Raw genomic sequence first — 114,217 nt, 5'->3', positions numbered from 1 at the left:
AGCAAGCCGTACGCGGCCGCCGCCCGCGAGGCCGCGGGACTGCTGATGAAGGCCGGTCACCAGGTGCGGCGCGCCGACCCGCCGTACCCGATGTCGCTGGGTGTCACCTCGCTGACCCACTGGACCGCGGGTACGGCGGTGGACGCGCAGAGCCTCGATCCACGGCTGCTCACCCGCCGGACCCGGGTACACGCCACCGTCGGCAAGCGCTTCGTCGGCCGGGTGCGGGGCGGCGCGAGCCGGGAGCAGCTGCGCCGTCGTCTGGAGCCGTTCTTCGCCGAGTACGACGTGCTGCTCACCCCGGCTCTCGCCCGCCGCTCCCCCAAGTCCGAGCCCTGGCACGAGCGGGGCTGGCTGCGCAACGTCATGGCCAACACCAACTACTCGCCGCTGACCCCGCCGTGGAACCTCACCGGCTGGCCGGCGATGGCGGTCCCGCTCGGCACGCTGCCGTCCGGCGCCCCCACGGCCGTACAGCTGGTCGGGCGCCCCGGCTCGGAGGCGGTGCTGCTGGAACTGGCGGAGCGGATCGAGCAGTTGCGCCCTTGGCAGCGTACGGCGCCGCTGGACTAGGGCGCGTATCGAGTCGTGATCAATTTGCGGGATGTGCCTTCGTGGCACGGTCCGGTCCGATAGCCGGTCTTACGTGACGCGAGTGCAACTGACCGATCCGGATTGGGAGTTCATCGAGCCGTACCTGCCGATCGGCGAGTACGGCCCGTACCCCGAGCGACTGCGGCAGCAGTTCCAAAGGGCGTGATCTGGCGGTTCAAGACGGGCGGGCAGTGGCGGGAGATGCCGACGGAGTTCGGCGCCTGGTCGACCGTCCACAACCGCTTCCGGCAGTGGCGTGACGCCGGCGTCTTCGAGGCCCTGCTGGAGGGCCTGATCACGGAAGCCGCGAAGCGGGGTGAGGTGGACCTGTCCCTGGTCGGCATCGACTCCACCACCGCCCGAGCCCACCACGACGCGGCCGGGATGCACCTCGACGAGGACGTCGTCACCGCCCTGGAGAAAGCCGCGGCCGAGGAGGAGAAGGCCAGGTCAAAGGGGGCGGCCTCGAAGAGCGAAACAGGCAAGAGACCGAAAGTGATCCCGCGCTGGAAGAACGACGACGCATCCGGCGTCGGCGGAAACTCCGGCTGAAGGCCGCCCTCCTCGGACGTTCAGAGGCGGGCAGACCAGCAGGGTCCACCTCGCCGCCGACCGCAAGTGCCGCCCGCTGGCGTTCATCCTGACCACAGGCCAGGCAGAAGAAGAAGGGCTCCAGAGGTGGCCGGCCCGTCAGCCACGACGCCGATCTCTACAAGGAGCGGAACACCGTCGAACGCCTGATCAACAAGCTCAAAGCATGGCGAGGCATCGCCACCCGATACGACAGGACTCCCGACAGCTACCTCGCCGGTCTCCACCTGCGCGCCTCGATGATCTGGATCAAGGACCTCACCAGGACCACCCGATGATCACGACTCGATATGCCCCTAGGTGACGCGCTGAGGTGCCGGACGCCAAGGGCGGGCAGGAGTTGAGTCAACGGTCAACCAGTCGTGGACGCGGGGCCTCACCCGTGGATTCCGCGTCGGTGTCGTCGGTGCCGACCGGGCCGCGGGGAAGCGTCCGGTCCAGCCACTTCGGCAGCCACCAGTTGGTCCGGCCGAGGAGTGTCATGGTCGCCGGTACCAGCACCATGCGTACGACCGTGGCGTCGATGAAGATCGCGGTGGCCAGGCCGAGCCCGAACATTTTGGTGGAGGGGTCGTCGGCGACGGCGAAGGAAAGGAAGACCGCCACCATGATGAGGGCTGCCGAGGTGATGATCCGGGCGGTGCGCGAGACGCCCTCGACGATCGCCGTGCCGTTGTCGCCGGTGCGCAGGTACTCCTCGCGTACGCGGGAGAGGAGGAACACCTCGTAGTCCATCGACAGGCCGAACAGGATGGCGAAGAGGAACATCGGGATGAACGACACGATCGGAACCGTCGCTTCCAGCCCGATGAGTGCGCCTCCCCAGCCCCACTGGAAGACCGCGACCATGATGCCGTAGGCCGCGCCGATGCTCAGCAGATTCAGCAGTACCGCCTTGAGCGGTACGAGTATCGAGCGGAAGACCAGCATCAGCAGCAGGAACGACATCGCCAGCACGGCGGCGACGAACACCGGCAGGCGTTGGCTGGTGCGTTGGCCCACATCGGACAGGCTCGCGGCGGCGCCGCCGACGTGGGCCCTGGCCGGGCCGTGCCCGATCGCCGCGGGCAGCACGTCGGTGCGCAGCCGGGCGATGGTGTCGGCCGTGGCCTTGTCCTGAGGGCTGGTGGTCGGGAACACCACGAGGGTCGCGATGCCGGTGGCCCGATCGATGTGTGTCGGCACGACGGATGCGATGCCCGGATCCGCCGCGACCGCCCCGACGAGTCGGTCCAGCACTCCCGGATCACCGGTGGGGTCCGCGGCGATGACGAGGGGACCGTTGGTGCCCGGGCCGAACCCCTCGGCGACGAGGTCGTAGGCGCGGCGTTCAGTACGGCTCTGCGGCAGTGAGCCGTCGTCGGGCAGGCCGACGCGCAGGCCGAGCACGGGCAGCGTCGCGGTCAGCAGCAGCCCCGCCGCGCCGACCGCGTACGGCACCGGGTGCCGGCTGACGTGCCCGATCCAGCGACGCCACCCGGCGGCGTGGGCGGCGCCTGCCGCCGGGTCCCGCCGCCGTGCGAGTCGGCCCAGCTTCCTGGTCTGCAGAGCCCGGCCGATCCGGCCGGCCCGGGCCAGGCGGGGGCCCGCCGCGCCGAGGAAGGCCGGCAGCAGCGTCACCGACGCGAGCACCATCGTCAGGACGACGATCGAGACGGCAACCCCGCCCACCGTCATGAACGGCACGTTCGCGACCGCCAGGCCGAGGATCGACACGACGACGGTGCCGCCGGCGAAGACCACCGGCCGCCCCGCCGTTGCCACCGCTCGTCCGGCCGCCGCCTGCGGATCGAGCCCGCACGCGAGGTACTCCCGGTGCCTGGCGAGCACGAACAGCGCGTAGTCGATGCCCACTCCGAGCCCGACCATGCTGCCCAGGACAGGGGCGAAGGTGGGGACGTCCGTGACCCCCGCCAGTACCGTCATCGTGGCAACTCCGATGGTCAGCCCGAAGACCGCCATGCCGATCGGCAGCGCGGCGGCGACGAGCGAACCGAACGCCAGGAACAGGATCGCGGCCGCGGCGAGGAGGCCGATCAGCTCGCTTGCGCCGCCGTCGGGGTCGGAGAAGGCGTAGAAGAGGTTCCCGCCCATCTCGATGCGCAGCGGCAGCTCGGCGCGCAGCCGGTCGCCGAGATCGACGAGGGCGTCGAGGTCTTCGGCCGACAGCCGGCTCTGGTCGGGATACTGCACCCGGACGACCGCGATCCGCCCGTCGGCCGAAACGAGGCCGCCGCGCACGGCGGTGTCCCCGCCCGTGTCGAGCGCCCCCGCCGGGTCGCTCGTGCCGAGCACGTGCGGCAGCCGCTTCACCTCGGCCCGCAGCCGCGTGAGAGCGGTGCGCGCGCCGTCGTCGTCGAAGAACGTCGCACCGTCGTCGAGGGGGGTGACGACCACTTGGGCGGTCATCCCCTCCTGGCCGGTGCCGGCCCGCGCGATCAGTTCCGCGGCCCGTTGGGAGTCCAGCCCCGGAGCGGTCATCGAGTCCGCGGTCCGCCCGCCGAAGGCGACGGCGGCGAGGACGGCGAGCGTGGCGGCGATCAGCCATGCCGCGATCACCCGCCAGGGATGGCGGGCGGCGCTTGCGCCCAGGCGCAACAGGGCTTTCGAGAGCATCGGGTCCTCCAACCACCTCGTCGGCCGTCCTTGTACGGCCGCCGATGCCGAGGCTCGTCGCCACGGCGCTCCGCGGCATCGGCCCGCGGGCCGCGGATCCCTCGGCCCCGGGGCGGAGTGACGAACCGTCCTTTCGGCCGATGCGCGGCACGCCGCGGTCCCTAGGCTGAGAACCGTGCTCCGAGACGACCTGCGAACCCTGTGGACCGAACCCCGGCCGCCCGACGCGCCCGCCCGGGTGCGGCGGGACTGGGCGCTGCTCGCCGCGGGCCTTGCCGGTGTGGCGCTGGAGGCCACCCTGCGCGCGAACGTCGTGTGGCGGCCGGTGGCGGTGGTGTTCGCCGTATGGCTGTGCCTGCTGCCCCTGTGGCGCCGGACCCGCCCGCTGGCGATGGTCACGCTGGCGTTCGGCTCGGTGATCCTGCTTCAGGTGGCCTCGCTGGTCGCCGCTCCGCGCGAGCCCGTCGGCCTGTACACCGGCGCGGTCATGCTCGTGCTCGTGTACGCGCTGCCCCGGTGGGGATCGGGACGCGAGATCGTGCTGGGCGGTGCGGTGATCCTCACGGCCGGCGCGGTGTGTTCCGTCACGGACGAGACGCCGGTCGTCGAGAACGTCGTGGGCTTCGTCTTCCTGCTGCTGCCCGGCGTGTTCGGGGCTGCCGTGCGGTTCTGGGTGACCGCTCGCGAGCGGCAGTTGGAGCAGGTGCGCTCCCGCGAGCGCGAGCAGCTCGCCCGGGAACTGCACGACACGGTGGCCCACCACGTGTCGGCCATGGTGATCATCGCCCAGGCGGGCGGGGTGCTCGCGGGCGCCGACCCGTCTGCCGCCGTCAAGGCACTGGAAGGGGTCGAGGAGGAAGGGGCGCGCACGCTGGAGGAAATGCGTGCCATGGTCGCCGCGCTGCGCGACCGCGGGGTCGGCGCCGAGCTGGCGCCCCCTGCCGGAGTCGCGGATCTGGAGCGCCTGGTGCGCACCCCGGGTGGTCGCCTCAGGGTCGACCTGGGGCTCGACGGCGAACTGGACGCGCTGCCCCCGGCCGTTGACGCGGCCGTCTACCGGATCGTGCAGGAGTCGGTGACCAACGCGCTGCGTCATGCGGTCGACGCGACCGAGCTCGTCGTTCGGGTCGCCGCGGAACGGCACACGGTACGGGTGAGCGTGCACGACAACGGCCGGCGCACCGGCCGGGGTCGCGACGGATACGGACTTACCGGACTGCGCGAGCGCGCGACCCTGCTCGGCGGCACACTACGAGCCGGCCCGGGTACCGACCGGGGCTGGCGTGTCGAAGCCGAACTGCCGAGAGCGAGGAGCGAGAGCGGTGTCCATTCGCGTCCTCGTCGCTGACGACCAGACGATCATCCGCACCGGGTTGCGGATCATACTGAACGCCCAGCCCGGCATCGAGGTGGTCGGCGAGGCCGCCGACGGGCGGGAAGCGGTACGTCTGGCCCGCGAACTGCGCCCCGACGTCTGCCTGTTCGACATCCGCATGCCCGTGATCGACGGGCTTGAGGCCACCCGGCTGGTCGCCGGCCCGGCCGTCGCCGACCCGCTGGTCGTGGTCGTCATCACCACGTTCGACCTCGACGAGTACGTCTACGGCGCGCTGCGTGCCGGCGCCCGCGGATTCCTCCTCAAGGACACGGGACCAGACCTTCTGGCGCAGGCCGTACGGTCGGCGTCCGACGGTCAGGCGCTCATCGCGCCCAGCGTCACCGTCCGTCTGCTCCAGGCATTCGCGGACCTGCCCGCCGGCCGGCCCGCGGCCCAGCCGGTCTCACCCGTCACCGCCCGCGAGGAACAGGTGCTCCTCACCGTCGCTCGCGGGCTGACCAACACCGAGATCGCCGATGCACTGCACATCAGCCTCAGCACGGTGAAGACGCATCTGGCCAGCCTGATGGCCAAACTCGGCGCCCGCAACCGGGTCGAGATCGCGATGTGGGCCTACGAAACGCGCCGTATCCTCCCCGGAACCTGAGCCGGGTGCCGGGCCATGTCCCATCAGTGCCCGCCCGGACATCAGTGCACCGGTCGGCTCACGTCGGCTCCACGTGCCTCACCCGCCGCAGAGCGTGACGTACCAGGAGGCCGGAACTGGGGCGGTGAGACACCCGATACGACAAGACTCCCGACAGTTGCCTTGCCAGTCTCCACCTGCACGCCTCGATGATCTGGATCAAAGACCTCACCAGGACCACCCGATGATCACGACTCGATACGCGCCCTAGGTGTGCTGTCCCGGAACGTTGGTGACAGGCGACACGCCCGGGGCCAGCTCCGTGAAGGGCCCGTCCGCGGTGAACGCCAGTCGTGCGAAGCGTTCGCCGATGCGGCGGTGGGTGGTGGCGTCGGGGTGGAGGTCGTCGGGCAGCGGCAGTTCGGCGGAGTCGGCCTCGCCGTACAGGTCACGGCCGTCGAGGTAGTGCAGGTTCGGGTCGTCGGCCGCCCGCTGCTTGACGATGCGGGACAGCTCGTCCCGGATGACGCGCAACGTCAGCTTGCCGCTCGCGCGGTCCGCCGGGTCGCCCATGGCGACGAACCGCAGCCGTCCGTTGTGGATGTCGCTGAAGTCCGGGAAGCAGGGGCCGGGTGTGTCCTCGTGGATCGGGCACAGCAGGGGCGACACGACCAGCAGCGGTGTCGTGGGATGTCCGTCCCGGACCGTGTCGAGGAAGCCGTGCACCGCCGGGCCGAAGGCGCGCAGTCGCATCAGGTCCGCGTTGACCACGTTGATGCCGATCTTGAGGCTGATCAGGTCGGCGGGCGTGTCGCGCAGGGTGCGGGCGGTGAACGGGTCGAGCAGGGCGCTCCCGCCCAGGCCCAGGTTGATCAGTTCCACGCCGCCGAGGGCGGCGGCGAGCGCGGGCCAGGTGCCGGTGGGGCTCCCGGCGTCGGAGCCCTGGCTGATCGAGCTGCCGTGATGCAGCCACACCCTGCGGCCCGGGTCCCGCGCGGGCTCGACGGGGGCGTCGGTGCGCAGGGCGATCAGTTCGGTGGTCTCGTTGTGCGGCAGCCAGATCTCGACGTCCTTGTCGGTGTCGGGCAGCCCGGTGAAGCGGACGGTGCCGGCCGGTCCTGGCCGGTGCTCGGCGGTTCCGGCGGTCATGTCGATGACTACGACGTTGCCGCCGGTCACGCTGCCCTGCCCGGCCGGACGGCCGTCGACGATCAGGTCGTAGACGCCGTCCGGGCGCGGCGGGGCGCCCACGTAGTCGCGCTTGGTGGGCAGCGTGTCCAGTTCGACGGCGGTGGCCCGGGTGCGGAAGGCCAGTCGTACGCCGGAGGGCTGTGACTCGGCCATGGCCAGCTGGCCGTCGGTGTTCTGGGCGCGGGCCCGGGCGGGCAGCCGGTGCGGCAGGACGCCGCGCTCGGTGTGCTCGACGTCGAGGGCGCCGCGCAGGAGTTCCGCGGTGACGGCCGTGGTGATCCAGTCGTGCTCGGTGTCCATGTCTGCCCTCTGCCGGTCGCTCTCAAGGGGTGGGCTCGGTGGGCCAGTTGCTCAGCAGGGCGTCGAGGGCGTCCAGGATCCGGGTCCAGGTTTCCTGGGAGTCGGGGGCGCTGTGGCTGAAGCCGCCCGCGGTCTCCAGGCTGGCGTAGCCGTGGAAGACGCTGCCCAGGAGCCGTACCGCGTGGGTGGTGTCCGGCTCCGTGAGGTCGTAGCCGCGCAGGATCGCCCGGGTCATCTGGGAGTGCCGGACGCCCGCGCTGGCGGCCGCCGTCTCGGGGTCGAGCGGCATGCGCGCCGCGGTGGCCCGACCGGGGTGTTCGTGGCCGTAGTCGCGGTATACGTTCGCGAAGGCGACCAGGGCGTCTCTGCCGGCCCGCCCGGCCACCGCGTCGGCGGCCCGGTCGGCCAGTTCCTCCAGCGCGAACAGGGCGATCCGGGTCTTGAGGTCCTGGGAGTTCTTCACGTGCGAGTACAGACTCGCGACCTTGACGTCGAACCGCCGGGCCAGCTCCGAGGCGGTCACCTGCTCGAAGCCGATCTCGTCGGCCAGTTCCGCACCGGCCCGGACCAGGCGCTCGGTGGTCAGCCCTACGCGTGCCATAACTGTCCTCTCGCTTGCCAGAAGCGAGTATGCACACGCCTAAAGGCTTTAGGCAAACGATATTGAGTTTCAGCCAGCAGGCTAAAGTGCCCGATACATGATGTGCAGCCCCACCCGCCCGTGCCGGGGGTGGTCGAACGCCTCCGGGACCGTGCCGAGGACGGTGAAGCCGAGGGAGGTCCACAGCCGTACGGCCGGATTGGTCTCCACGACGGCGTTGAAGACCATGCCCCGGTATCCGTGGGCCTTGGCCTCGGCCAGAACGTGGTCGGCGAGGGCGCGCCCGACGCCACGACCGCCGCAGTCGGGGTCGACCATGAAGCCGGCGTTGGCGATACCGGCGGCGGGGCCGCCGTAGTTGGGGGTGAGGTAGGCGGAGGCGACCAGGGCGCCGGCGTCGCCCTCGACGACGTAGACGCACTTGGCCGGGTTCATCCACAGCGCCCGGGCGTCACTCTCGGAGGTGTCCGGGTCCCATGCATAGGTCTCGCCGGCGGCGACGATCCGGTGCCAGAAAGACCAAATCCGCGGCCAGTCACCGGCCGCGGCTTCTCTGATCAGCATGGGCGTGAGTCTCGCACGCCCATGCGGTCGGCGATCGCGAAGGGTTCCGCCCCGTCAGTCGACGCTGGGCAGGATGTGGGGCTCGGCGAGGTCGTCCTCGTAGCCCGCCAGGCGGATGGGGGCGGACCTGGCCCACACATCGAGACTGCCGATCTCCTTGGACCGGCGCCCCGAGCGCTCCGTGCCTTCCTTGGGGCGCTGTTCGCGATTCGTCTTCTCAGGTGTCACCGCGCACTCCTTCTGTGTCGGATCACCCTCGGGGCGGGGCCGGCCCAGTCTGCGGTCCGGTACCTGACGCCCGCTCGGGTCTTACTCAAAGTCGGCTCGGACGCGGTGGCGCCGGTAACTGGTGTGCAAGCAGGCCGTTGTGCACCGGCTTGTCCCGGGACGGACCATGGGTGTGGGTTGGGACCCGGTTTTGCTGTCCGTCCGCTACAGATTAACCAAATGAGCAGCCCCCCGCTCGATGGGGCTGGAAACAACCTGTAACTATCCGGAATCAAACGGCACTCGACCAACCCGTTGTTCACGCGTTTGTAACGGAATGCGAGGTTTGCCAGTCACTCGTTCGGCTCAACATCATCTCCCTGTCCGACACGCGGCCTGCGTACGCCGCGCAGTTCAAGTCCCGTTGGCCGATTCGCAAGGAGGCCATGATCTGCTGGCGGACCGCAACGGCTTGTCCGGCGGGAGGACTGACGCATGGAGCTGCGCAGTGTCGAAGAGCTGATGGATCTGCTGTACGCCTGCCGCGGCACCCGGGACGCCCCGGGTCTCGCGAGCACCCGAGTCGATCTGCACCAACACGCGCTGCAGACAGCCGCACTGCTGCGCCGAGCCCGCCCCGCCGACAAGGAACTCCAGGTCGCGGGGCTCGTTCATGCCATCGGCCCGCTGCTGCACCCCGGCGAGGCGAGCCGCCACCCCGACCGCGCGGCGGACGCGGTGCGCCCCCTCCTCGGCGAACGGGTCTCCCGCCTCGTCCGGCACCACCACCGGGCCCCGGAATCCGCCGACGACGACCTGCTCCGCCTGCACCAGGCCGACGAGGAGGGCCGCAGCGCCGAGTTCGACGCGGGGGTCCTGGAGGACTGGCGGGCGGTACTGGAGCTGGTGGCGTCCAGGAACTCGCCCCTCGGGGCTGTCAACTGACGACCCGTCATGAGACCGTACGGCGATGACGTCGCCGTACGGTCTTCAGGGCAGGGACGCCGGACTCAAGGGCAGGTGCGCCGTCGTCACCGGCGCCACCCGCGGCATCGGCCACGCCGTCGCCCGGCAACTGGCCGCGGCCGGGGTACGGGTGTGCGTGACCGCGCGGGACGCGGAGGAGGTGCGGCGGACGGCCGCCGAGCTGGGTGGCGTGGGGGTGGCCGGGAGCGTGGCCGACCCTGATCATCTGCGGGCGGTGGTGGACCTCACCTTGCGCGAGTTCGGCCGGGTCGACGTGATCGTGAACAACGCGGCGACCAACCAGCCGTACGGCCCCCTCATGGACGTCGATCCGACGGCCTGGCGCGATGCCTTCACCACGAATGTCGAGGCCCCGCTACGGCTTGTGCAGTGCGCCTGGCGGGCCTGGATGCGCGAGCACGGCGGCACGGTCGTCAACGTCTGCACGGAGGGCGCCGCGCACGTGGGCCCCCACGTCGGGGCCTACGGCACCAGCAAGGCGGCCCTCCTCCATCTGACCCAGCAGCTCGCGGGCGAACTGGCCCCGAGGGTCCGGGTCAACTCGGTCTCCCCCGGTCTGGTCCGCACCGAGATGGCACGGTTCGTGTGGGAGCCGGGCGAGGACGAGCTGGCCGCGGGGATGCCGCTCGGGCGGATCGGGGAGCCGGAGGACGTGGCCCGGGCCGTGGTGTGGCTGGCGTCGGACGCGGCGGAGTGGGTGACGGGGGCGGATCTGCTGGTGGACGGGGGGACGCGGGTGCGGGCGGCAGGGACGGCCACGGGATACGCAATCCACGAGCGTCTACGATCGCGCGGTACCGCAACGCCCTAGGGGCGCGGGGAACTGCGCGACCAGCCACGACGAACCCGCGGACGCACCACCGACCCGCCTACCACTTACCCGGCGCGTAGTCCTTCAGAAAGACCCCGTACACGTCCTCCCCGGCCTCACCTCGCACGACCGGGTCGTACACCCGCGCCGCCCCGTCCACCAGATCAAGCGGCGCATGGAACCCCTCCTCGGCGAGGCGGAGCTTGTCGAAGTGCGGACGCTCGTCCGTGATCCAGCCGGTGTCGACCGACGTCATCAGGATGCCGTCGGTCTGGAACATCTCCTGCGCGCTGGTGCGCGTGACCATGTTCATTGCGGCCTTGGCGGCGTTGGTGTTCGGATGGCCCGCGCCCTTGTAGCCGCGGCCGAAGACGCCCTCCATCGCGGAGACGTTCACGACGTACGCCCGCCCGCTCGCCGCCTTCTTCGCGGCGTCGGCCATGGCCGGGCGCAGCGCGCTGATCAGGATGAACGGCGAGGTGTAGTTGCAGAGCTGGGTCTCCAGGAGCTCCACCGGGGAGATCTGGTCGATGGTCTGCACCCAGGTGTTGGACTCGACGACGTCCGGCACGAGCCCGCCCGCGTCGATGGCGGTGCCGTCGAGGTGCCGGGCGACGCTGGCGTTGCCCGCGACCAGGGCGAGGTCGGCGACCTTCTGGGCGTCGAGGCCGCTGGTGCCCAGCGGCAGCGCGGCGAGGCCGTCGACCGCGCCGGAGTTGAAGGCGCCGATGACGTGGTGGGCGGGGAGCTCACCGGCGGGCAACGGGGCGCTCTCGCCCTCGACCAGGGCGGCGTAGGCGGACGGCAGGCGGCGTACGGTCTGCGTCGCGTTGTTGATGAGGATGTCGAGCGGGCCCGCCTCGGCGACCTGCTCGGCGAGGGCCACGGCCTGGGCCGGGTCGCGCAGGTCGATGCCGACGACCTCCAGGCGGTGCATCCAGTCCGCGGAGTCGTCCATGGCCTTGAAGCGGCGGATGGCGTCCTTGGGGAAGCGCGTGGTGATCGTCGTGTGCGCGCCGTCGCGCAGCAGCCTCAGCGCGATGTACATGCCGATCTTGGCGCGGCCGCCGGTGAGCAGGGCGCGCTTGCCGGTGAGGTCGGCGCGGGCGTCGCGCTTGCCGCGGTTCAGGCGGGCGCAGTCGGGACACAGCTGGTGGTAGAAGTAGTCGACCTCGACGAACCGGGTCTTGCAGGTGTAGCAGGAGCGGGGGCGCTGGAGTATCCCCGCGATCCTGCCTTCCTCCGTGGCCGACGACGGGAGGATGCCCTCGGTCTCGTCGTCGATGCGCTGGGCGGAGCCGGTCGCGGTGGCCTCCGTGACCGCCTTGTCGTGGGCGGTCTTGGCGGCCCGGCGCTCCTGGCGGCGGCGCTGCTTGACGGTGCGGTAGATGCCGGCGGTGGCCCGGCGCACGGCGATGGCGTCGGGGTGGTCGACCTCCAGCTTGTCGAGCTCGTCCAGGACGCTCAGGCACACCGCGAGCCGCTCGGGGTCGATGCCGGGGCCGTACACGATCTCGTCACCGGGCTCGTGCACGGCGTCCGCCGTGGTCGCCGTCGCGCCGTCCTCTGTCACCGTCATCGCCGCTGCCGTTCCCTGATCACCCGCGGCGCTCCGGTCGCGCTCGCTTTCGAACGGGGAATTGTACGGAGCGCCGGGCCACTCCTCCAAAAACCGGCGAAGCGGGCCCCGGGGCGGCGATCAGGGGGCGCAGGCGGTGATCAGCTCCGACACCTCCTCGGACACGGCCTTGGCGAGCACATCGAGGTCCGGTACGGCCTCGGCGTCGGCGACGAGCCCGTAGTGGACGCGCCCCCGGTACGTCGAGATCGCGATCGCCAGGGACTGGCCGCGGGCCAGCGGGGCGAAGGGGTAGACCTCGGTGACGGGGTGGCCGCCGAGCTTCAGGGCGATGCCGGGCAGCGGGACGCTGGTCACGAGGATGTCGAACCAGAGCCGGGCGGCCCCGCAGACCAGCGGTCCGCCGAGCCGGTGCCCGAGCGCCGGGACGTGGTCGGCGAGCAGGGCGACGGCGCCCGCGCCCCGGTTGGGGCCGGCGTCCTTGTTCCGGTCCATGGCGGCACGGACCGTGCCGAGGCGGCGCAGCGGGTCGGGGTCGTCCACCGGGAGCCGTATCAAGTAGCCGGAGAGCCGGTTGCCCTGTGGGTGCGCGGTGCGCGGACGGCGCTTGGAGACGGGGATCAGGGCGCGCGGCGCGACGCCCTCGCTGCCGTCGCCGCGCTCGTCCAGCCAGCGGCGCAGGGCGCCGGCGACGACCGCGATGAGGACGTCGTTGACGGTGCCGCCGACGGCCTTGCGGATCACGTGCACATCGTCGATGTCGACGACGACTCCGGCGGTACGGCGGGTGCCGCTCGGCTCGGCGGTCAGCGCGGACGACGAGCGCACCCCGAGGGTCGACACGGCGACGGAGGCGCCGATGTCCAGGGCCCGGCCCACGTCGGACAGGGCGCCGCGCACCAGTCCCGGCAGCCTGCGCACATCGGGCAGCAGGCTGCGCGCGGGCGCCTCGGGGCGGGGTTTGCGGGCGGGCATGTCCATGGGGTCCAGGACGGCGGCGGCGAGCGTAAGCGCGCGCAGTCCGTCGGCCAGGGCGTGGTGGAACTTGAACAGCACCGCGAACGACACCCCGTCCTCGCCCGGCAGCACATGCGCCTCCCACGGGGGCCGGCCGCGCTCCAGCGGGCGCTCCATGAGCCGGCCCGCCAACGCCTGGAAGTCGGCGGTGGGGGCGTGCAGCCGGACGTGGTCGAGGGGATCGAAGTCGGGGGCGGGCTCGCGGGCCGCTCCGCCGAACGAGAACGGCTGCAGCAGGGCGCTCGGCTGCCACGCGTCGCGGATGCGCATCCGCAGTCCCGGAACGGCTGCGGCTCGCGCGGCGAGCAGGTCGGCGGCGTGGGCGCCCGCGGTGGGCGAGTGCGCCGTGAACACCCCGAGCGCGCCCAGGTGCATGGGGTGTTCGGCGGACTCGATGTTCCAGAACGCCAGGTCGAGTGGTGCGAGCAGGTCAGACGTCAATGGCTTGCCTCGCGTCGACGACGGGTGGAGCAGCAGTCAATCGCCCTTGTTCGATTACGGTCAAGTACGATCAAGCTACGCACAGTTAACAGCAGATTAAGTCCCGCCCCTCGCGAGAGGGACGGGACTCATGGTGCATATGAGGTCACTTCACCACAGGTTGCGGCGCCGGGCATCCCGTGGGAGTCACCCGGGAGGCGTCACGGATCAACGCCTCGTGCGCGGCTTGGAGCCGTGCCGTGTCCGGTTTCAGTACGGCCCGGTCGTAGGTCAGGAAGCCGTTCAGCTCCCCCTCGACGTCCGCGATCTGCGTGTACACGGCGCCGTTGCTGCCCCGGCAGACCAGGGCACGCACCTCGTCGAGCCTGGCCAGATAGCCGTCGGTGTAGGTCGCCGGGTCGACGTCGACGTACGACTGCTGCACCGACCAGGCGTGGCCGGGCACCGCGAGGCCGAGGCCGCCGTACTCGCCGCTGACCAGTGCCCGTTCGCCGTCGGGGCGGGGTGGCAGGGCGGGGCTCGGATAGCCGTGCTCGTCCATGATGTCGCCGGCGCCGCCGTCGGCGCCGAGGTTCAGCCCGGACTGGTTGTTGACCAGCCGACTCGGATCCCATGCCTTCGCCTGATCGGCGATACGACCGATGTCGTACTGCCCCCAGCCCTCGTTGAACGTAACCCACATGATCACCGACGGACTGCTGATGTGCTCGTCGATCATCTGCTTCATCTCGTGCTCGTACTGGGCGCGGGCCTGGGCGCCCGGATTCACCCCGGCGGTCATCGCGGGCATGTCCTGCCACACCAGCAGGCCCAGCCGGTCCGCCCAGTAGAACCAGCGGTCCGGCTCGACCTTGATGTGCTTGCGCACGGCGTTGAAGCCGAGTTCCTTGTGCGCCCGCAGGTCGTACGCGAGGGCCTCGTCGGTCGGTGCGGTGTGCAGGCCGTCGGGCCAGAAGCCCTGGTCGAGGGTGGCCATCATGAAGATCGGCGCACCGTTGAGGACGGTGCGCGGCACCCCGTCGATCTTCTCGACGGCGATGGAGCGCATGCCGAAGTAGCTGCCGACGCGGTCGGCGCCGACGGTGACCCTCAGGTCGTACAGGAAGGGATCGTCGGGCGACCACAGGTGCGGATCACGGATGGTCAGGGCCAGTGGCCGGCCGGTGCGGCCGGTCACGGTGGCGACCTTGCGCCGTCCGTCGTACGCCGTCGCCGTGACGGGTACGCCGTCGCGCACGCCCTGCGGCTCGACGGTGAGCGTGCCCGCGTCGACGTCGGGGGTGAGCTTGAGCCCGTCCACGTGGTCGGGGGCGACCGGCTCCATCCACACCGTCTGCCAGATGCCGGAGGACGGGGTGTACCAGATGCCGCTCGGGTCCAGGCGCTGCTTGCCGAGGGGCGGGTTCTCGCCGTTCGCCGCGTCGGTCGGGTCGTACACGCCGACGATCAGCTCCTGGGTGTGGCCGGGCTTCAGCGCGTCGGTGATGTCGGCGCCGAACCTGTCGTAACCGCCCGTGTGCTCGGTGACCTTGGTGCCGTTGACGTACACCTCGGTCCGCCAGTCGACGGCGCCGAAGTTGAGCCCGAGGCGCTTGCCGGAGCCGATGCGCCACTCTGCCGGGACCGTGAAGGTGCGGCGGTACCACATCCGGTCCTCATGGCGCTGGAGGCCGGAGAGCTGGGACTCGACCGGGTACGGGACGAGGATCCGCTCGGGCAGGGTCTTGCCGACCGGGGGCCGCTCCCCCACCTCGGCGGCCGCGAACTGCCAGCGCCCGTTGAGGTTGCGCCAGGTGTCCCGGGTCAGCTGCGGGCGCGGGTACTCGGGGTGGGCGTTGCCCGGGCCCACCTCGTCGGCCCACCTGGTGCGCAGCTCGTGGGTCGACCGGTTGGGGCCGCTGCTCCAGAAGGCCTTGACAACGTTGCCATCGGTGGTGGTCAGGCCGCCCGCACCGTCGTAGCGGATGTCGGCCGTGCCGCGTGCCGTCCCGGTCCTGTTGCCGACCACGGGCTCCTTGAGCGCGACGAGGAGGGCCTTGGGGTCGGCCGGGTCCGGCTCGGCCGACCCGAGCGGCCACTTGGCGCCGCCGACCACCGCGTCCAGGTGATCGGTGACATCGGCCGGGGGCGCGGCGAGGTCACGGGCGAAGTCGAGCTTGAGCGTACGGCCGTCCGCGAGGACCGTGGCCGCGATGGCGCCGTCGTAGTCGAAGCCGTCCGGGAGGCGGAACGCGGACTGCGGGACGGGCTCCTTGGTGCCGCCGGGCTCGGTCCAGCGCAGGTGGAGGTTGGAGCCGCCGTAGTGCTCGAAGTACTCGACCTTGATGTCATGGGCGGTGCCGGCGGTCAACTCGACGGGCGCGGCGGTCTGCTCGCGGTCCCAGTCGTCGACCCAGTGGTCGATGGCGAGCCTTCCATCGATCCAGAGGCGGAAGCCGTTGTCGCCGATGACCGAGAAGGTGTGCGGGCCGGTCTTCTCCGGCACGATCCTTCCGGTCCAGCGGACACTGACGTCGTCCGAACGGCCCGCGGCGAAGGCCAGACGCGGCTCCAGGTCGTCGAAGTCGAGGCGGGGGTCGAAGGCGGTCGCCTTGAGCTCGTGGAAGTCGAAGGCGCCGGGGGCTGACTGGGTGTAGTACTCGCCCTTCAATCCGTGGATCTGAACGGGGTCGTCCGCTGCGGCCGGGGCGGGGGTCGCGGTCAGGCCCGCGAGGCCGAGGACACCGGCAAGGAGGAGCACGAGTCTGTTTCTGAGGCGTTTTGTGCGCACAGAGCCTCCATAACAACGTTGTCATGGACAGTAGTTGGCATAACAGCACGGATTCCTTCGCCCGTCCAGGGCCAACTGGCGCCGCTGGAATGACATTTGACGGTTCATCAATTCAGGAATCAAGTGCAACTTTGCGATTTCTTGGTGTAGCTCGGCCGTCCCATACGTGAGCCTCATGAGCACCCCCCACCACGAGAGGCAACACCCATGACAAGGAACCGCGCACTGCGGTACGGCGGCCGCACCCTGGTTCTGGCGGCGACGGCGTTCGGGATGGTCGCGGTGGCCGTGCCCGCCGTGGCCGACGACCAGCCCACCGCAGAGCAGATCGTGGCCGACTGCGCTTCCGGCGAAGGCAAGTGCAGCTTCAACTCCCCCGAGCTCGGCAAGGCTTACCTCGGTGAGCCCCGTCAGGTCTCGGAGCTGCTCTTCAACTGCACCGCCTCGCCCGCCTCCCAGTCCATGTCATGGGCCGACACCGTGGGCTCCTCCCACTCGGTGGGCGGATCGGTGACCGTCGGTGGCGGGATCGAAGGGATCATCACCGCCAGTGTGACCGCGACGTACAACTACACATGGCAGAGCTCCCACACGGAGACGAGCTCCTTCACCGTGAACGTCCAGCCGGGCGAGGTGGGCTGGATCTCCCGCGCCCAGGTGATGCAGCGGATATCCGGCACCTGGCAGACCCACTACGACGACCCCAAGTGGGGCCACTACTACTGGTTCGTGCCCGACGTGATCACCGGCCCCGCCCCGAACGGCACGGACGGCAAGCACAGCGCGGTCGTGGTCAAGTCCCGCAAGATGACGGCCGACGAGAAGAAGCTCTGCACCACCGGCGCCACCCGGGGCGAGGTCTTCACCCGCAGCAGCTGACCGGGCGGCCTGCCGACAGGGGGGCCGGGCGGCCTACGACACCCGCTGCCCCTTCCCCAGCGCGATCACGCCACCCTTGGACACGGTGTACAGGTCAGAGTCCCGCTCCGGGTTGACGCCGATCGTCGCACCCGGGGGCACGTCCACGTTCTTGTCGAGCACGGCTCCGCGGACCACCGCGCCCCGCCCGATGTGCACGTTGTCGTGCAGCACCGACCCCTGCACCACGGCCCCCGGGTCGACCACCACGCCCGGCGAGAGCACGGAGCGGGTGACCTGGCCGCGGATCAGACAGCCGGCGCTGATGATGGACTCGCCGGCGATGCCGCCCGAGTTGAAGCGGGCCGGGGACAGCTGGTTGGAGTGGGTGTAGATGGGCCAGCTGCGGTTGTAGAGGTTGAAGGCGGGGCGCTCGGCGATCAGGTCCATGTGGGCGTCGTAGTACGCGTCCAGGGTGCCGACGTCCCGCCAGTAGCCGCGGTCGCGGTTGGTCTCGCCGGGGACGTGGTTGGCGCTGAAGTCGTAGAGCTGGGCCTCGCCGCGGTCGGTGAGCTGGGGCAGGATCGAACCGCCCATGTCGTGCACGGAGTTGTCTTCCTCGGCGTCGCGCTGGAGCGCCTCGATGAGTGCCTTGGTGGTGAAGATGTAGTTGCCCATCGAGGCGAAGACGGTCTCCGGGTCGTCCGGGAGTCCGGGCGGGTCGGCGGGCTTCTCCAGGAAGCGGTCCACCGTCTGCCCGTCCGAGCCGGGGCTGATCACGCCGAACGACGACGACTCGCCCCGCGGTACGCGGATGCCGGCCACCGTGACGCCCGCGCCGCCCTCGAGGTGCTGGGCGAGCATCTGGCGCGGGTCCATGCGGTACACGTGGTCGGCGCCGAACACCGCGACGTACTCGGGGCGTTCGTCGTAGACCAGGTTCAGGGACTGCAGGATCGCGTCCGCGCTGCCCAGGTACCAGCGCGGGCCGAGCCGCTGCTGGGCCGGGACCGGGGTGACGTAGTTGCCGAGCAGGCTGGACATCCGCCAGGTCGTGGTGATGTGCCGGTCCAGGGAGTGCGACTTGTACTGCGTGAGGACGCAGATGCGCAGGATGTCGGCGTTGACGAGGTTGGAGAGGACGAAGTCGACCAGGCGATACGTTCCTCCGAAGGTGACCGCCGGTTTCGCGCGGTCCGCGGTCAGGGGCATCAGGCGTTTGCCTTCTCCGCCCGCCAGTACGATTCCGAGCACCGAAGGTCCGCCACGACGCATGGCCGCTCCCCTCACCCTGGTTGGTCCCAGCCTGCCCCTGTGCAGCGCGCGCTAAGCCTGTTTGAGGATCTCCCCGTAGAGCCGGACCGTCCGCCGGGCCACCGCGTCCCAGCCGAACTCCCCCACCGCACGTTCCCGTCCGGCCTCGCCCATCCGCCGGGCCGTCTCCGGGTCGCCGATCACCGAGTCCAGCGCCTGCGCGAGGCCCGCCTCGAAGGCCTCCGCGTCGTCGTCCAGCGGGACGAGCAGGCCCGTCTTGCCGTCCTCGACGACCTCGGGGATACCGCCGACCTGCGAGGCCACCACGGGAGTTCCGCAGGCCATCGCCTCCAGGTTGACGATGCCGAGGGGCTCGTACACCGAAGGGCAGACGAACACGGCGGCGTGCGTGAGGAGTTGGATCACCTCGGGGCGCGGCAGCATCTGCGGGATCCAGTGCACGCCCTCGCGGACCCGGCTCAGCTCCTGGTAGAGGTCGCGGAACTCCTGGTCGATCTCGGGGGTGTCGGGCGCACCCGCGCAGAGCACGACCTGCGCGGCCGGGTCGATGTGCCGTATCGCCCGCAGCAGATGGGGCACGCCCTTCTGGCGGGTGATGCGGCCGACGAAGAGCACGTACGGGCGGCCGGTGTCGAGGCCGAACCGGGTGAGGACCTCGGTACGGCGATCGGGCCGGTAGAGGGCGGTGTCGATGCCGTTGTGCACGATGTGGACCCGGGCCGGGTCGAGCGCCGGGTAGCAGCCGAGGATGTCCTCGCGCATCGCGCCGGACACGGCGATCACCGCGTCGGCGGCCTCGATCGCGGTGCGCTCGGCCCAGCTGGACAGGGCGTATCCGCCGCCGAGTTGCTCGGCCTTCCAGGGGCGCAGCGGCTCCAGGGAGTGGGCCGTCATCACGTGCGGGATGCCGTACAGCAGCTTGCCGAGGTGGCCGGCGAGGTTGGCGTACCAGGTGTGGGAGTGGACGAGTTCGGTGCCTTCGAGCCCGGCGGCCATGGCGAGGTCCACGGAGAAGGTGCGCAGCGCGTCGTTGCCGGTGTCGAGCGCGGGCCAGGGGCGGTGGCGTACGACGCCCACCGCGCGGCCCTCGCCCCAGCAGTGCACCTCCAGGTCGACGAGATCCCTCAACTCCCGGGCGAGGAACTCGACATGGACGCCGGCGCCGCCGTACACGTCCGGCGGGTACTCCCGGGTCAGCAGTCCCACTCGCACCCGGAACCCCCTGTCCTCAGCGGCTGGTTGCCCTTTCATGGTCACCCAGATGGAGCGCGTGGGGAAGAGCGCGGCGCTCGTGTGAAGCAACAGTCACCGCATACTCCGCCGCCCGGTACCCGGTAGTAGAGGCAGCAACTGCGGCGCCGGAAGGCGGTTCCGGTGAACGTGCCGGTGCCGGCGAGCAGCGGGTGGGTGAAGAGCTCCGCGGTGAGGGCGCGGGCGCGTGCGGCGGTTTCCGTACGGCCGTCCGCGAGCGCCCACTGGTCGAGCTGGCGGGCCGCGCCCGCGAGGGCGGATCCGGCGTTGCCCCACAGCAGGCCGGCGGCGACACGGTAGCGGGTGTTCAGGGCTGCGGTCAGCGGTTCGAGGTGGCCGTGCAGGACCACGTCCGCGATGGTCGCCGGGTCCGCGGGCAGCGGGCGGACCTGGGTGAGCCACAGGTCGTCGGGGGCGCTGCCGTCGGGGTCCCAGCGCAGCACCCCGGGGTCCAGGTCGGGGATGCTGCCATAGAGGGCGGCACAGCCGAGGGCCACCGACCACAGGCGGGCCGCGAGCCCCAGCTGGGCCACCGAGGCGGCGATCCGCGGCTCGGGGGCGCGCAGGGCGTTCGCGACCTTCTGGACACGGAAGGTCAGAGAATTTCCGTGCGCGTCCGACGGCTGTCGTCCGTACGTCTCCGCCAGGGTCGGCAGGGGCCGGAGTGTTGTCCCTGGTGTGCGTAGTACGAAGAAGCCGCCGAGCGGCCGGAGGGCGGCGAGATCGGGGTCGAGGTCCACGAAGAGCAGTAGTACCAAGGCTTGTCGGGGTTCTCACCTGGGGGGCTCCACCCAGGGTCCCCCCTCCAGAGGATGAGGCGGCCCCCCTCGTACTCCATCGGCAGTACGACACGGTCGATGCTCTGGTACGACGACGGGAAGAGCTTTTCGAGGCATCGTGTTGATTATGAGAGCCGACCGTTCGCCGCGCCGGGCGCACCGCCCCCGCCTCACGCAGAGGAGCAGCTCATGAGTGCCCTCGCGTTGTCCGTGCTCCTGTCGCTCATCTCCGCCGTCGCGTACGCGGGCGGGGCGATCGTGCAGGAGCGTGTCGCGGTGTCCTCCCCGGGTCAGCAGTTCGCGCCGATGCGCCGGCCGGGCTGGTGGGCGGCGGTCGCGCTGAACGGACTGGGCGGTCTGCTGCACGTCGTGGCGCTGGCCTTCGGCCCGCTGAGCCTGGTGCAGCCGCTCGGCGCCCTGACGATCGTGTTCGCGCTGCCGATGGCGGCGCTGTTCGTGGGCCGCAGGGCAGGGTCGACGGCCTGGCGGGGCGCGATCATGGCGACCGTGGGTCTCGCCGGGCTGCTGTCCCTGGTCGGCACCTCCGAGTCGCAGTCACTGGGCACGGCGGAGCGGGCGGGCGTGGCGCTGGTGACCGGCGGCATGGTCGTGACGCTGATGATCGCGGGCCGGGCGGCCCACCGGCACCCCGCGGTGCGCAGCATGCTGCTCGCGACGGGCTCCGGCATAGCCTTCGGCATGTCGTCGGTGTTCACGAAGATCGTCGCCGTCGACTGGAACGGCGGGGTGTCGGTCGCCGACCTGCCGTCCCTGACCACCATCGGCGTCTTCGCCACGGCCGGTCTGCTGCTGTCCCAGGCCGCCTACCGGGGCGCGGGCCTCGCCGCACCGCTGGCCACGCTGACGGTCGTGAACCCGGTCGTGGCGGCGGCGGTCGGCATAACGATGTTCGGCGAAACCTTCCGCTACGGCACGACCGGCACCGTGCTCGCGCTGGGCTGCGGTGTCGTGGCGGCGGGCGGCCTGATCCTGCTGACGACGGAGCGCATCGCCCGCACCGAGGCGGAGACCGGGGCGGCCCGGACCGAGCCGGTGGCGGCCCTGCCCGAGGCGGACATGGCTCCGGTGGGCGCCGAGGAACTGCTCCCCGGCCTTCCCGGGCAGACGGCTGCGATGCCGCGCGAGGAGCTCCTGGTGCCGGACCGGATCGACGGCATCCGCATACCGGCCCAGATCGTGGAGAGCGCGTACGACGACGGGGAGCCGTCGCGCCCCGACGGGGGCGGGTCCCCGAATCTCTACGGCCCCTTCTACGGCGGCCCGTACGTCCCTCTGCCCGTCATCGACCGGCATCGGATGCGGGTCAAATCCTGACGCCGCCGGCCCGGAGATAGGCGACCGGGTCGATGTCCGCGCCGAAACCGGGCCCCGTCCGCACCTCGAAGTGCAGATGCGGGCCCGTGCTGTTGCCGGTGGATCCGGAGCGGCCGATGCGCTGCCCGGCGCCCACCGACTGGCCGGCCTTCACGGAGATGGCCGAAAGATGGGCGTACTGGGTGTAGCGGCCGTCGGAATGCCGGATCACCACCTGGTAGCCGAAGGAGCCGCCCCATCCCGCGCTGACCACCTGCCCCGCTCCGACGGACTTGACGGACGTACCGGTTGGAACCGGGAAGTCGACGCCGGTGTGGTAGCCCTTCGACCAGGACGAACCGGCCTTGCGGTAGGGGGTGCCCGTGGGCGAGCTCACCGGGGACACGAGCGAGCGGCCGGTCGTGGCCTGCTCGTCCCGGTCGGTGCTCTCCCGCGCCGAAGAGGTCTTCCCGGGTGAGGTCTTGGGGGTGGTCGCCGCCTGACCGGTCCCCGGGGACGTCGTGGGGGCCTTGCCGCGCAGCGCGAGCCGCTGCCCCGGCAGGATCAGGTCGGGGTCCGGCCCGATGGCCTTCCGGTTCGCGGCGTACAGGCCCCGCCAGCCGCCCCTGACCTTCTGTTCCTCGGCGATCCCGGACAGGGTGTCGCCGTGGACGACGGTGTACATCTCGGCCTTGCCCGCCCGTGACTGGGGCGTGGTCTGCGGCTGGACGTCCTGGACGGAGGTCTTCGCGGCCTTCGTGGTGGTGCCGGCGGGACGGATGTCGGGGGTGTCGCCGCCCCGGGTCAGCCCGGCCCGCGCCGAGCACACCGGCCAGGCGCCCGGCCCCTGTCCGTCCAGCACCTTCTCCGCAACGGCTATCTGCTGGTCCTTGGTGGCCAGATCCGCCCGGGCCGCGTACCGCGCACCGCCGTACGCCTCCCATGTCGACTGGGCGAACTGCAGCCCGCCGTAGTAGCCGTTGCCGGTGTTGACGTGCCACCTGCTGGTCGACTCGCACGCCGCGACCTTGTTCCAGGTGTCCACGTCGGCCGCCTGCGCGGCGCCGGTGCCGATGAGGGGGAGCGCCATCCCGGCGCCGCCCGCGGTGACGGTGAGCGAGGCGCGGTTGATCCTGTTCGGCTGGTACCGGCGGTGCCGGCCGCGTGCGGCCATGAAGGAGCCCCCCATAGACATGCGTCAGACATGCGTCAGGAGGGGCAAAAGTAAGCGCGGCGAACAGGCCATGACAAGACAGTAATTCAGCCGCCCGGTCACACCAAGTGGCGAGGAATCGGCGTACGTTGCCCGGCGTCCGGCCCGGCGGAGTGCGGCGGGGGCGGGGCGGCGGAGTGCGGCGGGGCGGGGCGGCTGAGTGCGGCGGGGGCCTGCGTCCGTATCTGCCTGCGACATCGCGCCACCCGGATGTGCACTCGGAGAACCGGCACGTCAGGATGGACGGTGGGGCAATACTGGCGGGCATGACCGGCACCGCTGATATATCGAGGTCACTAGGAGCCAACGCATGAGCACTTCGGCGCAGATCGGCGTCACGGGTCTCGCGGTCATGGGCCGCAATCTCGCCCGCAACTTCGCCCGCAACGGGTACACCGTCGCGGTGCACAACCGGACACCGGCGCGTACGCGGGCGCTGGTGGAGGAGTTCGGGAACGAGGGCGAGTTCATCGCGGCCGAGACCGCCAAGGAGTTCGTGGCGGCGCTGGAGCGGCCGCGGCGCCTGGTGATCATGGTGAAGGCCGGTGAGCCGACCGACGCGGTGATCCAGGAGTTCGCGCCGCTGCTTGAGCCCGGCGACATGATCATCGACGGCGGCAACGCGCACTTCGCCGACACCCGGCGGCGAGAGCGGGACCTGCGTGAGCAGGGCATCCACTTCGTCGGCATGGGCGTCTCCGGCGGCGAGGAGGGCGCGCTGCACGGGCCGAGCATCATGCCGGGCGGCCCGAAGGAGTCGTACGACTCTCTCGGTCCCATGCTGGAGAAGATCTCGGCGAAGGCGGCGGACGGGGCGCCCTGTGTGACGCACGTCGGTCCGGACGGTGCCGGGCACTTCGTGAAGATGGTGCACAACGGCATCGAGTACGCCGACATGCAGCTCATCGGCGAGGCGTACCAGCTGCTGCGCGATGTCGCCGGGTACGAGCCGGCGCAGATCGCGGAGATCTTCCGGACCTGGAACCGGGGCCGGCTGGACTCCTACCTGATCGAGATCACCGCCGAGGTGCTGTCGCACGTGGACACGGCGACGGGCAAGCCGTTCGTGGACGTGGTGGTCGACCAGGCCGAGCAGAAGGGCACGGGGCGCTGGACGGTGCAGATCGCCCTTGACCTGGGCGTGCCGGTGTCCGGTATCGCGGAGGCGGTGTTCGCCCGTTCCCTGTCCGGGCACGCGGCGCTGCGGGAGGCGTCCCGCGGGCTGGCCGGTCCGAAGGCGACGCCGCTCGGCGAGTCCGAGGCCGCCGCGTTCGCCGACCGGGTCGAGCAGGCGCTGTACGCGTCGAAGATCGTGTCGTACACGCAGGGCTTCCACGAGATCGACGCGGCGCGCGCCGAGTACGACTGGGACATCGACCTGGGCGCCGTCTCGGCCATCTGGCGCGGCGGCTGCATCATCCGCGCGGCGTTCCTGGACCGCATCCGGGCCGCGTACGACGCGCGGGCCGACCTGCCGAGCCTGCTGTCGGACGAGACGTTCGCGCAGGAGATCGCGGCCGCGCAGGACGACTGGCGTGAGGTGCTGATCGCGGCCACGCGGCAGGGCGTGCCCACGCCGGGCTTCGCGGCTGCCCTCGCGTACTACGACGCGCTGCGCGCCGAGCGCCTGCCGGCCGCGCTCACCCAGGGTCAGCGGGACTTCTTCGGCGCCCACACCTACCGGCGGACCGACCGTGACGGGTCGTTCCACACGCTGTGGGGCGGGGACCGGTCGGAGGTCTCCGGCTGAGGACTGCCGGAAAAGGGGCCGTCACCCGCGGAGGGTGACGGCCCCATGCCGTGCCGTGACCTCCTTGGTCAGCCTGCGAACACCCTGCCGCCCTTCACCACGTAGTGCGTGGGCTCGGAGCAGCCGATGGACGGTGTGATCAGCAGGCTCACCGTGAGGGGCGCGGGCTCCGTGCTCGCCGTGTTGAACTCGCAGACGGCGCCCCGGCCCGTGAGCGGGTACCAGAACCAGCCGTCGACGTCGCCCACCGTGACCCGGTCGGACTCCTTCCAGGCGCCGCCGCTCTGCGTGTAGACCTGCAGCCGGACGGAGGCGGCGTACTCGTCCTGCGTCGAGCGCAGTGCGGTCAGTGTGATCTTGTAGTCGCTCCCGAGGACGGACGAGGCGATCTGCCGGGTCTGCGGTGCCGCGGCGGAGGCGTTGGACGTTCCGGCGCCGGCGGCTCCGAGAACGCCCGCCATCAGGAGCGTCGTGGACGCGATGGCGGCGCGGGTGGTGCGGTTGCGACGACGCTTGCCGGTCATGCTCATGTGTTCCCCCGTTGAACCGAGTTGTGCCGAAGGGTCGGATTGGTTCGTACGGTGGTAGAGACCACTCACCCGGCTTCAGGGTTGTACGCGCGTTGCCGGAAACGACGCTGGAGGAACGTCAGCGTGTGGCGATCGCCGCTTCGGCCGCCTTCTTGATCCGGGCGCCGAAGGCGGGGGCGTCCTTGCGGGCGGCGGTGAGCGCCAGGCCGACGAGGAGTTTGCCGAGGCCGTGGCCTTCGAGAACGTTGAAGATACGGACGCGAGTCCTGCCGTCGGCCAGCGGCTCCAGGTCGTAGCCGCCTTCAGCGGCCGTCACGATGTTCTTCGACACCTCTGCCCACCGGATCCTCGACGGGGCTTCGAGGCCGGTGATGCGGAACTCCCTGGCGGTCTTCATCCCGGCGTCCTTGACCGAGCTGCGGAAGACCGTGCCCACGGCGGTCGGGGCGTCCGGGACCCGCTCGATCCTCAGCACACGGGGGCTGAACTGCGGATCGTTGCGTCCGTCGGCGAGGTACTCGAACACCGCTTCCACGGGCCGATCGATCTCGACCGTCGCTTCGAACTGTCCTGACATGAGCACTCCTCATGCGAAGGGCCGCGCCGCCCGTCCTGCCGTAGCGGCACCGCGACCCTATGGGGCCGCCGGGCAGCTCGCGAGACGAACGGCATGACGACGAGGACGCGGCCGGCTCGACGGCAACGGTGGCCTCGGGCACCGAGTCGGCCCCCGTGCCCGGGGAGCTCAGGTCAGCGGCGGCCCCGGCTCAGGATTCGGCACCGGCTCCGGGCCAGGGGGGATCGGCGACGGGGACGGCTCCGGGGGTGCGGGCGGTGGCGGGACCGGGGGCGAGGGTGGGGGTGGTGTCGGTCCGGGGGTGGGGGGAGGTCCCGGCGTGGGCGGAGGCCCGGGCGTGGGTGAAGGTCCCGGGGGTGGGCCCGGTGCAGGAGGTGGCTGGGGGGCCGGTGAGGGTTCCGGGGGTGGGACCGGGTGTGGCTCGGGGTGCTGGGGCTCCGGGTCCGGGGTCGGCCCCGGAGAGGTGGGTTCCGGGTACGGGTTCGTCATGGTGTCCTCCTGCCGGTCCGTGGCGTCGGCTCTGGACTACTCCCCCACGTACCCGATGGCCGCGCCACCAGTCACTCACCCGCGTCAATCCGGGGCGGCCAAGTGGGCCTGCCGGGCGGCACCGTCGGCGCGGGCGCGGCACCGTCGGCGCGGGCGCGACGCCGTCCGGTCAGAAGCGATCGGGGTGCGCCCGCAGCCAGTCCTTCGCGGCCTCCAGAAGTTCCGGGTCGGCAGCCGGGGCCTCCTCGGGATGGCGCTCGGCCCACTTCACGACGTACGGGCACAGCGGCGCGACGACGATTCCCTCGCGTGCGGCCATGCCGTACAGCTCACGGGCCAGGGAGCCGGCGATGCCCTTCCCCTCGTGGGCCGGTTCGACGACGGTGTGGACGGGGACGAGGGCGCGTGCCGGGGATTCAAGGACGAAGTACTCGATGTGGCCGGTGACTTCGTCGCCCCGGAGGGCCTCCAGACGGCCGGCCGCCCGGTCGTCGCGGATCTCGATCTCGCTCATGGCAGGCTCCTCGTCCGTCGTGCGTCGTCCGCTCGAAGTGGAGTGCGCTCAGGCCACGGGCACGGCCTGCGGGCTGCGCTCCTGGTCCGAACCCGGTACCGGCTCGGACGGGTCGGCGCCCAGGGCCACGATCCGGTTGGTGCCGTCCACGTGCACGACCCGCGGCTCGAACGCCCGTGCCTCGGCGTCGTCCATCTGAGCGTAGCTGATGATGATCACCAGGTCGCCGGGGTGAACGAGATGGGCGGCGGCCCCGTTGATCCCGATGACCCCGGACCCGCGCTCACCCTCGATGACGTAGGTCTCCAGCCGGGCACCGTTGGTGATGTCCACGATGTGGACGAGCTCGCCGGGCAGCAGATCGGCGTCGTCGAGCAGATCCGCGTCGATCGTCACCGATCCCACATAGTGCAGGTCGGCCTGGGTGACCGTGGCGCGGTGGATCTTGGACTTGAACATAGTGCGCAGCATGGGGCGCTCCGAGTGGTCGGCTCCCTGCCTGGTCTCCAGGTCAAGGGCTCTGTGTGCACGGGCGCGTCCAGGGTACGCAGCGGGGCCCCGGCGCGCACCGAGACCCCGGTCACGTCGGCTCACTCCACCGCGGTCGGCCTCCGGGACGCCGCCATCGCGTCGTCCACGTCGGGCAGCGGGCGCAGCCGGTAGGTGTAGGCGTAGTCGCGGTTCGCGAACAGCTTGAACTCGTCGTGGGTGTGGGCGCCCCAGCTGTTGTCGCCGCCCAGGCCCATCTGCCGGTGGTTGACGCGCAGGACGACCTCGTCGCGCGGGGTGAGCTGGTAGTCGTGGCGCACGCCGGACGAGAGGTCCTCCGGGGTGAAGTGCGAGGCGTTGACCTCCAGCAGGGGCTCGCCGGAGACGAGGAGTCCGGCGCCCTTGGCGTCGGTCAGGGCGATCCAGCGGACGTCGGTCTTGTTGCCGTTCTCCTGGGGGCGGATGTAGGGGGTCCACTGTTCGGAGACGGTTCCGGAGTACACGCCGACGTCGGTGGCGTCCTTGCGGTCGATGTAGTTGTCCTCGGGGCCGCGGCCGTAGTAGCGCAGGTGCTCGAAGCGTCCCGGCAGGAGGAACAGGGTGCCGACCTCCGGGATGTACGGCAGGGACGCGGCGCCCGGGTGCAGGGTGTTGTCGACCTTGATCTCGCCGTTGCCGAAGACCGTGTAGGTGGTGGTGTACGTCGACTCGGTGGTCGTCGGGAGGGTGCCGCCGACCTTGATCTCCACCGCCTTGTCGGCCAGGGCACGCATCGTCACGTTCTTCGGCTTGCGCTGCTGACCGGCGTCGCGCCACGTCTGGTTGCGGGTGTGCTGGCCGTTGCCGCGGTCGTTCTCGGTGGGCGCCCGCCAGAAGTTCGGCACCGGCCCGGAGGTGAGGAGGGGGGTGCCGGCTGCCTCGTACGACGTGATGACACCGCTGCCCTTGTCGACGGTGACGGAGAAGCCCTTGCCCTTCACGGTGACGGCCTTGTCGCCGTCCTCGTACGTCAGCGCCGGCACGCTCGACAGGGGTGCGGGCGTCACGGCCGGGACGTCGGCGTCGAGGGGCAGCTGCTGCTTGGCCACCTCGAAGCCGGCTTTCGCCCAGGGGGTGGAGTCCTTGGTGGTGAAGGAGAACTGGAGGAAGTACTCGGTGCCCGGGGCCGGGTCGTCCGGCAGCCGGAACGGCACGGTGACGTCCTTGCTGCTCAGCGGCGCGACGTCCAGCTGGGTGCGTGTCAGCCTGCCGCGCTGTACGACCTTCCCGTCGGCGACGAGGGACCAACGGCCGTCGAACTCACGGAGGTTGGTGAACAGGTACTCGTTGGTGAGGGTGACGGCCGATCCGGGGGCCAGTGTGTCGCCAGAGGCGGGTGCCGCGTTGACGGCCTGGTAGATCTGCTTGATCTCGGCCGCCTTGCCGGTGTGACGGCGGTCGGCGGTGACGATGCCGTCGGCGTTGGAGGTGCCGTCGTTGGGGTTGTCGCCCCAGTCGCCGCCGTAGGGGAAGAAGGTCTTCTCGCGGGGCCGCTGCTCGGTGAGGCCGACGGTGGCCGCGTCGAACCAGAACCGTACGCCCTCGTCACCGGGGCCGCGGCCGTCGGAGTCGAGTTCGGCGGCGCTCAGCGCACGGGCGTACACGCGTGCCCGGCGGATCGTGCCGCTGAACTCCCGGGTGGCGTTGTCGACATCGGTGGCCAGCGCGAGGGGTGCTGTGTTGGCGGCGGGCTTGTGAGTCGTGGTTCGGGTGGCCTTCGCCGCGCCGTCCACGTAGAGGGTCAGTGTGCCCGCGTCCGCGTCGAAGACTCCGGCGATGTGGTGCTCGCGGCCGGTCCAGTCGTCCGGGAGGCCCCAGTTCGCGGTGATCCACTGGCCGCCGCCGTAGATGAAGAACTCAAGGGTCCGGTCCGACTGCTTGAGGGCGTAGTGGGTGTCGCCCTTGGCGATGATCGGCTGGTGGTAGCCGGTGTAGTGCGGGGTGACCCAGGCCTCCAGGGTGAGCGAGCCCGTGAGGTCGAGGCGTTCGTCGCGGGGGAAGACGGTGGCGCCGGAGATGCCCTTGGCGGGGTCGAAGGTGCCGCTGGCGGTGAGGACCTCGCCGCGCAGCTTGCCGGGCCCGGCCTCGGTGAGGAACTTGCGGGTGGGCACGGGCCAGTTCAGCGACTGGTCGACGAAGTCCCAGATCCAGCCGCCCTGGAGGACGTCGTAGTGGCGGACGAGGTCCCAGTACTTCTTCAGGTTGCCGTTCGAGTTCCCCATCGCGTGCGCGTACTCGATCATGACGTACGGCCGGGTGTCGGCGGTGTCCTTGGCGCGCTGCTCGACGCGGGACGGGCTGTCGTACATCTCCGAGCGGATGTCGCTGATCGTCGGCCGGTCGTCACCCTCGTACTGGATGACACGGGTCCGGTCGTAGGACTTGATCCAGTCGTGCATGGCGACGAACGTGCTGCCGCCACCCGCCTCGTTGCCGAGCGACCAGACGACGACCGAGGCGTGGTTCTTGTCCCGGTGGACCATGCTCTGCGCGCGGGCCACGCATGCCTTGGTCCAGTCGGCGTGGTTGCCGGGGTACTCGCCGCGGATGCCGTGGGTTTCGAGGTTGGTCTCGTCCACGAGGTAGAGGCCGTACTCGTCCGCGAGTTCGTACCAGAGCGGGTTGTTGGGGTAGTGCGAGGTGCGGACGGAGTTCATGTTCATCCGCTTGATGATCTCGATGTCCTTGACCATGTGCTCGCGGGTGAGCGCCATGCCGCTGTCGGGGTGCATCTCGTGCCGGTTCGTACCGCGGAAGGAGACGGGCTTGCCGTTGATCCGCATCAGGCCGTCCTTGAGCGCGAACTCGCGCAGGCCGACGCGGTGCGAGAGGGTCTCGACGACCTTTCCGGCCGGGTCGCGCAACCGCAGTACGGCGGTGTAGAGGTTCGGGTGCTCGGCGGACCACAGCTTGGGCGCGGGCACGGCGCGGCTCGCCCGCACGGTCACGTCCTCGCCGGCGGGGGCGGACGCGAGGTCGACGGCCTGCTGGAGCGGCCTGGGCCAGACGGCGTGGCCCCGGGCGTCGTACAGCTGTGTCTCGACGGAGTAACCGCCCTCGCCCGTGCCCCCGTAGGAGCGCACGCTCGCGGTGACGGACAGCTCGGCTGATGTGTAGTCGTCGCCGAGCGGGGTGTCCAGTTTGAAGTCGCGCAGATGGACGGCCGGCGTGGAGTAGAGGTAGACCGAGCGGAAGATGCCGCTCAGCCGGATCATGTCCTGGTCCTCCAGCCAGTCCCCGTCGGAGAAGCGGTACACCTCGACGGCGATCTGGTTGGTGCCGGGCTTGAGGTGCTCGGTGATGTCGTACTCGGCGGGTGTGAACGAGTCCTCGGCGTACCCGACCAACTCGCCGTTGATCCACACGTAGTGCGCGGACTTGACGCCCTCGAAGTGCAGGAAGGTCCGCCGCCCCGACCAGCCGCGCGGCACGGTGAAGGTCCGCCGGTACTGCCCCACCGGGTTGAAGCGGGTGGGCGCGGCCGGGGGCTGGGCGTCCTCGCCGAGGCCGTTGGGGCCCCACCACGGGTAGGTGATGTTGACGAAGATCGGGCGGTCGTAGCCGTGCATCTGCCAGACGGACGGGACGGGGATGGTGTCCCAGCCGCTGTCGTCGACCTCGGTGCGGTAGAAGTCGGTGTCCCGGTCGTCGGGGCGGTCCACGTGGGCGAACTTCCACTTGCCGTCGAGGCTGAGCCGGTACGGCGAGCCGGTGCGGTCGCCGTCCAGGGCCTGTCTGACGTCGGCGTACGGCATCAGGGTGGTGTGCGGCGGCTGGGTGCCGATCCGGAAGACGTCGATGTGGCCGTTCCACTCCGGGGTGCCGGCCGCCGCCCCGGGACCGTCGGCCGCGTGCGCCGTGGCGGACGATCCGGAGACGGCGAGCGCGCCGAGCAGGGCGGCTCCTCCCTCCAGGAGACGGCGACGGCTGACCGGTACGCCCGGCGAGCGGGGCGGAACGGCGGGAGGCTCGGGCGAGAGCGGCATTGACGATGGCCTTCCTCGGGACGGCAGTACGGCGCTGCGTGGCTTGAGGGAGCGTCAGATCATGTGCGGTGCTGTTGGGAAACCGAACGCACACTAGGTTGTGAACACCTGTGAAGCAATGATGCTGTCGATGTTTGTGTGTTCCTGATGGGTACGGCCGTCGACCTTGGCCGAATCCAGATGCTCGAACTGCGTCCGGTACAGCTCGGCGTAGCGTCCCCGGGCCGCCAGCAGCTCCTCGTGCGTGCCGCGTTCGACGATCCGGCCGGCCTCGACCACCAGGATCAGGTCCGCCGCCCGCACGGTGGACAGCCGGTGGGCGATGACGACCGCCGTCCTGCCCTCCAGCGCCTCGGTGAGCGCCTCCTGGACCGCCGCCTCGGAGGTGTTGTCGAGATGGGCGGTGGCCTCGTCGAGGATGACGACGCGCTGACGGGCCAGCAGCAGCCGGGCGATGGTCATCCGCTGGCGTTCGCCGCCGGAGAGCCGGTAGCCGCGCTCGCCCACCACCGTGTCGAGGCCGTCGGGCAGGGACCGTACGAGAGCGTCGAGGCGGGAGCGGCGCAGGGCGTCCCAGAGTTCGGCGTCGGTGGCGGTGGGGCGGGCGAGCAGCAGGTTGGCGCGGACGGTGTCGTGGAAGAGGTGACCGTCCTGGGTGACCATCCCGAGCGTGCCGCGCAGGGAATCGGCGCTCAGGTCGCGGACGTCGACGCCGCCGACGCGTACGGCGCCCTCGTCGATGTCGTACAGCCGCGGCAGGAGTTGGGCGACGGTCGACTTGCCGGCGCCGGACGAGCCGACCAGGGCGACCGTCTGCCCGGGTTCGGCACGGAAGGAGATGCCGTGCAGCACCTCGGCGCCGCCGCGCGTGTCGAGGCTCGCCACCTCCTCAAGTGAGGCGAGGGAGACCTTGTCGGCGGACGGGTAGCCGAAGCGGACGTTGTCGAACTCCACCGCCACCGGGCCCTCGGGGACCTTCTTGGCGTCCGGCTTCTCCTCGATCAGCGGCCTGAGGTCGAGCACCTCGAAGACGCGTTCGAAGCTCACGAGGGCGCTCATGACCTCGACGCGGGCGCCGGCGAGAGCGGTGAGCGGGGCGTACATACGGGTCAGGAGCAGCGCCAGCGCGACGACGGCGCCCGGCTCCAGAGTGCCGCGCAGGGCGAACCAGCCGCCGAGGCCGTAGACCAGGGCGAGGGCCAGGGCGGACACCAGGGTGAGCGCGGTGATGAACACGGACTGGGCGGTGGCCGTCCGTACGCCGATCTCCGCGACTCGGCGGGCCCGGGACGCGAACTCCTCCGACTCCTCCTCCGGACGGCCGAACAGCTTGACCAGCGTGGCGCCGGGTGCCGAGAAGCGCTCGGTCATGCGGGTGCCCATCGCCGCGTTGAGCGCGGCCGCCTCCCGCTGCATCCGGGCCATGCGGTGCCCCATGCGCCGGGCCGGGATCACGAACACCGGGAGCAGGACGAGGGCGAGCAGGGTGATCTGCCAGGACAGGGTGAGCATGACGGCAAGGGTGAGCAGCAGGGTGACGAGGTTGCTGACCACTCCGGACAGCGTGTTGCTGAAGGCGCGCTGGGCGCCGATCACGTCGTTGTTGAGACGGGAGACGAGCGCCCCCGTACGAGTACGTGTGAAGAACGCGACCGGCATGCGCTGCACATGATCGAACACAGCCGTCCGCAGATCGAGGATGAGCCCTTCGCCGAGGGTGGCCGAGAGCCGCCTGGCGAGGATCCCGAGGCCCGCCTCGGCGACCGCGATCAGGGCGATCAGCAGGGCGAGGCGGACGACGGTGCCCTCGTCGCCCCGCGTCACGATCGCGTCGACGACGCGTCCGGCGAGTACGGGGGTCGCGACGGCGAGCAGGGCGGTCATCACCCCGAGCCCGACGAAGAGCGCGATCCGGCGGCGGTGCGGGCGGGCGAACGCGCCGATGCGGCGCAGCGTGGCGCGGGCGAACGGGTGGCGCTCGTGCTCGGCGTGCATGACGCTCTGCAACTGGGTCCAGGCTGTGGTCTCCATGCTCATGAGGAGGAACGTAGAACCTCAAGCAATGTTGAGGTCAACATCGCCGAGGCAGGAGGCGGCACCAAGTCAGGAGGCGGTACCGAGGCAGAAGGCGGTGTCGACGGCTTCGTGAAGATCGACAGCCGTCCGCAGCCGGTCCGTAAGGCGCCGTCTGCGCTGCCGCAACCCGCCGTTGGCGCGGCGCGGAGACCCTCTCCGAATGTGACAGCGGTACGACTCCCCCTGGGACGCCTGCTCAAGCGCGTCCCGCTCCGCCAGGTACTGGTCCTGCTTCCGCTCGTCCTCGTCGTCGTGGTCGCGGTGCAGCACCGGGCCGTGCTCGCCGAGGGCATCGGACATCTGGCGACGGCCAAGTGGCCGTGGCTGCTCGCCGCGGCCGGCGCCACCTGCATGACCTGGGTCGCGGCGGCGGTCACCCGGCAGGGCGCGGTGATCGACCGGCTGCCGAAACTGCGGCTGCTCATCACCCAGTTCGCGGCGGGCTCGGCCAACCACCTGCTGCCCACGGGGCTCGGCGCGAGCGCGGTCAACCTGCGCTTCATGACGGTGTGCGGGCTGCCGCTGGCCCGCTCCTCGGCGGCGCTGGCGCTGTATCTGCTCGCGGAGAGCATCGCCCGGGTCGGTCTGCTGGCCGCGCTCCTGATCGCCTTCCCGCACGCCCTCCAGCTGGGGCCGCTCCTTCCGGAGGGGTCGTGGGGACCGCTGCTGCTGATCATCGGCGCGACGGCGTGCGTGGCCGTGGCCGTCCTCGCTCTCGTACGACGGCTGCGGACCGCCGTGCTGTCGTTCCTGCGCACCGCGCTCGGCGAGGCGCGGTCGGTGCACACCCGTCCGTCCCGGGCTCTGGCGTTGTGGGGCGGTTCGCTGGCCTTCCCGACGCTTCAGGCGGCCGGCCTGGTCCTGGTCGGGCTCGCCCTGGGGCTGGACGTACCGCCGGCGCACATGGCACTCGCGTATCTGGCGGCGACCGTCGCCGTCGCCCTCGTGCCGACGCCCGGTGGGCTCGGCTCGGTCGAGGCGGCGCTGATCGTGGCCCTGGTGGCGGCGGGCGGGCCGGTCGCGCTGGCGACGGCGGTGGTGCTGGCGTACCGGATCATCACGGTGTGGCTGCCGCTGCTGCCGGGGGCGTTGACGCTGGGCGCGCTGGTGCGGTGGAAGGTCATCTGACCGGTCGGGCCGGGTCGGGTCGCTGGAAGGTCAGCTGACGGTCGGGTCCGCTGGAAGGCCGAGAGAGCGGTCGAGTCCGCCGGAACGTCAACGGACCGGGCAGGTCCGCTGGAAGGTCATGTGACCGATCAGTAACGTACGGGGTCCACCCACTGAAGGGACCCCACCATGCCGGTCCGCGTCGAGCGCCAGGGACACGTCACCACCGTCGTCCTGTCCCGTCCCGAGGTCCGCAACGCGGTCGACGGCCCGACCGCGGCCGAGCTCACCGCCGCCTTCCGGGAGTTCGAGGCGGACGACGAGGCGAGGGTGGCGGTGCTGTGGGGTGAGGGGGGCACGTTCTGCGCGGGCGCCGACCTCAAGGGGCTGGGCACCGAGCGGGGCAACCGGGTCGCCGAGGAGGGCGACGGTCCGATGGGGCCGACGCGGCTGCGGCTGTCGAAGCCCGTCATCGCGGCGGTCGCGGGGCACGCCGTGGCGGGCGGGCTTGAGCTGGCGTTGTGGTGCGATCTGCGGGTGGCCGAGGAGGACGCCGTCTTCGGGGTGTTCTGCCGCCGCTGGGGCGTACCGCTGATCGACGGCGGCACCGTACGGCTGCCCCGGCTGATCGGCACGAGCCGCGCACTGGACCTGATCCTGACCGGACGGCCGGTGCCGGCGAGCGAGGCCCACGCCATCGGGCTCGCCAACCGGGTGGTGCCGACCGGACGTGCCCGCGCCGAGGCGGAGGAGCTGGCCGCCACGATCGCCCGGTTCCCGCAGGCGTGTCTGCGCGCCGACCGTGCCTCGGTGCTCGACCAGGACGGGCTGGACGAGCCGGCGGCGATGCGAGGTGAACTCCGTCACGGCATGGGCGTGTTGAGGCAGAGCCTGGAGGGCGCGGCCCGCTTCGCCTCGGGTGCGGGGCGGCACGGGTCGTTCACGGACCTGTGACGGCGTCGCCGTACGGCATCCTCACCTCGCAGGCCGCACGCCCTCGCCGGACGCCGGGGCGCGCACGGTGGTGAGCGGCCCTCGCACGGCGCTCATGCATCAAGCGAGCCCCGGGGTGCGGTCGTTCGGCCCTCGGAGACGGCCGGAGTCCGCGGGAGAATGCCCGAAAGCAACCGATGAGGACGTCCGGCCGACGATCCCGGCACGAACACGTGTACCCGATACGGCAGGATGAGCCCTCGTGCCGGCCTCGGGGGATGGGGTGGCCGGCACGACGGCACATCGCGGAATCGAGCAGGTGACAACGTGACGAGACTTCACATCCGGCCGTCGGCGGAGGGATTCGCCGCAGCTTTTCTCCCCGGAGGTGACCGGTGAACCGAGCTCTCACCGTGGACGACCTGGTCATCGCCGGGATTGCCGTGGCGGCCGGGCTGCTCGCGGCCTTCCTGCTGCGGATGCTGCTGCGCTGGCTGGGCAAGCACGCCGACCGCACCCGCTGGAGCGGCGACGACCTCATCGTGGACGTGCTGCGGTCCGTGGTGCCGTGGGCGGCGTTCCTCGGCGGCGCGGCCTCCGCGGGCGCGGCGCTGCCGCTGACCCGGACGGTCCAGCACAACGTCAATCAGACCCTTACCGTGCTGCTCATCTTCGTCGTGACGCTGGCCGCGGCCCGCGGGATCGCCGGTGTGATGCGGTCGGTCACCCAGTCCCGCCCCGGGGTCGCCGGCTCCGCCACGATCTTCGTCAACATCACCCGGATCCTGGTCCTGGCCATCGGCTTCCTGGTGGTGCTCCAGACTCTGGGCATCTCCATAGCGCCCCTGCTCACGGCCCTGGGCGTCGGCGGTCTGGCGGTCGCGCTCGCGCTTCAGGACACGCTCGCCAACCTCTTCGCGGGCATCCACATCCTCGCCTCCAAGACCGTCCAGCCCGGCGACTACATCCGACTGGCCAGCGGTGAGGAGGGCTACGTCGAGGACATCAACTGGCGCCAGACGACGGTGCGGGCGCTCTCCAACAACCTCATCGTCATCCCCAACGGGGAGCTCGCGAAGACGAACATGACCAACTTCATGCGTCCCGAGCAGCAGCTGACGATCCTGGTCCAGGTCGGCGTCGCCTACGACAGCGACCTCGACCACGTCGAGCGGGTCACGAACGAGGTCATCGGCGAGGTCATGGCCGAGGTCGAGGGTGCCCTGCCGGACCACGAGCCGATCATCCGCTTCCACACCTTCGGCGACTCCCGGATCGGCTTCACCGTCATCCTGGGCGTCGGCGAGTTCAGCGACCAGTACCGGATCAAGCACGAGTTCATCAAGCGTCTGCACAAGCGCTACCGCAAGGAGGGCATCAACATCCCGGCGCCCACGCGCACGGTGGCCATCCAGCACGGGACGGTGGCGATACCGCAGCAGCGCGTCCGCGAGGAGGTGGACGGGGTGACCCCCGTCCACCTCGACTGACCTGCCCGAACGTCCCTAGAGGGTGGCCGAGTTGTCGTGGTGGCCGCTCTTGCGGCTGTGCGGCGCGGCGAGCGACGGGTTCACCGGGGTGACCGTCCAGTCCGGGTGCCCCGGCATCCGCGGCGTCTTCGTGCCGTACAGCCAGTCCCGAAGGAATCCGGACAGATCCTGACCCGAGACCTCCGAGGCTACGGCGATGTAGTCGGCCGTCGACGCCGCGGAATTGCGGTAGCGGTCGAGGAACGCGCGCTCAAGGGCGTTGAAGGCGCTCTCGCCGACGAGGTTGCGCAGCGCGTACAGGACCAGGACACCGCCCAGGTAGCGCTGGCTGTCGAACAGGTTCACCGCGTTCGGCGCCGCGACCGGCCCCGAGTCGCGGCGCCACTGGTCACCCTGCGCGTAGGTGTGCTTCATCCGGGCTTCCATGGTGGTCAGCCCCAGGGAGTCCGGCCAGCCGCGCTCGTAGCGGTACAGCAGCCCGTAGAAGTCGGCGTGGCCCTCGTTGATCCACAGGTCGGCCCAGGTGGCGGGGCTGACACTGTTGCCGAAGTAGGAGTGGACCAGCTCGTGCATCATGTGCGAGCCGATCTTCGGCTCCGCCTGGAGCAGGTAGTTCGGCTTGTAGATGGTCAGGGTCTGGCTCTCCAGGCCGGTGAAGTCGAAAGCGTTCGGGGCGTCGGAGTTGCAGGGCAGTAGGCCGTACGTCTCGAAGGGGTAGGCCCCGAGCCGCGCCTCCAGCCACTCGACCAGGTTCGGCGTCAGCGCGAGCGCCGGTTCCAGTGCCTCGGCGCGCGCGACCGGGACGACATCGCGCAGCGGGAGGCCGTGCGGGCCCTGCCGGTCCTTGATCACGTAGTCGCCGACCGTGATCTGCACCAGCTCGGTGGCCATGGGCTCGCGGGAGCGGTACGTGTACGCCGTACGGCCGCCGGAGAGGCTCTCGGTGCGTTCGAGCAGGCCGGTGGCCACGCCGCGCAGGCCGCCGGGGACGGTCACGCGGAACGTGAAGTCGGCCTTGTCGGAGGGGTGGTCGTTGCACGGGAAGACGGTGTGGGCCAAGTTCGGCTGGCAGCAGACTGCGAACCCGTCCAGCGTGTCTACCCAGCCGGTGTGCGGCTGCGGAATACGGCGCGGGTCCGCCGAGTACTCGACGCAGACGGTGACCGAGCACTTGGCGGGCAGGGTCTGCGCGGGCGTTATGCGCAGCTTCTCGCCCACCTGTTCGAACGTCGCCGTGCGGCCGCCGACGCGCACGGAGCGGACGTCGAGGCCGAGCGCGTCGAGGGAGAAGCGGCTCAGGGCCTGGGTGGTGCGGATCTTCAAGGCGGCGGTGGCGTCGACCAGGCGGGTCGTGGCGTCGTAGGAGAAGTCGAGGTGGTAGGCCGCGACACGGTAGCCGTCGTTGCCGAGGGCCGGGTAGACGCTGTCACCGAGGGTCTCGGAACCCGGGGTGCCGGAGGTCTTGGCGGAGGTCTTGGCGGCCGACGTCCCCGTCGTCGACGCTGCGTGGGCGGAGGGAGCGGCGGTCAGGGCCGCCGCGGTGCCGATCAGGGCGGCCGCGGGGGCCGTCACTCGGGTGCGATATCTCATGGTCCGCTTTCGCTGGGGCGGCCGGGAGGTCAGGACCGGCCGCCGTATCGGTGATCTCCCTACATGACTGTCGGAGCCGACGATCAGGTTGCACGGAGGGGGTTCTTCCTCTTGCGTGGATTCGAGATCCCGGCACACATCCCGCGCCTGTGTGCGGACCCCTGTCGAGTACGGGTCGATCACGAGATATCTTGATGTCGAGCAATGTTGCAGACGTGGAGCGGAGCACCCGGTGACTGACTCGACCATCATCTATACGCACACTGACGAGGCCCCGGCCCTGGCGACGTATTCCTTCCTGCCGGTGGTCCAGGCGTACGCCTCGCAGGCGGGTGTCGCCGTGGAGACGCGGGACATCTCGCTGGCCGGCCGCATCATCGCGGTGTTCCCGGAGTACCTGACCGAGGACCAGCGCATCCCGGACGCCCTCACCGAGCTCGGTGAGCTCGCCAAGACGCCCGCGGCGAACATCATCAAGCTGCCGAACATCTCGGCGTCGATCCCGCAGCTCAAGGCGGCCATCGCCGAGCTCCAGGGCCAGGGCTACGCGCTGCCGAACTACCCGGACGACCCGAAGACCGACGAGGAGCGGGACATCCAGGCCCGCTACGACAAGATCAAGGGTTCCGCCGTGAACCCGGTCCTGCGTGAGGGCAACTCCGACCGCCGCGCCCCCGCCTCGGTCAAGAACTACGCCAAGACCCACCCGCACCGCATGGGCGCCTGGACCGCCGAGTCCAAGACCAACGTGGCGACCATGGGCCAGAACGACTTCCGCTCCACCGAGAAGTCCGTCGTGATCTCCGAGGCCGGCGCGCTGAAGATCGAGCACGTCGCCGCGGACGGCTCGACCACCGTGCTGCGCGAGTCCGTACCGGTCCTCGCCGGCGAGGTCGTCGACGCCTCCGTGATGCGCGTCGCCGCGCTGCGCGAGTTCCTGACCGCGCAGGTCGCCCGGGCCAAGGCCGAGGGCGTGCTGTTCTCCGTGCACCTCAAGGCCACGATGATGAAGGTCTCCGACCCGATCGTCTTCGGCCACGTGGTGCGAGCCTTCTTCCCGAAGACCTTCGAGCAGTACGGCGCCGCGCTCGCCGCCGCCGGCCTGTCCCCGAACGACGGCCTGGGCGGCATCCTCAAGGGCCTGGACGCGCTGCCGAACGGTGCCGACATCAAGGCGTCCTTCGAGGCGGAGATCGCCGAGGGCCCGGAGCTGGCCATGGTCGACTCCGACAAGGGCATCACCAACCTGCACGTGCCGTCCGACGTGATCGTCGACGCCTCGATGCCGGCCATGATCCGCACCTCCGGCCACATGTGGGGCCCGGACGGCCAGGAGGCCGACACCCTCGCGGTGCTGCCGGACTCCTCCTACGCCGGTGTCTACCAGGCCGTGCTCGACGACTGCCGCGCGAACGGCGCCTACGACCCGTCGACCATGGGCTCGGTCCCGAACGTCGGCCTCATGGCGCAGAAGGCCGAGGAGTACGGCTCCCACGACAAGACCTTCGAGATCAAGGCCGCCGGCACGGTCCGCCTGGTCGACCAGGCCGGCAACGTGGTCATCGAGCAGCCGGTCGCCGAGGGCGACATCTTCCGTGCCTGCCAGACCAAGGACGCGCCGATCAAGGACTGGGTGAAGCTGGCCGTCACCCGCGCCCGCGCCACCGGCGACCCGGCCGTTTTCTGGCTGGACGAGACCCGTGCGCACGACGCCAACCTGATCGCCAAGGTCAACGCCTACCTGCCGGAGCACGACACCGAGGGCCTGGACATCCGGATCCTCGCCCCGGTCGACGCCACCAAGCTGTCGGTGGAGCGCATCCGCCGCGGCGAGAACACGATCTCGGTCACGGGCAACGTCCTGCGCGACTACCTCACCGACCTCTTCCCGATCCTGGAGCTGGGCACCAGCGCCAAGATGCTGTCGGTCGTCCCGCTGATGGCGGGCGGCGGTCTGTTCGAGACGGGCGCCGGCGGTTCCGCGCCGAAGCACGTCCAGCAGCTGGTCAAGGAGGACTACCTGCGCTGGGACTCCCTCGGTGAGTTCTTCGCGCTGGTGCCGTCCCTGGAGCAGTACGCGACGGCCACGGGCAACACCCGCGCGCAGGTCCTCGCCGACACCCTGGACCGCGCCACGGCGACCTTCCTCAACGAGGACAAGTCCCCGACCCGTCGCGTCGGTGGCATCGACAACCGCGGCAGCCACTTCTTCCTGTCCCTGTACTGGGCGCAGGAGCTGGCCAAGCAGACCGACGACGCCGAGCTGGCCAAGGCCTTCGCCCCGCTCGCCGAGACGCTCACGGCGAACGAGCAGAAGATCGTCGACGAGCTGATCGCCGTCCAGGGCAAGCCGGCCGAGATCGGCGGCTACTACCAGCCCGACCCGGCCAAGGCCGCCGCGGTCATGCGCCCGTCGGCCACGTGGAACGAGGCCCTCGCGTCCCTGAGCTGACGCGCCCCGCTCCCAGGCGCCGCCCCGGCCGACACCACGTCTGCCGGGGCGGCGTCATGTCCGCCCGCTGCACAGGCACTCAGCCGGGCAGTACGAGCTCCAGCTCCAGCCAGCGGGCCAGGTCCTCGATCTCCCCGCCGATCTCCGCGCTCATGGTCTTCGTGAACGGCACGTCCTCGTGGAGCGCGTTCACCCTCAGCACCCCCGCCTTGCGGTCGGCGGCGGCGTCGAGCTTGCCGACCAGCCGGTCGCCGTACGACCTCCAACAGCCCGTCCGGCGAAGAGCCGTCCAGCAGCTGCGCACGCACCGCGATACGACGGGCATCGGCCCGGGAAAGCTCATGCACGGCGCCTGCGCCCCTCCCTGGCCTCCAGTCGAGCCCGCAGATCCGCGCAGTCCCAGGCGGGGAAGAATTCCTCAAGGGCGTCCAGGGAAGACTCCGACTGCCGAGCGAGCCGACGGAACTCTTCGTCGGCCAATTGCACGTCGGAGTAGAGATACTGCCAGTGCGACATGTTCATGGGTACCCGCAGCGCCGTCAGCCGACCGGAACCCGGTGCTTCCTCAGGCGTCTTGATCTCATCCATGATGAAAGCCGCTCGTCCGTGTAGGGCATGCAGTCCCGACAGGCAAGTCCTGAGATCCTTCAGAGCGAACTCTCCGTATATGCGGTAATCGGCGGTGCGCCAGGAGAGATAGACATCAGTTTCGCGTCATCTTCCGTGAACGGGCGCTCTTGCTCGCTGCCAAATTCACCCCTTTCTACGATCACCTCGGACACCGACCTCACTTCTTCGAACATTTCACGAACTCGTGTCGGGCCCGCAGGCCTGTGTAGTCATGGCCGGTGAACACACTCGGCAGGATTTCCAGCATGGCCTCGGTCCATTCCGCTGAGCTCCCCCTCCTCGTCCATGCTGTGATGGTGCACCCTGCCACTGACAACGCCCCGGGAGCAGCCCTCATGACCTCTGCCGCGCCGTCGTTCGAGCTGCTCCCTGGGGCCGGGGAATCGCCGGTGATCCTGCATGTGCCGCACTCGGCGCGGGAGATGCCGCCCGAGGTGCGTGCGGGGATCGTGCTGGACGACGGGGCGCTGGAGCGGGAGCTGGACCACATCGTCGACGCGCACACCGCGGAGCTCGCGGAGGAGGCGGCCGGGGCGTCGGCGGTCACGCCGTGGCGGTTTGTGAACCGGCTGTCCCGGCTGGTCGTCGATCCGGAGCGGTTCCCGGACCAGCGGGAGGAGATGCTGGCCGTGGGGATGGGGGCCGTCTACACGCGGACCACGCATCTCGCGGAACTGAGGCCCGCCGACACCGACCCGGGGCCCCTCGTCGAACGGTACTTCCGGCCGTATGCGAAGGCCATGACGGAGGCCGTCGCCGACCGGCTCGCCGCCACCGGCCGGGCCGTGATCATCGACGTCCACTCCTATCCGACCGCCCGGCTCCCCTACGAGCTGCACGGTGCGGGCCCGCGGCCGCCGGTCTGCCTGGGCACCGATCCCTTCCACACGCCGCCCGAGCTGCTCGCCGCGGCACGGGAGGCGTTCGCGCCGTGCGGGGAGACGGGGTTGGACAGCCCGTTCAGCGGTACGTACGTCCCGCTGGAGTTCTACGGCAAGGAGCCCCGCGTCGCCGCCCTGATGATCGAGATCCGTCGGGACACGTACATGGCGGAGCCGGGTGGTCCGGTCGGTCCCGGACTCACCCGGCTCGCACAGGCGTTGGCGGCGCTGGTGGACACCGCCGCCTCCCGCTGACCGGGATGGGCAGCAGGGTCAGGCTCGCAGCCACTCCGTGACCACGACTTCCCCGCCGGTCCGCAGCCGCAGGGCGAACGGGCCGCTCGGCGGGGCGTCGCTGGTGAAGCGGCCCATGTCGTCGGCCAGGACCGGCGTGACCGTCTGCGGGCCGCCGAGCACCTCGATGCGGGCCTGCTGCGGAGGCAGTACCTGCCCCATCAGCCCCTGCGCGGTCACCTCCACGTCGACGGTCACCTCCCCCGCGCGGAAGGTCAGCATCCGCGGCACGTCCGTGGCCCCCCTGACCGGAATGGCGTCCACCACCGAGTCGAAGGTCAACTCGGCGATACGGGCGTCGAGATCGTGCAGTGCGAACGCCTCGACGGCGATCTGCCGCAACTGGGCCGGCACGGGGTCCAGGATCGCGGCGGCCTGGCGCAGTTCCTCCTCCAGCAGGCCGACGTCGAACTCGTCGTCGCCCAAGGACTGTTCACCCAAGGGCTGTTCACCCAGGGACTGTTGGTCCAAGGACTGCTCGCCGAAGGACTCCTCACCCGTCGCGTCGTCGTGCATGTCGTCGTTCACAGCGCCCCCCGTGCGTCGAGTCGGGCCCGAAGCCGGCGCAGACAGCGCTGGCGCAATGGCCCGATGCTGCCCACGGCGATACCCAGTGCGGCGGACACCTCCTGATAGCTGGGCGGCGGCGAGGCCATCAGCACCCGCAGCAACTGGCGGCAGCGGTCGCCGAGTTCCTCGAACTCCTGCCACATCCAGCGAATGCGCTCGGTCTCGGCGGCCGCCTCCTCCGAGTCCAGGAGCGACTGTTCGGGCGTACGGTCCTCGCTGACCCGGTCGAGCAGCTGAGGATCGTTCGTCACGGTCAGCCGCCTTAAGCTCTTGAGCACCTTCAGGCACTCGTGCCGCGCGGTGCTCGCGAGCCATGAACCGGTCTTCTCGGGTTCCCGGATGCGCCCGAGGTGCTGGGCGAAGCGGAACCAGACGGTCTGGTAGACCTCATGGGCATCGGCGTCACTGAGCCGGTGCGCGCGCACCACGGACCACACCAGTGGGCTCAGCCCCTCCACGAGCGCCTTCCAGGCCGCTGCGTCGCCGTCGACGGCGGACTGGACCAGCGCACCGACATCTGCTCGGTCCACAGCCCCACCCCTCGTGTACGGCAAGTCATCGTACGCCGCGGAGGGGACGGTTCCGACCCTCATGACCGAGGAGCCGGCGGCTGGACCGAGACAGGGCGCCAGGTCGGGGGGTGAAGTGCTGGAACGTGCGCCCCCCGCACCTCCGCGAACCCGGAGTTCGCCGCGAGCATCTTGTACCGGGCGACCCGCGGGTCGCTCTCCTGCTGCGCGGTCATGTGGGCGGCGATCATGCCGGCGACGAGCGGCGTGGCGAACGAGGTGCCGCTCCAGTGCGCGAACCCCTCGAACATCACCTGGTCGGGCTTGGTGGCGCCGCCCTCCTCGCTCAACAGGCCGGTGTGGCGCGGGGACTGGCAGGTGCAGGCGTAGCCGAAGCCGTACCGGCACGCGTCGTAGGTGGAGTGCTGGTAGATGTACGGCACGGGCGCGTCGAAGCCGGTGAGGACGCTGGTGAGGCGCTCGCCGGGCGCGTACACCTTGACCCAGCCGCCGTGGTTGCTGAAGCAGGCGCCGAACTCGCCGTCACTGCGCAGCGCGCCGACCGACAGGACGGTGTCCTGGTAGTCGGGCAGGTCGGCGTAGGCGGCGGGCCAGAAGGGTGTGGCGCTGCCGTTGTTGCCGGCGGCGGCGACGAGCAGGGTGCGCTGGTCGCGCAGCTCCCGCATGAAGGCCTCCACGCCGATGAGACCGTCGGTGCGGCCGTTGGAGGTGCCTGCGGACAGGCTCAGGATGTCGGGCCAGCCGCCCGCGTCGACGGCCTCGAAGAGCTTCTCGCCGAACTCGGACTCCAGGATGGCGCCGGCGTCGTTGAGGGAGTTGCGGACCGTGATGGTCGTGTTGGGCGCGACCGAGGCGACGAGTCCGGCGATGAACGTGCCGTGACCGACGTACTGCTGGAGGACGCCGTCGTCGTCGCACTCCTTGATCTGGCCGTCGCCGTCGGTGTGGGCGAGCAGCGCGGCGGACCGGAAGTCGTGCATGAGCCCGGTGTCGACGACGAGGACGCCGACCGCGCTGCCCGCGTCGTAAGTGCCCTCGGCAGGCTCGGGGTTGAGGCCCTCGGCCTGCGCGACGGGCACGGGCTCGTCGCCGGGACAGGAGTTCACCGCGATCGACACCAGATGGTTGCGGCTGACCAGCCGGCGTCCGGCCCGGCCCTCGGTCTCACGCAGGGCGCGCAGGGCGTGTGCGACGGGACGGTCGCCGCGCCGGTCTCCCTCGCCGGGGTCGCCGACCTGGATGCGGGTGATGCCCGAGCGGTTGCTCTGCGGGCTCGCGCGGCGCACGTTGTCCTGAACCAGGTCGGGTTCGGCGGTGAAATGGGCTCGTACGGTGTCCTCGACGAGGTTGGCGTCCTCACCGTCACGGACCAGTACGTAGCCCTTCTCGTAGATGAACTCCGCGGAGTCGTCCGGTCCCATCGCGAGGGGGACGTCGGGCATGGAGCGTTGGATCTGCTCGAACTGCTCGTGGAATCGCTGTGGTGCCATGGCGGGTCCTCCCCCTGAGGCGACGTTCGTCAGTCAGAGCCGTGCGGTCGCTGATTGATACAGCGCCAAACCGGTGTGGCACGGTTCCGTGGCAACTACCATCCGTTGAGTGACAGCGGGAAGCGACTCGGTTCTCGAACTGCTGCCGATGGTGTTCGCCGCCCCGAACGACGCGCTGGCGAGGGCGGAAGGGGTGCTCGACGCCGATCCGTCGCCGTGGCATGCCTCCGTCGCCCACCAGGTGATCGGGATCTGGCAGCGGGACTGGGGCGACATGCGTATCGCCCTGTATCACCTGCGGCGTGCCCGGGATCTCGCGGCACGCGCGGATTCGGCCGACCGGGAGGCGGACGCCCTGGCGGCGCTCGGGGTCGCATTGGTGCATTCGGGGCGCACTCAGCAGGGGCTGGCCGCGCTGGAGCGCGGGATCGTGCGCGGCAGCGGGCACACCCGCGCCCGGGTGCTGTTCCGCCGCGCGTACGCACGCTGGGTCCTGGGCCACCACCGGGAGGCGCTGGAGGACGTACGCAAGGCGATACCCGTGCTGCGGCAGGCGGATGACGTCATCTGGACGGCGCGGGCGCTGACCCTGCGTGCGACCGTGCATCTGGCGCTCGGCGCGGTGGACCGGGCGGATGCCGACTTCACGGCGGCGGAGGCGCTGTGGGACACCACGGGCCAGGAGCACGACAAGGCCGACGCGGTGGAGAGCCGGGGGCTCGCGGCGTTCCGGTCGGGCGACATCCCGGCGGCGCTGCGGCTGCTCGACGAGGCCGAGGAGCGGTACGCCCAGCTCGGCACGCCGACCTTCATGCTCAACATCCGGCGCTGCGAGGTGCTGATGGCCGCCGGGCTGGCCCCGGAGGCACTGGCCGAGGCCGACGCCGCGATCGCCGTGCTCGACAGCATCGGCGGCCAGTCCACCCGCAAGGCCGAACTGCTGCTGGCCGCCGCGACCGCGGCCCGGCTGGCGGGCGAGGCGCACACCGCGATCGCCCGCGCCGACATGGCCGTGCGGCTGTTCACCGGGCAGCGGCGTACCTGGTGGGAGACCCATGCCCGGCTGGTGCTGATCGAGGCGCGGGTCGCCGCCGGGCGCAGTTCGGGGCGGCTGGTCGCCGACGCCGCCGCGGTGGCGGAACGGCTGGCCTTCTTCGGCGCGCCGGCCGCGCCGGAGGCCTCCCTGCTCGCCGGCCGGATCGCGCTCACCCTGGGCTGGCGGGCCGACGCCGAGCAGCATCTGGCCGTCGCCGCCCGCAGCCGGCGCAGCGGGCCGCCACTGGCGCGGATGACGGGCTGGGCGGCGCAGGCGCTGCGGGCCCGGGCTGCCGGGTCGGGGCGCGGTGTCCTGGAGGCCTGCCGGCGTGGCCTGGACGTGCTCGACGACCACCGGATGACGCTGGGCGCCTCGGAGCTGCGCGCGCGTGCCACCGCGCAGGGCGCGGAACTCGCGGCGCTGGCCCAGCAGGCCAGTCTCGACTCCGGCAGTCCGCGGCGGCTGCTGGTGTGGAGCGAGCGCTGGCGGGCCACCGCGCTGTCGACGCCGCCGACCCGGCCGCCGGCCGACCCCGAGCTGCAGAGCGGACTGACCGCGTTCCGGGAGATCGCGGCCCGCGCGGAGGCCGCCCGCATGGACGCCCGGCCCGTTCCAATGCTGGAGCGTGAGCAGCGGCGCCTGGAACGGGAGATCCGCTCCCGGACGCTGCACATGCGCGGCGACACGCCCGGCGACGGCGACCGATTCGACCCGATCCGGCTGCTGCGGCGGCTCGGCGACGACATACGGCTGGCCGAACTCGCCGTGCTGGACGGGCGGGTTCAGGTGCTGCTGTGCGGGCAGGGCCGGGTACGCCGGTACGAGGCGGGGCTGCTGGCCGAGGCGGAGACCGAGGCGGAGCATGTCCAGGCCGGGCTGCGGCGCCTGGCCCATCCGGGTGCGGATGCCCGGCTGCCCGTCGTGGAGGCCGCGGGGCGGCGCCTGGAGGAGCTGCTGCTCGGTCCTGCCGCCGCGCATCTCGGTGACGGCCCTGTCGTGGTCGTACCGCCGGCCCGGCTGCACCGGGTGCCGTGGGCGCTGCTGCCGTCGCTGCGGGAGCGGGTGCTCAGCGTGTCGCCGTCGGCGAGCGGCTGGCTGCGCGCCCGGGAGACCGAGCCGCCGCCGGGCGGGCGCCATGTGCTGGTGCGCGGGCCGGGGCTGTCGACCGGCGGTGCGGAGGTGCCGCATCTGGCCTGCCGGTACGACGGTGCGGTGGTCCTGGAACACGCCGACGCGCGCGTGCCGCGCGTGCTGGAGGAACTCGACGGCGCCGAGCTGGCCCATATCGCGGCCCACGGCACGTTCCGCGCGGACAGCCCGCTGTTCTCGTCGCTGCGGATGGCCGACGGGCCGATCGTGGTCCATGACTTCGAGCGCCTGGACCGCAGCCCGTACCGGATCATCCTGTCCTGCTGCGACACCGCCCGCTTCGCCTCCGTCGGCGCCGACGAACTGCTCGGCCTGGTCACCGCCCTGCTGCCGCTCGGCACGGCGGGAGTGGTGGCGTGCACGGCACCGGTCAACGACGCCGCGGTGGTGCCGCTGATGCTCGCACTGCACAAGGGGCTCAGCGACGGCCTCTCCCTGGCGGAGGCCCTGCGCGACGCACGAGCGGCCCTGCCGGGCGACGCGCTGCACCAGGCGACGGGGTGGGCGTTCTCGGCGTTCGGGGCGGCCTGACGACGCGGCCCTGAGCAGTAGGGCTTGCTCGGCACGGCTTGGTCGGTACAGCCCATTCGGCATGCCTTGGTCGGTCCAGCTCGGCCGGTGCGGGCTGGTCGGCACGGCCTCGTCGCCTCCCTCACGCCGGCTGCGCGTCCGGCAGCTCCACCAGCCACGGCAGGGCGCCGCGGTCGCTGGCGCCGAGGCGGGCGTAGGCGCTGTAGAGGTGGTTGCCGACCGTGCGGACGGACAGGGTGAGCTTCTCGGCGATCTGCCGGTTGCTCAGGCCGGCGGCCGCCAGCGTGACGATCTGCCGTTGCCGGGCGGTCAGTTCGCCCAGGACCAGCCCGGACAGTGCCGGGGTTCGGGCGCCCTGACAGCGACGGGCCAGGGCGACGGCACGCGTGCGTGCGGTGCGCGCGGCGCGCGGGTCGCGGTGGGCCCGTACGGCCTGGGCGTGCGCCTCGGCCGCGAAGAGCAGGAAGCCGCGCTCCTCCAGCTGTTCGGCCACCCGGTCGAGCGCGGGACCGTCGCCCTGGGCGAGCGCGGCGGCGTGCGCGGCGAAGACGCCCGTGAGACGCCCCTGGGCGAGCTCGGGGCTGCCACGCCGGACGGCGTCGTACGCGTCGCCGGTGATCGCCTCGACGGCGACGCCCACGTCCTGCCGGACCGCTTCGACGGCCGTACCCGAGCCATCGACGACCGCCGCATCACCCGTGCCCGAGCCACCTGCGACCGCCTCAACACCTGTGCCCGAGCCATCGGTGACCGCGACACCCATGTCCGCGTCGTCAGTTACGGCCGCCTCGACACCCGTGCCCACGTCGCGCGTGCCCGACCCCGCCGCCCGGTCTGCAGTGTCGCGGGCCGTTGTCAGCCGGGTGACCGCCCCACCCCCGTGGGGGCGGCCACCCAGGATCTTGTGCGCGGCCGTCGTATCTCCCGACTGGGCCGCGGCGAGGGCGAGTTCGAGGCGGCAGGACGGGTCGCCGGTGCCGTCCCGCAGCCCCTCGCGCGCCCATGCCGCCGCCTCGCGCAGCTCGCCGCGCAGCCGCGCGAACCGGGCCCGTACGGCGGCGTATCCGGCCGGCACCGGTACATCCTCGGCGACCAGCCACTCCCCCACGGGTGTCGGCGTCGCCCGTACGTCCGCCCGCTCGATGCGCCGGGTCAGCGCGGCGCGCTCGGCGTCGAGGGCGGGGCCGCACTGGTCCGGCGTACGCGACAGCCGCCTCGCCCGCAGCCGGCCGGCCGCGGCCCGCAGCACCGGGCCGTGCAGGGGGTGGGCGAGGCGGACGGCGCCCTGGTCGTCGACGCGGACCAGGGCGTCGGCCTCCAGGTGCTCCAGGGCACGCAGATCGAGTTCGTCGAGGTCCAGGGGCAGCGGCTCGGCGAAGGCGAGCCGGTCGAGGGTCGCGCGCTCCTCAAGGCCTGTGCGGTCGAGGACCGGTGCGGTGCGTTCCCGGACGGTCGGGGTGAGAGGCACGGGGCCGCGCCACGCCCACTCGCCCGAGTCCGGGACACGGGTCAGCAGCCCGCGCTCGCGTACCGCGTCCACCAGATCGCGCAGCAGCCGCAGGTCGCCCTGGCACAGGCGGTGCAGCCGGTTGACGGTGAGCGGATCGAGGGCCGCGGCCCCGGTTCCGCCCGCCAGCAGCCGGGCGGTCTCCTCGCGGGGCAGCGGCTCCAGGGTGAGGCGGGGCAGGAGTTCGCCGGTCCACAGGCGGGCGACCGCGCCCGGGACCGGGGCGCCCTCGGTGGTGACGACCAGGAGACGGGCGCGTCCCTGCACGGCCAGTTGATGGACCAGGGCGGCGGAGGCGTCGTCGAGCAGATGGGCGTCGTCGACCAGCAGCAGCCGTACGCCGGACAGGTGCTGGAACGCGCCGTGCAGGGAGGCGGTCTCGGGCACGAGGTGGGCGAAGGCGGCGAAGCGGATCCGGCGGGTCTCGGGGGTGCCGGCCACTCTGGCGCAGTCGGTGCCGCGGACGGCCTCGGTGACGAGTCGGGTCTTGCCGCAGCCCGCCGGGCCGGTGATCACGATGCCGTGCCGTCCGGCGGCCAGCGCGCCCCGCACCAGGTCGAGTTCGTCCTCCCGGCCGGTGAAGGGCCAGGGCAGTTCCAGTGTCTTCGCGTCCCGTTCCCAATTCGTCACGCCAGTAGGAGCACGGTGACTCACACTTGATACACAGGTACTTGAGTAGCCCTCGACTCAGGCGCCCGTGGCGGGGCGACGGCACCCTGTTCGCATGACCGCACGCTACTGCTCCCTCGCGCAGGCGTCGGCCCCCGCCTTCGCACCGGGGCTGGCCGCCGAGCGGCTCAGTGCGCTCATCAGCGGACACCGTATGTGGGTCAACGGCACGGTGCTGCATTACCACTTCTTCGACCGGGACTCCGACGGATCGGCGATCCCCGACCCGGAGACCGGGCAGAACCGGCAGGTGTCGTGGGTCGGCAGCAAGGAGCAGCGGGACGTCGTGCGGGAGTGCTTCCAGGAGTGGCAGGACCTCGGTATCGGGCTGTCGTTCGTGGAGGTGGGCGACCGGTCGGAGGCCGAACTGCGCATCGGGTTCCAGCTCGGTGACGGCTCCTGGTCGACGGTGGGCAAGGACGCGCTCCAGGTCGGCCTCAACGAACGGACCATGAACTTCGGCTGGGACCTGACGGTGCCCGGGGAGCGCGGGACGGCCCTGCACGAGGTCGGGCATGCGCTCGGCATGCTGCACGAGCACCAGAGTCCGTTCGCCGGCATCCACTGGGACGACGAGGCCGTGTACACGGATCTGGGGGGCCCGCCGAACTACTGGAGCCGGGACACGACGTTCTTCAACATCCTGCGCAAGCTCGACCCCAACGAGGTCAACGGCTCCGTCTGGGACCCGCACTCGATCATGGAGTACCCCTTCTCGGCCGGGCTGATCCTGGAGCCGGAGCAGTGCCGCGGTGGCCTGAACCCGCCGGGTGTGCTCTCCAAGGCCGACAAGGAGTTCGTCTGCCGCTGGTACCCGCCGGCCGAGACGCCGGGGCCGCGCGACCTGGTGCCCTTCCGTTCGGTGCCGCTGCGGCTCGGCCCGGCCGAACAGGCCGACTTCGTCATCGAGCCGCCGGAGACCCGCGAGTACACGCTGGGCACCTTCGGCGACAGCGACACGGTCGTCGTGGTCTTCGAGGAGCGGGACGGCGAGCCCCGCTACCTCACCGCACAGGACGACGGCGGCACTCCGCACAACGCCACCGTCAAGGCCCGCCTGGTCAAGGGCCGCCGCTATTTCGTCCGGGTACGGCTCTATGCCAACTGGGGCTCGGGGGAGACAGCCGTCATGTGTTGGTGACGGCACGGCCCCAGTGCAGCGCACGGGCACGACAGTCCACAGTCCGGCGCCGGGGGATGTGGCCGGGGAACGCCACCTTCGGGGGAGGGTGACGTTCTCCGGCCACGCCGTCGTCCATGAAGAGCCGGGCCCGTCACCTGCGTTGCCACTCCTCCGCCAGGAGCTCGTACGACCGCACCCGGTCCGCGTGGTCGTGGGTGATGGTGGTGATCAGCAACTCGTCGGCACCCGTGGCCTCCTGGAGCTGTTCCAGCTGATCCGCGACTCGGCTCGGCGATCCCACGAACTGTGTGTCGACGCGGTCCTGCACCAGTTCTCGGTCTTCGTCGCTCCATGCGCGGGCGCGCGCCTCCTCCGGTGTCGGGAACTCGATGGCACCCTCGGCCGTGCGGATGCTGCGGACCCACAGGCCGTAGCCGGTGGCGAGTTCGCGGGCGGTGGTGTCGTCCTCGGCGACGACGACGTCGGCGGAGACGCTGACGTACGGCTTGTCGAGGACCTCGGAGGGCCGGAAGAAGGAGCGGTAACCCTCCACCGCTTCCAGGACCGTGGCGGGACTGACGTGGTAGTTCGCGGCGAAGCGCAGTCCCCGGGCGCCCGCGACCTCTGCGCTCTGGCCGCCGCTGCTGCCCAGGATCCACAGCTCCACGTCTGCGCCTTCCCCCGGTACGACGTGTGCCTCGGCGCCCTCCGGGGAGCGGTAGGTGCCGGCCAGCAGGGCGAGGATGTCGTCGATCTGTTCGGCGTAGTCCTGCGATTCGGCGTTCGGCAGGAGGAGGAGTCGGCGCTGGAGGGCGACACGGGGTGAGCCCAGGAGGCGTTCGAAGGAGAAGCGGGGTGGGATGAGCAGGCCGTTCGGGGCACGGCCGTCGATGACCGGGAGGGTTGTCGGCGCGGTCGCCTTCTCCCCCGGCGGGCGGCCGCCCGAGCGGCCCAGGCCCAGGTCGAAGCGGCCGGGGTGCAGCGCGTCGATCAGGCCGAACTCCTCCACCGTGGACAGCGCGGTGCGGTGGCCGAGCTGTACGGCGCCGGAGCCGAGCCGGATCGTGGAGGTCGCGGCGGCCGTGAGGGCGAGGACGACCGCCGGGGACGTACCCGCGACGCCCGGGTTCAGGTGGTGCTCGGCGAACCAGTAGCGGGCGTAACCGAAGCTCTCGGTCTGCTGGGCCAGGTCGATGGAGTTGCGCAGGGCATCGGCGGCCGTCGACCCGGAGGCGATCGGGACGAGGTCGAGGACGCCGAGAGGGATGTCAGACATGGACCGGCTCCTCTGCGGTCGGTGATGCCGGAAGTACCGGTCCCCATGCGAACGGCGGGTCCGGGATGTCCTTGCGCAGCACCGGCGCCACCGCCGACTGGAAGAGCTCCAGCGAGTCGCGGTGCCGGGTGTCGGTGAGGCCGTTCGCGTCGGCTTGCACGTGGACCGCCGTGTGTCCGAACTGCTCGTGGTAGCGGTGCACCTTGTCGATGACCTGCTGTGGGCTGCCGATCAGGGCGGAGCTGCGCTCGACGAAGTCCTCCAGGGTCTCGAAGACCACGGGCAGGCCCGCCTTCTTGAAGAAGGCCAGGTTGGCCTCGAAGACCGGCCGGTACGCGGTCAGCGCCTGCTGGGAGGTCGGCGCCACGTGGATACCGGCTGTGCCGGCGCCGATCGCGATGTCGTCGGGGTCGTGGCCGTAGTGCTCCCAGCGCTCGCGGTAGTGACGGATCAACTCGGCGTACGGCTCCATGGGGTTGCTGACATTGGCGGAGAACAGCGGGTCACCGTAGCGGGCTGCCAGGTCGACCGACTCCTTGCTGGTGGCGCTGCCGTGCCAGACCCGGACGGGTTGCTGGTAGGGCCGGGGCCACACCTCGGCGTCCGTCAGCGGCGGGCGGAAACGGGTTGCCGCGGTCACCTTGTCCTGCCGCCAGATCCGGCGGAAGACCTCGTAACTCTCGGCGTTGCGCTCCCACTGCTCCTCGGGCGTGACGTCGAACAGGTCGCGCTGGGCGGCGCCATTGCCCTTGCCGATGATCAGGTCCAGACGGCCCGCGGAGAGGTGGTCGAGGGTGGCGTAGTCCTCGTAGGCCCGGACGGGGTCCAGGAGACTGAGGGTCGTCACGGCTGTGAACAGCCGGATCCGCTTCGTCCGAGCCGCCACGTGGCTCAGTACGACGGCCGGGGACGACGAGATGAACGGCCGCTCGTGCCGCTCTCCCACCCCGAATCCGTCGAATCCCAACTCCTCGGCGAGCAGGGCGTTGTCGACGACCTCACGGAAGCGGTCGTGCGTCGGCTTCCTCACTCCGGTGACCGGATCCGGCCGGTGCACGATCAAGGTGATGGCGATGAACCTCACGACGCGACCCGATCGCTGCGGACAGCGTCCCGGACGTCGTCCGGGTGGGCGAGACCGAGGTGGTCGCGCAGGGTCGTGCCCTCGTACTCCGTGCGGAACACACCCTGTTCCTGGAGCAGCGGGACCACCTTGTCGGCGAACTCGTCGAGGCCGGTCGGGGTGATGTGCGGGACGAGAATGAAACCGTCGGAGGCTTCGGCCTGGACGAAGTCGTTGATGGTCCTGGCGAGGGTGGCCGGGGAACCGACGAAATTCTGCCGGTTGCCGGTGTTGATGACGAGGTCGCGGATGGACCACTTGTTGGCGGCGGCCAGTTCGCGCCACTCGCGGGCGGTGGCCAGCGGGTCCCGGTACATGCGGACCTGGGCGCGGCCCTTGGAGATGTGGTTGTCGCCGATGTCCGGGTCGACGTCGGGAAGGGGACCCTCCGGGTCGTAGGCCGACAGGTCCCGGTTCCAGACGAACTCCAGGTGCTTGAGGGCGGTGGCTCCGCTGACCTGCCGGCGGCGCACCTCGCGGGCGAGTTCCTCGGCCTCGGCATCCGTGTCGGCGAGGGCGAAGGTCGCGGCGGGCAGGATGAGCAGCTGGTCGGGGCGGCGGCCGTACTTGGCCAGGCGGGACTTCACGTCGGTGTAGAAGGTCTGGCCGGCCTGCAGGGTGCCGTGCCGGCTGAAGATGGCGTCCGCCTCCGCGGCGGCGAACTCACGGCCCTCCTCGGAATCGCCTGCCTGGAAGATGACGGGGCGGCCCTGTGGCGAGCGCGGGACGTTGAACTGCCCGTGGATGTCGAAGTGCTGTCCGGTGTGGACGAAGGCGCCGGCCTTGGCGTCCCGCAGGAAGGTGCCGGTCTCCTGGTCGGCGAGGATCTCGTCGCCGTGCCAGGAGTCGAAGAGTTCGTGCGCCGTGGCCAGGAACTCCTTGGCGCGGGAGTAGCGCTCCTCCTGGGGCAGGAAGCCGCCGCGGCGGAAGTTCTCGCCGGTGAAGGCGTCCCAGGAGGTGACGACGTTCCAGGCGGAGCGGCCGGCGGAGAGGTGGTCGAGGGTGGCGAACTGGCGGGCCACCTCGTAGGGCTCGTTGAAGGTGGAGTTGATGGTGCCGGTCAGGCCGAGGCGCTCGGTGACGGCGGCGAGCGCGGCGAGGACGGTGAAGGTGTCCGGTCGGCCCACGACGTCCAAGTCATATATTTCGCCGCCCTGTTCACGGAGCCTGAGCCCCTCGGCGAGGAACAGGAAGTCGAACTTGGCGCGTTCGGCGGTCCGCGCGAAGTGTGCGAAGGAGCTGAACTCTATGTGGCTGCCGGCCCGCGGGTCGCTCCACACGGTGGTGTTGTTGACGCCGGGGAAGTGGGCGGCCAGGTGGATCTGCTTGGGCGGCTTGGGCGGCTTGGTCATGGCTGCGAGGTCCTTCCGGCTCAGGCGGCGGCGTAGCGGTTGGCGGGGCGGGCCAGACCCAGCAGGCCGCGCAGGGTGTCGGCCTCATAGGCGCGGCGGAAGGCACCCCGGCGCTGGAGTTCGGGGACCAGCCCCCGGGTGATCGCCGGGAGGTCGTGGCCGACGACGGCGGGGCGCAGCCGGAAGCCGGACAGCCCGGCACTCTGCAACTCCTGGAGAACATTTGCGAGTTGGGAGGGTGCGCCGGTGAAGATGAGGGCGTCGCTCGGATACGGCTGTCCCGCGAGCGCGTCGAGTCGTTCCCGGCGCGCCGTCGCGGCGGCGGGGTCGTCGTCGAGGAACACCACCAGGTCGCCGAAGATGTGCAGTGGCTCGGTGGCTCGGCCCGCCGCCTTCTGCTCGGCGCGGATCTGGGCGACGATTGCCCGGGTCTCGTCCGCGTCGTACGGGGTGACGTAGCCGACGTCGGCGGCGCGGGCCACGAGCCGGTACGGGACGGTGTCGTGGGCGAGGGCGCTGACGATCGGCTGGCCCTGCGGCGGGCGGGGTGTGATGGAGGGGCCCTTGACGCTGAAGTGCCTGCCCTCGAAGTCGATGTGGTGCAGCTTGTCGCGGTCGACGAAGCGGCCGGTGGCGGCGTCCCGGATCTCGGCGTCGTCCTCCCAGCTGTCCCAGAGGCGGCGCACCGCCTCCACGTAGTCGGCCGCCTCTTCGACGAGATCGGTCACGACCTCCTGGGAGGCCGGGCTGTCGTATGCCTCGATGCGCGCGATGGTGCGGCGGCCGAAGTGCGCGGCCTCGTTCGGGCGGGCGGTGATCTGCACGCGCAGGCCGGCGCGCCCGGCGCTGACGTAGTCGAGGGTGGCGATGGCCTTGGAGATGTGGAAGGGCTCCGTGTGGGTGGCGACCACCGTCGGCACCAGACCTATGTGCCGGGTCAGCGGGGCCACTCGGGAGGCGATGAGGAGGGCGTCGAGGCGGCCGCGTACCTGGTCGGTGCGCTCGTCCGGGTCCAGGAAGTGGGAGGACTGCGGACCGAGGCCGTCCTCGATGGTCACGAAGTCGAGCAGACCGCGCTCGGCCTCGGTGACCAGGTCGGCCCAGTAGGCGGCGGTGAACAGGTCCCGGGGGCGGGACACCGGCTCGCGCCAGGAGGCGGGATGCCAGCCGGTGCCGTCGAGGGCGACGGCGAGGTGCAGGGGGGAAGGGGGAGTTGAGGACACGAGGCAGTGCCTTCCTGGAAGTCCGTGACGAAGTCGCCGGCCCTCGCTCAGGGGTGGGCGCGGCGTTGGAGCAACGGGGTCAGGAGCAACAGAGCGCGCCGGCGACGCGCTGGAGGTCGATGTGGGGCCGGGAGTGGAGATGGACGGCGTGGGATATGTGCGTCACGTCCGCCACCTCCGTCCATCGCGTCGCGCGCTTCGGCGCCTCGCACATCTCGTCGTGAGTCACAACGCGCCGATCTGGGCGGGTGTTCCCGGTGTGCGCACAAGACCAATGGTCGAACGGCGGCGCAAGGTGAAGCCGATTGACTCGTACAGGCGGATCGCCGGGACGTTGTCGGCTGCGGCGGGCAGGAACAGGGTCTCACCGCGGTCGCGGATGCCGGCGGCGACGGCGCGTACCAGGCGGGTCGCGAGGCCCAGGCCGCGGCGGTCGGGGTCGGCGCAGACCGCGCTGATCTCGGTCCAGCCGGGCAGGCGGAGGCGTTCCCCGGCCATGGCGATCAGCCGGCCTCGGTGCCGGATGCCCAGGTAGGTGCCCATGTGGACGGTCCGCTGGAGGAAAGGGCCCGGTTTCGTGCGGGCGACGAGGTCAGGGATCTCGGGCACGTCGTCGGGTCCGAGGCGGACCGCATCGGGGGCGGGCTGGGCTCGTAACGAGGTGTCGACGAGCCGGACACCCTCTCCGCCGTCGGCGATCTCCCAGCCGTCGGGCATCCGGTCGAGGGGCTTGACACGCACGACGGTCCCCGGCCCGACGAGGGTGCACAGGTCGGCCCAGGCGGCCGGATCGGCGAGGGCGGCGAAGGCGTAGACGTCGGACAGGTAGCGGGCGGCGAGGCCGACGTGCTCGGCGATGGTGGTACCGCCCCATGCCCTCAAGGCCATGGGGAGGGCGTGCGGACCGTTCAGGGCGGCCCAGACGGCGCTGTCGAGAGGGTGCGGTCGAGTGGCGGGCGGGGCTCCGCCTCCGCGGACGTCGATCGGGTGTGTCACGGAGGCGGAGTCCTTTCCCCATGCAGCGTGCGTGTCGTACCGGTGACCTGGTGAGCCGTCAGGAGTTGTCCAGCGGCAGGCCGGGCGGGTTGACCTCCGACTCGGCCACGGCCTCGCCCGAGAGGTTCCAGGCGGCGAGCCACTTCGCGTACTGGCCGTTCTCGATCAGGTGGTTGATCGCGGCGGCGAGGGGCTTGGCGAGGCCGCTGTCCTTCTTGACGGTCGCGGCGATCAGGCCCTGGAGGGTCGCTCCGGCGCCGGAGAACTGGCCGGCGATCCTGGTCGGGTTGGGCGTGCTCGCGGTCTGGGTGACGTGGTAGGAGAGGTTGGGGCTGGGGCCGAAGTAGGCGTCGATCTTGCCGCTGTTGAGGGCCAGGTAGGTGCTGTTGTTGTCCTGGAAGTACTTGACGGTGAGCTTCTTGCCCTCGCTCTCCAGCTTCTTCTTCCACTCCAGCAGGATCCGCTCCTGGTTGGTGCCCGCGCCGACCGAGACGGTCTTGCCGGCGAGGACCTTGTAGTCGCCGTCGAAGCCGAACTTCGAGTCCTTGAGTGCCTCGAAGGCGAGGTCGTCCTTGCGGTAGGAGGCGAACTCGTACTTCTGCTTGCGCTCCTCGGTGTCGGTGATGTTCGAGAAGCCGACGTTCACCTTGCCGCTGTCGATACCGACGAAGAGGTTCTCCCAGGTGAAGCGCTTGACCTCGGGCTCAAGCCCGAAGACGGCGGCGACCAGCCGGGCCAGGTCGACCTCGGAACCGGTGAGCGTCTTCTGGTCACTGCCCGTGAACCCCAGCGGCGGAGCCCCGGAGGGCAAGGTGCCGGAGCCGATGACGAGCTTGCCGCTCTTCTTGACCGCGTCGGGGAGTTGGGCGCTGACGGACTTCACCTCGGAGACCTTGAGGGTGGTCTCCTTGGCGGCGCCGTTGGACACACGGCCCACGGTCACCGTTCCGGCGCTGTCGGCCGTCCGGGTGGCGGCGTCGCTGTCACCACCGCAGGCGGCGAGCCCGGTGGCGAGGGTGGCGACGGTGGTCGCCGCGGTGATGCCGCGTATCAGGCTGCGTCGGGGGAAGTGGGCAGACATGGCCGTCCTTGTTGTTCGGTGAGAGTGGTGAAGGTGGTGCTGTGGGGGGGGGAGTTCATGGGGAGCGGTGTGCTCAGAGGACCTTGCTCAGGAAGTCCCTGGTCCGCTCGTGCCGCGGCCTGTCGAGGACCTCGGAGGGCGGGCCCTGCTCGACGATCCGGCCGCCGTCGATGAAGACGACCCGGTCGGCGACCTCGCGGGCGAAGCCGATCTCGTGGGTGACGATGACGAGGGTGGTGCCGCTGGTCGCCAGGTCCTTGATGACGGAGAGGACTTCGCCCACGAGCTCGGGGTCGAGGGCGGAGGTCGGCTCGTCGAAGAGGATGACGCCCGGGCGCAGGGCGAGGGCGCGGGCGATGGCCACGCGCTGCTGCTGGCCGCCGGACAACTGCCGTGGATAGGCGCCGGCCTTGTCGGCCAGGCCGACGCGGTCGAGGAGGTCGCGGGCGAGGTCCAGAGCCTCGGGCTTGCTGAGCTTCCCGGCCGCCACCGGAGCGGCTGCCACGTTGTCGAGGACCGTGAGGTGCGGGAAGAGGTTGAAGTTCTGGAAGACGAACCCGATCCGGCTGCGCTGAGCCAGGATGGCTCGTTCGCCCAGTTCCTTCAGGCGTTCCCCGTGGCGGCGGACACCGATCAGCTCGCCGTTGAGGCTGACATGGCCGATCTCGGGCTTCTCCAGGTGGTTGATGACCCTGAGCAGGGTGGACTTGCCGGAGCCGGACGGGCCGAGGATCACGGTGACCTCGCCGGGACGCACGGTCAGATCGATCCCGTCCAGGACCCGGTGGGCGCCGTACCACTTGTGCACGTCGTGCACCTCCACGGTGGCGGCCGCGTTCTCGACGGTCTCGGCGCTCATACGGCGGCCTCCCTGCGGATGCGGGCCCTCAGGTCGGTGAGACCGGTCCGCAGCTTCTGAAGCGGGGTCGGCGGCAGGGAGCGGGTGGCGCCCCGGGCGAAGTACCGCTCGACGTAGAACTGGATGACGGAGACGACGGTGGTGAGGATCAGGTACCAGACGGTGACGACCAGCAGCAGCGGCACGATGTCGCCGGGATAGGTGGAGCCCATGGACTGCGCGACCCCGAACAGGTCGAGCAGCGACACGTAGAAGACCAGCGAGGTGCTCTTGATCAGGTCGATGAGCTGGTTGACGTAGTTCGGGGTGATGGAGCGCAGCGCCTGCGGAAAGACGATCTTCCGGAACTGGTAGCCCTTCGGCAGTCCGAGCGCGGAGGCCGCCTCGTGCTGGCCCTGGTCGACGGAGAGGATGCCGCCGCGGACGACCTCGGCCGCGTACGCCGCCTGGTTGAGGCTCAGGCCGACGACGGCGACGGCCATGTCGGTGGCGAGCTTGGACTCGTCGAAGGTGAAGAAGGCGGGGCCGAAGGGGATGCCCAGGCTGAGCGTCTTGTACAGGGCGCTGAAGTTGTACAGGAACAACAGGATGACGATCAGCGGGATGGAGCGGAACGCCCAGATGTAGATCCAGCTGACCGCACGCAGCACCGGGCTCTGCGAGAGCCTGGCCAGCGCCAGCAGGATGCCGCCGAGGAGACCCAACACCGCGCTGTAGGCGGTGACTTCGAGGGTGATGAGCAGCCCGTCGAGGATGGTCGGCCGCAGGAACCAGTAGCCGAAGCGGTCCCACTGGTAGAAGGGGTTGGTCACCAGGCCGTGGACGAACTGGCTGGCCAGGACCAGGACCACCGCGGTGGCGATCCAGCGGCCGGGCCGCCGCAGCGGCAGAACCCGCTGGGCCGCGAGCTGTTTCGGCGGGGTGTCGGTGGGCGGCGGTGCCTCGGCGAGGGAGACGACGGCGCCTGGGGGTTCACTCATGGAGGGCTCCGGCAGGAGTCGGATTTCCCCGGACCCGGCGCAGGGAGTGGCTGCCAACGCCGCAGTGCGGCACATCGGTTCACAGCAGGACGCACGGGTACCGGGGGCTGGGCGGACAACGGCACACCGCCGAGGCGGTGTTCGTCAGAGGATGCGAGGCCGAGAAGAGAGGTCAGCCACTACAGCGGGCGCAGCCCGGTGCGGTACGTGCGGTACACAGTGCGCTGTTGACACGGAGCAGATCGACGGCCCGGTCGGCGACGAGGAGGTCGGCGTACGGCAGTACGCAGCTCTGCGGGCGGCGTACTGCCGACCCGGGAACTGCGTACATGGCGTCACTCACTCTTCCGCCCCTCGGGGGCCTCGCGCTTACCGAATCCCATCCGGTCCGGTCGTCACCTGGGGCACCCCACCGCGACGCGAGGGTTGCCGGTCAGCCAGCCAGGGCTTGTCGCTGACGCTCATGACCATTCTGGGCCGTAAGTAAGACAGTTGCCCGAACGAATGTCAACGCCGGTCCATGGTGTGGAACGGCTCAGGGGCGGTTGACCTGCGGGCGGGTACCGTTCCCCGCCGCGGCGTGGGCCGCCCAGTCCAGGATCTGGACGGCGGCTCCGGCTGCCTCCAGGCCCTGGCAACGGGCATGGTGGCGGCGGGCGATGGCGTCGAGGTCGAGGTGCGCGCCGAAGGCCGGGTGCGCGGCGAGTCGGCGGGCGTAGGCCCACAGGGCGGGATGGGCAGCGATGCGTTCCACCGCGGCGGCGTCCAGGTGGTGCCGGTGGACGGTGTCGAGCTGGACCAGGGTGGCCCACAACTCGACGTCCGCGCCGGTGATCTGATCCCGGATCATGTACTGACGTCCGTCCAGCCACCGGTCCAGCGCGGCCAGTGAACCCACCAGTGTCTCCAGCGCCTCCTCGCGCTCAGCCCGCTCGGCGCCGACGGCACCCGCGCCCTGGGCGGCCTCCTCGATGCCCTGCGCGCACATGCGCTCCACGGTCTCGATCTCCGAATCCGCGCCGCACGGGTAGAGGTCCGGCCGGTCGCCGCTGAAGCGCTGGGCCAGGTCGCGGGTGATGTCGGGCGCGTGCGTGCTCACGATCCGCCCGGACCAGTCGTCGCTCAGGACCGGGGCGGTGGCGGGGCCCTGGTACCGATGGGCACTGGCCTCGTACAGCGGGCGCAGCACCGCATGACCGCTGTCGGGGCTGTCGGGGACCGCGGGCAGGAAGGTCACCGGACATACGTCGTCGAGGCCCAGCAGGCTGTGGACGACGGCGATGCGCAGGCCGTCCGGACAGGCGGTCGACAGATGGAGGCGGTAGCGGCGCGGCACCGCGTAGTGGCCGCTGCGCGCGTCCCGGCCGATCCGGCCCCGGAAGGCGGGGACGGACCGCGCGGACGGGTGGGCGGCCAAGGGTGTGACGGACATGACTCTCCCCGGGGGCAGGCGTGTGGACGTACGCGTGGCGAAAGCGACGTGGGGGCTCAGCGCAGGGGGCTGATGGCGCTGCAGACGCGGAGCAGATCGATGTGACGGCGGGATGTGAGAAGGGGCGTACGGCTCACTCGTCCGGTGACCGACTCAAGGCACCCCATGGTTCCCTACCAATTCACTAGGAATCTTGATTGGAGTGTCGGCCCGCCCGCGGCCGACGTCAAGAGGGCGTCCAGGGTGCGGGCCACGAGGCACCCTTCCGTACAATTTGAACCCGAACGAACGACCACCTGCTTTTGCGTCCGACGGACCCCGTCCGACGCCCCGCGGTCGAAGGAGTGTGCCATGCCCGGCCAACGATCGATCACCGAAGCCGAGAAGCTGGCCGAGGCCAAGCTCGGCGGTATTCCGCTGCACCGGGAGCAGATGGCCGTGGTCGCCAACATCTACCGTGCGGCCTCGACGGTGCGGCAGCACCTGGAGAACTCCGTGCTGCGCGGGGCCGATCTGACCTGGACGGCGTTCGTGGTGCTCTGGGTGGTCTGGGTGTGGGGCGAGTCCGAGACCCGGCATGTCGCGGAGGAGGCCGGGATCTCCAAGGGGACGCTCACCGGCGTGTCACGGACGCTGGAGGGGCGCGGGCTGCTGAAGCGGGCCGGGCATCCGACCGACGGCAGGCTGGTGCTGCTCAGTCTCACCGAGGAGGGCGAGACGCTGATGCGGCGGCTGTTCCCGGCGTTCAACGAGGAGGAGGCCTTCGTCGCCGGGCGGCTCAGCGCCGAGGAGTGCCGGAGCGTGGCGGAGGGCCTGCGCCGGGTGGTGCTCCAGGTCGAGGAGCAGGGCGAGGACCGCAGGCTCGCCCTGCTCGACGGGGCCGAGCCGGCACCGCGACGCAGCGGGCGGCGGCCGAAGGCCTGAGCCCGTTCTTCATGGTCCGAGTCGGGGCACGCCGGTTCAGCGGCCCGGGCGTGCGGCGGCCGCCCGTACCAGCGCGTCGAACAGTCCCTGCTGGGCCTCGTCCCGGTGGGCGGTGTCCTCGGGGTGCCACTGCACGGCTGTGAACCACCCTTTCCCGCCCGGCAGTTCGAGGCCTTCCACCGTGCCGTCGGCGGCGCGGGCGGTGATCGTGAGGCCCACTCCGAGACGGTCCACGCGCTGGTGGTGGTAGCAGGAGGCATCCGCCTTCTCGGCGCCGGTGGACTGTTCCAGCAGGGTGCCGCGCTCGATCGTCACCGGGTGCACGAGGTGCCGGTGTTCGCGCTCGGGGCCGCCCATGTCCTGCTCCAGGGTGCCGCCGAGGGCGACGTTCACCGACTGCAGGCCGCGGCAGATCGCCAGCAGGGGGATGCCCAGGTCCAGTGTCCGCCGGGCGACTTCCAGGTCGAAGGCGTCCTGGAGGTCGTCGACGTCGTAGACGGTCGGGTGGGTTTCGGTGGCGCCGTAGCGGTGGGGGGCCAGGTCGCCGCCGCCGGGCAGCAGGACGCCGTCGAAGCGGGCGAGCCGCTCCCCCGCATCGGCGTCCGCGGGGTCGGCCGGGTGGATGCTCACCGGTTCGCCGCCTGCTCGCCACACCGCCTCGATCAGGGCGCGGGCGCCCACCTCGGCGGCGTACCGGAGCGCGGAGGTGGTGGCGGAGAAGCGCGCGGGTACGGCGATGAGCGGGCGGATCACAGCTGGATCCAGGTGGTCTTGAGCTCGGTGTACTTGTCCAGGGCGTGGGCGGACTTGTCGCGGCCGTTCCCGGACTGCTTCATGCCGCCGAACGGGACGGTCAGGTCGCCCTCCTCGTAGCAGTTGACCCAGACCGTGCCGGCCTTCAGCGCGCGGGCGACGCGGTGGGCGGTGGAGAGGTCGGAGGTCCACAGGCCGGCGGCGAGGCCGTACTCGGTCGCGTTGGCCAGCCGTACCGCCTCGTCCAGGTCGTCGAAGGCGAGGACCGACAGGACGGGCCCGAAGATCTCCTCGCGGGACAGCCGCATCCCGGGGTCCACGTGGTCGAAGACGGTCGGCTGCAGGAAGCTGCCGCCGGTGTCGGTGCGGGTGCGGGAGCCGCCGGTGAGCAGCCGGGCGCCCTCGGCCAGGCCCGTGGCGATGTGGTCCTGCACCCGCCCCAGGTGGGCCTCGCCGGCCAGGGCGCCCATCTCGGTGGCCGGGTCCAGGGGGTCGCCGATGCGCAGCTCGCGCGCCCGGCGTACGACGGCCTCGGTGACGCGTTCGGCGATCGAGGAGTGCACCAGGAGCCGGGAGGGTGCCGTGCACATCTCGCCCTGGTTGAAGAAGATGCCCCAGGCCGCGGTGGCGGCGGCCCGGTCCAGGTCGGGGGCGTCGGGAAGGACGATGTTCGGTGACTTGCCGCCGAGTTCGAGCCAGACGCGCTTGAGGTTGGAGTCGGCCGCGTAGTGCAGGAAGTGGCGGCCGACGGCGGTGGAGCCGGTGAAGGCCAGGACGTCGACGTCGGGGTGGAGTCCGAGGGCGCGTCCGGCGACGGGGCCGTCGCCGTTCACCACGTTGAGCACACCCGGGGGCAGCCCGGCCTCGGTCGCCAGCCGGCCCAGCAGCAGAGCCGACAGCGGGGAGTTCTCGGACGGTTTCAGTACGACCGTGCAGCCGGCCGCGAGCGCCGGGGCGATCTTCCAACTCGCCAGCGTCAGGGGGAAGTTCCAGGGGACGACGGCGCCAACGACGCCGGCCGGTTCGCGGGTGACCAGGGCGAGGGCGTCGGGGGTGGTGTGCGGGGACTCGTCGGTGAGCTTGTCGGCGAGCTGGCCGTACCAGCGGAAGGTGGTGATGGCGGCGCGCAGTTCGATGTCGTGGGCGTCGGTGATCGGTTTGCCCATCTCCAGGCTGATGGTCAGCGCCAGTTCCGCGCGCCGTTCCTCCAGCAGGTCGGCGATGCGCAGCAGTATCCGGCCGCGCTCGACGGGGGCGAGACGCGGCCACGGCCCGGCGTCGAAGGCACGGCGGGCGGCTGCGACGGCCGCGTCCACCTCGGCGGTTCCCCCGTCGGCGACCTGCGCCAGCACCTGTCCGTCCCGGGGCGAGACGGCCGCGAAGGTCCCTCCCGCGCCCGGCTCGTCGGCGCCGTCGATGTGATGGGCACCGGACGGTTCGAGGGACTTGGCTCGACGCAGCCACTCCTCGTGGGTGACAGCCGGCATGCGGGACCTCCAGACAGGGTCGGTGATCAGAGGAAAGAGGAAAGGGGCGGGCCCGGAGTGGAGGGCCGCCATCCGGCCGACGGTTCCCCGGCCGGATGGCGGCCCAGCCGGATGGCGGCCCAGCCGGATGGCGGCCCAGCCGGACGGCGGCCCGGCCTACGGACGGGCCGAGCGGGTCAGCCGACCGGCGACGACGCCCAGCACCAGGACGGCGGGAACCATCACCTGCAGCCATACGGCCGTCGTCCGGTCGCCGCCGATGAGGGTCGTGAAGTTCTCGACGATCAGCCAGATGGCACAGGCGATCCCCACGGCACCCAGCACGGGGGCGATCAGTGTGTTCCACAGCCGGGTGTCGAGGCGCTCGCGCCGGAAGAAGGCCACGACCGAGGCCGAGGTCAGGAAGTAGAGCAGCATGATCGCCAGTACGGCGATGCCGCTCCCCCACGAGAACAGCGTGAGCACCGGGTCCTTGCCGGCCAGCGCGAACGGGATCACCAGGAGCACGGCGATCGCTGTCTGCACGAAGCCCGCGACGCGGGGCGAGTGCCGGCCGTTGACCGCGGACAGCCCGCGGGGCAGCAGGCCCTCGCGGCTGAGCGAGAACAGGTAGCGGTTGGCCGAGTTGTGGAAGGCGAGGATGCCGGCGAACAGGGAGGTGGCCAGCAGGACGGGCAGGACGTCGTTGACCCAGGTGCCGAACTGGGCGGCGATCGGCGCGAACACGAACGCCGTGGAGTCGCCGCCCTCCAGCGCCTGCCCCGCCGCCCCAGCCGCCCTGGAGGCGCCGTAGGAGGAGATCAGCATCCAGGAGGCGAAGGCGAAGAAGCCGGTGACCAGGGCGACGGCTAGATAGGTGGCCCGGGGCACCGTCCTGCGGGGCTCGCGCGCCTCCTCGCCGTAGATCGCGGTGGCCTCGAAACCGATCATCGAGGCCACGGCGAACATCAGCGCCACGCCGGGCGCCCCGTCCAGGGCCGCGCCCGGTGAGAACGTGTCCGCGATGCCGAGCCCTTCGGGCCCGCCGCCCTTGGCGAGGGTGACGACGGCGAAGGCGCTCAGGATGCTGAACTCGGCCAGCACGAACACGGCCAGCACCTTCGCGCCCATCTCGATGCCCAGGGCACCGAGAACCTGCACGATCGCCATGGTCACCAGGGCACAGACCCACCACGGCACGTCCGCCCCGGTGTAGTGCGCCAGCAGCCCGCTGACGGTGGCCCCGTACAGGCCGTACATGGCGGCCTGGACCGCGCAGTACGCGAAGAGGGCGATGCCCGCGCTGCCGTTGCCGAGGTCCCTGCCGAGCCCTTTGCCGATGTACCGGTAGAAGGCTCCGGCGTCCACCACATGCCGGCCCATGGCGACGAAGCCGACCGAGAACAGCAGGGTGATCAGACCGGCCGCGAGATAGGCGGCCGGGGCCCCGGCGCCGTTGCCGATGGCCACGGCGATGGGGACGGCGCCCGCGATGCCGGTCAGCGGCGCCTGGGCGGAGAGGACGAAGAAGAGGATGCCCAGCACGCCGAGGGAGTTGGGCTTGAGCTTGCCTGCGGTGGAGGCGTCGGGCGCGGTCTGGTTCGGGACCGCCGTCTGACTGTCCACTCGGATCACCTGCCAGGGGAAAGGGGATTTCGTTTCAGGCCAAACGAGTTGCCTCATGGTGGGCTGGAACTATCCGTTTGACAAGGGGTGGCGCCGAGAATTGGTGGATTGGTACGACAACGCGGAAGGACCCCGGGCCCACAGGTGCCCGGGGTCCTTGAAGACGCAGGTCAGCCGTCGTTCTCCGGGTCGTCGTCGCCGTCCGCCTCGATGAGCCGGAGCAGCCCGCGCAGCTCCTCGATGGCGGCGTCGGTGGTCTCGGGCTCGCCGAAGACGAGCTGGTGCAGGACGAGGCCGTCCAGGGCGGCGAAGACGAGTCGGGTCAGCGGGCGGCCGGCGTCGTCGGGCAGCATGCGGGACAGCTCGCGCTTGGTGGCGTCGAAGTAGTCGTCGTACAGGGCACGGATCTGCGGGAGCAGCTCGGGGCGGCGCCGGGCCTCCAGCAGCAGTTCGTACTGGAAGGCCTGGATGTCCGGATCGGCCGTGACCATGTCGGAGACGCCGACCGAGAAGTCGGCGACCCGGCCGGTGCCGGGTTCGAGGGCGCTGGTGCTGAGCGAGGTGCGGATCGCGTGCGCGAGGGCCTCCTCGATCAGCGCGTCGCGCGAGCCGAAGTGGTGGACGACCAGGCCGTGCGTGGTGCCCGCCTCCTGTGCGACCGCCCGGTAGGTGAGCTTGCGCAGCCCGCCCCGCGCCACGACCCGCACAGCGGCGTTGAGCAGGGCCTCGCGGCCCTCGCCGTAGTTCATGCGCCGGCGCGGCTTGCGGTCGTCGGGCCCCTGGGAACCCTTGGAGCCCTTGGCCCTTTCGGTTCCCTCGGTTCCCTGGGCTCCGTCGGCGGATGCGGTCATGTTCGCGACCTTACCCGCCGGGTCGGACACCGCCGTGCGTCCGGTCGGCGCCGTACGCACGGTCAACGCCGGGGCGGCCGGATGCCGCGGAACTCCCAGTCGCCGCCGAGCGCGGTGGACAGCACCTCCTCGGACTCGGTGGGCTGGGCGCCGACGTCGGTGCGGATCGGGGTGGGGCCGGTGACGATGTGGTTGGTGAGCCGGCCGAGGCCCTCGACCTCCACCTCGACGACGTCGCCGGGCCGGACGGGCCGGGAGTTGGCGGGCGTACCGGACAGCAGCACGTCTCCCGGGTGGAGGGTGATCGTCCGGGCGATGTCGGCGACGAGGTAGTGCATGTCCCACTTCATCTCGTCGGTCGAACCGTCCTGGACGACCTCGCCGTTGACGTACGTCCGCAGCCGCTTGCCGCGGAAGTCCCAGTCGGTGACCAGGCCCGGCCCGAGCGGGCACAGGGTGTCGGAGCCCTTGACCCGCAGCATCGACCCGGCGTCGGTGTCACGGAAGTCGTGCAGCCCGTAGTCGTTGGCGACGGTGTAACCGGCGATGTACTCGCCCGCCTCGGCCGCCGATATGTTCCGCGCGGTCCTCCCGATGACGATGGCGACCTCGCCCTCGTAGTTGAGCCATTTGCAGCCCTCGGGCCGGACGATGGCCCCCTTGTGCGAGTTGAGGGACGAGGTCGGCTTGTGGAAGTAGGTGGGCGTGTCCGGCAGCTCGATCCCGAACTCGTCGACGCGGCTGCGGTGGTTGAGGTGGACGGCGATGACCTTGGAAGGCACGACCGGAGGCAGGTGCCGGGCCTCCTCGATCTTGACGCGGCGGCCGTCACCGGCGACGAGTTCGTCCCCGTCGACGGTGACCTGGACGGCGGCGCCGTCCAGCAGAATCCGGCGGTACTCGGGCATGTCTCAGACCTCCTGGGGGCGGCTGTGCGGGGTGCGCTGGTACGACGGTGCGGGCCGACCGGTGCCGGTCCAGCCGTCGGCGGGCCGGTCGAACCACAGATGGACCTGGCCCGTGCCGATGGAGTTCTCGTACTCGCCGTACTGGCGGGCCCTGGCCACGCAGCCCTGCTCACCGAGGGCGCCGGCCATCATCAGGTAGTGGAAGAACTTCGCCTCGGGCTTGTACTTCCAGAACTCGTCCATGGCGTCGAGGACCTTGTCGTGACGGCCCTCCTTGAACCAGCCGATGCGCTCCTGGTCCGCGGCACGGGCCTCGGGCGTGAAGATGTGCACCGGGTCGCTCGCCTCGTGGTCGCGCAGCTCGCGCAGCGGCCAGAAGGTGTGGGACAGCGCCCCGGAGGCGATGAGCAGGACCCGCCGCCCCGGCGTCGCGGCGATGCCGTCGGCCAGGGCCCGCCCCAGCCGCAGATGGTCCTCCATGTCACCGGTCTGGCAGACGCCGATGGTGACCCACCGCTTGTCCGGCAGCCCCTCCCCCAGGAACTTCCAGAGGTTGACGGTGGCGTAGTAGATCGGTAGTTGGTCGTCCTCGATCGCGGTGATCCAGGTGCCGTGCTTGTCCGCGAACTTCTCGATGTTGCGGGCGAGTTCGGGGTCGCCCGGGAAGTCGTACGGCATCCGGCACATCCCGCGGGGCAGTTCCTCGGAGGTGAAGAGCCCGGCGCGGCGCTGCTGTGCGGTGACGACGAACTCGACGGTGGTGGCCCAGTGGGAGTCGAGGACGACGACGGTGTCGTAGTCGTCCCGCGCGAAGACGTCCTCACGGAGCTGCCGGAGCCCGGTGACAAGGGTGATCTCCTTGCCTTCGTTGAGCTCCAGCCGGTCGGCCTCCGGCAGCACGATGGTGGGGACATGGGCGAGCAGCCCGGCCCCGACGATCTCACCCATGGCTCTGGCTCCATCCCTTCGGGGCGGTCACGGTGTTCTTCAGGTCGCAGTAGAAGTCGAAGCTCCAGGTGCCGCCCTCGCGCCCGACGCCGGACTGGCGGGAGCCGCCGAAGGGGGCCTGGAGGTCGCGGACGAAGAAGCAGTTGACCCAGACGGTGCCGGCGACCAGCCGCGCGGTGACACGCTCGGCGCGCTCGGCGTCGCCGGTGGCGAGGGTGGCGGCGAGCCCGAAGCGGGTGTCGTTGGCGAGGCGTACGGCCTCGTCCTCGTCGGCGAACGTCTGCAGGGTCAGCACGGGCCCGAAGACCTCCTCCTGCACGATCTCGGAGTCCTGGGCGACATCGGTGAGCAGGGTCGGCGCGTAGTACTGCTCTTCCCCGCGATGCCCACCGATGACGACACGCGCCCCGCCCGCGACCGCCCGCCGCACGAACCCGTCGATCTTGTCCAACTGCCGCGGATGGATGTTCGGCCCGATGTCGGTGCCCTCGTCCCGGGGGTCGCCCTGCGTCAACTGCCCGGCCTTCGCCACGAACCGACGCGTGAACTCCTCGGCGACCGACTCCTCGACGAGCAACCGCGTCCCCGCGAGACAGACCTGCCCCGCGTTGTCGTACTGCTCCACGGCGAGGTCGACGGCCAGGTCCAGGTCGGCGTCGGCGAACACCAACAGGGGTGACTTGCCGCCGAGTTCGAGGCTGAGCGGCGTCAGGTTCGCGGCGGCGGACGCGGCGATCCGCCGGGCCGTGGGCACCGATCCCGTGAAGCTGATCCGGCGCACGTCCGGGTGGGAGGTGAGGGCGTCGCCGATCTCGGATCCGTAACCCTGGACGACATTCAGCACCCCGGCGGGCAGTCCCGCCTCGGCCGCGATGTCGGCGAGGAGGGATGCGGTGAGCGGGGACCACTCGGCGGGCTTGAGGACGACGGTGTTGCCGGCGGCGAGGGCGGGGGCGACCTTCCACGTGGCCAGCATCAGGGGGGCGTTCCAGGGGGTGATCAGCACGCAGGGGCCGGCCGGGTCCCATGAGACGTGGTTGGTGTGCCCACGGGTCTCGAAGTCCTCGTGGTCGAGCGTCAGCAACCAGTCTGCGAAGAACCGGAAGTTGTGGGCCACGCGCGGCATGACGCCGCGGCGGTGCGAGCGCAGGAGGGCGCCGTTGTCGGTGGTCTCGACGATGGCGAGCTCTTCGAGCCGCTTCTCGACGCCGTCGGCGACGGCGTGCAGGATGCGGGCGCGTTCGGCGCGGGAGGTGGCGGCCCATGCGGGGAACGCCTCACGGGCGGCGGCGACGGCGGCATCGGCTTCGGCGGGACCGCCTCGGGCGATCTCACCGAGAACGCTGCCGTCAATCGGAGAGCTGTCGGTAAAGGTGTCGCCGGAGGCGACACGCTCGCCGCCGATCCAGTGCCGGGTGTCGACGGAGACACCGGCGACAACAATCTTGTCGGACATGAGAAGAGCTCCATTCGAAACGAAGGGTGATCTGACCCACCTAGGGGCGCGGGGAACTGCGCGACCAGCCACAACGAGACCCGCACCCGCCCACCGGCCTCACCCGGCAGCCGCTTCAGACGTACCGGCCTCCAGCAGCCGCCCCCCATCCCAAACCACCCCGACCTGCCGGTAATACGCGGCAATCGGCTCTTGAACCTCCAGCCGAGCAAGCTCCTCGGTAGGCGCCTCGAAGATGTCCAACTCCGCGTCGCCGACCCACGGTCGACCCCCCTCGAAGGAAGCCGCCCCCGACTCGATCAACTCATCGAGCGCCAGCCCCTTCCCCTTCTCGATCGAGGGAAGCCACCGGTGATGAGCCATCGGATGCGCATTCACGAACCCATTCGACTCGGCCGGCTCGCGCAGCGTGACCACGGTCTGCGCCAACCGCCGGTCCGCCGCAGCCAACGTCGCCCCGAACCGCGCCCCCGCCTCGATCCGCGGAGCGGGCCCGTACGGATGCGGACGAGTCTGATGAATGGACCCGAGCTTCTTCGGATACCCCTGGTGCAGCCCGCGCGCGATGGCGAAGTCCTTGTCGACCCAGATGTAGACGCAGCGCGAGTACGTCTGGCCCCGGTACTTGCACCGGACGACCGCGAAGGCCTCCTTGTACTGGGACAGCACGGGATCGAGCAGCTCGGCCCCGGACTCCGAGCACGACTGCCAGTCGGCCCAGATCAGGGCGACCGCCCCGGGATCCTCGTCGGCCAGCTCCAGCGGCTCGGGCAGAAGTTCCCGCACCCGCGCCGGATCCGTGCGGTACTCGACGGTGAGCAGGTCACCGGAGTAGCGCCACGGCGGCGACGGAATCAGCGACGAGGCACCACTGCCGGTCTTGGGATGGAAGTAACCACGAACTGAGGACATGACGGCGTTCCTTACGCGGTGAGGGCGGGCTGCTTGAGCAGCTGGGCGCGGTAGCGGGCGGCTCCCCTGGCGGCGGCCTGGCCGCCGAGCGCGACGACGCCGACCAGCCGGTCGTCGCTGTGGTAGCCCACGAGGACGTCGCCGTCCGGGTCGCCGTCCAGGACTCGTACGTCGGCGAGGCCCAGGCCGGGCGCGCCGAACGACTGCAGCCGGAAGTCGTGCTGGTCGCTCCAGAACGTGGGCAGCGGAGCGAAGGGAGCCAAGTCGGCCCGGGCACCGGTCAGATGAGCGACCAGGACCTTTGCCGCGTGCTTGGCCGTGTCGGCCGGGATGGACCAGTGCTCGACGCGGCGGGGCACGCCGTCGTAGCGGGCGTTGGGGAAGCGGGCGACGTCGCCGACGGCGACCACCTCCGGACGGCCGCCGACGCGCAGCTGCCCGCAGGTGAGCACGCCGTCGGAGAGGTCGAGGCCGTTGCCCTCCAGCCATTCGGCATTGGCGACCGAGCCGACCGACTCGACCACGACATCGGCGGGCAGGACGGTGCCGTCGCCCAGCACGACCCCGGTGACCCGGTCCGCGCCCTCGAACCCGGCGACTCCGGTGCCGAGCGCGAAGCGCACCCCGCGTTCCTCGTGCCGCTTCAGCAGCGCGCGGCCGAGCAGTTCGCCGAGTGGTCCGACCATGGGCAGGGGCAGCGGATCGACGACGGTCACCTCGCGGACGCCGAGTCCTACGGCGGTGGCTGCGACCTCGCAGCCGATGAACCCGGCGCCGACCACGACCACGCGGGCGCCTGGCCGGGTCAGCTGGTCGCGCAGGCCCTGGGCGTCGGCGGCCGTGCGGACCGTGTGGCGGCCGGTGCGCGGTCCGGGGCAGCGCAGGCGCCGGGGCCGCATGCCGGTGGCGACGACCAGTCCGTCGTAGGGGATCTCCGAACCGTCGTCGAGTGCGACGGTCCGGTCGGTCAGCCGAGCCGCGACGACCTTCGTCCCCAGCCGCCACTCCACGTCGGCGACGGCCGCCTTCGGTGTGAAGGCGAGCGACTCGAAGGGCGCCTTGCCGGCGAGGACCTCCTTGGAGAGGGGAGGGCGGTTGTAGGGCATGTGGGGCTCGTCGCCCACGACCGTGATCGCGCCGGTCCAGCCGGCGGCGCGCAGCTGCTCCGCGGCACGCAGGCCGCCCATCGAGGCGCCGGCGACGACCATGCGTCCGGTCTGCGTTGCGGACACGGCGCTCAGGCCTCGATCCGGATGGCCTGCAGCGGGCACACGTCGGCGGCTTCCTCGACCTCGTCGCGCAGGGCGTCGTCGGGTTCGGAGACGTACACCAGGTGTCCGTCGTCGCTCATCGAGAAGACGTCGGGGGCCGCGAAGACGCACTGACCGTGGTCCTGGCACTTGTTCATGTCGACGACGACCTTCATGGCCGGTCCTCCTGGGAGTGAGGGCGTCGGAGCGGGAGTGAAGGGGGTGGGAGGGCCCGGCCTGACTGCGACCGGGCCCCGTTGGCCAAAGGGGTGCGAGAGCCGCACCCCTGACTCGTTTGGCTTCAAACAACATAGGAAGCAACTCGACCCTGGTCAATACCTGTCCAGGTGGATAAATTTTTGAGGCCACCCCCTTGCGTACCGGCGAACCGCTTCATACCGTTCGGGTTCAAACGACGACCCCGGGTCTCCCGGCGCAGCTCCGTCGGAGTCGCCCCTCCCCGCCCCGCACCCTGCGCTCAGGTCGTCCTCACGCCACCTTCCCCATCCGCCCGAGGAGACATCGGTGAGCGCTCACGACATCCCAGACATCGGCCGACACATGGAGCGGCTCGCCGCCGAGGGTGTGGACGTGGTCCGGGTGATCTATCCCGACCTCATCGGCACCGACCGCGCCCGTGATGTGCTGGTGGACCATCTGCCGTCGGCCTGCGAACACGGTCTGGCCTTCTGCCGGGCCGTCTACCACACCAGTCCGCAGGGCGACGTGGTCCCGGTCGCGGGCGGTCTCGACGCGGGTCTGCCCGACATCACCGTGCGCCCCGACCTGTCGACGCTGGCCGTACTGCCCTGGGAGCCCGGCGTCGCCACCTGTCTCGGCGAGGTCACCGACCCGGCGACCGGCGCCCCGGCCGCCGAGTCACCGCGCGATCTGCTGCGCAGCGTGCTGTCCCGCTGCGCGGAGCAGGGGCTGCGTCCGGTCGTCGGCCCGGAGCTGGAGTACTTCCTGCTGGAACCGGCCCCCGGCACCCCCAGCGGCTGGCGCCGCGCCCCGGAGACCACCGGCGCCGTCTACACGGCCGGCCTGCGCGCCGACCCCGACAACCATCTGCTGCGCACCCTGCGCCATCTGCGCGACCTGAACATCGGCGTGATCACCGGGAACCACGAGTTCGACGGCGGCCAGTACGAGATCAACCTGACCCACTCCGGCGCGCTGGACGCGGCCGACCGTTCCTTCCGTTTCAAGGCGGCGGTGAAGGAGCTGGCCCGCCGGGAGGGTCGGCTCGCCACCTTCATGGCCAAGCCGTACGCGGACGCCGGCGGCTCGGGCTTCCATCTGCATCTTTCCTGCGACGCCCCCGACGAGAAAGGTGTCCGCAACGCCTTCGACGACCCCGCGGGCGCCTACGGCCTCTCGGCGAGCGCCCGGCACGCCGTCGCCGGCATCGTCGCCCACGCTCCCGCGCTCGCCGCCCTGGCCAACCCGACCGTCAACTCGTACAAGCGCTTCGGCCCCGACACCCTCGCGCCCTGGCTGATCGACTGGGGGCTGGACAACCGCAGCGCCATGGTCCGCATCCCGCCGGAGCGCGGCTCCGGTGCCCGTGTCGAACTCCGCCTCGGGGACGCGAGCGCCAACCCCTATCTCCTCGTCGCCGGCACGATCGCCGCCGCGCTGCTCGGCATCCAGGCCGGTGAGGAGCCGCCCGCCCCGCTGGAGGGCTACGGCTACGACACCGCCAGGTCGGCCCAGCTGCCGAGGGACCTGTCCTCGTCTCTGGACGCGCTGGAGGCGGACACCGCCCTGACCGACCTGCTCGGCAAGGGCTTCACCTCATCCTTCCTGACCTACAAGCGCAACGAGGTCGAACGCTTCCAACGGCATGTCACCGACTGGGAGTTCACCGAGTACGCCTACCACCTGTGACGCCCTGGAGCCACTGATGACCGAGACGCAGATCCAGTCCCAGTCCCCCGCCACCGCTGCCGGCACGACCGCCGTGAACGAGCCGATGCCGCTGGCGGACGTCGACCTCGCCGACCTGGACAACTTCACCGACGGGGTCACCCCGTGGCGGATGTTCCACACCCTGCGCCACGAGGACCCGGTGCACTGGCAGCCGGAGGAGGCCCCCAACTCCGGTTTCTGGGCGGTGACCCGGCACGCGGACATCGCCCGCGTCGACCGCGACGCCGAGACCTTCACCTCCACCAAGTTCGTGAACCTGGAAGAGGTCGACGAGGACCAGATCAGGAAACGCGCCTCCATCCTGGAGATGGACGGCGTCCGCCACCGCGCGCTGCGCAGCGTGATCCAGCGGCAGTTCGGCGCGAGCGTCATCAACAGCTACGCCGACTTCCTGCGCGGCCTGACCGCCACGACCCTGGACGCGGCCCTGGCGAAGGGCACCTTCGACTTCGTCGCCGACGTCTCCGCGGACTTCCCCATCAACGTCCTCGCCCGGCTGCTGGACGTGCCGCCGGAGGACAACCAGCAGCTCATCGACTGGGGCAACCGCATCATCGGCAACACCGACCCCGACTACGCGGACGTGCTGCTGCACAGCGCGGAGAGCGAGAAGTACCGCGATCTGCCGTTCCGCTCCCCCGCGTCCGTCGAGGTCTTCGAGTACGGCCGTGAGCTGGCCCGGCAGCGGCGCGGCGGCGACGGCACGGACCTGGTCTCGCGGCTGGTCAACACGGTCCCGCGGGACGGCGTCCCGCTCTCCGCCCAGGACTTCGACAACTACTTCCTGCTCCTGGTGGTGGCCGGGAACGAGACCACCCGGCACACCATCTCCCACTCCATGCTGGCCCTCCTCCAGCACCCCGAGCAGCTGGCCCGGCTCCAGGAGGACCCCTCCCTGATCCCGACGGCGGTCGAGGAGTTCCTGCGCTGGGCCTCCCCCGTCTACCACTTCCGTCGTACCGCCACGCGCGACGTCGAGCTGGGCGGCAAGCAGGTCAGGGAGGGCGACAAGGTCGTCATGTGGTTCGCCTCCGGCAACCGCGACGAGGAGGTCTTCGGCAACCCGTACGACTTCGACGTCGCCCGCGCCGACAACGACCACGTCACCTTCGGCAAGGGCAGCCCGCATCTGTGCCTGGGCAACCTGCTCGCCCGTACCGAGATCCGCATCATGTTCGAGGAGCTGATCCCGCGCCTCGCGGACATCCGCCTGGCCGGTGACGTGCCGCGCGTGCGCTCCAACTTCGTCAACGGCATCAAGAAGCTGCCGGTCGAGGTCACGCTCGCCTGACCGAGAGGGCGTGGTGGAAGACGTCACGGGGGTCCCACTTCGCCTTGACGCGCTGGAGGCGGCGGTAGTTGTCGCCGAAGTAGAGGGCGTGCCAGGGGGCGCCGCTGTTGTGGGCGGGGTCGGCGAGGTCGGTGTCCGGGTAGTTGATGAAGGCGCCGTCGGCCGCGACGGGGGCGCCGCCGGTGTCGGCGTACAGGTCCTCGTAGAGCTCGCGCAGCCAGCCGATGTGCCGGGCGTCGTCGCGGGGGTCCTCCCAGCCGTTGACGCAGAACATCTTGATGCTCGCGTCGCGGTGGGGGGTCGCGGTTGCGTCCGGGGCCACGGTGTTGACCCTGCCGCCGTGGGTGTAGAGGCTGACGCTGCCGCCCGGGTGGTCGTAGTCGGACCGGGTGAGGTGGTGGTGCAGGGCCTCGATCTGGCGGTCGGTGAAACCGCGGCGCAGATAGCCCGACTTGACCTTGAGCCGGTAGACGGGCCCGGGGTCGCCGGGCGACCCGGCCAGGGCCGCGGCCAGCCAGGGCTGGTTCCGCAGCGTGCGGACCGGCTGGACCGACACCCCCCGGTTGATCGCGGCGAGGTACTCGTCCAGCATCCGCTCGGCGCCGGAGTCCGCCGCCACCTGCCCGATCATGAGGACCGTCCCCGACACACGGCAGGTCAGGGCGAGTTCGCTGTAGAGGGCGAGGTACGGGGAGTCGGTGGCGCTGTGCCGCTCGGCCCACTCGCTGTGGTTGCGGACCAGCCGGGCGAACGATGTCCTGTCGAGCCGCTCCCAGTCCCAGGTGAGCGAGAAGCTCAGCACACCGGAGGGCGGCGCGGGCAGCAGGCCGGACGGGTCGTCGCCGTCGGCGCCGGGTGTCCGGAACCAGTAGCGGGTGACGATGCCGAAGCTGCCGCCTCCGCCGCCGGTGTGCGCCCACCACAAGTCCCGGTTGGGGTCGGAGGGTTCACGGGTGGCGACCACACTGCGCGCCCGGCCCGCCCGGTCCACGACGACCACCTCCACGGCGTACAGGTGGTCGACGGACAGGCCCATCTGACGGGACAGCGGACCGAAGCCGCCGCCCAGGACATGGCCGCCGGTGCCGACGTCGGCACACCAGCCGGCCGGGACCGTCACTCCCCAGCCCAGATACAGCCGCCGGTACACCTCCCCCAGCAACGCACCGGCCTCCACGGCGAAGGCGCGGCGGCCCGGGTCGTACGCGACCGCGTTCATGGCGGACATGTCGACGACCACCTCCACGGCCGGGTCGGCGACGAAGTTCTCGAAGCCGTGGGCGCCGCTGCGGACCGTGATCCGCCGGCCGCTGTCCACCGCCTGCTGCACGGCCCGCACGACATGCGCGGTCGTGCCGACCACCCAGACGTGCTCCGGCCGGCCCACGAACCGGCGGTTGTAGCCCCGGGACGCCAGCGACGGGAACCGCGGCTCGCCGCGGCCGACCATGGCGGGTCCTGGCGGCGGCGGGCAGGACACCCCGTCACCGGTCCCAGCCGCGGCCGGCGTTCCCGGTCCGGGCGCCACGACCCCCGCCGTCGTGGCGACCAAACCGCCGCGCAGCACGTTCCTTCGACTTAATGCGCTCATCACGTCTCCTCGTACTGCCTCGGCACTCCGTTGCCTGCTTCCTCGACGAACCTAGGCGGCGAAAGCGCCGTGGGCAGTCGTCCCAGCCCCCCTGTCGCGGTGGTGCCGGCACCCCGAATCGAGTGCGCGGAAATTCGCGTGCCGGTGAGCGACGACCGGCAGTACGGTCCCCAAGTGATCGAAGACGACGGTTACTTCGGAGAGACGATCGCTGCCGACTACGACCGGTCGGCGGCCGACATGTTCCACCCCGACGTGGTGGGCCCGGCGATCGACGTTCTGGCCGGCCTCGCGGACGGTGGCCCGGCCCTCGAACTCGGCGTCGGCACCGGCCGGATCGCGCTGCCGCTGGCCGCCCGCGGCATTGCGGTGCACGGCATCGACATGTCCCGCGCCATGGTGGACCGGCTGCGCGCCAAGCCTGGCGGCGATGCCGTCGACGTGACGATCGGGGACTTCGCGACGACGCGGGTGACGGGCGAGTTCGCGCTCGCCTACCTGGTCTTCAACACGATCGGCAATCTGACGACGCAGGACGCCCAGGTCGACTGCTTCCGCAACGCCGCCGCCCATCTGCGGCCCGGCGGCTGCTTCGTGGTCGAGGTGGGCGTACCGGATCTGCGCCGACTGCCCCCTGGGCAGAAGGCCGTGCCGTTCGACATCAGCGACACGGGGTGGGCGTTCGACACCTACGACGTCGCGACCCAGGCGATGAGTTCCCACTACGTCACCATCACCGACGGCCGCGCGGAACACTGGTCCATTCCGTTCCGCTATGTCTGGCCCGCCGAACTGGACCTGATGGCCCGGCTGGCCGGACTGCGGCTGCGCGACCGGTGGGAGGACTGGACCCGTGAGCCGTTCACCAGCGACAGCGGCAAGCATGTCTCGGTGTGGGAGAAGCCGGCCGACTGATCCTGCCCATTCGCGCAGGGCCGTCGGTCAGGGATTCGTCCAGGCCTCGGGGTCGTCCGACAGGCTCAGGACGTCGTCGGGCAGTTTGGCCGCGGCGACGTGGGCCAGGGTGACCTCGCCGAGGATCTTGCGGACGTTGGCGCGTACGGCGATCCACAGCGGCAGGAGGGACTCCGCGGGGCCGACGTAGGAGAGGTCGGGCGGGCGGACGCCGCGTACCGAGACCAGGGGGCCGTCCGCCACGCGGATCACGTCGGCGATGGGGATCGAGTCCGCCGGGCGGGCGAGCCGGTAGCCGCCCTTGCCGCCCCGCTGGCTGACGACGAGGCCGCCCCGGCGCAGGTCGCCGAGGATGCCCTCCAGGAACTTGTGCGGAATGCCCTGCGCCTCGGCGATCGCCTCTGCCTTGAGCGAGGTGTCGTCCCCTGCCGCGGCCAGCTCCAGGGCCGCCCGCACCGCATAGTCCGCTCTCGCCGAGATCCGCATGCCGAGATTATCCATCACTGCCGGGCCCACCCGCGCCCGCCGCCCCCACGGTCAGGCGGGAAGGCTGAACGGAGGGTGCGTGCCGTTGAGGAAGTAGTCCCCGACCTCGCGCAGCCGGTGGGCGACCGGCTCGCGCAGGGTGTGCGTCCGCGTGTCGCGCCAGAAGCGGTCCAGGCCGTGTCGTACGAAGGCGCCCGGTACCCCGACGGCGTCCAGGGCGCCGGTGGTGATCTCCTGCGCGGCCCGGGCGGCGGCGGCCTCGGCCGCGCTCGCGAGGACGGCGATCTCCGCGCACTCCTCGTCGTCGAGTTCCTCGCCCCGGGCAAGGCCGCGCGTCAGGGCCTCCACCGCCTGGTCGGCGAGGGCGGACGCGGCACGTGCGGCGACGGCGAGCTCGCCGTACGCGGTCAGTACATACGGATCCTGCGGCGGGCTGCCCGGCCAGGGCTGGGGTGAGAACGGCTGCCAGGCGGACTGTGCCGCCCTTCCGTGCTCGCGAACCTCACCGAGCAACCCCTCGGCGACGCCGAGACAGAAGTGGGCGGAGATCAGCCGGGCGGTCGGCGCGGCGAGGCCGGCGAAAGGGGACAGGACGCCCTCGTCGGCGGAGAGGGAGCCGAGTACGTCGTCGGCCGCGACCGGCACGGAGTCGAACCCCACTCCGCCGCCGGCCGCCAGCCGTTGCCCGAACGTTTCGCCGCCGCTGCCGCTCACGACACCCGGGTGGGCGGTGTCGACGAGGACGGCGAGGGGCTCGCCGGTGCCGGGCACGGCGGCACGGACCACCAGCCGGTCGGCGATCCCGACTCCGGAGCCGTACCTCTGGTGGCCGTCGACCAGATAGCCGTCGGCCGTCGGGGTCAGCATGAGCGGCGGTTCCTGCGAGGCGATCCCGCCACCCCAGTACCACTGCCCCGCCGTGAACGCCCGCTCGACACGGGCGACACGGCCGGGGGCGGCGAAGAACCGGACGCAGGACGACAGGAAGTAGTGACTGCCCAGAAGGTGACCGATGGCCCCGTCGGCCGCGGCGACGGTCCGTACGACCGCGTAGGCGGTACGCCAGTCCGCACCGCCTCCGCCGCGCACGGCCGGCACCAGCAGCGTCAGCAGCCCCGACTCGCGCAGCCGGGCGACCTCGTCGAGCGGGCGCTTGCCGGCCTGCTCGCGCTCGACCGCGTCCGTGGCCAGATCGTCCGCCAGCTCATGGGCGATGTGCAGCCAGTCGACCCGCGCCACTGCGTCCTTCGTCGGTGCGGTTGTCATGACGGACTTCCTTCATGGCCGAAGGGAACGCGGAGCCGGGCTGCCCGGCAGACCGGGTCAGCGTCATCCTCACTCGCCCCACCGACGAGGGTCAACACTTCCCTAGTAAATCGATAGGAAATCTAGGGAATGAGTGTCGCTGTGGCTGAATCCCGCTCCCGCCTGGCAAGTTCGCGATGACGGGCGGGAGCGGAAACGTCACCGTCGGTCGCCTGCGTCCGCGAAGGGGACCTGGGCCACCGGCGGTACGGCCGGCGCGCTGCGGAACGGATGGCTCCACAGCCCCTGCGCCTCCAGCCGCGGCAGCACGCCCTCACCGAACCAGTACGCCTCCTCCAGGTGCGGGTAACCGGACAGCACGAACTCGTCGATGCCCAGCCGGTGGTACTCGGCGATCCGCTCGGCGACCTCGTCGTGGCTACCGACCAACGCCGTGCCCGCACCGCCGCGGACGAGGCCGATGCCGGCCCACAGGTTGGGGTGGATCTCCAGCTCGTCGCGGCTGCCGCCATGCAGGGCCAGCATGCGCCGCTGCCCCTCGGACTCACTGCGGGCGAGTCCGGCCTGCACCGCCCGTACCGTCTCCGTGTCGAAGCCGTCCAGCAGCCGCCGGGCCTCCGCCCACGCCTGCTCGCTCGTGTCCCGGCTGATGACGTGCAGGCGGATACCGAAGCGGATACTCCGGCCCTCCTTCTCCGCCAGCGCCCGGATCCAGGCGATCTTCTCGGCGACGGCGGCCGGCGGCTCGCCCCAGGTCAGGTAGACGTCGGCGTGCCGGGCGGCGATCTCCCCGGCGATCGGTGAGGAGCCGCCGAAGTACACCTCGGGGACCGGGTCGGGCACCCGGGCCAGTCTCGCGTCCTCGACCTGGAGGTGCTCGCCGACCAGGTCGACGGTCTCGCCCTTCCACAACTCCCGTACGATCTGCAGGAATTCACCGGTACGGCGATACCGGTCGTCCTTGTCGAGGAAGTCGCCGTAGGCGCGCTGCTCGTGGCTCTCCCCGCCCGTCACCACGTTCAGCAGCAGCCGTCCCCCGGTCTGCCGCTGGAAGGTGGACGCCATCTGCGCGGCGAGCGTCGGCGAGACGAAGCCGGGGCGGAACGCGACCAGGAACTTCAACCGCTCGGTGTTCTGGCTGACCATGGCGGTGGTGAGCCAGGCGTCCTCGCACCAGGCACCGGTCGGCGTGAGCGCCCCGACGAAGCCCACGTCCTCGGCGGCGCGGGCGATCTGGCTGAGGTAGGCGACCGTGGGCGGCCGGTCGCGGCCGGACGCCGTGGCGGGGGTGCCGTGGCCGCCGCCGACGACATGGCGGCTGTCGCCGTTGGTGGGCAGGAACCAGTGGAAGGTGAGGGACATGTGGGGGCTCCGATCGGGAACTTGATCAGGGTTGTGCGTCAGAGAAGGCCGTGCCGGGGCGGATGGATGCCGCCCAGCACATAGCGGCCGATGTGCTGGACCTTCCAGCGGGTCGGGTCGTGCAGGGTGTGGGTGCGGGCGTCGCGCCAGTGGCGGTGCAGGCCCAGGGAGTCGAGCGCCGACCGGGTGCCGGACACCTCGAAGAGGGCACTGCCGACGTCCACGGCGGCCTCGGCGGCGGTCACCTTGGCCGTCGCCACCGCGATGGAGGCCTCCGCCGCGGAGTCGTCGGTCAGGTCGGCACGGGCGGCTTCCACAGCACCGGCCGCGGTGGCGAGCAGCGCGTCGGCGGCCCGTACCCGGATCGCCAGTTCACCGAACCGCTGGATCAGCAGGGGATCATCGGCGGCGGTCGCGTGCCCTTCGCCGACGCTCTCGAACCAGGGACGGCTCTTGGTGCGGACGAACTCCACGGCTTCGGCGAGCGCCCCGGAGGCGATCCCGGCGTCGATGGCCGCGTGCAGCAACTGGGCGACCGCGCCATGGAGCTGGGGCCCCTGGAAGGTGAGGTGGTGCGGCACCACCCGGTCGGCGGGCACCGGCACCGACTCCAGGCGGACGCTGCCGCTGGCGGTGGTGCGCTGCCCCATGCCGTCCCAGTCGTCCACGACCGTGAGGCCGGGCGCGTCGCGCGGTACGTACGCCACGTGCAGGTGGTCGTCGTCGGCTTGGGCCAGGACGGGGATCCAGTCGGCGAACAGGGCGCCGGTCGAGTAGTGCTTGACGCCATCGAGGACGAACGATCCGTCCGGGCGCCGCGCGAGCCGCGTACGGATGTCCTGGACATGGCTGGTGCCCGCCTCGGACTGGGCGTTGCCGAACCGCTTCCCGGCGAGCACCTCGCCGAAGAAGAACCGCTGCTGCTCCAGCGTCCCCTGTCGGCGCAACACGTTGACGTACACGAAGTGGCTCTGCGGGATCTGCGCGATGCTCGCGTCGGCGGCGGCCAGCAGCCGGAGGATCTCGGCGAGTGTCTCCGTACGGACGTCCGCGCCGCCGAACTCCGCGGGCACCGTCACCCCGAGCAGCCCGGAGGCGGACAACCGCCCCAGTTCCGCGTGCGGCAGCCGGCGCCGGGCGTCCCGCTCGGCGGCGCCCTTGCGGAAGTCCGCCGCCAGTTCGGCGGCGACGCCGAGGGCCTCGGCGTCGCCGGAGATCACGGCAGCGGCGCTCATCCCGTGGCCGCCAGCAGGGTCGGACGGCCGCCGAGGGCGATCGAGAACTGGTCGGTGACCTGGGCCAGGGCTTCGGCGGTGCCCGGCTCTACGGTCAGCCTGCCGTCGTCGCCCACCACGATGTCCTTGTCGAGCGTGAACCAGCCCGGCGTGATGTGCGCGGGACCCATGGAGCTCAGCACGGGACGCAGGGCGTAGTCGATGGCCAGGACGTGGGCGGTGGTGCCGCCGGTGGCCAGCGGCAGGACGGTCTTGCCCGCCAGCGCGTACTGCGGGAGCAGGTCGAGCAGCGATTTCAACAGGCCGGAGTAGGCGGCCTTGTAGACGGGGGTGCCGATCACGACCCCGTCCGCGCGCTCGAACAGGGCGGTGGCCTCGATGACGGCCGGGTGCTTGAAGTCGGCCCCCAGCAGCGCCTCGGCGGGGAGGGTACGGACGTCCAGCGGGATCACCTCGTGCCCCTGGGCCGTGAGCCGGTCGTCCAGGTGGCGCAGCAGCCGGGCGGTGCGGGAGGTGGCGGAGGGGCTGCCGGAGACGGACAGGATGGTGGCCATGCGGGGACCTTTCAGGAGTACCAGGTGGGCTGCGGCAGTTCACCGGTGAGGACGTGGCGGCCGATCTCGCGGCGCTTGTAGGCGACGGGGTCGTGGAGCGTGTGCGTCCGGACGTTGCGCCAGAAGCGGTCGAGGCCCTCGGCGGAGGCGGTGGCGCGGGCGCCGGTCACCTCGAAGATGCGGCCTGTGATCTCCAGGGCCACTTCGGTGGCGCGGGCCTTCACGGCGGCCACCCGTACCTCGAACTCGCCGCGGGCCTGTTCGGTGACCGCGTCCGGGTCGTCGTGCAGCTTCTGTCCCTCGGCGGCCACGGCGTCGGCCAGTGCTTCGGCGGCCCAGAGCTTGGCGGTGAGGTCGCCGTAGGTGTCGATGACATGGGGCTCGTCGACGGCGTGGTCCTGGCCGCCGTGCAGCCAGGGGCGGGACTTGGTGCGGGTGTAGGTGGCGGCGGTCTCCAGGGCGCCGGCGGCGATGCCGAGGTAGAAGTTGACGAAGACGAGCTGGATGGTCGGCACGTTGAGGGTGTTGTAGACGCGCGGCCGGAACCGCTTGTCGACGTAGCCCGCCGCGGCGGACCAGGGGACGCGCACGGCGTCGAGGGTGACGCCACCGCTCTCGGTGAGGCGCTGGCCGATGTTGTCCCAGTCGTCGCGGAAGGTCAGGCCCTCGCTGTCGGACGGGACGATGGCGAAGACGTGGTCGTCGGTGCCTTCCAGGACACCTTCCAGCACGGTGACGTCAGAGACCCTGCTGCCGGTGGAGAAGGACTTGCGGCCGGTGAAGGTGAGGGTGTCGCCCTCGTCCTGCACCACCACGTCCTCGTCGCGCGGGTTGACCGCGCCGCCGAAGAACCAGCGGTTGCGGGCGGCCTCGGCCTCCACCTGCTCCCACTGTTCACGGGTGCCGACCAGTCGGGCGGCCCAGTTCCACAGGTAGTGGTAGCCGAGCAGCTGGCCGATGGAGCCGTCCGCCTTGGCCACCTCGCGGACGACGCGGTACGCGGTGGGCCAGTCCTGGCCCGCTCCGCCGTGCTCGACGGGGCCGAGGAGGGTGACCAGACCGGAGTCCTTCAGCAGCTGGATCTCGTCGTACGGGGTGGCGGCGGCCTTGTCGCGGGCCGCGGCGTCGGTGGCGAGGACGGCGGCGACCTCGGCTGCGCGGGCGATCCAGCCGTCGGTGTCCTTCGGGGCGGGGGCGGTCTTCCAACCGGCCGGTGCGGCGGTGCTCATGGTGGGAACCCCTTTCGCTGTCGGGTGCGGGTCGCGGGCGGGTCGGGCGGTCAGGCGCGGGCTGCGACGGGCTCGGACTCGGCTTCCCGGGCCTCCAGTTCGCGGACGAGAGGAAGCACCCGCTTGCCGAAGTACTCGACCTCCTCCAGGTAGTGCAGGAAGCCGAGGAGGAACAGGTCGACACCGAGCCGCTTGTAGGCGACGATCCGCTCGGCGATCTGCTCGGGCGTGCCGATCAGGCCGGTGCGGAAGCCGTCGTTGTACTGGACGAGGTCCTCGAACCCGGAGTCCTGCCACATGCCCTTGCCGTCGGCGGTGGACGGACCGGCCTGCCGGACGGCGTCGCGGAAGCCGTGGACGGCCTCGGTGTCGGCCTTGGCGACGATCTCGCGGAGCGTGTCGCGGGCCTCGGCCTCGGTGTCGCGGGCGATGAGGAAGCCGTTGAGACCGAACTTCGGCGCGGTGCGGCCCACTTGGGCGGCTGCGGCGCGGACGTCGTGGATCTGCTCGGTGACGCCGTCGAAGTCCTTGCCGTTGCTGAAGTACCAGTCGGAGACACGGCCGGCCATCGCGCGGGCGGCGGTGGAGTTGCCGCCCTGGAAGATCTCCGGGTGCGGGCGCTCGGCGCTGTTCAGCGGCTTGGGCTTGAGGGAGAAGTCGCGCAACCGGTAGAAGTCACCGGCGAGTTCGGTGTGGTCCTCCGTCCAGATCTGCCGCAGCGCGCGGATGAACTCCTCCGAGCGCCGGTAGCGTTCGTCGTGCTCCAGCCAGGGCTCGCCCAGCGCGGTGAACTCGCCCTTGAACCAGCCGCTGACGACGTTGACGGCGAACCGGCCGTTCGACAGGTGGTCGGCCGTGGCGCCGAGCTTGGCGAGGACGCCGGGGTGCCACAGGCCGGGGTGGACGGCGGCGATGACCTTGAGCCGCTCGGTGGCGAGGAGCAGCGCGAGGCTGAAACTGGTCGACTCGTGCTGGAACTCCGCGCCGTAGCTGGCCATGTAGCGGACCTGACTGAGGGCGTAGTCGAAACCGTTGTTCTCGGCGAGGACGGCCAGTTCGCGGTTGTAGTCGTAGCCCCAGTCGGTGCGCTGTTCGATGGTGCTGGTGACCAGGCCGCCGCTGACGTTGGGCACCCAGTAGGCGAAGCGGACGGGGTCGGATCCGGGTGGTACGGGCATGGGGAACTCCTGCGGGACTGCGCACACGAAAAGGGCGCGTGCGTGACAGGGAAACGTGTTCAGTGATCGGGATTCGGACGTGCGGGGACGACGTTCCCGGGAAAGCCGAAATCACCGTGGAAAACGGCCGGCAGTGGAATTCACGAAGGGAGGACGGCGCGAGTGCGAGGGTTTCCCTCGGGTGCGCTCAGATCCGACAGCGACAGCAGGAGCTGGAGACACGCGCGAGATCGACGTGGCGTCGCCGCGTGAGGTCCGGTCGCTTCATGTCATCGATCAAAGCAGCGGGGAGTCCGGGCGGTCAAGAATGCCCGGAGGTGATTCCACATGTTGAGAGAAGGTATTCACGAGGTTGTGACAGGGATTCCCTTGAACCCGGTCGGCGGCGAACGGCACGCTCCCTGTCGTGCGTATCGAACAGCTCGAATACATCGCCGCCGTCACACGATTGGGGTCGCTGCGGCGAGCCGCCGACGAACTGCACCTGTCCCAGCCGGCACTCAGCGAGACCGTGCGCAATCTGGAGCGCGAACTCGGCGTGGACCTGCTGGAGCGCAAGCGGTCCGGGGCGAAGATCAGCGACGAGGGGCGGGAGCTGCTGCCGCACATCATGAGCGTGCTGGACGCGGTCGACCGGCTGCGGGGCGCGGCCGGCGACCAGCACCGCATCAGCCGGATGGTCCGCCTCGGCACGGTCAACACCGCCACCGTCCCGCTGGTCATCCCGACGGTGCGCGAGTTCCGGGCCTCGCACCCGGTCACCCAGGTCGAGCTGGTCGGCGCGCAGCAGTCCGAGATCCATCGCGGGCTGCTGGAGGGCGCGTTCGATCTGGGGCTCGTGAACTACCTCGGGGGCGACGACCTGCCGCCCGGCTTCGAGACCACCGAACTGCTGCGCGGCAGGCCGGTGGTGTGCGTGCGTCCGGACAGCCCGCTGGCCGCGCTGGAGGCGGTGGACGCGGACAGTCTCCTGGCCGAGCCGCTGGTGGTGATGCGGTCCGGCTATGTCATGCACCGCTTCCTGCACCGGCTGCTCGACGGCCGTACGCCGTCCTTCTCGTACTCCACCGACGGCGCGGAGATGGGCAAGCTGATGGTCGCCGAGGGACTGGGAGCGACCGTGCTGCCCGACTTCAGTGTCATCGGCGACCCACTGGAGCGGCGTGGCGCGATCACCGTACGGCCACTCGCGGGCGACGCGACCGAGGTGCTGCTGGTCCTGCAACGCCGACCTTCCGGTTCCGTCCCCCGGGCGGTCCGCGATCTGCACGAGCTGTTCGTGCGCAACGCCGGTGCGTACGACGCCTCTTCGTGATCCGGCCCGATCAGGACACGGTCACCGGATGCCGGACCACCGCGTCGAACAGATACCCCTGGGTGTTGGGTACGGCGACGTCCGGCTGGCGGCGTTCGGCCGTGTCCGTCGCACGGGCCAGCAGGTGGGTGGCGCCGCGGGTTTCGGGCGTCCAGGTGACGGACCAGCGGCTCCAGGTGTCGGCGCGGGGGCGGTCATGCAGTCGGGCCGGGCGCCAGCTCGTGCCGCCGTCGGTGCTGACGTCGACCCGCGCGATCCCTCCCGCGCCCGACCAGGACCGGCCGTGCAGCACGTGCCCCTCCCCCACGGCGAACGAGGCGCCGTTCGCCAGCTCGAAGGCGCTCTTGATGGTCTGCCGGGACAGCGGCGCACTGCCCTCCTGCGGGTGTCCGGGGCCGAACAGCCGGTAGAAGGTGGTGTTCCAGGGCGAGAACAGCGGCTGCGCGGACACCTCGATGTCGCCGACCCACTTGATCGACGAGATCCCCACCCATGAGGGCACCAGCACGCGCACGGGGTACCCGTGGTCGTACGGCAGCGGCTCGCCGTTCATCTCGTACGCGAGCAGTACGTCGTCCAGTGCCTTGGCCAGCGGCAGCGGCCGGCGCACCCGGCCGAGGCTCTCGCCGCCACTGACGTACTCGGCGTCCAGGCCGCGCGGTTGCACGTCCACGGCGTACGGGGACAGGCCCGCCCTGCGCAGGACGTCGGCCAGGCGCACCCCGCGCCAGCGCGCCACGCCGACCGCGCCCAGCGTCCAGGCGGTGCCGGTGACCGTCTCGCCCTGCTGTGTGGCGTAGAAGCTGCGTCCGTTCCCGGCGCACTCGACGAACGCCGTCCGGGTCACGGCGGGCAGGGCTCGCAGGTCGTCGTAATCGAACTCGACCGGGCTGCCCTCGGCGGGCGTACCGCGCAGCCCGTCACCCCACAGCCTCAGCCGCCAGTCGGCGGCGTCCAGGACGGGCGTCGTCGTGTGGTTGCGGACGAAGAACCGCTCGTTGGGGGTGTGGTGGCCGGTTCCGCGCAGGGCCTCCCAGCGGGTCTCGGCGTTGGTGCCGCGCTGGATGAACCACTCGGGCGGCAGCGGTTTGACGATCGGCGAGTCGGCTGCGCGGGCCCGGCCCGGCGCGGGGAGCGCGGTCGTGGCCGCAGTGGCGGCGAGCAGGGTGAGCAGACGGCGGCGGCTGACCCCGTCCGCTCTCGCTTCGCCGGCGAGCCACTGGCGCAGTCTGCGGCGGTCGTAGGCGGTTTCGTCGAGGCGGGACGTGGGACGGGAGGGCGGCACGGCGGGTGCGGACATGGCGGTTCCTCGTCGTCGGTGTGCTCGTCATCGGTGTGGAGGCCGGACACGGGCGGAGCGGGATACGGGCGGAGCGGGACACGGCGGGATCGGCGGCCATGCGGAGGATGTCCACGGGGCGGCCACGCATCAGAGAACCTTGGACAGGAAGGCGCGGGTGCGTTCCTGGCGTGGGTTGTCCAGGACGGCCGCGGGCGGCCCCTGCTCCACCACCACCCCGCCGTCCATGAACACCACGGAGTCGGCGACCTCGCGGGCGAAACCGATCTCATGGGTCACGACGATCATGGTGGTGCCCGTGCCGGCCAAGTCCTTGATGACGTCGAGGACTTCGCCGACCAGTTCCGGGTCCAGGGCGGAGGTGGGCTCGTCGAAGAGCAGCACCTTCGGTTCCAGGGCCAGCGCGCGGGCGATCGCCACGCGCTGCTGCTGCCCGCCGGAGAGCTGGCGTGGGTAGGCGTCGGCCCGGTCGGTGAGACCGACCCGGTCGAGCAGTCGACGGGCCGTCTCCGCCGCCTCCTTGCGGGGGCGGCGCAGCGCGGAGACGGGGGCCTCGACCAAGTTCTCCAGCACGGTCAGATGCGGGAAGAGGTTGAAGTTCTGGAAGACGAACCCGATGTTCGTCCGCTGCCTGAGAACCTCCTTCTCCTTCAGTTCGTGCAGCTTCCCGCCGGAGCGGCGGTAGCCGATGAGCTCGCCGTCGATGCTGATCCAGCCGCGGTTGACCTTCTCCAGGTGGTTGATGGTGCGCAGCAGCGTGGACTTCCCCGAGCCGGACGGCCCGAGGATCACGGTGACCTCGCCGGCCCGGACCCTCAGGTCGACGCCGCGCAGCACTTCCAGCGGGCCGAAGCTCTTGTGGACGCCGTGGACGTCGATCATGACGTCGCTCATGTGTGTTCGGGCGGGTTGATCCGCGACGTCTTGATCGCGGAGGCGCTGGTGCCCCACTTCTTGAGGATCCGGGCGTAGGTGCCGCTCTTGATCAGTTCGTCGACGGCGGCCCGGAAGGCCTTGGTGAGCGGGGAGCCCTTCGTGAAGGCGAAGCCGACGTCGAGGCGGTGGAACTCGCCGAGGAAGGCGGTCCGGGAGGCGGGCTGGGCCGCCTGGTAGCGCAGGCCGTTGATGGTCGACATGATCACGTCGATGCGGCCCTGCTGGAGCGCGGTGAGCGTGGCCGCGTTCTCCGAGTAGACCTTCACGTCGTACGGCTTCTTGCCCGCCTTGGCGCACACTCCCTTCTGTGCGGTGAGGGTCGCCTCGAAGGTGGTGCCGGCGCCGGTGCCGATGGTCAGGCCGCACAGCTGGGTGAGGTCGGTGACCCTCGACTTCAGCTCGGTGTTGCCCTTCTTCACCGCGAAGCCCTGGCCGTCGTTGATGTAGGTGACGAAGTCGATGGTCTTGAGGCGCTCGCTCGTCACCCCGAAGTTGCCGGTGCCGAAGTCGTACTTGCCGCTGCCGAGGGCGGGCAGGATCGTCTCGAAGGAGGCGTCCTGTCGCTCCAGCCTGACGCCGAGCACCTTGGCCACCGCGTCCGCGAGGTCGATGTCCTGGCCCGCGGGCGCCTTGTCCGTGCCGTTCGGGTAGTACGCCCCGGGCGGGAATCCGACCGAGCTGCCGACGCGCAGCGTGCCCGCCTTGCGCACGCCGGCGGGCAGCAGGGCCGCGGCGGAGTCCACCTGGCGTACGGCGGCGACCGGATCGTCGGTCGGCGCGGGAGATGCCTGGGCGCCCACCGACGCCGCGCCGTCCGTGTCTCCGGCGCCGCAGGCGGTCAGCGCCAGGAGGGGCAGCAGCGCGAGGGCGGCGACGCCGCGCAGGCGAGTTCTGAAGGTGTGGGTGTTCACAGGGTGGCGGCCTCTCCCGTGCGCTGCGGTTCTGCGAGGTGCTTCTCGAAGGGCAGCGGCCCGATGGTCTCCGGGTCGGCCTCGGTGTCGAACAGCGGTGTGTAGCCGGTGGCCAGGTAGAGGCCGCGGGCCTCGGGCTGGCGCGGGCCGGTGGTCAGGTAGACACGTCGGTAGCCGCGGGCGCTCGCCGCACCCTCCAGTTCGGCCACGACACGGCGGGCGAGGCCGCGCCGGCGGTGCGCGGAGTGGGTCCAGATCCGCTTCAGTTCGGCGGTGTTCCCGTCGTACCGGCGAAAGGCGCCGCCCGCGACCGGCTCGCCGTTCTCGACGAGGAGGAGCAGGACGCCGCCGTACGGCGCGGTGAACTCCTCGTCGGGGTAGCGGGCGAGTTCGGCGTGGGCGTCGCGGCCGTAGCGTCTGGAGTACTCGTCGCCGAGTTCGCGAAGCAACGGCTCGACTCTGGCGTCGGAAACGGGCACCTCGATGACCGTCAACTCCGGTGCGGAAGTCATCCGTTCACCGCCGCCAGGCTCTGCGTCCCGCGCGCCGCCCGCTCGGCGTCGCGCTTGGCGACCTCCTCGCGGACGATCGGAATCACGTACCGGCCGAAGTCGATGGCGTCGCCCAGCAGGTCGTAACCGCGCGCGGAGAGGATGTCGACGCCCAGGTCGTAGTAGTCGAGGAGCGCCTGGGCCACCGTCTCCGGGGTGCCGACCAGGGCGTTGGAGTTGCCCGCGCCACCGGTCGCGGCGGCGGTCGGGGTCCACAGGGCGCGGTCGTAGCGCTCGCCCGCCTCGGCGATGGCGATCAGCCGCTGCGAGCCCACGTTCTGAGGTGTCGCAGCCTGCGGCCGGGCGTGGCCGTTGTGGCGCTTGGTGATCGCCTCGCCCCGCTCCCTGCGGGCCTTGATCGCGCCGACCGTGCGGTGGGCCTTCTCCCAGGCCAGTTCCTCGGTCGGGGCGATGATCGGGCGGAACGCGACCTGGATGCGCGGCACGTCGGTGCGGCCCGCGGCCTTCGCGGCGGCCTTCACGTTCTCGATCTGCTCGGCGGTCTTCGCGAGGGGCTCGCCCCACAGGCAGTAGATGTCGGCCTCGGCGCCTCCGGCGGCGTACGCGGCGGGCGACGAGCCGCCGAACGACACGTCGGGGCGGGGCTGTTGGACGGGGAAGACGTCGCTGACGAAGTCGTGGAAGCGGTAGTGCTCGCCCTCGTGGTCGAAGGACTCGCGGGTGGTCCAGATCTTCTTGACGATCCGGATGTACTCCCGGGTGCGGGTGTAGCGCTCGTCCTTGGTGAGGGTGTCGCCCTCACGGCCCTGTTCCCGGTCGTTGCCGCCGGTGATGAAGTGCACGGTCAGCCGGCCGTCGCTGATCTGGTCGAGGGTCGCGAAGGTCTTGGCGGCGAAGGTGGGGTACGAGACGTTGGGCCGGTGGGCGAGCAGGATCTGGAGGTGGTCCAGCTTGCTCGCGATGTACGCGGCGGCCGGTGCGGGGTCCGGCGACCCGGAGCCGTAGGCGAACAGCACCCGGTCCCAGCCGTGTTCCTCGTGCGCCCGGGCGAGCCGGAGCGTGTACTCCTTGTCGAACGCGGCGCCGGAGCGCGGCGTGGTTTCGGAACCGTCATTGGTGGCGGCGATGCCGAGGAACTCCACAGGCATGGACGTGACCTTTCGGGCAATGCGGCGCATGGGCAGGAAGGAATCAACTGCCGTGTGCACAGGTATGAGTGATGGGCCGTCAGGCGCGAGCCGACGGATGCGGTGCAGGTGTGACGACGCCGGGAGTCGGTGAAGGCGGAAGGCGGTGCTGCGGCAGCGCGCGAAGAGAGAACTCGGCCCGCGACGGGGTCACCGAGGGAGGGAAGGGCCGGTCAGAGGGCCCGCTGCCGAGTCAGCCGCGACACGCGGCGGAACACACCCGACAGAAGTCGATGTGATCGCGCGTGACCAAGCGCTGCTGGGCAGTCATGCGATTAATTGAGCAGTACATCGTGCTCCCCGTCAAGCGACGCCCGGATGCCGGACGACCTCGACCAGCACCTCTCGGGCGCTGTTGACACATCCGCGCCATGGGCACATACGATCGACACGGATCGGCACCGCCCCAGGCGGCGGCCCCTCCGGCCGCGTTGAGGGACGCGGCGACGTGACGACGCCCCACCCACGTCTGCCCCCCCTCCCCCCGGAGAGCCTCCCCATGGTCACGCCGTCCGATGTCACGTCCATCCCTGCCACGAAGTCCCCTCCGGCGCCCGGCGCCCCGGACGAGGACCTGCCGCGGATCGTGCCGCGCCGGCACGTCGGCCGGTGGCTGACGGCCGCCGTCGCGCTGCTGCTCTTCGCGATGGTGGTCAACTCCGTGGTCCGCAACGACGCCTTCCAGTGGGACGTGGTGGGCCGGTACTTCACCACCTCCGCCGTGCTCGACGGACTGCTGCTCTCCCTGTGGCTGACCGCCGTGGTGATGGTGCTCGGCTTCCTGCTCGGCACCGTGCTCGCGGTGATGCGGCTCTCCGCCAACCCGGTGCTGCGCACGCTGAGTTGGGGCTACGTCTGGATCTTCCGGTCCACCCCGCTGCTGGTGCAGCTGTTGTTCTGGTTCAACATCGGCGCCCTGTACCCGACGCTCGGCCTCGGTATCCCGTTCGGCCCGCAGTTCCTCACCGTCAAGACGGTCAACCTGCTCGGCCCCACCCTCACCGCCGTGATCGGCCTGACCCTGCACGAGACGGCCTACGCCGCCGAGGTGGTGCGCGGCGGCATCCTCTCCGTGGACTCCGGACAGACCGAGGCCGCCCAGGCACTCGGCCTCGGCAGACGCCGCACCCTGCGCCGGATCGTCGTCCCGCAGGCGATGCGCTCCATCGTGCCGACCGCCGGGAACATGCTGATCGGCACGCTCAAGGGCACCAGCATCGTCAGCGTGCTGGCCGTGCACGACCTGCTGTACTCGGTGCAGCTGATCTACAACCAGACCTATCAGATCATCCCGCTGCTGATGGTCGCCACCCTGTGGTACGTCGCGGTCACCACGGTGCTGAGCGCGGGACAGTTCTACGTCGAGCGGTACTACGCCCGCGGCAACTCCCGCGCCCTGCCACCCACTCCGGTGCAGCGACTGCGCGGCCACCTGACCTCCGTACACCAGCGGCTGACCGCGGCGACATCCGCCGGCACCCGCCCGGCGATCGGCGGTGACCGGTGACCGGCACCGCCTCCACGGCCGTCCTGGTCGTCGTCGGCGCGGGACCGCGGGCCACGGGCCTGCTGGAGCGCATCGCCGCCAACGCTCCCGAACTATGGGACGAGGGAAGGGAGTTGCGCGTCCATCTGGTGGACCCGCACCCGCCCGGACCGGGACGCGTCTGGCGACATGAGCAGTCCGCGCTGCTGCGGATGAACTCCATGGCCGAGGACGTCACCATGTTCACCGACGAGTCGTCCACCATCGACGGCCCGGTCCGGCCGGGGCCCTCGCTGGCCGAGTGGGCGGCCCAGTTCTCCGGCCGGGGCCCGCGGCACACCCCGCACGCCGAACCCGCCGACCCGGAGGTGCTCGCCGAGCTACGCGCACTCGACGGGTCCGACTTCGCCAGCCGTCGCGCCCAGAGCGCCTACCTGGACTGGGTGTTGCGCAGGGCGCTCGCCGAACTGCCGCCCTCGGTCACCGTCGAGTGGCACCGCACCACCGCGACCGCCGTCACCGGTCCCCCGGACGGCCCGCAGCAGGTGCACCTGACCGGCCGCGCCAAGCCGCTCACCGCCGACCTGGTGGTCCTCGCCCAGGGCCACATCGGCTCCACGCCCGTCGCCGAGCACCGCGACCACGCCGCGTTCGCCCGCCGCCACGGCCGCTTCCATCTCCCGCCGGAGTTCTCCGCCGACGCCGACCTGTCCGCACTGCGGCCCGGCGAACAGGTCCTCCTGCGCGGCTTCGGGCTGGCCTTCATCGATCTCCTGGCCCTGCTCACGGAGGGCCGCGGCGGCAGCTTCCGCACCGAGTCCGACGGCACCCTCACCTACCTTCCGTCCGGCCGCGAGCCCGTCCTCCACGTCGGATCGCGGCGCGGGGTGCCGTACCACTCCAAGACCCGCTACCGGCTCCAGGGCCCGCGGCCCCCGCTGCCGCGCCACTTCGGTCCCGAGGCGGTGGACGCGCTGCTCGCCGAGGGCCGTCCGCTGGACCTGCGGCGCGATGTGTGGCCGCTGATGGCCAAGGAGATCGGCTTCGGCCACTACCACGAGCTCTTCCACGCCCACCCGGAACGCACCGCCCTGCCCTGGCCGGACTTCGTCGCCGGCTACGACCGCCTGGGCTGGTACGACGCCGAGATGGCCGCCCTCGTCGCCGAGGCCGTACCCGACCCGGCGGACCGCCTGGACTTCGAGGCCCTGGACCGTCCGCTGGACGGTCTCACGTTCCGGACGCCCGACGCCTTCCAGGCGCACCTGCGTGACCACATCGCCCGGGACGTGGACCGCCACGAGGACCCGGAGTTCAGCGCCGATCTCGGAGCGTTCCTCGCCCTGCTGTCCGTCTACGGGCAGCTGCCCGGCCTGGTGGCCACGGGACGATTGACCGCGCGGTCGGTCGCCGGGCACCTCGACGGCTGGTGGCAGGGCTTCTTCAGCTTCCTGGCCTCCGGTCCGCCCGGCTTCCGGCTGCGCCAGCTGCTGGCCCTCTCACGGGCCGGGATCGTCCACTTCCTGGGCGCCGGTGTCCAGATCGGCACCGACGAGGCCACCGGCACCTTCACCGCGACCAGCCCCACCGTGCCCGGTCACACCGTCCACGCCACCGCCCTCATCGAGGCGTATCTGCCGGTCCCCTCCCTCGACCGCACCGAAGACCCCCTGCTGCGCGACCTGCACGGGACCGGCGCCCTCACCGAGGAGGTCATCGCCGACCCCACCCACACACACCGCTCCGGCCTGCTCGCGGTCTCCCCCACGGACGCCCACGTCATCGACCCGTCCCTCGGCAGCCCCCACCCCCGCCGCATCGCCCTGGGCGCCCCCACGAACAGCCGGGCCGTCGCCGCCTTCGCCCGCCCCCGCACCAACGCCCCGGCCTTCCGCCAGAACGACGCGGTGGCCCGGGCACTGCTGAGCGCCCTGAGCTCGCCGTTCTCAAGGGGAGAGATGACATCGTCCACAATGTGAACAACCCCTTGGGATGTGAGCAAGCTTCTGCCACGATCCCCATCAACCAGGTAGGAAAACTAGGAATCTGTGGGGTGGGGTCGCCATGCGCACGCGTAACCGCACGGACCTGTCACCGTTCCTCCTGACCTCGCGTCGCCACATCGACTTCGGCCGTACGTCCAGCGCCATCTGTCGGCTCGTCTGAGACTCCCGCGGAATCCGACGCACCCCCACCCCCCACACCCCCCACACCGCTGCGCCCCTGCCGTCCTGTCCGGGCGGCGGGCGAGTGGTGTGCCGGTACGCCTCGGCGGGTTCCTCGCCGCCATCGCCGTGCCTCCCTGAACGCCCTACCTTCGAGAGGACACCTCCGTGTCTGCTGCAAGACCGCTCACCACCCTGCGCACCGTCGCCGTCATAGCGGCGCTCCCCCTGCTGCTGACCGCCTGCGGCTACGGCGCCGAGTCCACCGACGACAACAAGCAGACCGAGGTCGCGGCGGACGCCAAGAAGCTCTCCGCCGACGAGGTCAAGGTCGGCTACTTCCCGAACCTCACGCACGCCACCGCTCTGGTGGGCGTCCAGGAGGGTCTGCTCCAGAAGGAGCTCGGCGGCACCAAGATCAAGCCGTCGACCTTCAACGCCGGTCCCTCCGAGATCGAAGCGCTGAACTCGGGTTCCATCGACATCGGCTGGATCGGCCCCTCCCCCGCCATCAACGGCTACACCAAGGCGGCCGGCAAGAACCTGCGCATCATCTCCGGTTCCGCGTCGGGCGGCGTGAAGCTCGTCGTCAACCCGGACAAGATCAAGTCCCTGAAGGACGTCAAGGGCAAGAAGATCGCCACTCCGCAGCTCGGCAACACCCAGGACGTGGCACTGCTCAACTGGATCTCCGAGCAGGGCTGGAAGGTCGACGCGGAGAGCGGCAAGGGCGACGTCTCCGTCGTCCGCACCGACAACAAGATCACCCCGGACGCCTACAAGTCCGGCTCGATCGACGGCGCGTGGGTTCCCGAGCCGACCGCGTCCAAGCTGGTCGCCGAGGGCGGCAAGGTGCTCCTCGACGAGGGCGACCTGTGGCCGGACAAGAAGTTCGTGATCACGAACATCATCGTCCGGCAGGACTTCCTCAAGGACCACCCGGACGTCGTCGAGGCCGTGCTGCGCGGTTCGGTGAAGACCAACGAGTGGATCAACGCCAACCCGGACAAGGCCAAGGCGTCGGCCAACGAGGCGCTCAAGGAGGAGTCAGGCAAGGCCCTGCCCGCCGAGGTCATCGACCCGGCCTGGAAGTCGATCACCTTCCTGGACGACCCGCTGGCCGCCACCCTCGGCACCGAGGCCGAGCACGCGGTGAAGGCCGGTCTGCTGGAGGAGCCCGACCTGAAGGGCATCTACGACCTCGCACCGCTCAACAAGGTCCTCAAGGCCGAGGGCAAGGACGAGGTCGACGACGCCGGTCTCGGCGTCAAGTAGCGACCCCCGCACCCGACGAGTCCCCAGGAGATGACGACCATGGCCACTACGACGGCCACGACCGCCAAGGTCGCCGAGGACACCACGGCGGTGCCGTATGCCGCCCGGATCGAGCACGTCTCGAAGTCCTTCCCGACGCCGGGCACTTCCGGCGGACAACAGCTCGTGCTGGACGACATCACGCTGGATGTCGCACCCGGCGAGTTCGTCACCCTCCTGGGGGCCTCCGGCTGCGGCAAGTCAACGTTGCTCAACCTGGTCGCGGGGCTGGACCTGCCGTCCGCCGGCTCGATCGGCACGGACGGCCGGCCCGCCCTGATGTTCCAGGAGCACGCGCTGTTCCCGTGGCTGACCGCGGGCAAGAACATCGAGCTCGCGCTCAGGCTGCGCGGGGTCGCCAAGGCGGAGCGCCGGCAGGAGGCGGAAGAGCTGCTGGAACTGGTCCGGCTGAAGGGCGCGTACGGCAAGCGGGTGCACGAGCTGTCCGGCGGTATGCGCCAGCGCGTCGCCCTGGCCCGGGCGCTGGCCCAGGAGAGCCGGCTGCTGCTGATGGACGAGCCGTTCGCCGCGCTCGACGCGATCACCCGGGACGTGCTGCACGACGAGCTGACCCGTATCTGGAAGGAGACGGGAAAGTCGGTGCTGTTCGTGACGCACAACGTGCGTGAGGCGGTGCGCCTGGCCCAGCGCGTGGTGCTGCTCTCCTCGCGCCCGGGCCGCATCGCCCGGGAGTGGACGATCGACATCCCGCAGCCGCGCCGCATCGAGGACACCGCGGTCGCCGAACTGTCCGTCGAGATCACCGAAGAACTGCGTGGGGAGATCCGCCGCCATGGCCAGCACTGACAAGGGCGTCGACACCGAGGCCGACGTCACCGAGGACCGCTCCACGGCGGCCGCGAAGCCGCAGGACCCGCACGATCTCGCGGGGCTGGAGGCCGGGCTCGACGCACTGGACTCGGTGCAGGTCAGCCGTACGCCGCTGCGCGAGACCCTGGTTCGCAAGGTGGTGCCGCCCGTCACCGCTGTCGCGCTGGTGCTGGTGGTCTGGCAGTTGCTGGTGTGGGCCGAGGTCGCCCCCGCCTACAAGCTGGCCTCGCCGTCCGACGTCTGGGGCGAGGTGCGCGAGGCCTGGCTCCAGGGCACGCTCCTCGACTACATCTGGACGTCCGTCTCACGCGGCCTGCTCGGCTTCCTGATCGCGCTCGCCATCGGTACGCCGCTCGGTCTGCTGGTCGCCCGGGTGAGGTTCGTCCGGGCGGCCGTCGGCCCCATCCTGTCCGGCCTGCAGTCGCTGCCGTCGGTGGCCTGGGTGCCGCCCGCCGTGCTGTGGCTGGGCCTCAACGACTCGATGATGTACGCCGTGATCCTGCTCGGCGCGGTCCCGTCCATCGCCAACGGCCTCGTCTCGGGCATCGACCAGATCCCGCCGCTCTTCCTGCGCGCCGGGCGCACCCTGGGCGCGACCGGGCTGCGCGAGGCCTGGCACATCGTGATGCCGGGGGCGCTGCCCGGCTATCTGGCGGGTCTGAAGCAGGGCTGGGCGTTCTCCTGGCGGTCCCTGATGGCCGCCGAGATCATCGCCTCCTCGCCCGATCTCGGCGTCGGTCTGGGCCAGTTGCTGGAGAACGGGCGCAACAACAGCAGCATGCCGCAGGTGTTCCTGGCGATCTTCCTGATCCTGCTGGTCGGCATCGCCATCGACCTGCTGATCTTCAGCCCGCTGGAGCGGCGGGTACTGCGGAGCCGGGGCCTGCTGGTCATCCGCTGAACGGACGCGGCCGGCCACCTCCGTTGGCGGCACCGGCGCGACCGAGGCTGCCCTTCTCGTCACCGAGAAGGGCAGCCTCTTGTTCAGCCGACCACGTTCCCGGACGGTCATGTGCACTCCCTGTCAAGGGGCTTGGAGGCCGGCCCCGGCTCCTCTCGCAACAGCGACGACCTCGCAGTTCATCCCGGTCCCGGCGGACCCGGACCCGCACCGGGTGCGCTTGACACTCACTGGGGCGAACAACGTACGTTGAGCCCGCAAGTTCCGGACGGGTGGAGGCCTTCGATGCAGGTACCTGGTGCGACGCCGCACAGTGCGTGCATGGGTACGCGGCTGATCACCCGGCGGCACGTCGACTACTGCCGCACGTCGTCCGCGGTCTGTCCTTCCCTGCACGGCTGATCTCTGCCGGTCCCGTGCGGCCGACTGTCTCGTCGGGTCTTCCGAGGGAACACCCTTGTCCGGCCCCACCGCGCCACGACCCCTGCGGGCCCGAGTTCGCCCGCTGCCGTCACCTGAACCCGTACGGCGTCACCAGCATGCGCCGTCACGCCGAGAACCGCTGACCCGGCTCTCTCCTCCCGCACATTTCACGTACAAGGGACGCCACCCATGTCTCAGCTCACCTCTCTTCCGGTGATCGACCTGTCCGCCGTCGACCGCGAGGCGCTCCACCGAGCCGCCCGCGACGTCGGCTTCTTCCAGCTGGTCGGCCATGGCATCACCCCCGCCGAGCAGGCCCGGCTGCTGGGCACCGCACGCGAGTTCTTCGCCCTCCCCGACTTCGACCGGAACGTGATCGACAACCTCAACTCCCCCCACTTCCGCGGCTACACGCGGATCGGCGAGGAGCACACCCAGGGCCGCCGTGACTGGCGCGACCAGCTCGACATCAGCAACGAGCTCCCGCCGCGCGTGCCCGAGCCGGACGAGCCCGCCTACTGGTGGCTGGAGGGACCGAACCAGTGGCCGCCGGCGCTGCCCGCGCTCCGTGAGGTCACGCTGGACTGGATGGCCCGGCTCAGCCGGGTCGCGCACCGCCTGCTGCACGAACTGCTCGGCGCGATCGGCGGCCCGGAGGACTTCTACGACGACGCCTTCTCCGGCAACCCGCGCAACCATCTGAAGCTGATCCGGTACCCGGGCCGCGCCCCGCAGGGCAACGACCAGGGCGTGGGCGTGCACAAGGACTACGGGTTCCTGACCCTGCTCCTGACGGACGAGGTGCCCGGCCTCCAGGTCGAGTCGGCGGGCGGCTTCATCGACGTGCCCCACCTGCCCGGCGCGTTCGTGGTGAATCTGGGCGAGCTGCTGGAAGTGGCCACCAACGGCTACCTCAAGGCGACCAACCACCGTGTCGTCTCCCCGCCGGGAGCCCGCGAGCGCTACTCCGCGCCGTTCTTCTACAACCCGCGCCTGGACGCCCACATCTCCCCCCTCCCCTTCCCCGGCGCGTCGGACGCGACGGGCGTCACCGACGACCCGGGCAACCCGCTGTACGCGGAGTTCGGCTGGAACGAGCTCAAGGGCTGGGTCCGCGCCCACCCCGAGGTGGTGAGGAAGCACCACCCGGAGCTGACGGCCGGCTGACCCGGCGCGGACGAGAAGGAGAGTTGCGGGCATGCCACAGGCCCGCTACTCGTCACGAGCGCCGTGTCGGCTGGATCCACCCCAGCGACCGCTCGACGGCCCGCTTCCAGCAGTCGTACTCCCACTCCCGCCGTTCGGGGTCCATGTCCGGTAGCCACTGGGCGGCCATGTGCCAGTTGCGGCGCAGGACCTGCAGGTCCGGCCAGTAGCCGGCCGCGAGCCCGGCGGCGTAGGCGGCGCCCAGCGATACCGTCTCGTGGACGAGCGGGCGTACGACGGGCACGTCGAGCACATCGGCCAGGATCTGCATCAGCAGGTGGTCGGAGGTCATGCCGCCGTCCACCTTGAGCTGCTTCAGGGCGAGCGCGGAGTCGGCGTTCATGGCGTCGACGACCTCCCGGGTCTGCCAGCCGGTGGCCTCCAGGACGGCTCGGGCCAGGTGGCCCTTCGTGATGTACGACGTGAGGCCGACGATGACGCCGCGGGCGTCGCTGCGCCAGTGCGGTGCGAACAGGCCGGAGAACGCGGGGACGATGTAGCAGCCGCCGTTGTCCTCGACGGTGCGCGCCAGCGTCTCGATCTCGGGGGCGCTGTGGATCAGGCCCAGCCGGTCACGGAACCACTGGACCAGCGAGCCGGTGACGGCGATCGGCCCTTCCAGCGCATAGACCGTGGGCTGGTCCGCGATCTTGTACGCGACCGTGGTGAGGAGCCCGTGCTCGGACCGTACGAGGTCGGTGCCGGTGTTCATCACCAGGAAGCTTCCGGTGCCGTAGGTGCACTTCGCCTCGCCCGGCGAGAAACAGGTCTGTCCGAACAGAGCCGCCTGCTGGTCGCCGAGGGCCGCGGTGATGCGCACGCCGGGGAGCAGTGCGCGGGCCTCGCCGTAGTCCTCCGCGGAGGAGCGGATCTCCGGCAGCATCGGGCGCGGCACCCCGAAGAAGTCCATGAGTGCTTCGTCCCAGGTCAGCGTGCGGATGTCCATGAGCATGGTGCGGCTGGCGTTGGTGACGTCGGTGATGTGCAGGCCGCCGTCGGTGCCGCCGGTGAGGTTCCAGATCAGCCAGCTCTCGATGGTGCCGAACAGCACCTCGCCGGCCCGGGCGCGCTGTTCCAGCCCGTCGACATTGTCGAACAGCCAGCGGATCCGGGGTGCGGAGAAGTAGGTCGACGGCGGCAGACAGCAGCGTTCGACGAAGAACTCGTCCCCCGGATCCTCCCTCAGCTCCTCGACGAGTGGGGCGGTGCGGGTGTCCTGCCAGACGATCGCGCGGCCGAGGGGAACGCCCGTGCGCGGGTCCCAGAGCACGGACGTCTCGCGCTGGTTGGCGATCCCGACGGCGGAGATCTGCCCGGCGTCGATACCGGCGTTGGAGAGCGCCTCGGGGACGACGCGCTGGAGGTTGCGCCAGATCTCCACGGCGTCGTGCTCGACCCAGCCGGGTCGGGGGAAGTACTGCTGGTGCTCGCGCTGGGCGACCGCGGCCAGCCGCCCGCCGTGGTCGAACAGGATGCATCGGGTGGAGGTGGTGCCCTGGTCGATGGACATCACATACCGGTCAACCATGATCGACCCTGCCTTCCGATGTGTCGCGGCGGTGCCGGTGACCTACCAGCGGACCGCGCCCAGGTCTCTGGAGATCGCACGTGCCGCCTCCCGCAGCACGGTGATCAGAGCCGGCACCGGCCGGCCTTTGGTGTCGCAGATCCGCTCGACGGCGCCGGACACACAGATCGCGCCCACCACGAGACCGCCCTGCCCCCGGATCGGCGCGGCGACGCCGGCCTCGCCCATGGTCATCTCCTGCACTTCCGCACCCCACCCCAGATCCCGTATCTCACCGAGCGCCCGGCTCAGCTCCTGCGGGTGGACCAGGGTGTGCCGGGTGTACGCCTCGGGTTCGGCCGACAGCACGAGGTCCAGGGGCGTGACCCCGAAGGCCAGGAGGACCTTGCCGAGCGAGGAGGCATGCAGCGGGAGCAGCGCGCCGACGTCCAGGGTCTGCAGGGTGTCGTCCGGCCGGAAGACATGGTGGATGACGAGCACCTTGCCCTCCAGGGGCGTGCCCAGCCGGACCGCCTCCCCGCTGCGGGCGGCCAGGGCGTCGGCCCAGTTGATGGAGCGCGAACGCAGTTCGTTGACGTCGAGGTAGCTGGTGCCGAGGTGCAGCAGAGCCGCCCCGAGCTGGTACTTCCCGGTCGCCGGGTCCTGCTCCACGAAGTCCACGTGTTGCAGCGTGCGCAGGATTCCATGGGCGGTGCCCTTGGCGAGGCCCAGGGACGACGCCACCTCCCCCAGCCCCAGCCGACGGGATCCGCTGGCGAGCAGGCGCAGGATCGCAGCGGCCCGCTCTATCGACTGGACGGGGCCGGCCATGAAGCGATGGTAGTCCGGCTTTTCCCGATTCGGGACCCTCGTTCGGTAATGCCGACCGAAGTTCGTTGACCGCTCACATGTCCTTCTTTAGCGTGCTTCACGCCCGGCTTGTGGGCGACCGGGCTTCCCCGAGGAGGAGGACACATGATCACTGCGCAGCTCGACGCCGCGCCCAGCGGGGAAGCCGTGCGCAGCGGAGAGGTCACGCCTGGTGGGGCGGCCACGCCCGGCGGAGGATTCCCGCCCGGCAAAGAAGCCGATCACGTCTTTTCGCTGCCGCACACCCCGGGGGCCGTCTCGGGCATACGCCGGCACATACGCGCGGTCCTCGCCGGCTGGAACCTGGCCGCGGAACTCACCGAAGAGATCCTGCTGGTGGTCTCGGAGCTTCTCACCAACGCGATCGTCCACGCCCTGCCCCCGGCGACGCTGAGGCTCTCCCTGAGCGGGGCGGACCGGTGCGGAGGGGTACGCGTCGAGGTCACCGACATGGGGCCCGCGACCCCGACGGAGCTGCGGGCCTCCGCCGTCGACCCGGACGAGCACGGCCGGGGCCTCGCCATCGTCACGGCGCTGGCGGCGCGGTGCGGCGTCGATGTGCACCCCGGCGGGACGAGTCGGTGGGCGGAACTGCAGCTCGGCGGGAGCTGAAGCCGATCGCCTGCGGCATCACGCGGACGGTGCGGGAGCGGGAGTACGCGATGGGGCGGGCTCCCAGGCGAATCCGTCCGGGTCGGTGAAGGCTCCGGCGGTGCCGCCCAGGACGACGCGGTGCGAACCGGTGCCCTCGGCGGTGACGCCGAGGTCCTTGGCCAGGCCGCGGCGCTTGTACAGCGCCAGCTTGACGGGGCCGGCGTCGCCGGAGGCGAACTCGGCGTACTTGCCGCCGAAACTCCGGGCCACGGTCAGGCCCCGGCCGACGTAGAACTGCCTGCTGGCCTTCACGTCCTCGACGCCCAGCAGCAGGACGATCTCGTCGATCTCGCGGGTGTCCGGGCCGGTGTCCTTCTTCGCCGAGGTCGCGACCTTCCAGATCGTCCCGTCGGGGGCCTGGACGACACCGCCGTAGCCCCACAGTGACTTCGCGGCGGGCTTCAGCACCGTGGCGCCGGCGTTGACGGCGGCGCCCAGGAAACCGTCGACGGTGGCCGGCCCGGACACGGTGAGTGCCAGGGTGAAGCCGCGGAATCCGGTGGACTGCGCCTCGGACGCCCGCAGGACTATGTGCGCGTCCACGCCGAAGGAGGTGTAGAAGTGGCGGGCGGACTCGGGGTCGGCGACCTCAAGGGTGACGGATGCGAGGGACTTGGTGGATTCGGTGGTTGCCATGACCATCACGCTAGGGGCGGCCCGGCATCCGGGGCTTCTCGATTCCTGACCGGTCTGACCCACCCGCTCCGCGCCACACGTCGGCGCCCCCGCCACCGTGACGACGGACGGGGGCCGAGAGGAGGGGCACCCGCATGGAGCGGCGAGCGAGAAGGCGGCCCGAGGGGCTGTTCGTGGGGCTGTGCACACTGGACGTCATCCAGCTCGTCGATCATGTCCCGGCTTCCGACGAGAAACTCACGGCCCGCGAGCAGACCGTGGCCGCGGGCGGCCCGGCGGCGAACGCGGCCGTGACCTTCGCCCACCTGGGCGGCTCCGCCGCACTGCTCACCGCCATCGGCTCCCACCCGCTGGCCCTCGCGGTCACCGCCGACCTGGACCGGGCGGGTGTGACCGTGTCGGACCTGGCGCCCGACGCGACCGACCCGCCCGCCGTGTCCTCGATCATGGTCACCGCCTCCACCGGTCAACGCGCCGTCGCCTCGACCAACGCCACCGGACACCGGCTGGCCCCGCCCGACGATCTCGGCGCGCTGGTGGCAGCCTGCGATATCGTCCAACTCGACGGCCACCACATGGAACTGGCCACGGCCACCGCCCGCACCGCGCGCACCGTCGGCCGCCGTACCGTCCTCGACGCGGGCAGTTGGAAGCCGGGCACACAGAAACTGCTGGAGTCGATCGAGGTGGCCGTCTGTTCCGCCGACTTCCGTCCCCCCGGCACCCGCACCCCCACCGACGTCCTGCGTTTTCTCCGACAGCAGGGAGTGGCCTGGACGGCGGTCAGCCAGGGCGGACGGCCCCTCGTGTGGGCCGGCCCCGAGGGCGGCGGGACCGTCGACGTGCCCAGTGTGCCGGTCGCGGACACCCTGGGCGCCGGGGACGTCCTGCACGGAGCCCTCACCCATCACCTCGCCGCCCGAGGGCAGCTGACCTCGCAGGACTTCGTCCAGGCGCTGCGGGCCGCCGCCCTCGTGGCGTCACGGGCGTGCGCCTCGTTCGGCACCCGGGCCTGGATGCACTGACGGCGGAGTTGTAGACGGCAGGGAGTCGCCTGCCGCGTCCTCGTCCGCCTGGGCGGATATCCGGGCGCCCGACTGTCACCACTGACCGCTCCGGCAACCACGACCGCGCTGTCCGACGCACTGGGACGTGTCCTCCGCCTGCTGCCACAGGCCCCCTCGGCGAGACAACCTCGACGACGATCCGACGGACCATCTCGTCGCCGCGACGGCGACCGGGCAGGGGCGGGACACCGATCGGCGCCCCGCCCCCGGACCGGAGGGCCGCTGGATCAGGCCGTGGCGGGCATTGGCTCGGCGGCGGACGGGGCCGCCAGTCGGCCTGTGCGGTGCAGGCCGTACAGGGCGGCCGCGCATGCCGTACCGAGCGCGAACAGCGAGATCCACGGCAGCGCGGGCATCCCGGCCGCCCGGGCCGCGTCGAGCGCGGCACCGGTGCCCAGGTTCCCGACGGTGATGCCGATACCGCAGATGGTGTTGTACAGCCCGTAATGCGTGGCGACGAGGCGGTCACCGCAGAGGCGGACGATGGTGTCCATCTCGAACGGGTAGGCGATCATCGTGCCGACGGCGAGCAGCAGCGCGGCCAGCGTCGGCGGCACCGAGGCGAGCAGCCACCGCCCGATCCCTGCCTCCGGTACGGGCACGGCGACGGCCAGCAGCAGAGGGATGAACGCCGAGCCCATGACCGCCAGCCCGCGCACCAGCGCCTGACCGGGCTCGTACCGCGCCTTGCACCACGCCGTCACCCGCGTCTGACCGAGGATCGTGCTCAGCCCGGACACCGCGAACAGCGCCGCGACCGCCGCCGTCCCGAACTCCCCGTCGCCGCCGAGCCGGCGCACCTCCAGCGGCAGCGCCAGATAGACCTGGAACGACAGGACGTACGAACCGATCATGGCGAGGGAGAAGAGCAGGAACGGCCGGTTGGCGAGGATCCCGCGCCACTGGGCGAGCACGCCCGCACCGCCCTCGGTCTCCTGCCGTCCGGCGCCCTCGGCCCGCCTGGCCGGCAGCGCGCGGATCTGTACGACGCTCAGCAGCGCGAAGATCCCGGCCGCCACCAGGCAGGTGACGCGGAAGTCCACCCCGGTCAGCACCATGCCCACCAGCGGGCCGAGCAGGATGCCTGCCTGGTAGAACACGTTGAACAGGGCGAACGCCTCGACCCTGCGCTCCCCCGCGTCGGCCGCGAGGTAGGCCCGTACGGCCGGGTTGAACAGGGCGCCGGCCAGCCCGGCGGCCGCGGAGGCGGCGAGCAGCGCGGGCAGCGAGTCGACCAGGCCGAGCGTCGCGAAGCCGAGGGTGCGCAGCACGCATCCGGCGATGATCATCGGCTTGTAGCCGAGCCGGTCGGCGAGCGTGCCGCCGACCAGGAACATGCCCTGCTGGCTGAAGTTCCGTACGCCGAGGACGAGTCCGACGATCCACCCGGCCAGGCCGAGGGTGCCGGAGAGGTGGGCGGCCAGATAGGGCATCAGCATGTAGAAGCCGAGGTTGATGGTGAACTGGTTCACCATCAACAACTGGACGCTGCGTTCGTACGACCGAACTTGGGTGAGCATCCCCTTCACCGGCCCTCCTCCACGAGGTCGGACCCGCCGTCCGGCGCGTCCTCTGCGACGTCCCGTGCCGCGCCTCCCAGGGTGAGGGGGTCGATCACGGTGGTGCACCGGGTCCAGCTGGTGACCTCCTTCTCGTCCAGGCGGCCGATCAGCTCGGGTTCGGGCGCGGGCGGGGCGTGGAGGAGGCCGTGTGCGGCGCAGTAGTCGTCGTCGTAGACCGTCCCCAGGTAACGCTGCGGGCCGTCGGGGAAGATCGCGACGATCCGTGCGTCGGCGGGCATGGTCCGGGCCAGCCAGCCGGCCACCAGCGCGACCGCGCCGACGCTCCAGCCGCCGGTGGCGTAGTGGGAGGCGGCCAGTTGACGGCACGTCCACACGGCCTCGGCCGGGGCCACCCAGTGCACCTCGGAGAAGTTCTCGTAGGCGACGTTGCGGGGGTAGATGCTGGAGCCGAGGCCGCGCATCAGCCGGGGCCGTGCGGGCTGGCCGAAGATCGTCGAACCGGTCGTGTCCACGCCGACGACGGTCAGTTCCGGGTAGAGCTGGCGCAGGACGCGGGACACGCCCGCCGAATGGCCGCCGGTGCCGACGCTGCACACCAGCACGTCGATGTGGCCCGTCTCGGAGGCGAGTTCAAGGGCCAGCGGGGTGTAGGCGGCGACGTTGTCCGGGTTGTTGTACTGGTCCGGGCACCATGAGTCGGGGTGCTGCTCCAGCAGCCGCTGCACGCGTTCACGGCGGGCCTGCTGCCAGCCGCCCGTGGGATGCGGTTCGGAGACGACGTTGACCTGGGCGCCGTACGCGGTGAGCAGCCGGGTCATGGACAACTCCAGCCCCGGATCGGTGACCAGGGTGACCGGGTGGCCGTACACCATCCCGGCCAGGGCCAGCCCGAGGCCCAGGGTTCCGCTCGTGGACTCGATGATGCGTCCGCCGGGCCGCAGGTCGCCCCGGGCCCGGGCCCGCTCCACCATGTGCAGGCCCGGACGGTCCTTGATACCACCGGGGTTGAACCCCTCAAGCTTCGCCCAGAAGCCACGTCCGGCCGGGGCGAGCGGCTGCGACACCCGCAGCAGCGGGGTGTTGCCCACCAGCCCGGAGAGGGCGGCCCGGCCCGAGGGGACTGCGGCCTTGGTCAATGACTGCATGTCTGTGTTTTCACTCTCGCTCGATGAATGCACGGTGCGGGTTCATCTCGCGTCCACGGCGAGCAGGCGGACCACGCGGTCCGCGTCGTCACCACGGGGGCGCGGCAGCCGACGAGGTCGGCCGGCTGCGAGCGAGTGGTCTAGATCCGCCAGCGAGACGTACGGACGAGCGCGACTCGGCCGGTGCGTGCGCTTCGACGTCTGCGGGACTCACGCCGCACGGGAGGTCTTCCCGCCGCCAGGGCCCCGGCGGCGGGTACGACCACGTCCATCGCGTCGAGGGGAGGATCCTCGGCGTACGGGAAGGCATTGCGAACAATCGCGTCCGCGGCGCAGTCCTCGGCCTCATGGGGGTCGCGGGGGCCGTGGGGTCCGTGACGGTCCCCATGGCCCCCGCCGGCGGCCACCGCCGACGAGACGGCGGGCATGGACACCGACGCGTGCGTCTGCTCGGTCGCTCCGTGAATGACGGCGCACAGCATCAGCACCATCACCAGGATGGCGCGGGTCCCCGAGACGAATCCACGCCACCGGGACGCCCCGCGGGGGGTCCATGTCGCGTGTGCGGGCATTCGGGAGTGTGTCGGCACAAGTCCTCCGCGCTGCTGCCTCGCCTCCGGCATGGGCGGAGTGAGACGCAGGCATGGGTGGGGGCAGGACGGCATCGACGAACGTGACGACCCCTCACGAGCATGGGATACGACACTCGTCGCGCGATAGCGGCCGAACCGGTGACAGACAGTCAGCAGGACAGTCAGCAGGCCGGTCGGATGACGCCGCCCTCCTAGACCTGCCGCACCACGGAGGCGGCCCTCAGGGCCACTGGGGACACCCCGTCGACGGACCGACCGATGGCAGGCGGACGCAGGGGCGAGGCCCCGTCAACACCGGTCGCTTGGCGAACCCATGCCGCAAAGCAGGGCGCCGCCACGGCATAACCCTGCTGAGGTTGCCCGGACACGCACTGCTCGCCGGAATGCGACGCCGCATGACCGCCACGGTGATCGTCGATTTGGCCAGTGATGAGCGGCGCGGGCTCAACGGCCGGATCCGGATGAAGAACCCCGTCACCCGGCAGCGCCGCAGAGTCCGCCGCGCTGCTGGAGAGGTGCCCGTCGGCGCTCTCCATGTGCCCGCAGTGTGTCACGAGGACGCCGAACAGCAGGGCGGCCATGGCCAGCACGCGCAGCAGCGGACGCCCGCCAAAGCGGGTCCCGCCGACGCACCAGGGCAACCGAGCCGTAACCATGCCGTGATCGTATCGGACCCCAGGACATGCCCCTCGCTCATGTGCCGCCCAACCACCAGAAATGGCCACGGGGAGTGCCGGAAACCTCCGACACTCCCCCTGACCTGCTGCTTCGCAGGTCGGGACGACAGGATTTGAACCTGCGCCCCCTTCCCCCCAGGAGTAGGGGTCAAGGTTTCAGGGCCCGCATGTTCACCGAGTCGGTCGCGCAGCGGGACCGGTCCAACTCGCCGCGGGCGCCGAGGACCGGGAAGGGCCGCAGCCGCACGTCGAGGAGATCCGGGAGGCACCCGGTCGTTTCCGCTGGCTGCGGCACACTCCACGGGGTGAGGTGGCCGGGAGTCGTGCATCGGCCGGCCCCGTTGGCGTGCCACCTGCGGGGCCAGGGTGATTCCTCGCGCGCGGGCGGCGCGTATGCCCGCAAAGGGAGGATAGTTGGGGCCCAGAAGCACACTCCTCGGGTAGCAGGCCGTCGCTCGATGGCTCGGCGGCGGCCGACTCGTGGCCCGGGCGCAGCAAGGCTCACGTTCCAGGCCCCCCCGGGGTGGGCTGGGGCGGAAGGGGCGAAAGCATGCCGTACAGGAAGACCGCTGTGCTGGTGGGGTTACTGTTCCTCTCGTCGACGCTGACCTTCTCCGTCGGCAGCTCGCTCCTGGAGGACTATTTCTCCGGCACGGACTCCGGAGCGAGACGGCTCCTCGCGGGCGTGCTGCTGGAGAGTTACACGGGTCTTGCGGTCGCCGGGATCGGCGTCGCACTGTTCCCCGTGCTGAAGCCGCACGGAATGCTCCTCTCGGCCGGGTATCTGACTCTCAGGTGCGCGGAATGCGCTGCCATCATTGCGGTCGGGTGCTATTTCCTCGTGAGCAAGAACGAATTGACGGATTACGATCTGCTGGTCTACGCGTTCTCCGGCGCCGGTGGTCTGGTCCTGTCCTACCTCCTGCTGCGTTCCGGGCTGGTCGCACGGTGGCTTTCGGTACTCGGACTGGTGGGCTACGCCGTTCTGCTGGCGGGAGTGGCGAGTGACCTGCTGGGGCTCGTGGACATCAACTCCGGTGCCGGGGCCGCGTTCTACGTTCCTGGTGGCTTGTTCGAAGCAGTGCTTCCGCTGATGCTGATCTTCAAGGGATTCCGCCTCGTCGTGCCGGCGCCCGGCACGGGCGATCGTGATGAGCGGCCGATGCCCAAGGGGGCCCGCGGATGACCCCGCCCGGCGGGACCTCGCTGGCGGTACGCGATGCCGCTCTGGTCGCGGGAACGGGAATCCTGGCCATGGTCCCGTTGGCGATCTTCGCCAATTTCGGCGTGCTGGAGAACCTGGTCACCGAGGACGACGCGGCACGCACCGCCCAGGACATCCGCGGTTCCGAGGCGCTTTTCCGCTTCGGCACGGTCGCCCTGTTCCTGGTCGCTGTCCTGGACGTGGTGGTGGCCTGGGCACTGATGGTCTTCTTCCAGCCGGCGCACAAGGGAATCGCGACGCTCGCGGCCTGGTTCAGGCTCGCCTACGCGGGCGTGCTCCTCGTCGCCGTCACCCAACTCGTCGGGGCGTTGCCCCCGGCCCAGGACGCCGAGTCCCTGGGGGCGTACAGCGCGGACCAACTGGACGCCGAAGCACTCATGCGCATCGATGCCTTCCACGACATCTGGGACGCCGGGCTCATCTTCTTCGGCGTCCACCTCCTGTTGCTGGGGTTCCTCGCCTTCACGTCGGGCTACGTACCCCGGGTGCTGGGCGTCCTGCTGGCCCTCGCGGGGCTCGGCTATCTCGTGGACAGCCTCGGTGCCTTCCTCTCCCCCGGGTACTCGGCCGAGGCGGCCGTGTTCACCGGCGTAGGCGAACTCATCCTCATGATCTGGCTCCTGACCATAGGCAGAAGCGTCGGCTCACGGCTTCCTGTACAGGCCGAGACGTCGCCCTGAGCGGGAGTTTCCGTGCCGCGTGACGCGTCACGCGCGGGCGACCCATACGCCGTCGTTGCCGAAGCCGACGATGTCCGCCTTCCCGTCTCCGGTGGTGTCCGCCAGGAGACGGGGGTGCTTGTCGACCCGCCAGCCTCCGGCGCTGTACCCGAAATGCGGCCTGACCAGCCCCGGCGTGTCGAACTGACCGTCGCCGAGCGACCGGGCCATCCATACGCCTTCGGCGCCGAACCCAACGATGTCGGCCAGGCCACTGTCTCCGGTGGTGTCCGCCAGGAGACGGGGGTGCTTGTCGACCCGCCAGCCTCCGGCGACGTAGCCGAACTGGTTGACGACGAGCTTGGGTTCCTGGAAGGTCCCGTCGCCGTTGGAGACCGCGGTCCATACACCGTGGTCACCGAAGGCGACGATGTCCGCCCTCGGATCGCGGGTGATGGTCGCCATGAGGCGCGAGTGCTTCTCCACCCGCCAGCCGGACTCGTAACCGAGGTCGGCGATCACGAACGTCGGCTCCTTGAACGTCCCGTCCCCGTTCGACAGCGCGGTCCACACACCCTGATCACCGAAGCCGACAATGTCCGCGGTGCCGTCGCCGGTGATGTCCGCCATGAAGCGGGGATGCCTCTCCACCCGCCACCCGGACTCGTAACCGAAGTCGGCGATCACGAACGTCGGCTCCTTGAACGTCCCGTCCCCGTTCGACAGCGCGGTCCACACACCCTGATCACCGAAGCCCACGATGTCCGCGGTGCCGTCGCCGGTGATGTCCGCCATGAAGCGGGGATGCCTCTCCACCCGCCACCCGGACTCGTAACCGAAGTCGGCGATCACGAACGTCGGCTCCTTGAACGTCCCGTCCCCGATGGCCAGCGCGGTCCACACACCCTGATCACCGAAGCCGACAATGTCGTCACCGCTCCTGCTGGTCACATCCGCCAGGAAGCGGGGGTGCTTCTCCACTCGCCAGCCGGATTCGTAGCCGAGGTCGGCCACGACACGTCGCGGCGTCCCGAAGCGTCCGCCGGGCTGCCCCGGTGACATATACACGCCGTCCTCGGCGAAGCCGAAGATGCCCGGCCGCCTGTTGGCCGTCACGCGCGCCAGTGTCCGCACGTGCCGGTCGGTCCGGTAACCCCCTTTCTCGTAGCCGTAGTCGCGCAGCAGCAGTCGCGGGGACCAGCCGAGGTGGCCGGGGGTGTACTGGCACAGCGTAAGGATGTTGGACTTCATGAGGCAGTCGGCGCCCGTGCCGCCCGCGCACCTCTCGCAGTTTCCGTTGACGAGGCCATAACGCCCGTGGGAACCACCGCAGTCGCAGGGAGGAACTGCCGACATGTACTCGTCGGGACAGCCGAAGACGTGCCCGGTCTCATGGGCGAAGACGGTGTCGATGTTGTCCGGCCCGTAGAGGCTGTTGTCGTAGTCCATCACCACGCGGGTGCGATCGACGGCCGCGTAAGCGAAGTGGTAGAGCGGGTACCTGGCGAAGAAGACGCAGTACGTCCAGCGGGTACTGAAGCGTTGGCGAAGGTCCTCGATGTAGGAGCGGACCCCACCCGGGCCGGCCTTGTAGCCAAGCTCCGCCAACGTCGGATCGCGCCAAACGGCCTCCAACTTCTCGGCACGCACGGCCGGGTCCACTTCCGTGCCCGCGTCCGGGTCAGGGGACACGGTCAGTGACACGTTCTGGATGTCGTAGACGAAGCTGATGCCCGCGAGCGGGTTGGTCGTGGCGAAGAAGCCCAGGCCGCCCTGCACTTCGGCCACGGCCTTGACCACTTCGTCCTCGGTGAACTGCAGATCGTCCGTCGGCCCCTGCACGAAGACGATGCCGACCGCGACGCTCCCCTCCAGGTACTCACTGTTCGTCGAATGCGGCTGGACATCCGCGCCCAGCTCACCGGAATCCGACCGCGGGCCCCCCGCTGTGGTGCAGCCCGGCATGTCCCAGGTCTCGCCCGCTCGTGGCCGCTTCTCCTTAGCCACGCGGTACGCGTCCGACTCCCGCAGCCGCAGCGCCGCCAGACCCAGCGCCTCGGCCCCGGTCAGACCGTCCGTCTCGCCGGGCTCCGGCCCTCCCAGATCGACGTCGGGCCCCTCGGGAACGGCCACGATGCTGACCCGCCCGTACCGGTGCAGCGTGTACCCGCCCCCGGGCCACGACTGCGCCGCGCTCCCCTGCGCGACATCCGGGCCCAGTACCGCATGCTCAGTGACATCGAGGATTCCAGCCATTGCCCTCACCCATTCCACGTCGGCGGCCGAAAACCAGGACGTCCCTGCCTCACCCGGCCCCGACGTTCCAGGCGCGCCGGCCATCCGCTACGGCCGGGCTCCTGCGCAGACCACGCGCTCTCCCCGTTCACGAACCACAGACGCCCCTCGGCGCAAGCCCCCGCGTGCTCCGGGCCCCACGCTTCCCCCGCCACCGCAAACCGTCAATACGCGCAGCCGTCGCCCGCCCCGGGCAACCTGGCGTACTTCCCTCGGCCGAGGAGGCACTGCCCCAGCACCAGCCCGCCGCCGTGCTCCGCTCGCTCGGAGCTGCCCCCCAAGGGGGAGCTCCCGTCTGGGTGCGGTGGGAATTCGCCAGTACTCTCCAGCAGTTCAGCGCGAGGAGTGTGTTGATGGAACGGCGGTATATGGGGACCAGCGACGCCTCGACATATCTGGACATGGCCGAACGGTGGATGTACCGCGAGTCTCGTCGGCATGGCATACCGAGGTTCTGCTTCGGAGGCAAGCTGAAGTTCAAGGGCGACGACCTTGAACGATGGGTCCGACAGCAGAGGGGCGCGTGAAGGGGGGCCAGAGCATGAGTTCAGGCCCCATTCGTGTCTGCCGTTCTTAGACGCGGATGCCGATCACGTTGACGAGAAACTTGACCACCACTTCGACGACGGGGATCACGTCGGTGATGCCGGTGATGGGATTGATGATCACATGAAACCTACTGGTAGTTGGATGTCATGACCCATAACGCCGTCCGGCGTCACGGGCGCGAGGTGCGGGTACTGCTCGGCTCGTCCTTCTGTCAGGCCAGGGGTGGCGGCCCTCACAGGTCACGCTGCGGAGCGGCCCTACACCGTCCGGCATCCAGCCAACGAGCCGCTACCCCACGCCGTTGCTCAACCCACAGGCGTGCCCATTCACCGGCGGCCCTCGAACTCAGGCCCGCCCCAGCCGCCCACTGCCACGTCCTGCCCCAGACAGCAGGCCGTTCGTCCAAGCGCCCCTGCATACCAACGATCACTGAACCTGGGCCCTGCGCAGCGAGGAGAGCGCCGTGGGGGGGGGGGGGGGGGGGGGGGGGGGGGGCGCCCCCCCCGCCCGCCGCCCCCCC

Annotated in this window: 100 protein-coding genes, 1 pseudogene and 1 riboswitch (1 of these 102 cut by a window edge); of the genes and pseudogenes, 32 read left to right on the top strand and 69 right to left on the bottom strand. The window is 70.9% G+C overall.

Features of this window, described 5'->3' with window-relative positions; all coding sequences use genetic code 11:
• Both POF73_RS06805 and POF73_RS06800 read left to right on the top strand, forming a co-directional pair.
• On the top strand, positions 1–573 hold the 3' portion of the coding sequence (locus tag POF73_RS06805) for an amidase (protein ID WP_272113584.1). Its footprint begins 771 nt before the window's first position; the window shows 573 of its 1,344 coding nt (coding positions 772–1,344); its start codon lies off the left edge, out of view; it ends in the stop codon at positions 571–573.
• 73 nt (positions 574–646) lie between these two features.
• Positions 647–1,463 (top strand): annotated as a pseudogene (locus POF73_RS06800) (transposase).
• A gap of 67 nt (positions 1,464–1,530) precedes the next feature.
• Here the strand turns inward: POF73_RS06800 and POF73_RS06795 are convergent.
• Positions 1,531–3,801 carry an MMPL family transporter gene (locus tag POF73_RS06795; RefSeq protein ID WP_272113583.1) on the bottom strand — a complete coding sequence of 757 codons (2,271 nt, stop codon included), beginning with the start codon at positions 3,799–3,801 and terminating at the stop codon, positions 1,531–1,533.
• A 175-nt stretch (positions 3,802–3,976) separates the two neighbouring features.
• On the opposite strand from POF73_RS06795, the gene POF73_RS06790 reads away from it, so the two are divergent.
• Together POF73_RS06790 and POF73_RS06785 are read left to right on the top strand one after the other, a co-directional pair.
• Positions 3,977–5,149, top strand: coding sequence for a sensor histidine kinase (locus POF73_RS06790; protein WP_272113582.1), 1,173 nt, complete (start codon positions 3,977–3,979; stop codon positions 5,147–5,149).
• Positions 5,124–5,786: a response regulator gene (locus tag POF73_RS06785; RefSeq protein ID WP_272113581.1), complete on the top strand. Its 663-nt coding sequence runs from the start codon at positions 5,124–5,126 to the stop codon at positions 5,784–5,786. The genes POF73_RS06790 and POF73_RS06785 overlap by 26 nt, the downstream gene beginning before the upstream one ends.
• A 246-nt stretch (positions 5,787–6,032) precedes the next feature.
• Here POF73_RS06785 and POF73_RS06780 read toward each other — a convergent pair whose 3' ends face one another.
• The 4 genes from POF73_RS06780 to POF73_RS06765 form a co-directional block, all read right to left on the bottom strand.
• Positions 6,033–7,256, bottom strand: a complete 1,224-nt coding sequence (locus POF73_RS06780) for a GDSL-type esterase/lipase family protein (RefSeq protein WP_272113580.1) — start codon at positions 7,254–7,256, stop codon at positions 6,033–6,035.
• Positions 7,257–7,278: 22 nt separating this feature from the next.
• The gene (locus POF73_RS06775; RefSeq protein WP_272113579.1) at positions 7,279–7,857 is read right to left on the bottom strand and encodes a TetR/AcrR family transcriptional regulator; all 579 of its coding nucleotides are present in this window, start codon (positions 7,855–7,857) and stop codon (positions 7,279–7,281) included.
• Positions 7,858–7,938: 81 nt separating this feature from the next.
• Positions 7,939–8,421 (bottom strand): GNAT family N-acetyltransferase, encoded by a 483-nt coding sequence (locus POF73_RS06770; protein WP_272113578.1) that lies wholly within the window; start codon positions 8,419–8,421, stop codon positions 7,939–7,941.
• A 54-nt stretch (positions 8,422–8,475) separates the two neighbouring features.
• On the bottom strand, positions 8,476–8,649 hold the full coding sequence (locus tag POF73_RS06765) for a hypothetical protein (RefSeq protein ID WP_272113577.1): 174 nt from the start codon (positions 8,647–8,649) through the stop codon (positions 8,476–8,478).
• A 474-nt stretch (positions 8,650–9,123) separates the two neighbouring features.
• Here POF73_RS06765 and POF73_RS06760 point away from each other — a divergent pair, with 474 nt between their 5' ends.
• Together POF73_RS06760 and POF73_RS06755 are read left to right on the top strand one after the other, a co-directional pair.
• Positions 9,124–9,573 (top strand): HD domain-containing protein, encoded by a 450-nt coding sequence (locus tag POF73_RS06760; protein ID WP_272113576.1) that lies wholly within the window; start codon positions 9,124–9,126, stop codon positions 9,571–9,573.
• 25 nt (positions 9,574–9,598) lie between these two features.
• Positions 9,599–10,426, top strand: coding sequence for an SDR family oxidoreductase (locus POF73_RS06755; protein WP_272113575.1), 828 nt, complete (start codon positions 9,599–9,601; stop codon positions 10,424–10,426).
• Positions 10,427–10,484: 58 nt separating this feature from the next.
• Here the strand turns inward: POF73_RS06755 and POF73_RS06750 are convergent, their stop codons facing one another.
• From POF73_RS06750 to POF73_RS06740, 3 genes are all read right to left on the bottom strand, one after another.
• Positions 10,485–12,005, bottom strand: coding sequence for an SDR family NAD(P)-dependent oxidoreductase (locus POF73_RS06750; protein ID WP_272113574.1), 1,521 nt, complete (start codon positions 12,003–12,005; stop codon positions 10,485–10,487).
• A 120-nt stretch (positions 12,006–12,125) separates the two neighbouring features.
• Positions 12,126–13,463, bottom strand: coding sequence for a wax ester/triacylglycerol synthase family O-acyltransferase (locus tag POF73_RS06745; RefSeq protein WP_272113573.1), 1,338 nt, complete (start codon positions 13,461–13,463; stop codon positions 12,126–12,128).
• A 145-nt stretch (positions 13,464–13,608) separates the two neighbouring features.
• Positions 13,609–16,233 (bottom strand): PA14 domain-containing protein, encoded by a 2,625-nt coding sequence (locus POF73_RS06740; protein ID WP_272113572.1) that lies wholly within the window; start codon positions 16,231–16,233, stop codon positions 13,609–13,611.
• A gap of 207 nt (positions 16,234–16,440) precedes the next feature.
• Here POF73_RS06740 and POF73_RS06735 point away from each other — a divergent pair, with 207 nt between their 5' ends.
• Entirely contained in the window at positions 16,441–17,112 is a 672-nt protein-coding gene (locus POF73_RS06735; protein WP_272113571.1) for a hypothetical protein, read from the top strand.
• A gap of 33 nt (positions 17,113–17,145) precedes the next feature.
• Here the strand turns inward: POF73_RS06735 and glgC are convergent, their stop codons facing one another.
• The 3 genes from glgC to POF73_RS06720 are packed head-to-tail and all read right to left on the bottom strand — an operon-like array spanning position 17,146 to position 20,375.
• Positions 17,146–18,366: a glucose-1-phosphate adenylyltransferase gene (gene glgC / locus POF73_RS06730; protein ID WP_272113570.1), complete on the bottom strand. Its 1,221-nt coding sequence runs from the start codon at positions 18,364–18,366 to the stop codon at positions 17,146–17,148.
• A 51-nt stretch (positions 18,367–18,417) separates the two neighbouring features.
• Positions 18,418–19,578 carry a glycogen synthase gene (glgA, locus tag POF73_RS06725; RefSeq protein WP_272113569.1) on the bottom strand — a complete coding sequence of 387 codons (1,161 nt, stop codon included), beginning with the start codon at positions 19,576–19,578 and terminating at the stop codon, positions 18,418–18,420.
• Positions 19,579–19,619: 41 nt separating this feature from the next.
• Complete coding sequence (locus POF73_RS06720) at positions 19,620–20,375, bottom strand: (2Fe-2S)-binding protein (protein WP_272113568.1); 756 nt, start codon at positions 20,373–20,375, stop codon at positions 19,620–19,622.
• Positions 20,376–20,585: 210 nt separating this feature from the next.
• Between POF73_RS06720 and POF73_RS06715 the strand changes: the two genes are divergently transcribed.
• Positions 20,586–21,731, top strand: a complete 1,146-nt coding sequence (locus POF73_RS06715) for a DMT family transporter (RefSeq protein WP_272113567.1) — start codon at positions 20,586–20,588, stop codon at positions 21,729–21,731.
• Here the strand turns inward: POF73_RS06715 and POF73_RS06710 are convergent.
• Positions 21,721–22,884, bottom strand: a complete 1,164-nt coding sequence (locus POF73_RS06710) for a transglycosylase family protein (RefSeq protein ID WP_272113566.1) — start codon at positions 22,882–22,884, stop codon at positions 21,721–21,723. The genes POF73_RS06715 and POF73_RS06710 overlap by 11 nt on opposite strands.
• Positions 22,885–23,233: 349 nt before the next feature.
• Here POF73_RS06710 and gndA point away from each other — a divergent pair, with 349 nt between their 5' ends.
• Positions 23,234–24,673, top strand: coding sequence for an NADP-dependent phosphogluconate dehydrogenase (gndA, locus tag POF73_RS06705; protein WP_272113565.1), 1,440 nt, complete (start codon positions 23,234–23,236; stop codon positions 24,671–24,673).
• A 68-nt stretch (positions 24,674–24,741) separates the two neighbouring features.
• Here gndA and POF73_RS06700 read toward each other — a convergent pair whose 3' ends face one another.
• The 6 genes from POF73_RS06700 to POF73_RS06675 form a co-directional block, all read right to left on the bottom strand.
• Complete coding sequence (locus POF73_RS06700; RefSeq protein WP_443049442.1) at positions 24,742–25,197, bottom strand: hypothetical protein; 456 nt, start codon at positions 25,195–25,197, stop codon at positions 24,742–24,744.
• Positions 25,198–25,321: 124 nt separating this feature from the next.
• On the bottom strand, positions 25,322–25,780 hold the full coding sequence (locus POF73_RS06695; RefSeq protein ID WP_272113562.1) for an SRPBCC family protein: 459 nt from the start codon (positions 25,778–25,780) through the stop codon (positions 25,322–25,324).
• Between the two features lie 658 nt (positions 25,781–26,438).
• Positions 26,439–26,783 (bottom strand): GNAT family N-acetyltransferase, encoded by a 345-nt coding sequence (locus POF73_RS06690; protein ID WP_272113561.1) that lies wholly within the window; start codon positions 26,781–26,783, stop codon positions 26,439–26,441.
• A 48-nt stretch (positions 26,784–26,831) separates the two neighbouring features.
• Entirely contained in the window at positions 26,832–27,254 is a 423-nt protein-coding gene (gene panD, locus POF73_RS06685) for an aspartate 1-decarboxylase (protein WP_272113560.1), read from the bottom strand.
• A 119-nt stretch (positions 27,255–27,373) separates the two neighbouring features.
• Positions 27,374–31,297, bottom strand: a complete 3,924-nt coding sequence (locus POF73_RS06680; RefSeq protein ID WP_272113559.1) for a glycoside hydrolase family 2 TIM barrel-domain containing protein — start codon at positions 31,295–31,297, stop codon at positions 27,374–27,376.
• Between the two features lie 93 nt (positions 31,298–31,390).
• On the bottom strand, positions 31,391–33,328 hold the full coding sequence (locus tag POF73_RS06675) for an ABC transporter ATP-binding protein (RefSeq protein WP_272113765.1): 1,938 nt from the start codon (positions 33,326–33,328) through the stop codon (positions 31,391–31,393).
• Positions 33,329–33,535: 207 nt separating this feature from the next.
• Here POF73_RS06675 and POF73_RS06670 point away from each other — a divergent pair, with 207 nt between their 5' ends.
• The 3 genes from POF73_RS06670 (at position 33,536) to POF73_RS06660 (ending at position 36,903) form a co-directional block, all read left to right on the top strand.
• Complete coding sequence (locus POF73_RS06670; protein ID WP_272113558.1) at positions 33,536–34,501, top strand: lysylphosphatidylglycerol synthase transmembrane domain-containing protein; 966 nt, start codon at positions 33,536–33,538, stop codon at positions 34,499–34,501.
• A 168-nt stretch (positions 34,502–34,669) separates the two neighbouring features.
• On the top strand, positions 34,670–35,434 hold the full coding sequence (locus tag POF73_RS06665) for a crotonase/enoyl-CoA hydratase family protein (RefSeq protein ID WP_272113557.1): 765 nt from the start codon (positions 34,670–34,672) through the stop codon (positions 35,432–35,434).
• A gap of 374 nt (positions 35,435–35,808) precedes the next feature.
• Positions 35,809–36,903: a mechanosensitive ion channel family protein gene (locus POF73_RS06660; protein WP_272113556.1), complete on the top strand. Its 1,095-nt coding sequence runs from the start codon at positions 35,809–35,811 to the stop codon at positions 36,901–36,903.
• Between the two features lie 15 nt (positions 36,904–36,918).
• Here POF73_RS06660 and POF73_RS06655 read toward each other — a convergent pair whose 3' ends face one another.
• On the bottom strand, positions 36,919–38,493 hold the full coding sequence (locus POF73_RS06655) for a M1 family metallopeptidase (protein ID WP_272113555.1): 1,575 nt from the start codon (positions 38,491–38,493) through the stop codon (positions 36,919–36,921).
• Positions 38,494–38,725: 232 nt separating this feature from the next.
• Here POF73_RS06655 and POF73_RS06650 point away from each other — a divergent pair, with 232 nt between their 5' ends.
• On the top strand, positions 38,726–40,945 hold the full coding sequence (locus POF73_RS06650) for an NADP-dependent isocitrate dehydrogenase (protein WP_272113554.1): 2,220 nt from the start codon (positions 38,726–38,728) through the stop codon (positions 40,943–40,945).
• Positions 40,946–41,024: 79 nt separating this feature from the next.
• Here POF73_RS06650 and POF73_RS06645 read toward each other — a convergent pair whose 3' ends face one another.
• Entirely contained in the window at positions 41,025–41,270 is a 246-nt protein-coding gene (locus POF73_RS06645; protein WP_272113553.1) for a hypothetical protein, read from the bottom strand.
• 14 nt (positions 41,271–41,284) lie between these two features.
• On the bottom strand, positions 41,285–41,533 hold the full coding sequence (locus tag POF73_RS06640) for a hypothetical protein (protein WP_272113552.1): 249 nt from the start codon (positions 41,531–41,533) through the stop codon (positions 41,285–41,287).
• Between the two features lie 377 nt (positions 41,534–41,910).
• On the opposite strand from POF73_RS06640, the gene POF73_RS06635 reads away from it, so the two are divergent.
• Entirely contained in the window at positions 41,911–42,711 is an 801-nt protein-coding gene (locus POF73_RS06635) for an N-formylglutamate amidohydrolase (RefSeq protein ID WP_272113551.1), read from the top strand.
• 18 nt (positions 42,712–42,729) lie between these two features.
• On the opposite strand, the gene POF73_RS06630 is transcribed toward POF73_RS06635, so the two are convergent.
• Genes POF73_RS06630 through POF73_RS06620 form a run of 3 tightly spaced genes read right to left on the bottom strand, consistent with a single transcriptional unit; the run spans position 42,730 to position 45,340 of the window.
• Positions 42,730–43,266: a hypothetical protein gene (locus tag POF73_RS06630; RefSeq protein ID WP_443049455.1), complete on the bottom strand. Its 537-nt coding sequence runs from the start codon at positions 43,264–43,266 to the stop codon at positions 42,730–42,732.
• Positions 43,267–43,274: 8 nt separating this feature from the next.
• Complete coding sequence (locus POF73_RS06625; RefSeq protein WP_272113549.1) at positions 43,275–43,850, bottom strand: RNA polymerase sigma factor; 576 nt, start codon at positions 43,848–43,850, stop codon at positions 43,275–43,277.
• Positions 43,851–43,909: 59 nt separating this feature from the next.
• Positions 43,910–45,340 (bottom strand): S8/S53 family peptidase, encoded by a 1,431-nt coding sequence (locus tag POF73_RS06620; protein WP_272113548.1) that lies wholly within the window; start codon positions 45,338–45,340, stop codon positions 43,910–43,912.
• Positions 45,341–45,488: 148 nt separating this feature from the next.
• Between POF73_RS06620 and POF73_RS06615 the strand changes: the two genes are divergently transcribed.
• Complete coding sequence (locus tag POF73_RS06615) at positions 45,489–48,056, top strand: CHAT domain-containing protein (RefSeq protein WP_272113764.1); 2,568 nt, start codon at positions 45,489–45,491, stop codon at positions 48,054–48,056.
• A 121-nt stretch (positions 48,057–48,177) separates the two neighbouring features.
• Here POF73_RS06615 and POF73_RS06610 read toward each other — a convergent pair whose 3' ends face one another.
• Positions 48,178–50,193 (bottom strand): LuxR family transcriptional regulator, encoded by a 2,016-nt coding sequence (locus POF73_RS06610; RefSeq protein ID WP_272113547.1) that lies wholly within the window; start codon positions 50,191–50,193, stop codon positions 48,178–48,180.
• Positions 50,194–50,287: 94 nt separating this feature from the next.
• Between POF73_RS06610 and absR1 the strand changes: the two genes are divergently transcribed.
• On the top strand, positions 50,288–51,373 hold the full coding sequence (gene absR1 / locus POF73_RS06605) for a beta-glucuronidase AbsR1 (RefSeq protein ID WP_272113545.1): 1,086 nt from the start codon (positions 50,288–50,290) through the stop codon (positions 51,371–51,373).
• A 133-nt stretch (positions 51,374–51,506) separates the two neighbouring features.
• On the opposite strand, the gene POF73_RS06600 is transcribed toward absR1, so the two are convergent.
• The 12 genes from POF73_RS06600 to POF73_RS46005 all read right to left on the bottom strand — a co-directional run bounded on the left by POF73_RS06600 (position 51,507) and on the right by POF73_RS46005 (position 61,844).
• Positions 51,507–52,631 carry an MsnO8 family LLM class oxidoreductase gene (locus POF73_RS06600; RefSeq protein ID WP_272113544.1) on the bottom strand — a complete coding sequence of 375 codons (1,125 nt, stop codon included), beginning with the start codon at positions 52,629–52,631 and terminating at the stop codon, positions 51,507–51,509.
• Positions 52,624–53,715, bottom strand: coding sequence for an LLM class flavin-dependent oxidoreductase (locus tag POF73_RS06595; protein WP_272113543.1), 1,092 nt, complete (start codon positions 53,713–53,715; stop codon positions 52,624–52,626). Before POF73_RS06595 ends, POF73_RS06600 begins: the two co-directional genes overlap by 8 nt.
• Positions 53,712–55,106: an NtaA/DmoA family FMN-dependent monooxygenase gene (locus tag POF73_RS06590; protein ID WP_272113542.1), complete on the bottom strand. Its 1,395-nt coding sequence runs from the start codon at positions 55,104–55,106 to the stop codon at positions 53,712–53,714. The genes POF73_RS06595 and POF73_RS06590 overlap by 4 nt, the downstream gene beginning before the upstream one ends.
• A 20-nt stretch (positions 55,107–55,126) precedes the next feature.
• Positions 55,127–56,329 (bottom strand): LLM class flavin-dependent oxidoreductase, encoded by a 1,203-nt coding sequence (locus POF73_RS06585; RefSeq protein ID WP_272113541.1) that lies wholly within the window; start codon positions 56,327–56,329, stop codon positions 55,127–55,129.
• Positions 56,330–56,408: 79 nt separating this feature from the next.
• A complete protein-coding gene (locus POF73_RS46010) occupies positions 56,409–56,543 on the bottom strand; it encodes a putative leader peptide (protein WP_334313583.1) in 135 nt (44 codons plus the stop codon).
• 11 nt (positions 56,544–56,554) lie between these two features.
• A complete protein-coding gene (locus POF73_RS06580; RefSeq protein ID WP_272113539.1) occupies positions 56,555–57,325 on the bottom strand; it encodes a GNAT family N-acetyltransferase in 771 nt (256 codons plus the stop codon).
• Positions 57,326–57,383: 58 nt separating this feature from the next.
• The gene (locus POF73_RS06575) at positions 57,384–58,406 is read right to left on the bottom strand and encodes an ABC transporter substrate-binding protein (RefSeq protein ID WP_272113538.1); all 1,023 of its coding nucleotides are present in this window, start codon (positions 58,404–58,406) and stop codon (positions 57,384–57,386) included.
• A gap of 73 nt (positions 58,407–58,479) precedes the next feature.
• On the bottom strand, positions 58,480–59,265 hold the full coding sequence (locus POF73_RS06570; protein ID WP_272113537.1) for an amino acid ABC transporter ATP-binding protein: 786 nt from the start codon (positions 59,263–59,265) through the stop codon (positions 58,480–58,482).
• Positions 59,262–60,245 (bottom strand): amino acid ABC transporter permease, encoded by a 984-nt coding sequence (locus POF73_RS06565; RefSeq protein WP_272113536.1) that lies wholly within the window; start codon positions 60,243–60,245, stop codon positions 59,262–59,264. The genes POF73_RS06570 and POF73_RS06565 overlap by 4 nt, the downstream gene beginning before the upstream one ends.
• A 172-nt stretch (positions 60,246–60,417) precedes the next feature.
• Positions 60,418–60,576 carry a hypothetical protein gene (locus tag POF73_RS06560; protein ID WP_272113535.1) on the bottom strand — a complete coding sequence of 53 codons (159 nt, stop codon included), beginning with the start codon at positions 60,574–60,576 and terminating at the stop codon, positions 60,418–60,420.
• A 29-nt stretch (positions 60,577–60,605) separates the two neighbouring features.
• Positions 60,606–60,714: riboswitch (SAM riboswitch) on the bottom strand.
• Between the two features lie 66 nt (positions 60,715–60,780).
• On the bottom strand, positions 60,781–61,677 hold the full coding sequence (locus POF73_RS06555) for a glutathione S-transferase C-terminal domain-containing protein (protein WP_272113534.1): 897 nt from the start codon (positions 61,675–61,677) through the stop codon (positions 60,781–60,783).
• A gap of 56 nt (positions 61,678–61,733) precedes the next feature.
• Positions 61,734–61,844 (bottom strand): putative leader peptide, encoded by a 111-nt coding sequence (locus POF73_RS46005; protein WP_334313581.1) that lies wholly within the window; start codon positions 61,842–61,844, stop codon positions 61,734–61,736.
• A 184-nt stretch (positions 61,845–62,028) separates the two neighbouring features.
• Here POF73_RS46005 and POF73_RS06550 point away from each other — a divergent pair, with 184 nt between their 5' ends.
• Positions 62,029–62,601, top strand: a complete 573-nt coding sequence (locus POF73_RS06550) for a MarR family winged helix-turn-helix transcriptional regulator (protein WP_272113533.1) — start codon at positions 62,029–62,031, stop codon at positions 62,599–62,601.
• Between the two features lie 36 nt (positions 62,602–62,637).
• Here the strand turns inward: POF73_RS06550 and POF73_RS06545 are convergent, their stop codons facing one another.
• The 10 genes from POF73_RS06545 to POF73_RS06500 form a co-directional block, all read right to left on the bottom strand.
• Positions 62,638–63,354: a gamma-glutamyl-gamma-aminobutyrate hydrolase family protein gene (locus tag POF73_RS06545; RefSeq protein WP_272113532.1), complete on the bottom strand. Its 717-nt coding sequence runs from the start codon at positions 63,352–63,354 to the stop codon at positions 62,638–62,640.
• Positions 63,351–64,841, bottom strand: coding sequence for an aldehyde dehydrogenase (locus POF73_RS06540; protein WP_272113531.1), 1,491 nt, complete (start codon positions 64,839–64,841; stop codon positions 63,351–63,353). The genes POF73_RS06545 and POF73_RS06540 overlap by 4 nt, the downstream gene beginning before the upstream one ends.
• Positions 64,842–64,997: 156 nt before the next feature.
• Positions 64,998–66,446, bottom strand: a complete 1,449-nt coding sequence (locus POF73_RS06535; protein WP_272113530.1) for an APC family permease — start codon at positions 66,444–66,446, stop codon at positions 64,998–65,000.
• Positions 66,447–66,616: 170 nt separating this feature from the next.
• A complete protein-coding gene (locus tag POF73_RS06530) occupies positions 66,617–67,195 on the bottom strand; it encodes a TetR/AcrR family transcriptional regulator (protein WP_272113763.1) in 579 nt (192 codons plus the stop codon).
• Between the two features lie 164 nt (positions 67,196–67,359).
• Positions 67,360–68,205 carry a fumarylacetoacetate hydrolase family protein gene (locus POF73_RS06525; RefSeq protein ID WP_272113529.1) on the bottom strand — a complete coding sequence of 282 codons (846 nt, stop codon included), beginning with the start codon at positions 68,203–68,205 and terminating at the stop codon, positions 67,360–67,362.
• 3 nt (positions 68,206–68,208) lie between these two features.
• Entirely contained in the window at positions 68,209–69,153 is a 945-nt protein-coding gene (locus tag POF73_RS06520; protein ID WP_272113528.1) for a 3,4-dihydroxyphenylacetate 2,3-dioxygenase, read from the bottom strand.
• Positions 69,146–70,609, bottom strand: a complete 1,464-nt coding sequence (locus POF73_RS06515) for an aldehyde dehydrogenase (protein WP_272113527.1) — start codon at positions 70,607–70,609, stop codon at positions 69,146–69,148. Before POF73_RS06515 ends, POF73_RS06520 begins: the two co-directional genes overlap by 8 nt.
• 99 nt (positions 70,610–70,708) lie before the next feature.
• Positions 70,709–71,521: an acetoacetate decarboxylase family protein gene (locus tag POF73_RS06510; protein ID WP_272113526.1), complete on the bottom strand. Its 813-nt coding sequence runs from the start codon at positions 71,519–71,521 to the stop codon at positions 70,709–70,711.
• An 11-nt stretch (positions 71,522–71,532) separates the two neighbouring features.
• On the bottom strand, positions 71,533–72,729 hold the full coding sequence (locus POF73_RS06505) for an NAD(P)/FAD-dependent oxidoreductase (RefSeq protein WP_272113762.1): 1,197 nt from the start codon (positions 72,727–72,729) through the stop codon (positions 71,533–71,535).
• Positions 72,730–72,758: 29 nt separating this feature from the next.
• Positions 72,759–72,947, bottom strand: a complete 189-nt coding sequence (locus POF73_RS06500) for a ferredoxin (protein WP_272113525.1) — start codon at positions 72,945–72,947, stop codon at positions 72,759–72,761.
• A 385-nt stretch (positions 72,948–73,332) separates the two neighbouring features.
• On the opposite strand from POF73_RS06500, the gene POF73_RS06495 reads away from it, so the two are divergent.
• Both POF73_RS06495 and POF73_RS06490 read left to right on the top strand, forming a co-directional pair.
• Entirely contained in the window at positions 73,333–74,661 is a 1,329-nt protein-coding gene (locus POF73_RS06495; protein ID WP_443049454.1) for a glutamine synthetase family protein, read from the top strand.
• A gap of 16 nt (positions 74,662–74,677) precedes the next feature.
• On the top strand, positions 74,678–75,994 hold the full coding sequence (locus POF73_RS06490; protein WP_272113523.1) for a cytochrome P450: 1,317 nt from the start codon (positions 74,678–74,680) through the stop codon (positions 75,992–75,994).
• Here POF73_RS06490 and POF73_RS06485 read toward each other — a convergent pair.
• A complete protein-coding gene (locus tag POF73_RS06485; protein WP_334313580.1) occupies positions 75,981–77,444 on the bottom strand; it encodes an FAD-binding oxidoreductase in 1,464 nt (487 codons plus the stop codon). The genes POF73_RS06490 and POF73_RS06485 overlap by 14 nt on opposite strands.
• A gap of 315 nt (positions 77,445–77,759) precedes the next feature.
• Between POF73_RS06485 and POF73_RS06480 the strand changes: the two genes are divergently transcribed.
• Positions 77,760–78,500 carry a class I SAM-dependent DNA methyltransferase gene (locus POF73_RS06480; RefSeq protein ID WP_272113520.1) on the top strand — a complete coding sequence of 247 codons (741 nt, stop codon included), beginning with the start codon at positions 77,760–77,762 and terminating at the stop codon, positions 78,498–78,500.
• A 27-nt stretch (positions 78,501–78,527) separates the two neighbouring features.
• Here POF73_RS06480 and POF73_RS06475 read toward each other — a convergent pair whose 3' ends face one another.
• The 8 genes from POF73_RS06475 to POF73_RS46155 all read right to left on the bottom strand — a co-directional run bounded on the left by POF73_RS06475 (position 78,528) and on the right by POF73_RS46155 (position 86,078).
• Positions 78,528–78,986 carry an RrF2 family transcriptional regulator gene (locus POF73_RS06475; protein WP_272113519.1) on the bottom strand — a complete coding sequence of 153 codons (459 nt, stop codon included), beginning with the start codon at positions 78,984–78,986 and terminating at the stop codon, positions 78,528–78,530.
• A 51-nt stretch (positions 78,987–79,037) separates the two neighbouring features.
• Positions 79,038–80,252: an acyl-CoA dehydrogenase family protein gene (locus tag POF73_RS06470; RefSeq protein ID WP_272113518.1), complete on the bottom strand. Its 1,215-nt coding sequence runs from the start codon at positions 80,250–80,252 to the stop codon at positions 79,038–79,040.
• A 198-nt stretch (positions 80,253–80,450) separates the two neighbouring features.
• A complete protein-coding gene (locus POF73_RS06465; RefSeq protein ID WP_272113517.1) occupies positions 80,451–81,614 on the bottom strand; it encodes an LLM class flavin-dependent oxidoreductase in 1,164 nt (387 codons plus the stop codon).
• Positions 81,615–81,652: 38 nt separating this feature from the next.
• A complete protein-coding gene (locus POF73_RS06460; RefSeq protein ID WP_272113516.1) occupies positions 81,653–82,849 on the bottom strand; it encodes an SfnB family sulfur acquisition oxidoreductase in 1,197 nt (398 codons plus the stop codon).
• Positions 82,846–83,403 carry an NADPH-dependent FMN reductase gene (gene ssuE, locus POF73_RS06455; protein WP_272113515.1) on the bottom strand — a complete coding sequence of 186 codons (558 nt, stop codon included), beginning with the start codon at positions 83,401–83,403 and terminating at the stop codon, positions 82,846–82,848. The genes POF73_RS06460 and ssuE overlap by 4 nt, the downstream gene beginning before the upstream one ends.
• Before the next feature lie 11 nt (positions 83,404–83,414).
• Positions 83,415–84,632, bottom strand: a complete 1,218-nt coding sequence (locus POF73_RS06450) for an acyl-CoA dehydrogenase family protein (RefSeq protein ID WP_272113514.1) — start codon at positions 84,630–84,632, stop codon at positions 83,415–83,417.
• 50 nt (positions 84,633–84,682) lie between these two features.
• Complete coding sequence (sfnG, locus tag POF73_RS06445; protein WP_272113513.1) at positions 84,683–85,810, bottom strand: dimethylsulfone monooxygenase SfnG; 1,128 nt, start codon at positions 85,808–85,810, stop codon at positions 84,683–84,685.
• A gap of 187 nt (positions 85,811–85,997) precedes the next feature.
• On the bottom strand, positions 85,998–86,078 hold the full coding sequence (locus POF73_RS46155; protein WP_443049453.1) for a putative leader peptide: 81 nt from the start codon (positions 86,076–86,078) through the stop codon (positions 85,998–86,000).
• Between the two features lie 138 nt (positions 86,079–86,216).
• On the opposite strand from POF73_RS46155, the gene POF73_RS06440 reads away from it, so the two are divergent.
• A complete protein-coding gene (locus tag POF73_RS06440; RefSeq protein WP_272113512.1) occupies positions 86,217–87,125 on the top strand; it encodes a LysR family transcriptional regulator in 909 nt (302 codons plus the stop codon).
• Positions 87,126–87,135: 10 nt separating this feature from the next.
• Here POF73_RS06440 and POF73_RS06435 read toward each other — a convergent pair whose 3' ends face one another.
• The 5 genes from POF73_RS06435 to POF73_RS06415 form a co-directional block, all read right to left on the bottom strand.
• Positions 87,136–88,425 carry a sulfite oxidase gene (locus tag POF73_RS06435; RefSeq protein ID WP_272113511.1) on the bottom strand — a complete coding sequence of 430 codons (1,290 nt, stop codon included), beginning with the start codon at positions 88,423–88,425 and terminating at the stop codon, positions 87,136–87,138.
• Positions 88,426–88,554: 129 nt separating this feature from the next.
• Entirely contained in the window at positions 88,555–89,319 is a 765-nt protein-coding gene (locus tag POF73_RS06430) for an amino acid ABC transporter ATP-binding protein (RefSeq protein WP_272113510.1), read from the bottom strand.
• On the bottom strand, positions 89,316–90,272 hold the full coding sequence (locus tag POF73_RS06425; RefSeq protein WP_272113509.1) for an ABC transporter substrate-binding protein: 957 nt from the start codon (positions 90,270–90,272) through the stop codon (positions 89,316–89,318). The genes POF73_RS06430 and POF73_RS06425 overlap by 4 nt, the downstream gene beginning before the upstream one ends.
• Entirely contained in the window at positions 90,269–90,784 is a 516-nt protein-coding gene (locus POF73_RS06420; RefSeq protein WP_272113508.1) for a GNAT family N-acetyltransferase, read from the bottom strand. Before POF73_RS06420 ends, POF73_RS06425 begins: the two co-directional genes overlap by 4 nt.
• Positions 90,781–91,932: an LLM class flavin-dependent oxidoreductase gene (locus POF73_RS06415; RefSeq protein ID WP_272113507.1), complete on the bottom strand. Its 1,152-nt coding sequence runs from the start codon at positions 91,930–91,932 to the stop codon at positions 90,781–90,783. Before POF73_RS06415 ends, POF73_RS06420 begins: the two co-directional genes overlap by 4 nt.
• 538 nt (positions 91,933–92,470) lie before the next feature.
• On the opposite strand from POF73_RS06415, the gene POF73_RS06410 reads away from it, so the two are divergent.
• The 6 genes from POF73_RS06410 to POF73_RS06385 all read left to right on the top strand — a co-directional run bounded on the left by POF73_RS06410 (position 92,471) and on the right by POF73_RS06385 (position 100,258).
• Positions 92,471–93,478: an amino acid ABC transporter permease gene (locus POF73_RS06410; protein ID WP_272113506.1), complete on the top strand. Its 1,008-nt coding sequence runs from the start codon at positions 92,471–92,473 to the stop codon at positions 93,476–93,478.
• On the top strand, positions 93,475–95,436 hold the full coding sequence (locus POF73_RS06405; protein WP_272113505.1) for an FAD/NAD(P)-binding protein: 1,962 nt from the start codon (positions 93,475–93,477) through the stop codon (positions 95,434–95,436). The genes POF73_RS06410 and POF73_RS06405 overlap by 4 nt, the downstream gene beginning before the upstream one ends.
• Positions 95,437–95,790: 354 nt before the next feature.
• Positions 95,791–96,897, top strand: coding sequence for an ABC transporter substrate-binding protein (locus POF73_RS06400; protein ID WP_272113504.1), 1,107 nt, complete (start codon positions 95,791–95,793; stop codon positions 96,895–96,897).
• A 30-nt stretch (positions 96,898–96,927) separates the two neighbouring features.
• Positions 96,928–97,743, top strand: a complete 816-nt coding sequence (locus POF73_RS06395) for an ABC transporter ATP-binding protein (RefSeq protein ID WP_272113502.1) — start codon at positions 96,928–96,930, stop codon at positions 97,741–97,743.
• Positions 97,730–98,668, top strand: coding sequence for an ABC transporter permease (locus POF73_RS06390; RefSeq protein WP_272113501.1), 939 nt, complete (start codon positions 97,730–97,732; stop codon positions 98,666–98,668). Before POF73_RS06395 ends, POF73_RS06390 begins: the two co-directional genes overlap by 14 nt.
• Positions 98,669–99,280: 612 nt before the next feature.
• Complete coding sequence (locus POF73_RS06385) at positions 99,281–100,258, top strand: isopenicillin N synthase family dioxygenase (RefSeq protein WP_272113500.1); 978 nt, start codon at positions 99,281–99,283, stop codon at positions 100,256–100,258.
• 52 nt (positions 100,259–100,310) lie between these two features.
• Here POF73_RS06385 and glpK read toward each other — a convergent pair whose 3' ends face one another.
• Positions 100,311–101,825 carry a glycerol kinase GlpK gene (gene glpK / locus POF73_RS06380; protein ID WP_272113499.1) on the bottom strand — a complete coding sequence of 505 codons (1,515 nt, stop codon included), beginning with the start codon at positions 101,823–101,825 and terminating at the stop codon, positions 100,311–100,313.
• Positions 101,826–101,867: 42 nt separating this feature from the next.
• On the bottom strand, positions 101,868–102,635 hold the full coding sequence (locus POF73_RS06375; protein ID WP_272113498.1) for an IclR family transcriptional regulator: 768 nt from the start codon (positions 102,633–102,635) through the stop codon (positions 101,868–101,870).
• 144 nt (positions 102,636–102,779) lie between these two features.
• On the opposite strand from POF73_RS06375, the gene POF73_RS06370 reads away from it, so the two are divergent.
• The gene (locus POF73_RS06370) at positions 102,780–103,286 is read left to right on the top strand and encodes an ATP-binding protein (protein WP_272113497.1); all 507 of its coding nucleotides are present in this window, start codon (positions 102,780–102,782) and stop codon (positions 103,284–103,286) included.
• Positions 103,287–103,304: 18 nt separating this feature from the next.
• Here the strand turns inward: POF73_RS06370 and POF73_RS06365 are convergent, their stop codons facing one another.
• Positions 103,305–103,970 (bottom strand): glyoxalase, encoded by a 666-nt coding sequence (locus tag POF73_RS06365; protein ID WP_272113496.1) that lies wholly within the window; start codon positions 103,968–103,970, stop codon positions 103,305–103,307.
• A gap of 128 nt (positions 103,971–104,098) precedes the next feature.
• On the opposite strand from POF73_RS06365, the gene POF73_RS06360 reads away from it, so the two are divergent.
• A complete protein-coding gene (locus POF73_RS06360; protein ID WP_272113495.1) occupies positions 104,099–104,989 on the top strand; it encodes a PfkB family carbohydrate kinase in 891 nt (296 codons plus the stop codon).
• 269 nt (positions 104,990–105,258) lie between these two features.
• On the opposite strand, the gene POF73_RS06355 is transcribed toward POF73_RS06360, so the two are convergent.
• The 4 genes from POF73_RS06355 to POF73_RS06340 all read right to left on the bottom strand — a co-directional run bounded on the left by POF73_RS06355 (position 105,259) and on the right by POF73_RS06340 (position 108,948).
• On the bottom strand, positions 105,259–106,551 hold the full coding sequence (locus POF73_RS06355) for an MFS transporter (RefSeq protein WP_443049439.1): 1,293 nt from the start codon (positions 106,549–106,551) through the stop codon (positions 105,259–105,261).
• Positions 106,552–106,556: 5 nt separating this feature from the next.
• Entirely contained in the window at positions 106,557–107,699 is a 1,143-nt protein-coding gene (locus POF73_RS06350) for a PLP-dependent cysteine synthase family protein (protein ID WP_272113492.1), read from the bottom strand.
• A 140-nt stretch (positions 107,700–107,839) separates the two neighbouring features.
• The gene (locus tag POF73_RS06345; RefSeq protein WP_272113491.1) at positions 107,840–108,271 is read right to left on the bottom strand and encodes a hypothetical protein; all 432 of its coding nucleotides are present in this window, start codon (positions 108,269–108,271) and stop codon (positions 107,840–107,842) included.
• Positions 108,272–108,483: 212 nt separating this feature from the next.
• Positions 108,484–108,948 (bottom strand): hypothetical protein, encoded by a 465-nt coding sequence (locus POF73_RS06340; protein WP_272113490.1) that lies wholly within the window; start codon positions 108,946–108,948, stop codon positions 108,484–108,486.
• Positions 108,949–109,519: 571 nt separating this feature from the next.
• On the opposite strand from POF73_RS06340, the gene POF73_RS06335 reads away from it, so the two are divergent.
• Both POF73_RS06335 and POF73_RS06330 read left to right on the top strand, forming a co-directional pair.
• On the top strand, positions 109,520–110,155 hold the full coding sequence (locus POF73_RS06335) for a DUF4386 domain-containing protein (RefSeq protein ID WP_272113489.1): 636 nt from the start codon (positions 109,520–109,522) through the stop codon (positions 110,153–110,155).
• Positions 110,152–110,874, top strand: a complete 723-nt coding sequence (locus POF73_RS06330; RefSeq protein ID WP_272113488.1) for a DUF4386 domain-containing protein — start codon at positions 110,152–110,154, stop codon at positions 110,872–110,874. The genes POF73_RS06335 and POF73_RS06330 overlap by 4 nt, the downstream gene beginning before the upstream one ends.
• A gap of 27 nt (positions 110,875–110,901) precedes the next feature.
• On the opposite strand, the gene POF73_RS06325 is transcribed toward POF73_RS06330, so the two are convergent.
• Positions 110,902–113,109, bottom strand: a complete 2,208-nt coding sequence (locus POF73_RS06325) for a hypothetical protein (protein WP_272113487.1) — start codon at positions 113,107–113,109, stop codon at positions 110,902–110,904.
• A gap of 392 nt (positions 113,110–113,501) precedes the next feature.
• Here POF73_RS06325 and POF73_RS46150 point away from each other — a divergent pair, with 392 nt between their 5' ends.
• Positions 113,502–113,675 carry a helix-turn-helix domain-containing protein gene (locus tag POF73_RS46150; RefSeq protein ID WP_443049438.1) on the top strand — a complete coding sequence of 58 codons (174 nt, stop codon included), beginning with the start codon at positions 113,502–113,504 and terminating at the stop codon, positions 113,673–113,675.
• Positions 113,676–114,217 lie beyond the last annotated feature (542 nt).

The organism is Streptomyces sp. HD (assembly GCF_028369295.1).
Lineage (GTDB): Bacteria > Actinomycetota > Actinomycetes > Streptomycetales > Streptomycetaceae > Streptomyces.
Note: the sequence above shows the minus strand (reverse complement) of the source record. Positions and strands in the feature narration are given on the sequence as shown.

Coding starts and splice junctions, on each gene's coding strand:
- POF73_RS06540 (WP_272113531.1), bottom strand. CDS start 64,841: ATGCCGGCTGTCACCCACGAGGAGTGGCTGCGTCGAGCCAAGTCCCTC.
- POF73_RS06355 (WP_443049439.1), bottom strand. CDS start 106,551: ATGCTCACCCAAGTTCGGTCGTACGAACGCAGCGTCCAGTTGTTGATG.
- POF73_RS06345 (WP_272113491.1), bottom strand. CDS start 108,271: ATGCCCGCACACGCGACATGGACCCCCCGCGGGGCGTCCCGGTGGCGT.
- POF73_RS06590 (WP_272113542.1), bottom strand. CDS start 55,106: ATGACCAAGCCGCCCAAGCCGCCCAAGCAGATCCACCTGGCCGCCCAC.
- sfnG (WP_272113513.1), bottom strand. CDS start 85,810: ATGCCCGTACCACCCGGATCCGACCCCGTCCGCTTCGCCTACTGGGTG.
- POF73_RS06550 (WP_272113533.1), top strand. CDS start 62,029: ATGCCCGGCCAACGATCGATCACCGAAGCCGAGAAGCTGGCCGAGGCC.
- POF73_RS06365 (WP_272113496.1), bottom strand. CDS start 103,970: ATGGTCATGGCAACCACCGAATCCACCAAGTCCCTCGCATCCGTCACC.
- POF73_RS06375 (WP_272113498.1), bottom strand. CDS start 102,635: ATGGCCGGCCCCGTCCAGTCGATAGAGCGGGCCGCTGCGATCCTGCGC.
- POF73_RS06715 (WP_272113567.1), top strand. CDS start 20,586: ATGAGTGCCCTCGCGTTGTCCGTGCTCCTGTCGCTCATCTCCGCCGTC.
- POF73_RS06335 (WP_272113489.1), top strand. CDS start 109,520: ATGCCGTACAGGAAGACCGCTGTGCTGGTGGGGTTACTGTTCCTCTCG.
- POF73_RS06675 (WP_272113765.1), bottom strand. CDS start 33,328: ATGGAGACCACAGCCTGGACCCAGTTGCAGAGCGTCATGCACGCCGAG.
- POF73_RS06695 (WP_272113562.1), bottom strand. CDS start 25,780: ATGTCAGGACAGTTCGAAGCGACGGTCGAGATCGATCGGCCCGTGGAA.
- POF73_RS06450 (WP_272113514.1), bottom strand. CDS start 84,632: ATGAGCACCGCCGCACCGGCCGGTTGGAAGACCGCCCCCGCCCCGAAG.
- POF73_RS46005 (WP_334313581.1), bottom strand. CDS start 61,844: ATGGGGTGCCTTGAGTCGGTCACCGGACGAGTGAGCCGTACGCCCCTT.
- POF73_RS06410 (WP_272113506.1), top strand. CDS start 92,471: ATGGTCACGCCGTCCGATGTCACGTCCATCCCTGCCACGAAGTCCCCT.
- POF73_RS06385 (WP_272113500.1), top strand. CDS start 99,281: ATGTCTCAGCTCACCTCTCTTCCGGTGATCGACCTGTCCGCCGTCGAC.
- POF73_RS46010 (WP_334313583.1), bottom strand. CDS start 56,543: ATGTGCGAGGCGCCGAAGCGCGCGACGCGATGGACGGAGGTGGCGGAC.
- POF73_RS06390 (WP_272113501.1), top strand. CDS start 97,730: ATGGCCAGCACTGACAAGGGCGTCGACACCGAGGCCGACGTCACCGAG.
- POF73_RS06510 (WP_272113526.1), bottom strand. CDS start 71,521: ATGTCCTCAGTTCGTGGTTACTTCCATCCCAAGACCGGCAGTGGTGCC.
- POF73_RS06505 (WP_272113762.1), bottom strand. CDS start 72,729: ATGGTCGTCGCCGGCGCCTCGATGGGCGGCCTGCGTGCCGCGGAGCAG.
- POF73_RS06680 (WP_272113559.1), bottom strand. CDS start 31,297: ATGCCGCTCTCGCCCGAGCCTCCCGCCGTTCCGCCCCGCTCGCCGGGC.
- POF73_RS06560 (WP_272113535.1), bottom strand. CDS start 60,576: ATGTACGCAGTTCCCGGGTCGGCAGTACGCCGCCCGCAGAGCTGCGTA.
- POF73_RS06760 (WP_272113576.1), top strand. CDS start 9,124: ATGGAGCTGCGCAGTGTCGAAGAGCTGATGGATCTGCTGTACGCCTGC.
- POF73_RS06515 (WP_272113527.1), bottom strand. CDS start 70,609: ATGTCCGACAAGATTGTTGTCGCCGGTGTCTCCGTCGACACCCGGCAC.
- ssuE (WP_272113515.1), bottom strand. CDS start 83,403: ATGGCCACCATCCTGTCCGTCTCCGGCAGCCCCTCCGCCACCTCCCGC.
- POF73_RS06735 (WP_272113571.1), top strand. CDS start 16,441: ATGACAAGGAACCGCGCACTGCGGTACGGCGGCCGCACCCTGGTTCTG.
- POF73_RS06620 (WP_272113548.1), bottom strand. CDS start 45,340: ATGGCACCACAGCGATTCCACGAGCAGTTCGAGCAGATCCAACGCTCC.
- POF73_RS06370 (WP_272113497.1), top strand. CDS start 102,780: ATGATCACTGCGCAGCTCGACGCCGCGCCCAGCGGGGAAGCCGTGCGC.
- POF73_RS06430 (WP_272113510.1), bottom strand. CDS start 89,319: ATGAGCGACGTCATGATCGACGTCCACGGCGTCCACAAGAGCTTCGGC.
- POF73_RS06435 (WP_272113511.1), bottom strand. CDS start 88,425: ATGTCCGCACCCGCCGTGCCGCCCTCCCGTCCCACGTCCCGCCTCGAC.
- POF73_RS06565 (WP_272113536.1), bottom strand. CDS start 60,245: ATGAGTGAACCCCCAGGCGCCGTCGTCTCCCTCGCCGAGGCACCGCCG.
- POF73_RS06615 (WP_272113764.1), top strand. CDS start 45,489: ATGGTGTTCGCCGCCCCGAACGACGCGCTGGCGAGGGCGGAAGGGGTG.
- POF73_RS06575 (WP_272113538.1), bottom strand. CDS start 58,406: ATGTCTGCCCACTTCCCCCGACGCAGCCTGATACGCGGCATCACCGCG.
- POF73_RS06635 (WP_272113551.1), top strand. CDS start 41,911: ATGACCTCTGCCGCGCCGTCGTTCGAGCTGCTCCCTGGGGCCGGGGAA.
- POF73_RS06460 (WP_272113516.1), bottom strand. CDS start 82,849: ATGAGCGCCGCTGCCGTGATCTCCGGCGACGCCGAGGCCCTCGGCGTC.
- POF73_RS06700 (WP_443049442.1), bottom strand. CDS start 25,197: ATGACCGGCAAGCGTCGTCGCAACCGCACCACCCGCGCCGCCATCGCG.
- POF73_RS06655 (WP_272113555.1), bottom strand. CDS start 38,493: ATGAGATATCGCACCCGAGTGACGGCCCCCGCGGCCGCCCTGATCGGC.
- POF73_RS06755 (WP_272113575.1), top strand. CDS start 9,599: ATGACGTCGCCGTACGGTCTTCAGGGCAGGGACGCCGGACTCAAGGGC.
- POF73_RS06420 (WP_272113508.1), bottom strand. CDS start 90,784: ATGACTTCCGCACCGGAGTTGACGGTCATCGAGGTGCCCGTTTCCGAC.
- POF73_RS06665 (WP_272113557.1), top strand. CDS start 34,670: ATGCCGGTCCGCGTCGAGCGCCAGGGACACGTCACCACCGTCGTCCTG.
- POF73_RS06530 (WP_272113763.1), bottom strand. CDS start 67,195: ATGAACTACGGCGAGGGCCGCGAGGCCCTGCTCAACGCCGCTGTGCGG.
- POF73_RS06395 (WP_272113502.1), top strand. CDS start 96,928: ATGACGACCATGGCCACTACGACGGCCACGACCGCCAAGGTCGCCGAG.
- glpK (WP_272113499.1), bottom strand. CDS start 101,825: ATGGTTGACCGGTATGTGATGTCCATCGACCAGGGCACCACCTCCACC.
- POF73_RS06600 (WP_272113544.1), bottom strand. CDS start 52,631: ATGTCTGACATCCCTCTCGGCGTCCTCGACCTCGTCCCGATCGCCTCC.
- POF73_RS46155 (WP_443049453.1), bottom strand. CDS start 86,078: ATGAAGCGACCGGACCTCACGCGGCGACGCCACGTCGATCTCGCGCGT.
- POF73_RS06475 (WP_272113519.1), bottom strand. CDS start 78,986: ATGCGGATCTCGGCGAGAGCGGACTATGCGGTGCGGGCGGCCCTGGAG.
- gndA (WP_272113565.1), top strand. CDS start 23,234: ATGAGCACTTCGGCGCAGATCGGCGTCACGGGTCTCGCGGTCATGGGC.
- POF73_RS06500 (WP_272113525.1), bottom strand. CDS start 72,947: ATGAAGGTCGTCGTCGACATGAACAAGTGCCAGGACCACGGTCAGTGC.
- absR1 (WP_272113545.1), top strand. CDS start 50,288: ATGACCGCACGCTACTGCTCCCTCGCGCAGGCGTCGGCCCCCGCCTTC.
- POF73_RS06775 (WP_272113579.1), bottom strand. CDS start 7,857: ATGGCACGCGTAGGGCTGACCACCGAGCGCCTGGTCCGGGCCGGTGCG.
- POF73_RS06770 (WP_272113578.1), bottom strand. CDS start 8,421: ATGCTGATCAGAGAAGCCGCGGCCGGTGACTGGCCGCGGATTTGGTCT.
- POF73_RS06490 (WP_272113523.1), top strand. CDS start 74,678: ATGACCGAGACGCAGATCCAGTCCCAGTCCCCCGCCACCGCTGCCGGC.
- POF73_RS06780 (WP_272113580.1), bottom strand. CDS start 7,256: ATGGACACCGAGCACGACTGGATCACCACGGCCGTCACCGCGGAACTC.
- POF73_RS06485 (WP_334313580.1), bottom strand. CDS start 77,444: ATGGTCGGCCGCGGCGAGCCGCGGTTCCCGTCGCTGGCGTCCCGGGGC.
- POF73_RS06470 (WP_272113518.1), bottom strand. CDS start 80,252: ATGACAACCGCACCGACGAAGGACGCAGTGGCGCGGGTCGACTGGCTG.
- POF73_RS06555 (WP_272113534.1), bottom strand. CDS start 61,677: ATGTCCGTCACACCCTTGGCCGCCCACCCGTCCGCGCGGTCCGTCCCC.
- POF73_RS46150 (WP_443049438.1), top strand. CDS start 113,502: ATGGAACGGCGGTATATGGGGACCAGCGACGCCTCGACATATCTGGAC.
- POF73_RS06520 (WP_272113528.1), bottom strand. CDS start 69,153: ATGGGTGAGATCGTCGGGGCCGGGCTGCTCGCCCATGTCCCCACCATC.
- POF73_RS06630 (WP_443049455.1), bottom strand. CDS start 43,266: ATGCACGACGACGCGACGGGTGAGGAGTCCTTCGGCGAGCAGTCCTTG.
- POF73_RS06690 (WP_272113561.1), bottom strand. CDS start 26,783: ATGAGCGAGATCGAGATCCGCGACGACCGGGCGGCCGGCCGTCTGGAG.
- POF73_RS06350 (WP_272113492.1), bottom strand. CDS start 107,699: ATGCAGTCATTGACCAAGGCCGCAGTCCCCTCGGGCCGGGCCGCCCTC.
- POF73_RS06710 (WP_272113566.1), bottom strand. CDS start 22,884: ATGGCCGCACGCGGCCGGCACCGCCGGTACCAGCCGAACAGGATCAAC.
- POF73_RS06645 (WP_272113553.1), bottom strand. CDS start 41,270: ATGCCCGTCGTATCGCGGTGCGTGCGCAGCTGCTGGACGGCTCTTCGC.
- POF73_RS06325 (WP_272113487.1), bottom strand. CDS start 113,109: ATGGCTGGAATCCTCGATGTCACTGAGCATGCGGTACTGGGCCCGGAT.
- POF73_RS06570 (WP_272113537.1), bottom strand. CDS start 59,265: ATGAGCGCCGAGACCGTCGAGAACGCGGCCGCCACCGTGGAGGTGCAC.
- POF73_RS06465 (WP_272113517.1), bottom strand. CDS start 81,614: ATGTCCCTCACCTTCCACTGGTTCCTGCCCACCAACGGCGACAGCCGC.
- POF73_RS06360 (WP_272113495.1), top strand. CDS start 104,099: ATGGAGCGGCGAGCGAGAAGGCGGCCCGAGGGGCTGTTCGTGGGGCTG.
- POF73_RS06640 (WP_272113552.1), bottom strand. CDS start 41,533: ATGGATGAGATCAAGACGCCTGAGGAAGCACCGGGTTCCGGTCGGCTG.
- POF73_RS06330 (WP_272113488.1), top strand. CDS start 110,152: ATGACCCCGCCCGGCGGGACCTCGCTGGCGGTACGCGATGCCGCTCTG.
- POF73_RS06495 (WP_443049454.1), top strand. CDS start 73,333: ATGGAGCGGCTCGCCGCCGAGGGTGTGGACGTGGTCCGGGTGATCTAT.
- panD (WP_272113560.1), bottom strand. CDS start 27,254: ATGCTGCGCACTATGTTCAAGTCCAAGATCCACCGCGCCACGGTCACC.
- POF73_RS06340 (WP_272113490.1), bottom strand. CDS start 108,948: ATGGTTACGGCTCGGTTGCCCTGGTGCGTCGGCGGGACCCGCTTTGGC.
- POF73_RS06795 (WP_272113583.1), bottom strand. CDS start 3,801: ATGCTCTCGAAAGCCCTGTTGCGCCTGGGCGCAAGCGCCGCCCGCCAT.
- POF73_RS06415 (WP_272113507.1), bottom strand. CDS start 91,932: ATGCCTGTGGAGTTCCTCGGCATCGCCGCCACCAATGACGGTTCCGAA.
- POF73_RS06750 (WP_272113574.1), bottom strand. CDS start 12,005: ATGACGGTGACAGAGGACGGCGCGACGGCGACCACGGCGGACGCCGTG.
- glgC (WP_272113570.1), bottom strand. CDS start 18,366: ATGCGTCGTGGCGGACCTTCGGTGCTCGGAATCGTACTGGCGGGCGGA.
- POF73_RS06525 (WP_272113529.1), bottom strand. CDS start 68,205: ATGCCCGAGTACCGCCGGATTCTGCTGGACGGCGCCGCCGTCCAGGTC.